Raw genomic sequence first — 114,320 nt, forward strand, 5'->3', positions numbered from 1 at the left:
TTCCGGAAGATTACGTTCACCGTATCGGCCGTACCGGTCGCGCGGCGGCCACGGGCGAAGCGCTGTCCCTGGTCTGCGTCGATGAACTCAAACTGCTGCGCGACATCGAACGTCTGCTGAAAAAAGAGATCCCGCGTATTGCCCTCGACGGCTATGACGTAGATCCGTCCATCAAAGCCGAGCCGATCCAGAACGGTCGTCAGGGCGGTCGTGGCCAGGGCGGTGGACGCGGGCAGGGCGGCGGCGGTCGCGGTCAGCAGCAGCCACGCCGTAGCGAAGGCGGCGCGCCGAAGGCCAGCAAGCCACCGCGTCGCGATGGTGACGCGAAACCGGCAGGTGAAGGCCAGCGCCGACGCCGTCCGCGCAAACCTGCCAGCGCGCAGTAATCTGGAAGCCCGGTCGTAAAGCCGGGCTTTTCTTTTGCGGCTCGCTGAAGAAAGTGCCACAATAGTGGCTGTTTATACAGTATTTCAGGTTCATCATGGCTTTAACCGCCGCGCTGAAAGCGCAAATTGCCGCCTGGTATAAGGCGCTGCAACAGCAGATCCCCGACTTCATTCCCCGCGCACCGCAACGGCAGATGATTGCCGATGTGGCAAAAACGCTGGCCGGTGACGAGGGTCGACATCTGGCAATTGAAGCCCCGACCGGGGTGGGTAAAACCCTCTCCTACCTGATCCCCGGCATCGCCATCGCCCGGGAGGAACAAAAGACGCTGGTGGTGAGCACCGCTAACGTCGCCCTGCAGGACCAGATCTACAGCAAAGACCTGCCCCTGCTGCGCAAGATTATCCCCGAGCTGCGCTTTACCGCTGCCTTCGGGCGCGGGCGCTACGTCTGCCCGCGCAACCTCGCCGCCCTCGCCAGCACCGAACCCACCCAGCAGGATCTGCTGGCATTTCTTGATGACGAACTGACCCCGAACAACAAGGCCGAGCAGGAGCAGTGCGCCCGGCTGAAGGCCGATCTCGACGGCTATAAATGGGATGGCCTTCGCGATCATACCGATCAGGCTATCAGCGACGATCTGTGGCGCCGGCTCAGCACCGACAAGGCCAGCTGTCTGAACCGCAACTGCCACTACTATCGTGAATGCCCGTTCTTTGTTGCCCGCCGCGAGATCCAGGAAGCGGAAGTGGTGGTCGCCAACCACGCCTTGGTGATGGCGGCGATGGAGAGTGAAGCCGTACTCCCGGACCCGAAAAACCTGCTGCTGGTGCTGGATGAAGGCCATCACCTGCCGGACGTCGCCCGCGATGCGCTGGAGATGAGCGCCGAAATCACCGCGCCCTGGTTCCGCCTGCAGCTGGATCTGTTCTGCAAGCTGGTGGCCACCTGCATGGATCAGTTCCGCCCGAAGACCATTCCGCCGCTGGCGATCCCGGAGCGGCTGAGCGAGCACTGCGAAACCATTTACACCCACATCGCCTCGCTGAATAACATTCTTAATCTCTATCTTCCTTCCGGTCAGGAGGCGGAGCACCGCTTTGAGATGGGCGAGCTGCCGGATGAGATCATGTCGCTCTGCCGCGAGCTGGCGCAGCTTATCGAAAAACTGCGTGGGCTGGCGGAGCTGTTTTTGAACGATCTCAGCGAGAAAACCGGCACGCATGACGTGGTGCGGGTCCACCGGGTGCTGCTGCAGATGAACCGCGCCCTGGGCATGTTTGAAGGGCAGAGTAAGCTGTGGCGGCTGGCGTCCATGGCCCAGGCGTCCGGCGCGCCGGTCACCAAGTGGGTAACGCGGGAAGTGAGGGAGGGGCAGGTGCACCTCTTCTTCCACTGCGCCGGGATCCGCGTCAGCGATCAGCTGGAGAAGCTGCTCTGGCGCAGCGTCCCGCATGTGGTGGTCACCTCCGCCACGCTGCGTTCGCTGAACAGCTTCTCGCGACTGCAGGAGATGAGCGGCCTGAAAGAGAAAGCGGGCGATCGCTTTGTGGCGCTTGATTCCCCGTTCAACCACTGCGAGCAGGGCAAGCTGGTGATCCCCCGGATGCAGTATGAGCCGCTGATCGACAACGAGGAGCAGCACCTGGCCGAAATGGCCGCCTACTTTCGCGAACAGCTCGAGAGCAAAAAATATCCCGGCATGCTGGTGCTGTTCGCCAGCGCCCGGGCGATGAATCTGTTTTTAACCTTCGTCACCGACCTGCGCCTGCTCCTGCTGGTGCAGGGGGATCAGCCCCGCTACCGGCTGGTGGAGCTACACCGTAAACGCATTGAGGCCGGGGAGCGCAGCGTGCTGGTGGGGCTCCAGTCCTTTGCCGAAGGGCTGGATCTGAAGGGGGATTTCCTGACTCAGGTGCATATCCACAAGATCGCTTTTCCGCCAATCGACAGCCCGGTGGTGCTCACCGAGGGCGAGTGGCTGAAAAGCCTCAACCGCTTCCCGTTTGAAGTGCAGAGCCTGCCCGCGGCATCATTCAACCTGATCCAGCAGGTCGGGCGCCTTATCCGCAGCCACAGCTGCTGGGGCGAAGTGGTGATCTACGACAAACGTCTGCTGACCAAAAATTACGGTAAACGGCTGTTGAACGCGCTGCCGGTTTTCCCCATCGAACAGCCGGAGGTTCCCGAAGTGAAAAAAAGCCCGGCTAAACTGGCCGCCGGGCGCAAGAAAAGCATCCATGCTAAGAGGCGCGGTCCTAATGGTAAGTGAAGGTAATCTGCACCACGCTGGTAAACTGCCCCGCGCTGACGGGGGTTTGCGACACGTAGTAGCGCGCCGCCATCGGGAAATCTGCGGTATGGGTTACGGGGTCGATCACCGCATTAAAGCGCGCTTCCGGGGCCAGGATGATGGAGTCGGTGCGATCCGCCAGCTCCAGGGCCAGTCCTTTTGCCGTACCGGTATTGGCAAATTTGAACGGGTGAATTTTGTCGCGCTGGCCTTCCACCTGGATGGTCGCCATGGCCAGGCTTGTCGGGCAATTCGACAGGGTGATATCAAATTTTTTCCACACCCCGACGTCGCCCACGCTCTTAAAATCGCTGCTGACGGCCTGACCCAGATCGATCATTTTGTTCTGGCTGGCGCTGTCCAGCTGGCAGGCAGTGTCGTAAATATTACCCTCAATACTGAGCGACACATCGGTGGCGAGGGCAGGGACGCTGGCGAGCAGCATTAACAGGGCGACGTATTTCATCGGAGTCCTCTTCAACGGTATTCGATGTCGATGGTGGCGACGACGTTGGCTTTGCCGGCTGTGACTTGATCGCTGAACTGGTAATACTGCACCAGGAAAGGCAGGCTGAATGGCTGATTGGGCGTGGTCTGATCCCCGAACGGGATCGGATAGTTGTAGCGCAATGCCACGCCGCCCACCTCCATTCTAACACCCACCCCGGTGGCGCTGTCGCTGCCGGGAACCAGGTTCAGCGCATCGTCACCCATGCCAATGTTCGTTGCCCCATTGGGGCTGGTGATTTGGGCGGTCATCGTTACCGTGTCGTTACAGGTGGCGTTCAGACTGAAGGTTTTCCAGCCGGTGGAACTCCCCACATGGGTGAACTGACTCACCGGGAAGTCGCCCAGGGTAACGAGCAGGCTGGATTGATCCACCGAGCAGGTTGTCGCCTTAAGCGCCAGATTGCCGCCATAGCGCACGGCATTCAGATGGCCCAGCTGTTCATCGGGATAGATCCCCAGAGACCAGATACCGTTGCGTATTGTCATCGTCTGCTGGCTGGCGGTGTTCGCCGTTTTGACCAGTTGCAGGATCAGGGGCACATCAAAGCTGCCGGAGCCGTCATTGCTGACGTAGCCCAGGGGCGTACTTCTGCTGTCGCAGTGGGCGGCGCGGCCGCGCACCGGCTGCCCGGCGCTATTCAGCAGTTCGATGCCAATCCCCTCCACGCCGGTACGGTACACCCCCGGCATGCCCGGCACCTCTTCCCCTTCACCCAGATGGCAGGCGGTGATAGGTTTCCCGCTGTCGGCAGCGTCGCAGGTGCCTTTCACCCTGTGCGAGCGGGCAGAGCCGGGGATCGCATTGCCGACGGCCAGGGTGTCAGGCACCGTCAGCGTGCCCGGCGTAGCGTTCCAGGGCAGATCTGCTGTGGTACAGGCCGCTTTCGCCTGTGGCATAAACAGCCACAGCGCGATGAACAGGGCCAGCACACCGCTATAACGCAGTGGTTTCATCTTCTCTCCTCGCCGTCATTCAGACACATTGTGCGGTGGCATTTACCACCGGATCGCGGGTATGGGACGGCAACTGATAATGGGCAGAGCAGTGGGCGCTGGCGCCTTTGCCCCAGCTGACGTTAACCGTGCCGCGGTTGTGCATCCCGGTCAGGTAGACCTGCCCGCCGTCGCCGACAATAAACTCACCGCTGTCATGCGCCTGGGCGGCGGTGGCGCCAAACGGCACCGGACGCCCATCGGGCCGGGTAAGGGTCAGCAGCACCCGGCTGCCAACGCGGGTATCAAAGCTGGCACGCACCACCGCGCCCCGGGTGGGGGTCACCACTTTCGTTGCCTGACTGACGTCCGCCCCTGTGGGCAGGCTTTCAGTATCCAGCGTGACGGTATTGTGATGGTAGGGCGTGACGTAAGGCACGATGGCGTAGCCGCGATAGTCGGTGTTGACCCCGGTCTCGTTGTCGACCCCGGTTCCGCTGGCCCCCGGAGCCTCCACCAGCGCGACGGTATCGCCCATGGGCTGGCCGAAGGTGACGCCGTGCGCATGGGCTATCACGCTGCCCTGCACGCCGACATTGAGCTGGTGCTGCTGGTTATCCTGGGAATACCCCGCCGTCATCTCGCCGTAGGTGGCTTTATAGTCGGTGGTCAGGTTGCTGCTGTAACCGCTGGACTGGCTGTGGCCCTGCTGCACGCCCCAGCTAAGGTTGTTATGGGCAAGCGCGGTGCCGTTCAGGCCGACGCTCTGGGTGGTGTCATGTTTGCTGCTGTTCAGGGTGTAATTCACCCAGGTATTTTTCAGCCAGCGATCCAGCGGCACCGAGACGTTCAGGCCGATAGTCTGTTCGTTTTGCCGCTCGTCGTCGTCCTCGTTGTCCTGGGTATTCTTGCTCAGGCCGTAATTAAGGCCATAGCTGATGCCGTGCCAGCTGCCGTTGTAACCCAGGGTGAGGGAGGTCATGCCCTGGTCGCTGTGCCAGTAGTTTTCTTTCACCAGACTCAGCGTCAGCGAGCCCAGCGACCCGCCCAGGGACTGATCGAGGGTGGCCTCCTGACGACTGCGCCGCCCGTCGGGAGGCGTCCAGTCATCATCCCGGGTGTGGGAGTTCATGACATCCGACATCGTGGCAAACCCGTCGCTGCTGTAGCGATAACCGGCCAGCGATAAGTGGGTGCCGGTGGTGACAACGTCTTTGCTGTAGCGCACCCGCCAGGCGCGGCCATGGGTAGTTTTTTCGCCCTGCAGGCGCGATTTCGCTGCGGTCACATCCACCGAAAATGCGCCAAGGTCGCCGATGTTTTTTCCGGAGCCGAGCGCCAGGGCATCGTAATACTGGCTGGTCTGGATGCCGCCATAGAGGGTGATATCGTGCGGCAGGCCGTAGATCCCGGTGCCCTGCAGGAACGGCGTTTTCTCCACGCTGTCGTCATAGCTGCGATAGCGCCCGCCGGTCAGGCTGTATTTGAACCGTCCTTCACGCTGCAACACCGGCACCGAGGCGTAAGGCACGATAAAGTGCTGCTCGCTGCCGTCGGTCTCTTTCACCGTAACGTTCAGATCCCCGCTGCCCCCGGTGGGGTAGAGATCGTTAATCTCAAAGGCGCCGGGGGCGACATAGTTCTGATAGATCACGTATCCGTTCTGGCGAACCACCACCTGCGCATTGCTGTGCGCCACGCCGCGAACGCGCGGCGCAAAGCCTTTCATGCTGTCCGGTAACATGTCGTCATCCGACGCAATCTGCGCCCCGGTGAACGACAGGCTGTCGAACACGTCTGAGGGGGTGGAGCTTTGCCCAAGGGTCACGACGCTGCCCAGCGACAGGATGTTGCGCTGCGCATAGCTGTACACCGACGAGAAATCCCGCTGCGTCGAGTCATCGTCCCGGGTCTGGCTCCAGGTGGAGTAGTTGCGCAGCCGCCAGGCCCCCAGATTCACCCCCGGGCGCAGGTTCAGGTATTCGTTACGCTGATGGCCCCCGCCATCACCCCGGCTGTGCGTATCCCCGGCGGAGTAGCTGTAGTTCAGCAGAAACGCGTTAATCCCATTGTCCATCTCTTCCGGTGGCACATACCCATGAGGAACCGGGATGATGGCCGCCTGCGGAATGCTCAGCAGCAGCTGCTGGTGGCCGGGGCGGAAAGTGGCGCTGGCGTCAGGTAACCCAGAGAGATCGACACAGTCATCACCTTTGGGGGCGCTGAATTTATCGCTCTGGATACCCAGGCTTTTGAGGGAGTCTACGGACAGACAGGGCTGGAGGATGTCCTCATTTTTGGCCGACTTTTGCAGCTTAAAGGCGATGTTTTTATTGGCAACCTTGTTGTTATTGACATAGACATCCACCTGATAGTCCCCCGGCGCGATACCCGGGCCAGACTCGTACAGCGAGAGGTCGGGTTTACCCTGATCGGGGGCGTCGATGTCGAGCATCGCCGGGTTAAAGTAATCCTCCGCCAGCACCTGCTGCACCCCGAAGGCCAGCGCCACGCAGCCCAGCGCAATACGCAGGCCGCGGGCGTAGTTACGTGGCGCTTTGGTTGTATAGTCCCAGGGCATGGCGGTTCCGGCGGTTACTGCAGGCTGGCAGACCAGGCGCGGCTCACCGCACCATAATCGTTAATGATTTTCCAGCTGACGCGGGTGCCGTTGATCCCACCCGGCACGGCGAAATGCGCGTCGCTGTCGGGCGCAACCCAGCTGATGTCGTCGATGTCTTTACCGCCAACGGTGATCTGCTGGAAGTTCATATAAAACGGCGTCGGGTTGCTCACCACCAGACTGTTGCCCTCTTTGTGCCAGCGCAGTTTATCCGCAACCTCTTCTGGTTTACCGGATATCCCCGCCGGGCGGTAGATCAGCTTGATGCGCGTTTTGATGGCGATTTGCAGGGTGTTGGTGTTCTCGTGATGCGCGGTAGAGGGAATCGATTTGATATTCAGCCAGTAGAGCGATTCGCGATCGCCCGGCAGATTGCCGCCGGTGTGCACCACGCGCAGGACATTGTCCTGGCGGCCATCCAGACGGAACAGCGGCGGGGTGATCAGAAACGGCGCTTTTTCCCGGGTATGATCCTGGCTCTCTACCCAGGATTGCACCAGGTAGTCGAGGTTATCGGGGTTGGAAATGCCCAGCGACGCTTCTTTTTTATCTCCCTGATAAATTAAACGGGTTCCTTCGATAATGACCCCGGCGTGAGCGGCGGAAGTCATTAACAACAGGGAGGCGATCAAAACAGATTTACGCATGAGGGGACTCTGAAGTAAACAGCACGGCGCCTGGCCGCATGACCAGGCGCGGGTGGATTAGTTGTACATAACGGTAAAGGTGGAGACGGCATTCGCCGGGCCAGCGGTGATGGTGCTGCCGGTCTGGATATAGCGTGCGCCAAATACCAGATCGTTGGTGGTGGTGCCCGACTGCAGCGTATAGCTGGTGGATGGGCTGTATAAGCTCAGTGGGCTTTCGGTTTTATCCAGCAGCTGGACGCCAACACCGGTTGCCGCGCCCGTACCCGGCGTCACGGCCAGTACGTTGGCATTGGAGCTGTCAGCAGAGCCGCCAAAGGTGATGGCGGCGCTGGTGATGGTTTCCGGGCAGTCTTTCAGTTGAATATCGAAACGGGTGACAGAGGTCGTAGAGCCTGAGCCGGTGAAGGCCGTTTGCGACACTTTGCCCAGTGAAACATCCAGCGGGCTGCTGACGCCGTTGACCACCTGACACGCGGTATCAATGATTTCGCCGGAGAAGTTAATTTGCCCCTCGCCGCTGTTTGCAGCCCAGGCAGAGACAGAACAACATAACGCAGTGGCAATAAACGTGCCGGTAACGATTTTACGCATAACAATTCCTGAATAAATGCCGGTGTTAATAACATCCGTTGTGATTAATGGATAAATAAAGGGGCGATACGTTATCGGGGGCTAATTTACGTAATATATGGCGGGCGATTAACTATAGGCCGGGTCAATAGTAATTTGATTAATGATTGAATTATTATTTTTTCTTTGATTACAAAGAGATGGGTTGATTCTGGCGGGGCGGCTGGCGCGAAACCGATAAGAGAAATGTCTGTCCGCCGTCACCTTATCGACGCTATAGTGTTAACAAGATGTCGCAAGGAGAGTTGTCGTGGATTATCGCAAAATTATCAAAGAGGTTGGGCGAGGGAAAAATCACGCCCGCGACCTGGATCAGGAGACCGCCCGGGCCCTTTATACCCAAATGTTGAACGGCGACGTGCCGGAGCTGGAAATGGGCGGCATTTTGATTGCGCTGCGCATTAAAGGCGAAGGCGAAGCCGAAATGCGCGGCTTTTATGAGGCGATGCAGGCGCAAACCCTGCGCCTGACGCCCCCCGTCGCGAAGCCGATGCCGGTGGTGATCCCCAGCTATAACGGCGCGCGCAAGCAGGCCAACCTGACTCCGCTGCTGGCGATCCTGCTGCACAAGCTCGGCTTCCCGGTGGTGGTTCACGGCGTGAGTGAAGATCCGACCCGCGTGCTGAGCGAAACCATCTTTACCCTGCTGGGCATTGAGCCGACCCGTCACGGCGGCCAGGCACAGGCGAAGCTGGACGGGCATCACCCGGTCTATATTCCGGTGAGCACCCTGTGCCCGCCGCTGGAAAAACAGCTGGCGATGCGCTGGCGCATGGGGGTGCGTAACAGCGCCCACACCCTGGCGAAGCTGGCGACGCCGTTTGCCGAAGATGCCGCGTTGCGCCTTTCCAGCGTTTCGCACCCGGAATATGTCACCCGCGTGGCGACCTTTTTTGCCGACATCGGTGGCCGCGGGCTGCTGATGCACGGCACGGAAGGGGAAGTGTATGCCAACCCGCAGCGCTGTCCGCAGCAAACGCTGATTGATGCGGCAGGTACCCGGGTGGTGCTGGAGCGTGGCGACGAGAACACTAATCTGTCTTTGCCGCAGGCGAAAGATGCCGAAACCACGGCGCGCTGGATTGAGAGCTGCCTTGCCGGGCGCGAAGCGGTGCCGCACTCCCTGAAGCTGCAGATGGCCTGTTGCCTGCTGGCGACCGGCCAGGTGGAGACGGTGGATGCCGGGCTGGCGCGGGTTAACCAGAGTTTTTAACGAAAAAAAGCCCGTCCAGCGATGGACGGGCCAAAAAACAACAAAGGGTCAATGAGGGTTGGATCAGCCCGCCAGCGAACCGGCGAGCAGGGCAGAGATAAGGGTCAGGTTATTTGTAGATAACCGCGGTGCCGCTCAGTTTGTTGTTGGTGTTGGCGGAGGTAATGGTGTAACCGGTCGCGCCAGCCGCTTCTGCTTTGGCAGCCAGACGAGCTTCCAGACCGTCCAGCGTGGTCGCGCCTTCAGCACTTACCACACCGATTTTGTTCATGCCGTTTGCCTGGGCCGCAGTGACAGATTCCGCCGCGAAAGCACCGAAGGAGAGGGTGGTCAGGGCAACAGCAGCAACAGCATATTTGATGGTTTTCATGGTTAATTTCTCGCAGGTTATTCTGTTAAGGGGACGTTGTTCCGTCGATGTGATAAGTATCACGCTTTTTTGCGAGAGATAAAATCGAAGAGAATTGACGTCATTATTCGAAAAATTTGAATGACAAATAAGTTATTGAATATTAATAAATTCAATGAATGGATTTACGTTTCTTGCCGTTGCGCTTTACAGACGAGACGATGAGGGCACATTTCGACAAACCAGGGGCTAAAAAGCGTGCTCAAAAAAGTAAACGCTTGCGCGGCTTTGCAGCCGCCAGCCCAGTCATCGCAGCTGGCTGTCTTTAGATCCCCTGCGATTATATCCTGCATGTGATGCATTATGTGAATCTTTCTCCTGCTGGCAGGCGATGCACAGCCGCACGCCGGGCACGGCCTTACGGCGCGCTTCGGGGATCGGCTCCTCACACTCTTCGCAGAATTTCAGGCTTTCGCCCCGCGGGATTTCGCCCCGCGCCCGGGCTACGGCATCTTCAATGGTACTGTTGATCTGTTCATTAACGGCGTCATCATTCGCCCAACCGGAAGCCATAAACCCCTCCTGACAGATATTGCGCTGTACAGTAAATATGGGGTCAAAAAACGAACAATCAAGGCAGGTGACTAGATTTCAGACCATTCGCGCAGCAGGTTGTGATAGAGATTCAGCAGGGAGAGCACCTCATCACTTTCGCCGTGTCGGGCGCGCAGAGTCTGGATATTGCGATCCAGGTCGAACAGCATGCCGCGCTTTTTATCGTCGCGGATCATCGACTGGATCCACATAAAGGAGGCCACCCGTACTCCCGCAGTCACCGGCGTCACGCAGTGCAGGCTGCTGGAGGGATAGAGCACCAGATCCCCCGCCGGGAGCTTCACGCTGTGCTGCCCGTAGGTGTCGTTCACCACCAGCTCGCCCCCCTCGTAACTGTCGGGATCGCTTAAAAAGAGGGTGGCGGAGAGATCGGTCCGCATCCAGCCGCTTTGCGGGTGGCTGCGCACGGCGCCGTCAACGTGAAAGCCGTAGGTCTCCTGCTGCTGGTAGCGGTTAAACAGCGGGCTGGAGATCTGGCGCGGCAGGGCGGCTGCAAAAAAGAGCGGGTGCTGATTCACCGCCTGCAACACCCTGGCCTGCAAGGTGGTGTACAGCGGGCTTTGGGTGTCGACCTGCTGGTTGTTTTTCACCTGTGCGCCCTGGTTCCCCACCGTGGCGCGCCCGTCAATCCACGGCGCCTGCTCCAGCTGAGCGCGAAACTGCGCCACCTCATCGGCATTCAGCACGCCTGGAATGTGATACATCATAAAAGTTCTCCGAATCAGAAGAGCACCGAAGCGTGGGGGAGCAAAGCTCCCCCACCTGTTATCAGAAGTGCATGTTCGCCGTTAACATAAAGGTACGCGGTTCGCCCGGATGGTAGCGGTAGCCGCTCTTGTTGATGGAGGCGACATAGTCCTCATCAAACAGGTTGTAGACGTTGAGCTGCATATCGAGGTTGCGGTTGACGCGATAGCCCAGTTTGGCATCGGCCACCCAGTAACCTTCTGTAAACGACGGGGTACCCACCGCGCCGTCAGAGCCACGGTGCATGCTGCCAATATAGCGGGCACCCGCGCCAACGGAGATATCGTCCGTTGCCTGGTACTGGCTCCACAGGGTGAAGGCGTGTTCCGGGGTATAGGGAAGGGAAGAGGTGCCATCCTGCGCCACGTTGTTGCCGGTGCGCACGCTGGCGCGCTGCTGGGTATACCCGCCGATCACCTGCCAGGCCGGCGTGATGTTACCCGCGACGGACAGTTCATAACCCTCGACGCGTTTTTTACCGTACTGCGAGTAGGTGCCGTCATCGTTCTGCTCGACTTCGTTTTCGATGTCAGTGCGGAACACCGCCGCGGTCAGCAGGAGACGTTTATCCAGCACTTCCCACTTGGTGCCCAGCTCGCTGGTTTTGGCCTTCTGCGGTTTAAAGTCGGTGCGGTTGGCGCTGCTGCCGGTGCCACCCTGCGCCAGGGCGAAGTTGTTGCCGCCCGGCGGCTGCTGGGAGATGGCATAGTTCACATAGATGTTGCCGTGCCCGGTCAGATGATAAAGCGCCCCGGCTTTCCAGTTCACCAGGTTGCCCGAGGTGGCGGTATCCACGGTGGTGACCGGGGAACCTTTCGGGGTTCCGGCCGGGCAGGCGACTGCCCCACGACCGGTGCCGCCGCAGACGCTGGCGCTGTCATATTCGGTGTGGTACGTATCGAGACGAATGCCGCCGTTCAGCTCGATATCACGGGTGATCTGCAGCGTATCAAAGGCGTAAATCCCGAAGGTGTCGGTCCGGCCATTGGCATTGGCGCCGTTATTGTTCAGGCCGCCAATATCAACGTTGCTGTTCGGGTGATAGATATTGACCGGCGGCGGGGTGATGGCATCCACGCCGTAGTTGGTCTGGGTTTCACGGGTGAACTCCACCCCGGTGCTGATATCGTGGCCGACGCTGCCTGTGAAGAATTTGGTCGTCAGGTTGGTCTGGTTAGTCAGGATCTTGTTGCTGACATCTTTGGTGTTGGCGAGACGCGACCAGGTCCAGGTATCCACGTTATTGCGGTCAGGCTGGGTGATGTTGCTGGCGCCACCCATTACGGCGGTCATCAGATAATCCTGCTTCACCCGCGACCAGCGCGTGGTGTTACGCACGGTGGTGTTGTCATTGAAGTCGTGTTCAAAGCGCATCGTGGCAGTGTCGGAGGTGGAGTCGTCGTAATCGGAATCGGTGCCGTAGAAGTTGCTGGTGTCCACCTTGCCGGAGTGATTCAGCGCCGCGGTGCCCGCCGACGGTGCGGAGTAGCCCGGCAGCCCGATAGTCGGGATCCCGCCGTCCGGGGTATTGTGCTGGGTCACGTGCAGGTAGTTCAGATAGAGACGGTTTTCCGTTCCCAGACCAAAGGCGAGGGAAGGGGCCACGCCGTAACGTTCGTTTTTAACGTTATCGCGGCCTTCATCATGGGTCTTTTCACCCATCAGGTTCAGACGAAACGCCGAGGTATCACCCATCACCTGGTTAATGTCGACCGTGCCGCGGCGCATCCAGGCGCTGCCGATGCTGGCGGAGGCATCAATGCCCGAATCCAGACGCGGCTGTTTGCTGATCATGTTGATCGAGCCGCTCGGGGCGCTGCGTCCGTAATCGCTCCCGGATGGCCCTTTGATCACTTCCACCTGTTCGGTGTTGAAGGTGTCGCGAGTGGTGCTGCTGATATCGCGAATACCGTCAACGTAAATGCTGTTCGAGGTATCCACGCCGCGCATGTACACCGCATCGCCGGTGGTGGAGTTACCGTTTTCACCGGCGAAGAACGCGCCGACCCCGGGGACGTTTTTCAGGGCGTCGGTCAGGTTGGTCGTGCCCTGGTCCTTCAGCACCTGCTCTGAGATCACGGTCATGGTGCGGGTGGTATCGGCCACCGGACGGCTGAATTTTGCGTCGGCGGACTTCTGCGGAGCATACAGTGAAGGCTGTGCCGCTTCGACGATCAGGGTGTCGTCACTCTTCTTGTCGTTATTCTCCGCCGCGACAGCAGTAGCCACGGGGGTAAGACCGATACACAGACCCGCAAAAAAGGTCAGCGAGTTGAAGCTGTTCGGAACGTTGCGATTTTTATCCATATTGTTTAGCGACTTATAATTTTTAGTATTGAGTTTCCATTACGTTTCAGGCAGGTCTGAGCCTGTTCCTGTGCCACGTGAATATCCGTAATGAACCTACAAATGATAATAATTGTGATAAACATTATCATTTGGCGTGACTTTTTATCACTCTCGCCAACAAAATGAAATACGTAAATTTACATTGGCTGCTAAAAATCTTCACAAAGTGGAGGTCGGGCAAAAAATGAACTGCACCCCGGAGGATGCAGTATGCAGTGCAGAGAGGGGAACTATTTGTAGATGGTGGCAGTACCAAACATATTGGTGTCGCCGCTGGCAGAGTTAACGATATAGCCTTTGGCACCTTGTTCACGTGCTTTTTCAGCCAGTTTATCTTCCAAATCGTCGAGGTTTCTTGCGCCCGAGACCTGCACCGTTCCGGCAGGCCTCAGCTGACTGGTAACGCCGTTGCTGAGTGATTCGATCGACCATGCAGCAAACGACGCACCTGCCAGTGAAGCGGCAGCCAGCATTACCAGATATTTTTTCATAATCACATCCTCTGATTGACAACGGGTGATGCACACTAAGTGTAGAACGGGTCAGAGTGTGATTTAGTGCAAAAAATTGATGATGATCTGCTTATTTTTTGAACGACATATTTTGACAATTCCATGACAAATCAAATACATACAGGTGACTGATTTTTGGCGTTTTATTCTGGCGCGCAGAGAAATATTTACCGTTGCGCCCGCAACGGGTATCTTACGCCGCTGTTTACAGGAGAACGCCATGACACCCGAGAAGCCGGGGTTGCACCCACGCAACCGCCACCGTAGCCGTTACGACATGAATGCCTTGTGCGAAAGCTGTCCGGCGCTGCGCGAATTTATCACCCAGACGCCAGCAGGCGAGCCAACGGTAAATTTCGCCGACCCGCAGGCGGTAAAGACGCTGAATAAAGCGCTGCTGATGCATTTCTACGGTGTGGCCCAGTGGGATATTCCGGACGGCTATCTCTGCCCGCCGGTTCCGGGGCGTGCCGACTATATTCACCATCTCGCCGATCTGCTGGCGGAAGGCAATAACGGTGAGGTGCCCGCGCAGGCGACTATCCTCGATATCGGCACCGGCTCGAATCTGATTTACCCCCTTATCGGCGTGCATGAATACGGCTGGCGCTTTACCGGCAGCGAAGTGGACACCCAGGCCTTCGCCAACGCCACCGCCATCATTAACGGTAACCCCGGCATGAGCCGCGCCATTCGTCTGCGTCGTCAGAAAGAGGCCTCGGCGATCTTCGCGGGCGTTATCCATAAAAACGAACAGTATGACGCCACGCTCTGCAACCCGCCGTTCCATGATTCAGCGGAAACCGCCCGGGCAGGCAGCGAGCGTAAGCGCCGCAACCTCGGCCAGGCGGCCGACGGCGCGCTGAACTTCGGCGGCCAGCAGCAGGAGCTGTGGTGCGAAGGGGGCGAAGTGGCGTTTATCACGAAGATGATTGCCGAGAGCGCCCAGTTTGCCCGTCAGGTGAAGTGGTTTACTACCCTGGTCTCCCGCAGCGAGAACCTGCCGCCGCTCTACCGCGCCCTGACCGACGTCGGGGCGGTAAAAGTGGTGAAAAAAGAGATGGCCCAGGGTCAGAAGCAGAGCCGCTTTATCGCCTGGACCTTTATGGACAACGCCAGACGCCGCCAGCGTTAAGTGCTTAACCCTCTCCCCACAGGGGAGAGGGGACAGTCAGGTGCGGTGCCTGGCGAGATCTACAGGGTAGGTTCCTGCGGGGTAGGTGGGGCCGATCCCGGCGGCGGCAGCAGCTGATACATCTGCACCGGCATCCGCACGTTCGCCAGATCGAAGTGCTTTTTCACCATGCTGTCGAGGGCGAAGCGCACCGTCCACTGCTTCAGCGGCTGGGTGGTGAACGACACGCGCAGGGTAAAGGCGGTGCTGGTCAGGCCGACAATCCCGGCGAATGACGGGTCACCGATAATCAGCCCGCGAATATCTTCCCTTTCCAGCAGCTCATCCACCGCTGCTTTCAGCGCGTCTTTCGCTTTCTCCGCATCTTCATGCCTGTCCACGTCGTAGTTAGCCACCACCGACCCGATGCCGCGCACGAAGTTGGCGAAGGTGGTGATCGAAGACCACGGAATAATGTGGTACGCCCCGGTATCCTGCCGCACCCCTACGGAACGAATCGACATCCGCTCTACCGTGCCGGTCAGCGGCCCGATGGTCACCAGATCTCCGGTATTCATCCCGTTTTCAAACTGAATAAAGATCCCGGTAATGATGTCTTTGACCAGCGTCTGGGAGCCAAAGGAGATCGCCAGCCCCAGGGCCCCGGCACCCGCCAGCAGCGGGGCGATATTGACGCCAATTTCTGACAGCACAATCATGATGGTAATGGTGCTGATGATCACCGCCAGCGCGTTGCGAAACAGCGTCAGCAGGGTACGGGCGCGGGCGCTCGGCAACGGGCGGCCATGGATATCCGATGACAGCCGGTTCTCAATCAGGCTCGCCAGGAGGGTCCAGCCGATGGCGGAGAAGAAGAGGATCAGCGCAATGCGGATCAGAATATCCACCGTCTTCTCACCGGCGCCGTTGTGCAGCCAGTTCCAGAAGTCGAACAGTCCCCAGGCGCTGAGCAGCAGCATGATGGCGACGCAGACCGTCAGGATCCGCGCCACCTTGAGCGACACGCCGATCCAACCGTTGAGCCGCTTTTGCAGTTCGGGATAACTGCGCTGCACGTGCGGCGACAGGGTGATGGTTTTCGCCAGCCAGCGCGAGAGCAGCCCCGAAACGAAGGCGGCAACGCCGACGATCGCCAGGCTGCGGAAGGTCGCCCCCATCATAAATTTCAGGCTGTTGCCCGGATCGAACAGGGAGAAGAAACAGAGCACGATAAAATAGGCGCTCGCCAGCCAGTGCCACACCAGGGCGAAGGCGCGAATAAACAGGCTGAAGAAAGCGAGGGAACGGTCGGCAAGGTGGAGTAACCCCTCGGTAATGGCGCGCTTGTTGTGAAAGATCAGATACAGCGCCCAGACGGTGATACAGAGCATAATCAGCACGTTTGCCAGGGCACCAATCTGCACGTTGACCTGATTAGAGATAATCGGCACCGCCACCAGCAGGCCGTAGCCGATGATGCCGCTCAGGATGCTGAGGCGCAGCGACCAGTAATGCGCGGCGCGGTCGTTAATGCCGAAGGGACGCAGGTCGGGCACCCGGGGGCAAAATATCAGGCGCAGAATCGCTTTAAAGAACTCAATCAGCGCGAAGGCATTGAGAAACAGCGCCTGCTGGAACGCAATGGTGGGGTTGCCGGTATTGAGATGCTCGCTCAGGATCTGGCCGACAGAGAGGGTCAACGCCAGCAGCAGCAGGTCGATAATAAAAGCGACGGCGATGGACAGGGGGAGGTGAATCCAGCTGCTGGATTCCCGGTTCTTTTTACGCCCCCAGCTGCCCATCTTGCGGTACAGCGGCCAGGCGCACAGCCTCAGCAGCCAGTAAAACGCAAAGACCAATCCGGCCAGGATCAGAAACTGCTCCGCGGCGGCGGTAAAAGTTTGCGGGTTAAAGGGCTTATGCGGGGAGCCAATCAGGTTGCGGTAGAGCTGGGCGAAGCGCGTGGCCAGAGCATCGCCGTAATGGCGGCTGATATCGGTGACGTTCTCCAGCACCGTTTTCTCGTCGGCAATCTCCGGCGGGGTGATTTTGGGCACCGGCTCCTGAGGCGGAGTGGCGGCCACGCTGCGCAGCTGGCTTATCAGCTCCTTGCGCGAGGCGTCGTTTTCCAGCACATCGGCCAGGGCAGAGTAAGCCGCCTTTTTCTGCTCAACGTCCGGCTCTGCAGGTGGGGGTGTTTCTGCGGTCGCGGCAGGCACGCCCGGCAGGCTGACGGCCTGGGCAGGCAGGCAAAACAGGCTTATCAAAAGCAGCAGGATCCAGGGCACGGTGTCCTCCGGTGACAAAAATGTGCAAAGTGATAAGTATAGAAGGCGCGTGGAGGTGGGGGGCTTTTGAGAAGATTCCGGGGGAAACGTAGGCCGGGCAAGCGTCTGCGCCGCCCGGCGTAAAATTACGAAACGTGCTGGAGGAATTCCTGCAAACGCTGGCTCGGCGGGTTCTCAATCAACGTCTGCGGATTGCCATCTTCGGCAATACGGCCTTTGTCGATAAAGATCAGGCGCGAGGCCACTTTTTCGGCAAAGCCGATTTCGTGGGTCACGATCACCATCGTCATGCCTTCTTCTGCCAGGTCCTGCATCACCTTCAGCACTTCGTGGCGCAGCTCCGGGTCGAGGGCCGAGGTTGGCTCATCGAACAGCATCATTTTCGGCTTAACCGCCAGCGCACGGGCAATCGCCACGCGCTGCTGCTGCCCACCGGAGAGCTCAGACGGATAATGATGACCGCGCTCCGCCAGACCGACTTTCGCCAGCAGCTCTTTTGCAAGCTGCTCGGCTGCCGCTTTGTTGGCACCGCGCACGCGCAGAGGGCCAAACATCACGTTTTCCAGCGCCGTCAGGTGCGGGAAAAGGTAAAACTGCTGGAACACCATGCCCGCTTCCTGGCGGATCAGGCGCTCGTCCACTTTCGGATCGTTAACCTTAAGGCCATCAACAATCAGATCGCCGCTGGTTATCTCTTCCAGCTTGTTGATGCAGCGCAGCAGGGTGGATTTACCGGAACCGGACGGCCCGATAATTACCACCACTTCTCCGGTCTGGATAGTCAGGTCGATGTTGTGCAGCACCTGGGTCTGACCGAAGTGCTTGGAGACGTTTTTAAATTCAATCACAGGATTTTCATCCTTCTTTCAAGACGACGCAGCACGAAGCTCAGCGCCAGCGTAATAATCAGATAGACCACGGCCACGGCGCTCCAGATCTCCAGCGCGCGGAAGTTACCGGCAATGATCTCCTGGCCCTGACGGGTCAGTTCAGCCACGCCGATAACGATGAACAGCGAGGTGTCTTTAATGCTGATGATCCACTGGTTACCCAGCGGTGGCAGCATGCGGCGCAGCGCCAGAGGCAGGATCACGTGGCGGATGGTTTCGCGACGGGAAAGACCCAGCGCCAGACCGGCCTCGCTGAAGCCTTTGTGAATCGACAACACCGCACCGCGGGTGATCTCGGCGATATAGGCGCCGGAGTTGATCATGATGGTGACCACCGCCGCGCTGAACGGATCGATGCGCAGGTCGGTAAAGGCCATCGGCAGGGCGAAGTAGATAAACATCACCTGCACCACAATTGGCGTGCCGCGGATAACTTCGATGAAGACCAGTGCTACGTGATTGGCTATCCAGCCGCCGTAGGTGCGGGCGAAACCGGCGACGAGGCCGATAATCAACCCGCCAATCAGACCGAGGACCGAAATCCACAGGGTCATTTTGGCGCCTTCAAGCAAGAGAGGAATGGCAGGCCAGATGGCGCTCCAGTCAAACTGCATGATGTATTCCTGTATACCGTGGTGAAAACAAAAAATGAGTCATGAGGATGACTCAAATTGTATGCCCGGCAAACGCAAGCGCCACCGGGCGGTACAGTTCCTGCTTAACAGGCTGTTTTATTTAGGCTCAGTACCGAACCATTTTTTATAGATTTCGTTGTAGGTGCCGTTCTCTTTCAGGGTTTTCAGCGCGCCGTTCACTTTAGTACGCAGCTCGTCGCTGCCTTTCGGGAAGGCGATACCGTATTCCTGTGCTTCCAGAGACTCACCCACCGCTTTGAACTTGCCGTTACCTGCGGTTTTGATGAAGTAAAGGATGTTTGGCGTATCGTGCAGAACCGCGTCAGCGCGGTTGGTGCCCAATTCCATGTACGCGTTGTCGATGTTCGGGAACTGGCGCAGGTCTTTGGTTTTGATGTTTGCTTTGGCGTAATCAACAGAACCGGTGCCGCTCTTCACTGCCAGCACTTTTCCGTCGAGATCTTTCGCGCTTTTCACGTCGTTGTTGTCCGCTTTTACCATCACCAGCAGACCGCTTTTGTAGTAGCCGTCAGAGAAGTCGATGGCTTTTTTACGTGCGTCAGTAATGGTGATACCGGCCAGCGCCAGGTCAACGTTTTTGGTCTGCAGTGCCGGAACGATACCGCTGAAGTCCATCGGCTTCAGGGTGTAATCCAGCTTCAGCTCTTTAGCGATAGCCGCCCACAGATCCACGTCAAAACCAACGTACTGGTCGCCCTGTTTAAATTCGAACGGTACGAAGGCGGTGTCGGTGGCAACAATCAGTTTCTTATCAGCAGCCTGAGAAGAGACCGCAAAAGCCAGGGTAAGTGCAGCCAGTGAAACTTTTAATACAGACTTCATAGCATTTCCTTTTATATCCACGGGGCGATCCCCTGCGAGAACGAACGGCTCTATGAAAAAAACGTGCCAACTTTACAAGGTATTGTTTTTGCAAGGCCAGTTCGGATTTCATTGCACAAAAATGGTCGCAACGGCAGCACATTGCACCATAACGAAGCACGGTTTTGGTGCAGCGGGAAGCCATCACTGACGGTTATGCTATTTAGCGCAAATATTGACGGGAAAACAATCTTTCGTTAACGATTGTGTGAGGTGATTATTACAAACGCTTTACGTTTGCCGGGTGGGAGGCAAAAAGTCTGCACCATGAAAGTGCAAAACCCCCGCCGAAGGCGAGGGTGTGATAGCAAAATGCTATGGATTACTCGATGTTAGATTCGATGAACCACAGGAACTGATCCAGGTCGCGGGAAGCCGCGGTCAGGATATCGGCGGTATCTTCGTCTTTCGCCTCACCGATGGCTTTACGCACATCGTTAGCGACGACGGCATAACGGTCCGCCAGCTCTTTCAGGTGATCCTGAACGCTGTGGATATCCAGCGGGTAGCTCTTCAGGGGTGTTTTGCTGTTAATAACCTGGGTGGTACCCAGCGCCACGCCACCCAGCTGTACGGCACGCTCTGCCATGGTATCCAGGTGAGTGGTCAGTGCGGTGCGGAAGCCATCCAGCATCTCATGCACAGCAATAAAGTTGGCACCGCGCATATTCCAGTGAGCCTGTTTAGTAATCAGGGACAGGTCAATGAACTGGATCACCTGGCGATTCAGCAGCTCAATCGTCGCTTTCTTATCGCTGTCTGACACATCGTTACGGGTATACAGCAGATTAGGTGCTTTTGTTTTTACCAGTTTAGCGGTAGGCATAATCTCATTTCCTCTTGATGTTGGCGTCCAAAGTTATTTCGAAATCAAGTATAGCACCGGCTATAGATAGCGCGACCGGGTGCTGCCTATCGGTTTAATAGTGAAAGATGGGTTGTGATATTTAACTTACTGAAAATAAAGAAATAGCTATATTGGCGTGTAAATTAATCTTATTTTTTAACGGCCTGGAGGGGAGAGAAGCGATATTTCAGAATAATGACGGCTATTGCGAATGGGAATATTTCGCCGGAAACCGATTCCCGGCGAAATAACGCCTGTTAGCGGATATCCACCTCTTCGACTTTACTCTCCCGGCGCAGGGTGAGGGTCGACCCCATCGAGGCGGCAATGATGGAGCAGAGCGCCAGCGTCTGGGTAAAGGTCAGGGATTCGCCAAGGAACACCATCCCGGACATCGCCGCCAGGGCAGGCTCCATACTCATCAGGGTGCCGAAAATGCGCGTCGGCAGACGCGTCAGGGCGATCATTTCCAGCGAGTAGGGGAGCGCGGTAGAGAGCACCGCCACCGCCAGCCCCACCGGCAGAATCGACCACTGCCAGATGGATTCAGTGGCCTGGGCCATCCCCAGCGGAACGAAGACGATGGCGGCGATAAGCGATCCGAGCGCCACGGTAGCCGGGCCATGCTCCTCGCCGGCACGCTGTCCGGTCAGAATGTAGATAGCCCAGCAGGCACCCGCTCCCAGCGCCAGCGCCGCGCCGGTAAGGTCAACGTGCGAAACGTCCTGCCCCAACGGCAGCAGGAACCACAGGCCGAGAACCGCCAGCACCACCCAGATAAAGTCCACCGGCCGGCGCGAGGAAAACAGGGCCACCGCCAGCGGGCCGGTGAACTCCAGGGCCACGGCGATCCCCAGCGGCACCGTCTGAATTGACAGGTAGAAGAGGTAGTTCATCGCCCCCAGCGACAGCCCGTAAAACAGCAGGGGCAGGCGTTGCTCTTTTTTAAAGCGCAACCGCCAGGGTTTAAAAATCACCACCAGGATCAGAGTGCCAAGCGCAATACGCAGCGCCGTCACGCCAGGGGCACCCACTAGCGGAAAGAGCGATTTCGCCAGCGAGGCGCCGCTCTGAATGGAGAGCATGGCAATGAGAATGACGATTACGGGCAACCAGACTGGCGCCCTGCGAGACAACCCAGGCATCCTTTCTCCTGTCAGTTTGTGTCAAAGGAAGTAAAGAGGGGGAGTGTAAAGGAAATAACGTCGGACGGTTGAGACTTTGTTGAAAAAAAGTCGCCGCAAATCCGTAAAATGGCGGTCACACGACAGGCTTATTTCTGTAACAGATTAGGAATTGTCTGGATGAATGTATCGTGACTGGCGCGCACTATTAGTCAAATGAAACACAAATGTGGTTTTTTTTGAATAAGATAGCTGCTGGCGGAAATGTTTAGTTACATGAAAAGCCGCGTTAGACATCACGAATCACAAAGAGTTTCACAAGTTTTTTTGATATATTTAAAACTTACGGATTTACTTGAAGCACATTTGAGGTGGTTATGAAAAAAATTGCATGTCTTTCAGCACTGGCAGCTGTTCTGGCTGTTTCCGCAGGTTCCGCTGTAGCAGCGACCTCTACCGTGACTGGCGGTTACGCTCAGAGCGATATGCAGGGCGTGATGAACAAAACTAACGGTTTCAACCTGAAATATCGCTACGAGCAGGATAACGAGCCACTGGGCGTTATCGGTTCCTTCACTTACACTGAGAAAGACCGTTCCGATAACGGCGCTTACAACAAAGCTCAGTACTACGGCATCACCGCAGGTCCAGCTTTACGTCTGAACGACTGGGCAAGCATCTATGGTGTTGTGGGTGTTGGCTACGGTAAATTCCAGCAGACTGAAAACCAGGGCTTCAACCGCTCTGCAAGCAACAGCGACTACGGCTTCTCCTATGGCGCAGGTATGCAGTTCAACCCAATGGAAAACGTTGCGCTGGATGTCTCCTATGAGCAGAGCCGCATCCGTAACGTTGACGTTGGCACCTGGATCGCGGGCGTAGGTTACCGCTTCTAATCACTTCGGTGAGCCAGTAAAAAAACCCGCTTCGGCGGGTTTTTTTGTGGTCCTGAAAGCGATACAGAAATATTCAAAAGAGTATAAGGCTTGCAGCGACTCCCTGGTCCGGCTGAAAATCGCCGAGGCGTTTCCGTAAGGCCGGGGCGAGGCGCATGGACGCGCCGAGAGGGCATAGCCTGCATGGATGCAGGCTGGTGCCCGACCCGAAAGCCTGAAGGAATAAGCTGAGGGAACCGCGAAGCGGCGATTTTCTTTGCCGGGAGCCGGGATTGTTAAGGGGGCGGCGGCAGCCCCCTTAACACGTTCACGAGTAACGTAGCTTACAGAGAAACACAGAACGTAAAGTGAACGGAACTACCTCAGGTGCCGCATGCTCCCCCTCACCCCAGCCCTCTCCCTCAAGGGAGAGGGGGCGTACTGTGCCAATCTTCTGGCTGCGTGAAAATGGGATACAGGAAATATTTACCGACTCTTCGTCTCAAACAGGTCCGTCCCCAGATGGTTATAATCCACTTTCTGCAGCTTGAAGTTGGTCACATACACCGGCGGCGCCTTGTCGTTCGACAGGAAGCGGTACTTATTCATAATCTCTTTGGCACTGATCCCCGTCCACTGCGAGAAGAAGCTTAAGAAATCATTCGCCGAGCGGCGCGCTTTAATGATGCGATGGGCCTTATCATCGCTCGACAACACCATAAACGGCACCTGGAAGTTCTGCTGGAAGGTATCGTCGTGCGCCAGGTACTGCACCTCTTTCCCGCGCTCCTTAAATGCCAGCCCGTGATCGGAGAAATAGACCATCGAGAAGCTCTCCCCGGTGTTTTGCAGCTGAGCATACAGCTTGCTGAGCAGGTCATCCGTCTGGGTCATGGTATAGAGGTAGCACGAGGTCTCTTTGGACTGCACAAACTCGGCGTATTTCCCCTGGGTGCGATCGCAGGCCTGCGGGTGGGAACCCATCAGATGCAGCACGATCAGCTGCGGCTGGGTGCGATGGCTGCTGAAGACCTGTTCGGTCATCTTCAGCAACGCCTCATCCCGGGTATTTTTATCCGCCTCAAAATCGCCGCTTTTCAGGAAATGCACTTCGTCCGCGCGTTTGGCGATGCTGGCGATGGCCGTATCATACTCGCCAATCTGCCCCTGGTTGGAAAACCACCAGCTCTGGAAGCCCGCGCGGTTCGCCAGGGTAACGAAGTTATCCTGATACTGCGGCTTATTGTCCACGACCCGGTTAAGGGTCAGCCCGAGGGACTTCTGCGTTGAACCGCTGGCGGCGATATAGTCGGTAAACAGGGTGCCGTTAACCTTGCTGGCAAACGGGGTGTTATCCCAGTGGCCGCCAAAGGCACCCAGCGCGTCGCGACGGGCGCTTTCACCGATCACCACCATATAGATGTGATATTTCGGCTTCACCGCCAGCACGTTCCAGGTGTCCTTCATCTGCGACAGCTGTGCCATCCGGGTCTGCTCTTCAACCACTTCCTGGTTGTTAACCACCACATCTTTGACAAAGCGAAACACCGGATAGCCGGTATCCTTCAGCTTGAAGACGCCGCCCCAGGCCAGGTTCTGCACCGGGGCGACAAAGAAGGCTACCACGCTGAACACCAGACACAGGCTGTCGATCTTGCCCCATGCGTTTTTAGGCTGCGGTTTACGCCGCACGGCAATCACGCCGAGCGCAAAGATAAACAGGGCGACGATATAGCTGTACCACGGGAAGATGGTGAGGATCTCCGTCGACTCCTCCATATTGGTGGAGTGCATCGCCAGCAGGGTATTAAAGTTTGGCGCGCCGTAAGCCTGACCGAAGGGGAAATACATCGCCGCCACCAGCGAGCAGATCCCGACCACGCCTTTTTGCAGGCGCGGTGCAGAGAGCCAGAGCAGATGCAGGACACAGGTGAAGGCGACGGCATACAGCAGGCTGAATTCGTAGCCCAACGCAAAGTTAATGAGCAGCGACTGTAAAAAATAGAATCCCGTCCACGGGCTTAAGGCCCGGCTGCGGGTAATGAGCGTGTCTTTCAGGGTTAAATTCATAGGTCACTATCGCGAAAACGCCATGTGCTCACCCTGGCGCCAAGGGTCAAAACCTGCCTGAGAATGCGTAGAAGGGGGATTGAGGTCCGCATCTGCGAGCCGCAAAAAGTGCAGGGCTGCAAGAAGATAGAGCCAGTGAGGTATAACGTCAACAGATATAAAGGGGATGTTTTGCGAAGGGGACTGCAATTCCGTAAAAAATTCGGGGAATAACCTTCCGCCGGAAAGTATAGCGGCGATAAATGACAAAAAAATGAAGCGGCGTACCGCGACGCCGCTTAGTGGGAAGGTTTGTTCTGCTCTGGCTTGCCGTTAATGATGTCGCAAATCATATTCAGCAGCATTAAGCGTACTTTGAAGGGGGAGTGGCTAAACACGCGCATACACCTCTTGAATTCGTTCATGATGACCTCCTGCGGGTTGATCCCTTCGATCCGTGAAGGGTGACTGCATTACATACAGATATAGCACAGGCTATGTTATATGGCTATGGCTATGTCGTTAATTTTTTGTGCTTGTGTAGCGATGGTTTACAATGGCCGCTTATGCACTGATACGCTTGATGTGTCACCGGATTGAGGAAGCACAATGAACCGCCGTGCAGGTAAACCAACAACAAAAAAAATGACGCAACTGGTCAATGTCGAAGAGCATGTCGAAGGATTTCGCCAGGTTCGTGAGGCGCATCGTCGCGAACTGATTGATGATTATGTGGAGCTGATCTCGGATCTGATCCGCGAAGTCGGGGAAGCCCGTCAGGTGGACATGGCTGCGCGTCTTGGCGTCTCCCAGCCAACGGTGGCAAAAATGCTCAAGCGCCTGGCCACGGTGGGCCTGATCGAAATGATCCCCTGGCGCGGCGTGTTTCTCACCCCGGAAGGGGAAAAGCTGGCGCAGGCGAGCCGCGAGCGCCATCAGATTGTCGAAAACTTCCTGCTGGTTCTGGGCGTCAGCCCTGAGATAGCCCGCCGGGACGCAGAAGGGATGGAACATCACGTCAGCGAAGAGACGCTGCAACAGTTCCAGGCCTTTACGCTCAAATACGGATCCTCCGCAGAATGACCTTCCCAGGCCTGCGGGCGCTGGCCCGCGATCGCTTCTTCCATTTACTGCTGATTGTTGGGGTAGGGCTCAGTTTTCTGGTGCCTTTCGCGCCTGAGCGCTGGCCTGCCGCCATCGACTGGCACACCATTATTACCCTCGCCGGGCTGATGATGCTGACGAAAGGGGTAGAGCAGAGCGGTTTTTTTGACGTGCTGGGGCGCAAGATGGTGCGCCGTTTCGCCACCGAGCGGCGGTTAGCGCTCTTTATGGTCTTCTCAGCCGCGCTGCTGTCGACCTTTCTGACCAATGACGTGGCGCTGTTTATCGTGGTGCCGCTCACGCTTACGCTGCGCAAGCTTTGCGAGATCCCGGTCAACCGGCTGATCATCTTTGAAGCTCTGGCGGTAAACGCCGGGTCGCTGCTGACCCCGATTGGTAACCCGCAAAATATCCTGCTGTGGGGCCGCTCCGGGCTGTCGTTTGCCGCCTTTACCTGGCAGATGGCACCCCTGGCGCTGGTGATGATGCTGACCCTGGCGCTGCTGTGCTGGTTCGCTTTCCCGGCGGCGCCGCTGCGCTATCACAGCGGCAGCGCCCTGGCCCAGTCGAAACCGCGGCTGGCGTGGAGTTGTCTGGCGCTCTATCTGGTGTTTCTGGTGGCTCTCGATCTGAAGCAGGAGCTGTGGGGCGTGCTGCTGGTGGCGGGGGGCTTCCTGCTGCTGGCGCGTCGGGTGCTGGTCAGCGTCGACTGGACCCTGCTGCTGGTGTTCATGGCGATGTTTATCGATGTGCATCTGCTGATTCAGGTCCCGGCCCTGCACGGCGTGCTGCAGAACGTGACTCATCTGTCGCAGCCGGGACTGTGGCTGACGGCCATCGGCCTGTCGCAGTTTATCAGCAACGTGCCTTCCACCATTCTGCTGCTTAACTACGTCCCGCCGACGGCACTGCTGGCCTGGGCGGTGAACGTCGGGGGCTTTGGTCTGCTGCCCGGCTCCCTCGCAAACCTGATTGCCCTGCGGATGGCAAACGATCGCCGGATCTGGTGGCGTTTCCATCTCTGGTCGCTGCCGATGCTGGTCTGGGCCGCGCTGGTCGGTTTCGGATTATTCCTTCTCATATAGTGCCATATTTGTCAGTTTTTCCTGGCAAATGTATAGCAACGTCCTAACTTTAGTTAGCGGTATAAATTGTGATACCGCTCACTAACAGGACGGATGCTGTTCTATGGCAGAAGAAAATCACTCCTCTGAAAACACCGATAATAAAGAGACTGAACGTAAACGCCCCGGCAAAAAGCCGCTGATTATTCTGGGCATCGTGGTGATCGTGATGGTTATCGTGGCGCTGGTATGGTGGTTTATGACCCGCAACCAGGAGACTACTGACGACGCCTTCACGGAAGGTGACGCCGTCACCATTGCGCCAAAAACCTCAGGCTATGTCACCGAACTGCGGGTGCGGGATAACCAGCGGGTGAAAAAGGGCGATCTGCTGGTGACCATCGATCCCCGGGACACCGCCGCCCAGCGCGATCAGGCCAAAGCCCAGCTTGGCCTTGCCGAGGCCCAGCTGCATCAGGCCCAGGCGCAACTCGCGCTCTCTAAGGTGCAATATCCTGCCCAGCGCGACGAAGCTAACGCCAACGTGATTAAAGCCCAGGCGGATCTGGCCAACGCCCAGGCAGAATACCGCCGCCAGCGCGGGGTCGATCCCCGCGCCACCACGCAACAGAGCATCGACGCGGCCAACGCCCAGCTGCGCAGCGCGCAGGCCCAGCTTGCCAGCGCCAAAGCCCAGCTTGAGGTCGCCTCCCAGGTGCAGCTGCAAATTCGCCAGCAGGAGACCAACGTCGAAGCCCGGGAACGTCAGGTGGAGCAGGCCCGCGCCCAGCTGGAAACTGCCGAGCTGAACCTCTCTTACACCGAGGTGCGCGCTCCCTTTGACGGGTATGTCACCAAACGCAACGTCCAGACCGGCACCCTGGTGCAGGCGGGCACCGCGCTCTTCTCCCTGGTCTCAACCGATATCTGGGTGGTCGCCAACTTTAAAGAGTCCCAGCTGGAGCGGATGCGCCCTGGCAATAAGGTGACGCTGAGCGTGGACGCCTGGCCGGATCTGGAGCTGGAAGGGCATATCGACTCCATCCAGCAGGGGAGCGGCTCACGCTTCGCCGCCTTCCCGTCGGAGAATGCTACCGGCAACTTCGTGAAGATCGTCCAGCGCGTGCCGGTGAAAATCGTTATCGATAAAGGGCTGGATCCAAACATGCCGCTGCCGCTCGGTCTGTCGGTTGAACCTAAGGTCACCGTGGAATGACCGATCACAGCCACGAAAACTGGCGGCCCGCCAGCAACCCGTGGGCGGTGGCGATCGTCGTCACCCTCGCGGTGTTTATGGAGATCCTCGACACCACCATCGTCAACGTGGCGCTGCCCCACGTGGCGGGCTCGCTATCGGCCAGCTACGATGAATCCACCTGGGTGCTCACCAGCTACCTGGTGGCCAACGGCATCGTGCTGCCCATCTCGGCGTTTCTCAGCCGGGTTTTTGGCCGCAAACAGTTCTTTTTAATCTGTATTGTGATGTTCACCGTCTGCTCCTTCCTGTGCGGGATCGCCACCGAGCTGTGGCAGATCATTCTTTTCCGCATCATGCAGGGCTTCTTCGGCGGCGGGCTCCAGCCTACCCAGCAGTCGGTGCTGCTGGACTACTTCAAGCCGGAAGATCGCGGCAAAGCCTTTGGCCTGTCCTCCATCGCCATCATCGTCGCCCCGGTACTGGGGCCGACGCTCGGGGGCTGGATCACCGATAACTACTCCTGGCGCTGGGTGTTCTTTATCAACATCCCGGTGGGCATTGTGACCGTGCTGGCCATCTACCAACTGCTGGAAGATCCGCCCTGGGAGAGCAAATCAAAAGAGAAGATCCCCATCGACTGGACCGGGATCGGGCTTATCGCGCTCGGGCTGGGCTGCCTGCAGGTGATGCTTGACCGCGGCGAGGACGAAGACTGGTTTAACTCGAACTTTACCCGCACCTTTGCCGTGCTGACGCTGATCGGCATTATCGGCGCCATCTACTGGCTGCTGTATGCCAAAAAGCCGGTGGTGGATCTGCACTGCATGAAGGATAAAAACTTCGCCGTCTCCAGCCTGCTGATGGCCGGTATGGCGATGATCCTCTACGGCAGTTCGGTGGTGATCCCCCAGCTGGCACAGCAGGATCTGGGCTATACCGCGACCTGGTCGGGGCTGGTGCTTTCGCCCGGCGCGATCCTCATCGTCCTGACTATTCCGCTGGTGCTGAAGCTAATGCCCATCGTGCAGACGCGCTGGATCATCGCCTTCGGCTTTAGCTGTCTGGCGGTGGCGTTCTTCTGGTCGCGCACGCTGACGCCGGATATCGATTTCGAGACCCTGGTGCTGTTCCGCAGCGCCCAGTCGATCGGGCTGGGGTTCCTGTTTGTGCCCCTGACCACCATCGCCTTTATCTCGATCCCCCGGCAATTAAACGCCGACGCCGCGGCGCTCTTTACCATGTTCCGCAACGTGGCGGGATCGGTGGGCATTTCGCTCTCGACGGCGGCCATTACCGAGCGCTCGCAGGCCCACAGCGCCCATCTGGCTACCCATACCTCGGCGTTTGATGAGCCATTCCAGCAGACTCTGCGCGAGATGGCGCAGGCGGTGCAGAACTTCACCACCCAGGTGGGCGACCCCGCCGGTATCGCCACCGGACGCATGTACCAGGTGATGATCGAGCAGTCGCGTTTCCTGGCCTACGTGGACGTCTTTACCATTCTGAGCGCCGTGGCTCTTTTATTGATCCCGTTTTGTTTGTTGCTCTCGCCGGTTAAGAGCGAGGGGAGTGCAGGAGCACACTGATGATTCGACGTTTAAGTCCCCTGATGTTAATGCTGATGCTGGCGGGCTGCGCCGTGGGGCCTGATTATCAGCAGCCCGTCCCGCAGACCCCGACCCACTGGAACGATCCCGGTGACCGGGGCGTGAAATCCCAGGCCGCATCAAGCGCGACGAATCCCCGCTGGTGGAAGACCTTCGCCGATCCGCAACTGGACAGCCTGATTGAGCGCGCCATCGCCGGCAACCTGTCGCTGCAGCAAACCGTGCTGCGCATCGCCGGGGCGAGGGAGCAGATCAACCAGGCGGGCGGGGCTTTCTTCCCGGCGGTGAACGGCAATCTGCAGGCCACCCGGCAGCAGCTGGGGCTGGAGGGCGAGCTGAAATCCCACGGCGTCTACGACCAGCTGGACGATGTCGATCCTGAACTGCGTGGGGCGCTGGGCCCCCTGACCCAGCCGATCAACCTTTACCAGGGCAGCTTTGACGCCCAGTGGGAGCTGGATCTGTGGGGCAAGGTGCGTCGTCAGGTTGAGGCCGCCAACGCCCAGCAGCAGGCGGCCATCGAGCAGCGCAACGATGCGCTGGTGTCGCTGGAAGCGGAAGTCGCCCGCGCCTGGCTCCAGCTGCGCGGCGCGCAGAGCAGCATCGCTACCCTTAATACCCAGATCGAAAGCGCACAGCAGACCCTGGAGCTGACCGACAGCCGCCAGCGCGGCGGCCTGTCGCCGCAGATGGACGTGGAGAACGCCCGCGCCCAGCTTGGCAACCTGGAGGCGCAGCTTCCGCAGTATGAAGCCCAGGCGCGGCAGGCGATGAACGGCCTGGCGATCCTGCTAGGCAAACCGCCGGGGGCGCTGGACGGTGAACTTCAGGCCAGCAAACCGCTGCCCGCGCTGCCGGAGATTGTCCCTACCGGCATTCCTTCCACCCTGGCGCGACGCCGTCCGGACGTGCGGGAAGCCGAGGCGAATCTGCATGCGGCCACCGCGCAGATCGGCGTCTCGGTGGCGCAGCTGTTCCCCAGCGTCTCCCTCAGCGGCCAGTTTGGCCTGCGTAACAGCGAAGCCAGCTGGCTCACCGACTGGAGTAGCCACTTCTACAGCGTGGGGCCGCAGGTCTCTATTCCCATCTTTCAGGGCGGCCGGCTGGTCTCCAGCGTGAAGGTGGCCCGCGCCCAGCAGGGTGCCGCCGTGCTGGAGTATCGTCAGACGGTGCTCACCGCGCTGGGGGATGTGGAAAACGCGCTGGTCAGCTACCGCACCGACCAGAAGCGGGAGGCGGGATTAAGCAAAACTATTGATGCGCTGCAAAATGCTTTCGATCTGGCGAGCAGCAGCTACCGGCAGGGGATCGCGACCTTTATCGACGTGCTGGATGCCCAGCGCCAGCTGGCCCAGGCGCAGCAGCAGCGGGATCAGGCCCGGGTGCAGAGCGCGCTGGATCTGGTGGCGCTTTATAAAGCCCTGGGTGGGGGATGGGAGCCGTATCAGGAGGTGCGGTTGCCGGATTATGCGGTGTTTGGGGATGCGCCGAGGGGATGATTCAGTGGTATGTTCCGTTCACTTTATGATCGGAACATAATGGTATTCCTGCACATGTGAACGGGAAAAGGGGGCCACCGCGGCCCCCTTTTCAATCCCCGCGGCCCCGCAAGAAATCGGTGCTGCGCACTACGCTCACCTCCCGACCTGCTGCCTGCGGTCGGCTCAACTCGTGATTACTCGTCCCGTCCCTGGGACTCGCCCCTTCGGGGCCAACGCAAGCGTTGTTCAAAATTGCTCCAAGCAATTTTGTCTGTCTCGATTCGCCTCTGGCCGCTATCCCTGGCGTCCAGCCCTTGTCATCCGGTCTCCGGTTCGCCGATTTCAGCGGGAACTCAACCCCCGTGCCACATTCAGGCAATGAACCAGGGCCTTAAGTAATGACTTAAAATGATTCATTCAAAAGATTAAGAAGGTGGAGGGAGCGTAGGTCCGGCTGAAAATCGCCGAAGCGTTTCCTGTAGGCCGGGGCGAGGCGCAGGGATGCGCCGAGAGGGCGTGACCTACATGGATGTAGGATCACGCCCGACCCGAAAGCCGGAAGGAATAAGCTGAGGGAACCGCGAAGCGGCGATTTTCTTTGCCGGGAGCCGGGATAGTTAAGGGGGCGGCGATAGCCCCCTTAACACGTTCACCGCAGCGGGGTGAACATAATGCAGAAATGCTTTAGTGAACGGAACAATTCCACCGTCACGACAGAACTCTTCCGCTTAAAACAACTATCAGTTCAAACGAACCGGCATCCCGGAACGATTCTGAATCGCCTGATCCACAATAGTGGCATCCACATCCGGCTGCCCGGTGACGGCCTGCACGCTGCTGGTCAGGGTTACTGGCACAGTCACGTTATTGTCAATCTGCTCTTCGCTGGTGGACAGCGGGTTATGCACTTCGAGATAACGGCTACCATCCGGCTCGGTGGTCGCTTTTACAGGCTCATTAATGAACTGCACGCGCGTACCAACCGGCACGTTTTCGAACAGGAATTTGATGTCATCGTTACGCAGACGCACGCAGCCGTGGCTCACGCGTAAACCGATACCGAAGTTGGCGTTGGTGCCGTGGATCGCATACAGACGGCCGATGTACAGGGCATACAGACCCATCGGGTTATCCGGGCCAGCAGGAACAACGGCTGGCAGCGGCTCGCCCGCGGCGATGTATTCAGCATGCATTTTCGCCGTCGGGGTCCAGGTTGGGCCCGCTTTTTTACGCTCAACTTTGGTGGTCCAGTTCATCGGGGTATCTTTACCCAGCTGGCCGATACCGATTGGCAGCACGATGACGGTGTTGGTGCCTTTCGGGTAGTAGTACAGACGCATTTCGGCGCTGTTGATGACGATGCCTTCATGCACGGTATCCGGCAGGATCAGCTGCTGAGGAATGTTCAGCACGGTACCGCCTTTCGGCAGGTAAGGGTCAACACCCGGGTTCGCTTCCAGCATGTTGGAGAGGCCGAGCTGATATTCTGCTGCGAAATATTCCAGCGGCTGGCTGTTGCCTTCTTCAATGGTCACAACCTGGTTCTGACCCACCAGACGGCTACCGTCGGTTGGCAGAGGATAGGTGACAGCAGAAGCGGTCTTGCAAAACCCTACTACGGCAAACGCCGCCGCAAAAAGCGAAGTTAATTTCATATTCATGGTGTGCGAGGTATCTGTGCCACTTGGCAGGTTGTTTAAAAGTCAGAACGGTTCAGGGAGCGCATTATATGTGCATTCCCCCCCGCATGGAATTCGGATGTGTACTAAATCACACTTTTTTCCGTTTCGTTAAAGTTTAGCGTTATGTTGTTACGCGGGATCTCAATTCGGAATTGTGGCATAATGCCGGGTTTATCACACTTCTCGCAGGAATCTCCCGTGTTAGTTACCAGCAACGTCACTATGCAGTTTGGCAGTAAGCCGCTGTTCGAAAACATTTCCGTCAAATTTGGCGGCGGCAACCGTTACGGCCTGATTGGTGCCAACGGTAGCGGAAAATCCACCTTCATGAAGATCCTCGGCGGCGATTTAGAGCCGACCCTGGGTAACGTTTCTCTCGATCCAAACGAGCGCATCGGTAAGCTGCGTCAGGATCAGTTCGCCTTCGAAGCGTTCACCGTGCTTGATACGGTGATTATGGGACACGTAGAGCTGTGGGAAGTGAAGCAGGAGCGCGACCGCATCTACGCGCTTGCCGAAATGAGCGAAGAAGACGGCTATAAAGTGGCCGACCTCGAAACCCAGTACGGCGAAATGGACGGCTACTCTGCCGAATCCCGCGCCGGTGAACTGCTGCTCGGCGTAGGCATCCCGGTTGAACAGCATTACGGTCTGATGAGCGAAGTCGCGCCAGGCTGGAAGCTGCGTGTTCTGCTGGCGCAGGCGCTGTTCTCCAACCCGGACATCCTGCTGCTCGACGAACCGACGAACAACCTGGACATCGACACCATTCGCTGGCTGGAGCAGACGCTGAACGAGCGTAACAGCACCATGATCATCATCTCGCACGACCGTCACTTCCTGAACATGGTCTGCACCCACATGGCCGATCTGGACTACGGCGAGCTGCGCGTTTACCCGGGCAACTACGACGAGTACATGACCGCCGCGACCCAGGCGCGCGAGCGTCTGCTGGCCGACAACGCCAAGAAAAAGGCGCAGATCGCCGATCTGCAATCCTTCGTCAGCCGCTTTAGCGCCAACGCCTCTAAATCGCGTCAGGCGACGTCCCGTGCCCGTCAGATCGACAAGATCAAGCTGGAAGAGGTTAAAGCCTCCAGCCGTCAGAACCCGTTCATCCGCTTCGAGCAGGACAAGAAGCTGTTCCGTAACGCGCTGGAAGTGGAAGCCCTCACCAAAGGCTTTGATGAAGGTCCGCTGTTTAAAAACTTCAACCTGCTGCTGGAAGTGGGCGAGAAGATTGCCATTATCGGCGCCAACGGCGTGGGTAAATCCACCATGCTGAAGACCCTGGTGGGTGAGCTTCAGCCTGACAACGGCACCGTGAAATGGTCCGAGAATGCGCAGATTGGTTACTACGCCCAGGATCACGCCGAAGATTTCGACAACGACCTGACCGTTTTCGACTGGATGAGCCAGTGGAAATCCGAAGGCGACGACGAGCAGGTGGTGCGCAGCTTCCTGGGCCGTCTGCTGTTCAGCCAGGACGACATCAAAAAGCCGGCCAAAGTGCTCTCCGGTGGTGAGAAGGGCCGTATGCTGTTCGGCAAGCTGATGATGCAGAAACCCAATATTCTGGTTATGGACGAACCCACCAACCACCTGGATATGGAATCGATCGAATCGCTGAACATGGCGCTGGAGATGTATCAGGGCACCCTGATCTTCGTCTCGCACGACCGTGAGTTCGTGAGCTCCCTGGCGACCCGCGTGATTGAAATTACGCCGGAGCGCGTGGTGGACTTCAGCGGTAACTATGAAGATTATCTGCGCAGCAAAGGCATCGACAACTAATTTCCCATCGTCTTTCACGCTGCAGATGCGTTGGCTTCACCTGTTCACCCCGGTCACTTACTTATGTAAGCTCCCGGGGATTCACAGGCTTGCCGCCTTCCTGCAGCGCGAAATACTTAGGGAAAGGCTCGTGCTTTTATTCCCTCTCCCTGTGGGAGAGGGTTAGGGTGAGGGCATCAGGCCGCACTATACCACCCACTCATCCCCTTCAACCCCATTCACCCGCAGCGTACGTTTTTCCCCTGCCGGTAACGATACCTTGAGCGCTTTCCACGCCGGACGATAGTCCCCGCGCCCGTTGATTTGCAGGTTAATGGTTGCCCCGTCGCAGACCATCTCCCACTCCATCCACAGCGCATTGCCGCTCTGGTAGCCCCAGCTTTCGCCGTCGTCTTCAAACAGCAGGCCCGATGTCGTCCCCACGCCTTTCAGCGGGAACAGTCTCAGCTCGCGGCTCGTGTCTTTGTCAGCGCTCACATGGGTGATGCGCTCGCTGAGCGGCAGACCGGCACCGGCACGTACCAGCAGCGGCAGTTTTTCCAGCGGCGCGTCGAGAACAATCGACTGGCCGCCCGCATACCACGCGTGGGTGTAAAAATCGTACCAGCCGGTTTCGTTATCCGGCAGCCAGACCCGGCGCTCGCGCTGCCCGGCTTCGACCACGCTTGCCACCAGCAGGTCGCGGCCCAGCAGGAAATCGTCGCACTCCTCAAAGGTCTGCGCATCGTGCTCGTGGTCGAGGAAGGTGGGGCGCAGCATAGGTTCATCATCGGCATGCGCCTGCCACAGCAGGGTGTAGAGATACGGCAGCAGGCGATAGCGCAGCTCAATGGCACTGCGAATGGCCGGGGTGACGCCCGGATACATCCACGGCTCGTTAACGGTCGCATCGTCATTCCACGAGTGAATGGTAAAGCGCGGATGCATCACGCCGTTTTGCACCCAGCGGACGAACAGCTCCGCGTCCGGCTTGTCGCCGGAGAACCCGCCCACGTCATGACCGACGTTAAACAGTCCCGATAAGCTCATGCCCACACCCATGCGGGTGTTGTAGCGCAGGGTGTCCCAGTTGGTGCGGTTATCGCCGCTCCAGGTTTGGACGTAGCGCTGCATCCCGGCGCAGCCGGAGCGGGAGATCAGGTACGGGCGCTTTTCCGGCGCGAAGCGCTGCTGGGCTTCCATTGAGGCGCGCATCATCAGCAGGGGCATCACCGGACGAATGTGCTTGATGGCGATCTCCTTGCCGAAGCCGTGACAGCGCGCTTCGCCGTCCCACACCTCGAACTCGTTGTTGTCGTTCCAGGTGGAGTCGATGCCCATCTCCAGCAGCTGGGTGGTGACGCCGTTCTGCCACCATTGCACGGTCTGCGGGTTAGTAAAGTCGAGGTGCGAGCCTTCGTCATCCCAGAAGCTGGAACGTTCTGGCGCATCGGTTTCTGAATCACGGATGAACAAGCCGCTTTCCGCCACGTCGTTATAGCGCGGGTGATCCTGAAGCAGGCACGGCTTGATGTTGGCGGCCAGCCGCAGTCCGGCATCGTGGAACGCCTGGCTCATCACCGTCGGCTGCGGCACTTTGTCGTAGTTCCAGTTAAAGACGTAGCGCTTGCCGTTGATGGAGGTATAGCCGGACGAGAGCTGGAACGAATCGCACGGAATGGCGTGCTCTTCGCACAGGCGGATAAAGTTCATCAGCTGATTTTGCGCGTCCGGGGCGTCGGTGTAGTGCATGGTCGACCCGCTGTAGCCCAGGCTCCACTTCGGCCCGAACAGCGTCTTTCCGGTGAGGCGCACAAAGGCTTTGGTGACGTCCAGCACCCGTTTGCCGGTAAAAATGTAGTAATCGATGTCGCCCGCCTCCGCCTGCCAGCGGCGGTAGGCGGTGTGGTAGTTGTCGATCTCGTTGCCCAGATCCAGCCAGCAGCTGCTCAGGTTGTCGTAAAACAGACCGTAGCTCACGTCGTCGCGGCGGGTGATGGTGAAGGGGATGTGCTTGTACAGCGGGTCGGTGCTGGCGGCGTTATAGCCCATCGCGTCCAGATTACGCATCTCGTAGCGCTTACCGTTGCGCTGCAGATCGCCCGCTTTTTCCCCCAGACCATAGAAACGCTCATCCTTGCGGCGGCTCAGGTAGTGCGCCGCGCCGTCGCCGTGGGCATTTAACAGGTACGCGCTGGTCGGACGGTCATTCACCAGCGGCTGCCACTCGCCCGCCTCATTGCGGTAGTGCCACTCCAGCCACAGCGGCTGGTGGACGGTGACGCGGAGCTGTTCGCTGGCAACGGTCAGCACACCGTCCTGCTGCGTCAGCGTCCAGGCAGGGCAGGTGAAGCCGCTCAGATCGTCGCGGCGGCGGCCTTCCCACGGCACGTCCTGCTCCGGGGCGATGCTCCAGGTGCGGTCCAGCGCCAGTTTGCCTTTGCGTTTAATCAGCACCCGGAACAGATTTTGCTCCAGCACGTACAGGCACAGGCGGTGCTGCTCATCAACCAGCAGTTCCAGATGGTTCGCAGACTGTTTCTCGACGGTCCAGTTCTTGAGGGTTTTCATATGCAATACATCCACTATCAGGCGCGCTTGGCGCGACGTTCAGCAATAAATGCCACCAGGAAAACAGCGCCAATCAGGTCGAAGAACCCCATGGCAATAAAGAGCGGGTTAAAGCCGATCTTGTCGGCGGTCACACCAATCAAAAGAGAGAAGAGGAAGCTGGCGATCCACGCCGCCGAACCGCGCATGCCGTTGACGGTGGCCATCTGGCCTTTATCGAACGACTCAACCACCAGGGCGCTCAGCATGCAGGAGATGATCTGATGCCCGAAACCGCCGATGGAGATCAGCACGATGGTGATGTACGGGTCGCGGGTAATGGCGACGACGGCCAGAGAGATCATCAGGAACGCGCCGGTCACCGAGCTTGCCACCACCGAGTTAACGCGGGAGCAGCCGAACAGGCGGGTGTAGAGACGGGTCAGGTAACCACTCGCCACGCTGCCGAGATCGGCGGCCAGAAACGGCAGCCAGGCAAACATCGCGATCTGCTTCAGATCCATGCCGTGCTCTTTGGCGAGATAGAGCGGCACCCAGAAGCTCAGCACCGCCCAGGCCGGTTCCGCCATAAAGGCCGGAATGGCGATACCGTAGAAGCGCTTGTTTTTGGAGACGGTTTTCAGCGCGGTCAGGAAGGGCAGTTTGACCGCAGGCGGTTCGTTATCCTGCTTGATAAAGGCCAGTTCATCCTTGCTCAGGTTCGGGTGCTGCTCCGGGTTGTGGTAGAACGCCCACCACAGGATCACCCACAGCAAGGCCAGCACGCCGGTAAACATAAACGCACCCTGCCAGCCAAAGGAGGCGTGGGCGAAGTAGATGATAGGCGGGGCCAGCATCGCGCCGATAGAGAAGCCCACGCCTGCCCAGCCAGCAGCCACAGGACGTTCCGATTTCGGGAACCACTCGCCGATGGTTTTGGCGTTCGCCGGGGTGGCAGCCGCTTCAGACGCGCCCATAAAGAAGCGCAGGATCACCAGATGCAGCCAGCTTCCGGCACCCGCGTGGAAGATACACATCAGCGCCCAGATCCCGGCGCAGACCATAAAGCCAATCTTCAGGCCGATGACGTCAATCAGCCAGCCGCACAGAGGCTGGAAAATGGTGTAGGCAATCTGGAACGCGCCGACGATCCAGGAGTATTGCTCGGTGGTGATCCCGAGGCTCTCTTTAAGCTCAGGCGCGAGAATACCTAGCGAATTTCGGGTGATGTAGTTAACGGTCACACCCATTAAGAACAGAACCAGCACATACCAGCGCAGGTTTTTGATGACGCGACGGGTTTTACTGGTCGCAACGGGGTTATTGATGCCCTGACTCATTTTACTCTCCACAAGATGGACGGTAGGGGGACGGAGGTTCAGGTGTCACACAGATTTTTTATCTCTTTGATTGTTATCTGTTTTAATGCTTAGTCTGGTATATAACTAGTATGGAAGTTGTGTGACAGGTTCACCATAAGAGAGAATTCAGGCGGGCAAAAGTGCATTTTGTGCAACTTTTCTCATAATTCGCGTCAATTATTTGGCATTCTTGCGGCAACCCCAGTAACCGTCTGTTAACTACGCTATGAGAATTTTTTCATTTCGCAAATGGAGCCAGATCACAAAATGGACAAAAGGCTAAGAATCGCTGAAATTGCCCGTCGGACCGCACTCTCGGTCAGCACCGTTTCACGGGTGTTAGCGGGGAAGGCAAACACCAGTGAAAAGGCACGTACCCGGGTGCTGGAAGCCGCGCGGGAGCTGGGCGTGTTGGACGGAATGGCGGCGGGGCGACTGTTGCTCAACAGCCTGGTGGTTTTTGCGCCCCAGCGTGCCTTTGACGAGCGGTCCGACATCTTTTATTACCGGGTGATCCAGAGCGTGAGTAAAGGCCTTGCCTCCCATGATGTGCGCCTTCGCTACTGCGCCCTGGAAGAGAATGACAGTGATGCGCAGCTGTTTCTCGCGCGCATGAACGAGCCGGACACCCAGGCCGCAATCCTGCTGGGTATCGACGATCCGCATATCCACGATCTGGCTGTCGATCTGGGTAAACCCTGCATGCTGATTAACTGTCGCGACCGGCATATGCGCCTGCCTGCGGTTACGCCCGATCACCGCGCCATTGGTGAACGCGCGGCGGACTACCTGTTCGAGATGGGGCATCGCGAAGTGTTGAACGTGCTGTGCCTGCGCCGCTATACCATGGAGCTGCGCCTGGCAGGGATCCGCGACGCCTGGCAGGCGCACAATATGAAATTCAGCGACAAGCGCGACCTGCTGGTGGCCCCGAGCTTCAGCGCCCGGGAAACCGAACAGCTGGTCAGCGACTGGCTCAGGGAACGCCAGGGAAAAGATCTCCCCACGGCATTTTTAGTCGGGGGGGATTTTATGGCGGCAGGCACCATCAACGCGTTACAAAAGCAGGGATTGCGTGTACCGCAGGATGTGTCGGTGATGAGCATTGACGGGTTCAATCTGGCGGCGATTCAGGATGTGCCGTTAACCGCGGTGCATGTTCCCCGGGATGAACTGGGTACCGAAGCGGTGCATATGCTCCAGCAACGGCTGATGCGCCCGGACGCGCCGGTGGGAACGTTGCTGCTGAATGGCACGTTAACCGTGCGGGAGTCGGTACGGCGGATACGTCAGGGAAAAAGACGCACCGCCGTGGAACGGGAAGGGTTATACGACAGTTAAGCCATACCCAGCGCGCGCTTGCCGTGAATGTTCAGGTCATCAAGGGTAAAGCGCGACTGCCAGTCAGACTCATAATCCTCGCGCGGGAAATCGCCCGGCGAGGCGCCGGTTTCCAGCGCCGCTTTCACCTTCTTCGCGTAGGCGAGGTTTTTTTCGCACATAGGGGCCGCCGGAATGTACATCACGTTGCCCCAGCCCTGCTGGTTTTCAACCGGTGCCACCGAGTGGATCACGTCGCAGTGCCACCACACGGAATCACCCGCTTCCAGCGCCGGAATGCTGGTCAGGGCTTCGATTAACAGCGGGTGCCACTTCTCGGAAATCGGCAGTACGCGCCCGGGGGCCACGCCGCAGAGTTCATCTTCCGGCACATCATCCAGCAGCGGACGCAGCAGAATGTAAGCCATCGCCTCCGGGATCGGCACCACGTGCAGCAGCCCCTGATCCGGGATCATGTCGGACAGCGCCGTCCAGCCCTGGAAGGTGCGGAACACCGAGCACTTGGTAGTATTGTCCACGGTGTACTCCTCCACTTCGGTGCGGTGGGCGGCATTCCACGGATCGTACTGCTCAATGTTGCCGTCGAAGACGCGGGCAAAGACCTGCTGATAGGCCGGGAGCAGCCAGCGCTCCAGCGCCCCGGAATCGGTATGCGCGCCAAGGCCTTTAGAGGTGGTTCCCGGCGGACGGCGGCGAATGCGATCCGGGTAGATCACGCTGACGTCCGGGTTGAACCACTGCTTGCCGTTGCTCTCGAAGGTCCATAAACGGTTCAGGAACGACTGCACCTGAGCCATCTCTTCGCTCTGGCGGGCCTCCATCTGGGCGTGTGACCAGTAGATCGGATAGATCTCCGGGCGGGAGGCGGTAAGGGAGCCAAAGAAGTTATCCCCCGGGCCTTTGTAGACGTCGTCAAAACGGTTGAGATCCAGATAGTCGAGCATCGCGTTATCCCACGCCAACGCCTTCTCACGCGGGAAATGACCTTTGATCACCGCGCAGCCGCGGCGTTTGACCGCCTCGCGCTGCTCCGGGCTGATATTGCCGCTCTGCACGTCCGCAAACGGGATCACCGGCCACACAGGATCGCCATTGCGCTTCAGGGTGTTAATTTCCGCCACACGGCTGGCGATTCTGGCACTCAGGCGATCGAACACGCCCTGCACGTCGCCAATCTGCGCCCGCAGCTCACGTTTCATCTGGCGGATGGCCGCTTTGTGGTCAGAGGGCAAAGTTTCACTGGTAAAGGTTAAGGTCATAACAGCCTCTCTATCTTTCATTCGAAAGTAAAATTAATTACAAGTGATACTTTAGGTTAAAAATAAGTTAAAGCAAGTTAAATAACTTGATGGAGTGCACAACCCGGAGAGAAAGGAGAGGTTCGCCGGAGAAGTCTCCGGCGAGAGATCAGCGGCTGAAGGGCGGGGTATTATCGAGGACGGCCTGAATCACGTTCAGTGCGCCCTGGTGGTTGTTGTCGTCGGCCTGGTAGCGGGTGATGGCTTTGATGCTTTCTCCCGCGTTCCCCATGGCGAAGGAGTAGTTCACAAACTTCAGCATTTCGGCGTCGTTACCGCTGTCGCCGATGGCCACGCACTCCTGCGGAGAGATGTGCCAGCGCTTCAGCAGGCGGCTGAGGCCGCTGGCTTTATGCAGGCCGGGAATAATGAGATCGACAAAGCCAAATCCGCTGGTCACCGGCTTCATAATGCCGTCCAGGGAGACATGCAGGGCGTCGACCAGGTTCGGGATATCGCTGTCGGGCAGGTTCAGGGAGAACTTGAACAGCACGTCGTCGATGTCGCGATAATCGCTGATGCGCGCTAAGCGGTGATAGTGTTTTGACATCAGCGCAACGAAGGCTTCGGGTGCCTTGTCGCTGACGTAGGCGCTCTCCAGACCGCAGGCAACGAAGTTCAGGGATTTATCCTTCAGCAGTTCGCCGATGACAATCTGCGACTCGTGCTTCGTCAGTTCGCCGTGGAAAATCTGCTCGCCGTGATCGAACACCAGCGCGCCGTTTTCCGCCACGAAGGAGATCTGCGATTTCAGTTCCGGGAAGAAAGAGATGAGCTGGTAATACTGGTTGCCGCTGGCGACAACGAATTCAATATTACGGGCCTGAAGTTGCTGGAACTGCGCCTGAAAGCGGTCTTGATCGTACTGCTTGGCGTCATCAAGAAAAGTTCCGTCCATATCGGTGACGATAACTTTAACGGTCATACATTGCGCTCCTGGATGTTACTGCGACCAGAAACATTCTAATAACAATGTGACCGAAACCACAAATTTAATTTCGAATGAAAGTCACGAAGCCGGGTGGCAAAGGTAAATGCAAAACGGCAACCAGAGTTGCCGTTTTTGGTGTTTTCTCCCTCTCCCTGTGGGAGAGGGCCGGGGTGAGGGCAACAGCGCGCGCTATCCCCCTCACCCTAACCCTCTCCCTCGAGGGAGAGGGGATCTCATTACAGCGTATGCTCAGTACGCGCAATAATGTCGTCCTGCGCATCCGGGGACAGGGCGGTAAAGAACGCCGAGTAACCCGCCACGCGCACGACCAGGTCACGATACTGGTCCGGGTGTTTCTTCGCCTCCAGCAGCGTTTCGCGGGACACGATGTTGTACTGGATATGCCAGCCCTTATGCACCTCAAAGAAGGTGCGCAGCAGTACCATCAGCTTCTGGCGGTCGCTGTCGTTATCCAGCGTTGCCGGGTTGAGCTTCTGGTTCAGCAGCACGCCGCCGAGGATGGCGTCGGTCGGCAGTTTGCCTACGGAGCCGATCACTGCCGTTGGGCCCAGGTGGTCAGTACCGGAAGACGGGCTTGCCCCTTCGGCCAGCGGAGTATGCGCCTTACGACCGTCCGGCGTCGCCATGGTTGCCGCACCAAAAGGTACGTTGGCGGAGATAGACGAGGTTCCGGCATAGTAGTTGCCGCCAATCGGGCCGCGGCCATAGCGCGGGTTGTGGTACTGCTTCAGCTCTTCGATGTAGGTCTGATAAGCCCGGGCCAGCAGCAGATCCACGCTGTCATCGTCGTTACCGTACTTCGGCGCGCCGTTGATCAGACGCTGGCGCAGCTGTTCGTGGGTCAGCCCCTCAAAGTCATCCGCCAGCGCCGCCGCCAGTTGCTGCTGACCGATTGCACCCTGTTCGAACACCAGCTTCTTCACCGCCGCCAGGCTGTTGCCGAGGTTGGCGATCCCCACCTGCAGGCCGGAGACCCAGTCGTACTTCGCGCCGCCCTGTTTGATGCTCTTCGCGCGCTCAATGCAGTCATCCACCAGCGCCGAGCAGAGAATGTCGTGGACGTTCTCTTCCAGCATGGTGTCCACCACGTACTCGATCTCGATGGATTTGCGGGTGTAGTACTTAATCTGGCGATCCCAGGCGGCCATCACTTCATCGAAGTTGTTGAAGTTACCGGCTGAGAGCGCTTTAACCTGCGGCAGGAATACCTTGCCGCTGGTGGCGTCGCGGCCGCCTTCCAGCGCCGCCAGCATCACGCGGGCGAAGTTGATAAAGCTCATGCCGGTGCAGCGGTAGCCCCACTTGCCGCCGACGGCGGTTTCGATGCAGCCGATGGCAGCGTAGTCGTAGGCGTCGGCCTCTTCGATACCGAGCTTGATGAACTCAGGGATAACGATCTCATCGTTGTTGAAGGCCGGCATCCCGAAGCCGCAGCGGATCACCTGCACGCAGGCGTCAAGGAAGTCGTTGCTCATGCCCGCATGGTAGCGCACGCTCAGGTTCGGCTGGGTGGAGCGCAGACGGCCGCAGGATTCCAGAATGGCGTAAGAGAGCGGGTTCACCGCATCCATCGGCTCACCGTTGACCAGCTTCTGGCCGCCGATGGTGACGTTCTGGTACAGCGGGCTCCCGGCAGAGGCTTTGGAGTGCGAGCCGGAGCGGATCTTGTTCACTTCCAGCAGCTTCAGCCAGCAGCTGTGCAGCAGCTCGATGGCGTGCTCACGATCCAGAGACTGATTCAGCTCCACGTCGCGGCGGTAGTACGGATAGAGATACTGGTCCATACGGGCAAAGGAGACGGAGTGGCCGTTGGACTCAATCTGCAGGATCAACTGGATGAAGTAGCACAGCTGCAGCGCCTGCCAGAAGGTTTTTGGCGGTTCGTGAGCGATGATGTCGCAGTTTTCCGCCATGGCCAGCAGCTCGTCGCGGCGGTTTTCGCGGGTTTCGGCTGCGGCCATCTCACGCGCCAGATCGGCAAAGCGCTCGATATGCAGGCTCACCGCTTCCAGCACGATATCGATCGCTTTCAGGAACTGGTCGCCGTGCAGGTCTTCCAGGCAGGTGAGGTTGATGCGCGAGCGGCGCTCGTCCACTTTGTGGCGCAGGCCGTCGAGCCCTTTTTCCAGCACTAACGGGAAGTTTACCGCCAGGTGCGCGTCGCCGGAGGTCATGTTGCCTTCGGCTTTGATGATGCCGGTTTCCAGCAGGCCTTTCTGCTCGTCGGTGAACATGCCGTAGCAGCGATCCTGTACCGTCTGGCCGCGCCACCACGGGCAGAGCTCATGCAGGACGCGTTTGTTCTCTTCGCTGACCGCAAAGCCCGCGCCCGGACGGTCGGCGAGATCGTCGATCTCTTTTTCAATCCACGAGACGGTGTATTCCGGGAAGATCGGCGCGGCGCGCACTTCGCTTGCCTGGTTACCAATAATCAGCTCGTCATGTTTGATCCAGATTGTGCGCTTCGCCAGGTGATGGGCCAGCGCCAGCGCGCGGCGAACCGGGATCGGCTTATCCATATGCTGCTGGTACATTTCGGTGTAGTGCTGGGCGCGTTCGGTACAGACCGGCGGCTTAACAATATGCACCAGGGCAGTTTTATGCGCCTTAATGCGCTCGCTCAGGGTATTAAGATTCAGCTGTGTCATAACATTATCCTCGTAAGGTCGCGGTTAACCCTTTCTGGGCGGCGTACTGCCGGGCAAAGTCCAGTAATGCAGGATTATCGAGCGGTTTATCAGGGGCAGAGTAGGGTTGGCCGAGCAGGCTGTACTTGTTCATGCCCAGCGTGTGGTACGGCAAAAAATGGATGTCGTGGACGTTCAGTTCGTCGGCGGCAAAATTGGTAATAGCGGTAATAGAGGCTTCATCGGCGTTAAAACCCTGGATCAGCGGCACGCGAATGGTGAGCTGCTTTCCGGCGGCGGCCAGACGCTTAAGGTTATCAAGCACCCGTTTTGCCGAGCCCCCGGTCCACTGCTTAAAGATCGCGCCATCGACGTGCTTCAGGTCAGCGAGAAACAGATCGATGTACGGTAACGACGGTTCGATATAGTGCCACGGCACGTGCAGGCAGGTTTCCACCGCTGTATGAATACCCTGGTCGTGGCTGGCCTGGAACAGCTGGCGGGCAAGATCCGGGTTCATAAAGGGTTCGCCACCGGAAAGGGTAACGCCGCCGCCACTGCGATCGTAGAACGGTTTATCCCGCAGGACGGTCGCCATGATCTCCTCCACCTGCTTCTCCTCGCCGCAGACGGTCAGGGCCTGGGTCGGGCAGCAGTCGGTGAGGGCATCAAGGTGCGTATCGTTGAGTTTTTCGCGGTGGATCACCAGGCCATTCAGCGTGCGTTGGATGACCGCGGGCGCCACCTGCTGACAGAGGTTACACCCCTCCAGGCACAGGCGAGCGTCGAACAGCAGATCCCGCGAGCGTTCGCGGCTTTCCGGGTTCTGACACCAGCGGCAGCCCAGGGAGCAGCCTTTCATAAAGACCACCGTCCGAATGCCGGGGCCGTCGTGTGTCGAATAACGCTGAATGTTGAAGATCATAATGTCGCCTCTTGTTGCGTATGAAGATTAAATTACTTTCGAATGAAAGTTATCTTGACGCAAATCAACCCAGAAGCAGGTTTTGCCGTGGTAGGGTTACGGCATAGTCATTTTTGAGGACCCCATCATGGAATTGTATCTCGACACATCCGACGTCATCGCCGTTAAAAAGCTGGCCCGTGTTTTTCCGCTGGCAGGCGTTACCACAAACCCAAGCATCGTCGCCGCAGGCAAAACGCCGATTGAGGTGTTGCTCCCTCAGCTCCAGGAGGCGATGGGCGGCCAGGGGCGTCTGTTTGCCCAGGTTATGGCGACTACCGCAGAAGGTATGGTGGAAGATGCGCTGAAACTGCGAGCCATCGTCGCCGATCTGGTGGTGAAAGTGCCTGTCACGGCAGAAGGACTGGCGGCAATTAAAATGCTGAAAGCCCAGGGCGTGCCGACCCTGGGTACGGCGGTATACAGCGCGGCGCAGGGAATGATGGCGGCGCTGGCGGGGGCGGAGTATGTTGCCCCCTATGTGAACCGCGTGGATGCGCAGGGCGGGGACGGGATCCAGACGGTGGCGGAGCTGCAGCAGCTGCTGACGCTCCACGCGCCGCAGTCAAAAGTGCTGGCGGCGAGCTTCAAAACCCCGCGTCAGGCGCTGGACTGCCTGCTGGCAGGCTGCGAGTCCATCACCCTGCCGCTGGACGTGGCCCAGCAGTTGATCGCCTCTCCGGCAGTGGATGCGGCGATTGCGAAGTTTGAGCAGGACTGGCAGAACGCCTTTGGGCGGACGTCGATCTAGGGGTATTGCCGGGCGGCGCTGCGCTTGCCCGGCCTACGGTTCGAGGTTTTTGTAGGCCGGGTAAGGCGAAGCCGCCACCCGGCATGTTTTTAACCTCCGCACACCTCGCACCCCGGATGACGCATCAGCTTCATCTCGCGGAACTGGCAGGTCATCGCGTCGTACATCACGATTTTCCCCGCCGCTGGCGTGCCGTACCGGGTCAGCACTTTGATGGCCTCCATCGCCTGCATCGAACCGATCACCCCTACCAGCGGGGCCATTACGCCAGCTTCCACACAGGTCAGGGCATTTTCGCCAAACAGACGGCTCAGGCAGCGGTAGCAGGGCTCGCCCTGTGCATACGTAAAGACGCTGATCTGGCCTTCCATGCGGATTGCCGCCCCGGAAACCAGCGGCGTTTTATGGGCGAAACAGCCCGCGTTGAGCTGATTGCGGATGGTAACGTTATCGGTGCAGTCGAGAACCAGATCGTGCCGGGCAATCTGATCGAACAGCGCGGCTTCATCCAGCAGGGCATCGAGCAGGGTGAACTGCACGTTGGGGTTGATGCGCGACAGCGACGCCCGGGCCGACACCACTTTGGGCTCGCCGAGGGTGGCATCGCTGTGCAGGGTCTGACGTTGCAGGTTGGAGAGCGACACGGTGTCGAAATCGAGCAGCGTCATGCGCCCGACGCCAGCCGCAGCCAGATACTGCGCCGCGGCGCAGCCCAGTCCGCCAAGGCCGACCACCAGTACGTTCGCGGCTTTTAACGCCTCCTGACCCTCGAAATCAAAGCCGCGCAGCACAATCTGGCGATTGTAGCGCAGCATCTCGTTGTCGCTCAGCTCCATGCTCAGCCTCCAAACAGGGCGTTAAACGGCTCAACCTCAACCCATTCGCCTGCTTCCACGTTGCCGCGCTCGCGTTCAAGCACGATAAAGCAGTTGCCCTGGCTGAAGGAGCTGAAAATATGCGAGCCCTGATGTCCGGTTGTGCGCACCTCCAGCTCACCGTCGGCGTTACGCGCCAGAATGCCGCGCTGGAAGTCGAGACGGCCCGGTGATTTTTTCAGACGGGTGGCGGCGCGGACACGCTGGCGGGCAGGCAGGCTGGGCGCCCGGTTGCCGGAAAGCTTCGCCAGCAGCGGCTGCACCAGCTGATAGAAGGTGAGGGCCGCTGAGACCGGGTTGCCCGGCAGGCCGCAGAACCAGCTGTTCGGCAGCGTGCCGAAGGCGAAGGGTTTGCCCGGCTTGATAGCCAGCTTCCAGAAGCCAATCTCGCCCAGTTCGTCGAGGATGGTTTTGGTGTAATCCGCTTCCCCCACCGACACACCGCCGGAGCTCAGCACCACGTCGGCCACGCGATCCGCTTCAATAAAGGCGGCGCGCAGCCGATCCGGATCGTCAGGAATAATGCCGAGGTTGATCACCTCGCAGCCCAGCTGCTCCAGCATCAGATGCACTGCCAGCCGGTTAGTGTCGTAGATCTGCCCCTCGGCCAGCGGCTGGCCCGGCAACTGAAGCTCATCCCCGGTAGAGAACACCGCCACGCGCACCTGGCGCACCACGGCAATGTCTGCGATACCCAGCGACGCCAGGACCGGCAGCTCGGCGACGGTCAGTCTGGTGCCCGCCGGGAAGACGGTTGCGCCCAGGGTGATGTCTTCCCCGCTGCGACGGATATTCTGTCCAGGCTTAACGCTGGCGGTAAAACGCACGCCGTCGTCGGTCTGCTCTGTCTCCTCCTGCATCACCACCGCATCGCAGCCTGGCGGCACCGGCGCGCCGGTCATAATGCGGATGCAGCTTCCCGCAGGCCATTCACCCTGGAAAGGCTGGCCGGCAAAGGCTTTACCCGCCACCGGCAGCGCAGTGCCTGCCGCCAGATCCGCCAGACGCACGGCATAGCCATCCATCGCTGAGTTATCAAAGCCCGGCACGTTGAGGGGCGAAACGATGTCGGCGGCGGTCACGCGGCCAAAACAGCGCAGCAGGGGCAGGGTTTCCTGCTCTGACAGCGGAGAAAGTCGATCGAGCATCTGCGTGAGGGCCGTCTCAAGCGGCATCAGTCCGGCGGTAAAATCCATGGGTCACTCCAGCGAGAGAATAACGAAGGCGGCCATTATGGCAGAAAAGTGCCGTTAACTGTATGACACCATGGGCTTACCCTTTACATCACAGTGACGTCTTTCTATATTCAAAAATTATATGAACCATCAGCCACGATAATGATATTTATAAAAAAAGCGGCAATAACCTGCCCAAAGGTGAAGTAAATGGGTAATGCAGTCATCGCAATCCACGGCGGCGCCGGGGCAATTACCCGGACGCAGCTCAGTCAGGAGCAGGAGAGGCGCTACATCGAGGCGCTCTCATCGATAGTGGAAACCGGCCAGCGTATGCTCGAGGCGGGCGAGAGCGCGCTGGATGTGGTCACCGAGGCGGTGCGCCTGCTGGAGGAGTGTCCGCTGTTTAACGCCGGGATTGGCTCGGTGTTCACCCGGGACGAAACCCACGAGCTGGATGCCTGCGTGATGGACGGCATTACCCTGAAGGCAGGTGCCGTCGCCGGAGTCAGCCATCTGCGCAACCCGGTGCTGGCCGCCCGTCTGGTGATGGAGCAGAGCCCGCACGTGCTGCTGGTGGGCGAGGGGGCCGAGAAATTCGCCTTCGAACAGGGCATGGAGGCGGTCTCGCCAGAGATCTTCTCCACGCCCGAGCGTTATCAGCAGCTGCTGGCAGCGCGCAGCGCCGGAGAGACCCGTCTCGACCACGCCGCCCCGCTGGATGAGTCCACCAAAACGGGCACCGTGGGCGCCGTGGCGCTGGATAAGGCGGGGAATCTGGCCGCCGCCACCTCTACCGGCGGAATGACCAATAAATTGCCCGGTCGGGTGGGCGACAGCCCGCTGCCCGGCGCGGGCTGCTATGCCAATAACGCCAGCGTGGCGGTCTCCTGTACCGGCACCGGGGAGGTGTTTATTCGCACCCTCGCCGCCTATGACATCGCCGCGCTGATGGATTATGGCGGCTTAAGCCTGGCCGAAGCCTGCGAGCGGGTGGTGATGGAAAAACTCCCGGCGCTGGAAGGCTGCGGCGGGCTCATTGCCGTCGATCGTGAGGGTAACGTGGCCTTACCGTTTAACAGTGAAGGCATGTACCGTGCCTGGGGATACGCAGGCGATACGCCGAGCACCGGAATTTACCGTGAATAAGGGGGAGAGGGATGCCGCACAGCGATGAACTGGACAGTCAGCAGGTGCTGGCGGTGCACAACCTGAACGTCGCCTTTCCCGACGAGAGGCAGAGGATCCCGGCGGTAAAACAGCTCTCTTTTTCGCTGAAACGCGGTGAAACCCTGGCGATTGTCGGCGAATCCGGCTCGGGTAAGTCGGTTACCGCGCTGTCGCTGATGCGCCTGATTGAACAGTCCGGCGGGCTGGTCGAGTGCGACAGCCTGCTGCTGCGCCGTCGCAACGGGCAGGTAAGCGATCTCACCACTCTGAATCCGTCCCAGATGCGCAGCGTGCGCGGCGCCGATATCGCCATGATTTTCCAGGAGCCAATGACCTCCCTCAATCCGGTCTTCCCGGTGGGAGAGCAGATCGCCGAGTCGATTCGTCTGCATCAGGGGCTGAGCCGTGAGAATGCGCTGATCGAAGCCCGGCACATGCTGGAGCAGGTGCGCATTCCCGAGGCGGACACTATTCTGTCGCGCTATCCGCATCAGCTCTCCGGCGGCATGCGCCAGCGGGTGATGATCGCCATGGCGCTCTCCTGTCGCCCGGCAGTGCTGATTGCCGATGAACCCACTACCGCGCTGGACGTCACCGTTCAGGCGCAGATCCTCCAGCTCATTAAAGTGTTGCAGGAGGAGATGGAGATGGGGGTGATCTTTATCACCCACGACATGGGCGTGGTGGCAGATATCGCCGACCGGGTCCTGGTGATGTACCAGGGCGAGGCGGTGGAAACCGGCACCGTAGAGCAGATTTTCCACGCCCCTGAACACCCTTACACGAAGGCGCTGCTGGCGGCAGTACCGCGGCTGGGGGCGATGAACGGCAGCGATTTGCCGCGGCGTTTTCCGCTCATCTCCCTTGCCAACCCCGGCCATCAGGAGGCCGAAACCGAGCAGGATACCGTGGTGCAGGGCGAGCCGATTTTGCAGGTGCGCGATCTGGTGACGCGCTTCCCGCTGCGCAGCGGGCTGTTGAACCGCGTCAGGCGCGAAGTCCACGCGGTGGAGAACGTCAGCTTCGATTTATGGCCCGGTGAAACGCTGTCCCTGGTGGGCGAATCCGGCAGCGGAAAATCGACCACCGGACGGGCGCTGCTGCGGCTGGTGGAGTCCCAGGAAGGCACCATCACCTTTAACGGCGAGCGTATCGACACCCTGCCTGCCGGGAAGCTGCAACCCCTGCGGCGGGATATTCAGTTTATTTTCCAGGATCCCTATGCCTCCCTCGATCCCCGCCAGACGGTGGGCTATTCGATTATGGAGCCGCTGCGGGTGCATAACCTGCTGGACGGCGAAGCCGCGCAGCGGCGGGTGGCGTGGCTGCTGGAGCGCGTGGGGCTGAAGCCCGAACACGCCTGGCGCTACCCCCATGAATTTTCCGGCGGCCAGCGGCAGCGGATCTGTATTGCCCGCGCCCTGGCGCTGAACCCGAAGGTGGTGATTGCCGATGAGTCCGTCTCGGCGCTGGACGTCTCCATCCGGGCGCAGATCATCAACCTGCTCCTCGATTTGCAGCGGGAGATGGGCATCGCGTTTCTGTTTATTTCGCACGATATGGCGGTGGTGGAGCGCATCAGCCACCGCGTGGCGGTGATGTATCTCGGCCAGATTGTCGAGATTGGCCCGCGTCGGGCGGTATTTGAAAACCCGCAGCATCCCTACACCCGCAAGCTGATGGCGGCGGTGCCGGTGGCGGATCCGGCCCATCGTCAGGCCCGGCGGGTGCTGTTGCAGGATGAACTACCGGGCAACATTCGCAAGCGAGGCGAGTTCACCGAGCGCGTGGAGTTGCGGGAGGTCAGTCCCGGCCATTTCGTTGCGCCGCCGCGGCAGGATAATGCTTTTTCGCGTTTATAACTCAGACAGCAGGGAACAACAGGAGAGTACAATGACAACATTTGTTGCTCGCAGATGGCTGTTAGCCGCGAGCGTAACGGCAGCCCTGGCGGCCACGCCGGCCTTCGCAGCAAAAGACGTGGTGGTGGCGGTGGCCTCGAATTTCACCACCCTCGATCCCTATGATGCCAACGACACGCTCTCCCAGCAGGTGGCGAAGTCCTTTTATCAGGGGCTGTTTGGCCTTGATAAAGAGATGCAGCTGAAAAACGTGCTGGCCGAAAGCTACAAGGTGTCTGACGACGGGCTGGTCTACACCATCAAGCTGCGCAGCGGCGTTAAGTTCCAGGACGGGACCGACTTCAACGCTGAGGCGGTGAAGGTCAACCTCGATCGCGCCAGCAACCCGGAAAACAGCCTCAAGCGTTATAACCTGTATAAAAACATCGCCAGTACCGAGGTCGTCGATCCCACGACGGTAAAAATCACCCTTAAAGAGCCGTTCTCCGCCTTTATTAACATTCTGGCGCACCCGGCCACGGCGATGATCTCCCCCGCAGCGCTGAAAAAGTACGGCAAAGAGATTGGTTTCCATCCGGTGGGCACCGGGCCGTATGAGCTGGTGACCTGGAACCAGACCGACTTTGTGAAGGTGAAGAAGTTCGCCGGATACTGGCAGCAGGGGCTGCCGAAGCTGGACACCATCACCTGGCGTCCGGTGGTGGATAACAACACCCGCGCGGCGATGCTACAGACCGGCGAAGCGCAGTTTGCCTTCCCGATCCCCTACGAGCAGGCGGCGCTGCTGGGCAAAAACAGCAAGCTGGAGCTGGTGGCCAGCCCGTCGATCATGCAGCGTTACATCAGCATGAACGTCACGCAAAAGCCGTTCGATAACCCGAAAGTGCGCGAGGCGATCAACTACGCCATCAACCGCGACGCGCTGGTGAAGGTAGCCTTTGCCGGTTATGCCACCCCGGCGACCGGGGTCGTGCCGCCCTCCATCGCTTACTCGCAGCAGTATCATCCGTGGGAATACAACCCGACCAAAGCGCGGGCGCTGCTGAAAGAGGCGGGCTTCCCGAACGGCTTCAGCACCACGCTGTGGTCGTCGCACAATCACAGTACCGCCCAGAAGGTGCTGCAGTTTACCCAGCAGCAGCTGGCGCAGGTGGGCATTAAGGTGCAGGTAACGGCGATGGATGCCGGACAGCGCGCCGCGGAAGTGGAAGGCAAAGGGCAGAAAGAGAGCGGGGTGAGGATGTTCTATACCGGCTGGTCGGCCTCTACCGGTGAAGCGGACTGGGCACTGTCGCCGCTGTTTGCCTCGCAAAACTGGCCGCCAACCCTGTTTAACACCGCCTTCTACAGCAACCCGCAGGTGGATAAAGATCTGACGGATGCGCTGAAAACCACCCAGCCGGAAGAGAAAGCGAAGCTGTACAAGGATGCGCAGGATACCATCTGGAAGGAGTCGCCATGGGTGCCGCTGGTGGTTGAGAAGCTGGTTTCGGCGCACAACAAGGCGCTGACCGGGTTCTACATCATGCCGGATACCGGCTTTAGCTTTGACGACGCGGATCTGAAATAGAGCACTCATTCCCGCAGGTATCCGCCTGCGGGATGAGAGGAATGTGCATGCTGAACTATGTGATTAAACGCCTGCTGGGCCTGATCCCGACGCTGCTGATTGTCGCGGTGCTGGTCTTTTTATTTGTGCATATGCTGCCAGGCGATCCGGCGCGGCTGATTGCCGGTCCGGAGGCGGATGCCACGGTGATTGAGCTGGTGCGTAAGCAGCTGGGGCTCGATCAACCGCTGTACCGGCAGTTCTGGCACTACATCACCAGTGTCCTGCAGGGGGATTTTGGCACCTCGATGGTCTCCCGGCGGCCCGTTTCTGAGGAGATTGCCAGCCGCTTTATGCCGACGTTCTGGCTGACCCTCGCCAGCATGGCTTGGGCGGTGCTGTTTGGCCTGATGGCCGGGATTGTGGCGGCCGTGTGGCGCAACCGCTGGCCGGACAGGCTGGGGATGGCGCTGGCCGTCACCGGGATCTCCTTCCCGGCCTTTGCGCTGGGCATGCTGCTGATGCAGGTCTTCTCCGTAGAGCTGGGCTGGCTGCCCACCGTGGGGGCGGACAGCTGGCGGCACTACATCCTGCCTTCGCTGACGCTGGGCGCGGCGGTGGCGGCGGTAATGGCGCGCTTTACCCGCGCCTCGTTCGTGGACGTACTGAACGAAGACTATATGCGCACCGCCCGGGCGAAGGGGGTCAGCGAGAAGTGGGTGATCCTCAAGCACGGCCTGCGCAACGCAATGATCCCGGTGGTGACCATGATGGGGCTGCAGTTCGGCTTTCTGCTTGGCGGCTCAATCGTGGTGGAAAAGGTCTTCAACTGGCCGGGACTCGGGCGTTTGCTGGTCGATTCCGTCGACATGCGCGACTACCCGGTGATCCAGGCAGAAGTGCTGCTCTTTTCGCTGGAATTTATTCTTATCAACTTAGTGGTGGATGTCCTGTATGCCGCCATTAATCCGGCTATCAGGTACAAGTAAGATGCGACTGTTAAACTGGCGTCGGCAGGCGATGTTAAAGGCCATGCCGGGGCTCAAACCGGACCGGATCCGCACCCCATGGCATGAGTTCTGGCGACGCTTTCGCAAGCAGCCGGTGGCGGTGACCGCCGGGCTGTTTGTGATGCTGCTGATCCTGGTGGCGATCCTGGCCCCGTGGATTGTGCCTTTTGACGCGGAGAACTACTTCGATTACGACCGCCTCAACGAAGGCCCGTCGATGGTGCACTGGTTCGGGGTGGACTCTTTAGGGCGCGACATCTTCAGCCGGGTGCTGATGGGGGCGCAGATCTCGCTGGCCGCAGGGGTGTTTGCGGTCCTGATTGGCGCGGCTATCGGCACGGTGCTGGGCCTGCTGGCGGGCTACTATGAGGGCTGGTGGGACAGGATCATCATGCGCATTTGCGACGTGCTGTTTGCCTTCCCCGGCATTCTGCTGGCCATCGCGGTGGTGGCGGTGATGGGTAACGGCATGGCCAACGTGATTATCGCCGTGGCGATCTTCTCCATCCCGGCCTTTGCCCGCCTGGTGCGGGGCAATACCCTGGTACTGAAGCAGCAGACCTTTATCGAATCGGCGCGCAGCATTGGCGCCAGTGACGCGACGATCCTGTTTAATCACATCCTGCCGGGCACCGTCTCTTCTATTGTGGTCTATTTCACCATGCGTATCGGGGTGTCGATTATCTCCGCCGCCAGCCTGTCGTTCTTAGGACTTGGCGCACAGCCGCCGACCCCGGAGTGGGGGGCAATGCTCAACGAGGCGCGGGCGGATATGGTCATCGCCCCGCACGTGGCGCTGTTCCCGAGCATGGCGATCTTCCTCACCGTGCTGGCGTTTAACCTGCTGGGAGATGGACTGCGGGATGCGCTTGATCCGCGCATTAAGGGGTGATTGTTTTGCCGGGTGGCGGCTTCGCCTTACCCGGCCTACAAAACATGCGATCCCGCAGGCCCGCGCAAGCGCAGCGCCGCCGGGCAATGTGCCGGGTGGCGGCTTCGCCTTACCCGGCCTGTAAAACATGCGATCCCGTGGGCCCGCGCAAGCGCAGCGCCGCCGGGCAATGTGCCGGGTGGCGGCTTCGCTTACCCGGCCTGTAAAACATGCGATCCCGTAGGCCCGCGCAAGCGCAGCGCCGCCGGGCAATGTGCCGGGTGGCGGCTTCGCCTTACCCGGCCTACAAAACATGCAATCCCGTAGGCCCGCGCAAGCGCAGCGCCGCCGGGCAATGTGCCGGGTGGCGGCTTCGCCTTACCCGGCCTACAAAACATGCGATCCCGTAGGCCCGCGCAAGCGCAGCGCCGCCGGGCAATGTGCCGGGTGGCGCTACGCTTACCCGGCCTGTAAAACATACGAGCCCGTAGGCCCGTGCAAGCGAAGCGCCGCCGGGCAATGTGCCGGGTGGCGGCTTCGCCTTACCCGGCCTACAAAACATGCAATCCCGTAGGCCCGCGCAAGTGCAGCGCCGCCGGGCAATGTGCCGGGTGGCGGCTTCGCCTTACCCGGCCTACAAAACATGCGATCCCGTAGGCCCGCGCAAGCGCAGCGCCGCCGGGCAATGTGCCGGGTGGCGGCTTCGCCTTACCCGGCCTGTAAAACATGCGATCCCGTAGGCCCGCGCAAGCGCAGCGCCGCCGGGCAATGCTGAATTACTTATCCACTCCGAAGCCCTGCTTCAGAATGGCTGGCAGCACATCCGGGAAATAGATGTGCTTGTAATACCCGCTCACGCTTTCGCTCCAGGTATCACCGTCGGTGCGGTTAATGGCCTGCCAGTGCTCGGTCATCTGCTGATTGTAGCGGGTGATTTTCGCTTCCAGTCCCTCGGTGACGTAGGCTTCGTCGTGGCGGAAGGTCTCCAGCGGAAGGCGCGGTTTGTGGTGGGACGGCACATCAACATGGCCAATCACCACGCCCGCTACCGGGAAAGTGTGCTCCGGCAGCCCAAGCAGCTCGATCAGCTCCAGCGGCTTCAGACGGATACCGCCAATCGGCACGATCCCCAGCCCTTCGGAGCGGGCCGCGGCCATCACCGAACCCAGGGCGATGCCCACGTCGGTAGCACCTGCCACCAGGCTCTCGATGCTCTGGTGCGCCACCTGCTCGTGCCCCGCCAGCTTCATCCCAACCTGCGTTTTATACATATCCAGCACAAAGGTGATAAACACCGGGGCTTTGGCAATCCACGGCTGGCCGCCAGCGATCTGCGAGATTCTTGCCCGCTTTTCGGCATCGCGTGTGACGATCACCGACACCTGCTGGGAGTGGACGGAAGTAGGGGCGCGATACGCCGTGCTGATAATGCGTTCGAGCGTGGCGTCATCAATGGCTTGATCGGTAAAGCTGCGCTCGCTTTTGTGGTCGTTAAACAGGTCAATAATGGTGTTCATAGGTCCTCCTGTGTGAAGCGCAAAAGCCTAACAGCCTGAAACCGTTTTGCATTTAACACTCTATGCGGTGCACGCAGGAGAAAAACCCGGCCAGCGGCCGGGCGGGGGAGATTAACGCAGGGTCGCGACCAGCGCTTTTGCCGCGTCTTCGGAGCTGGCCGGGTTCTGCCCGGTAATCAGCTTGCCGTCCTGGACAATAAAGGAACCCCAGTTCGGGCCTTTCTCGTAGTGCGCCCCGAGGGCGCTCAATTCATCTTCAACCAGGAACGGGACGATATCGGTCAACTCAACGTCGGCCTCTTCGCCGTTGGTAAAGCCCGTTACCTTGCGGCCCTTGACCAGCGGCTCGCCGGATTCATTTTTAACATGGCGCAGCACGCCCGGCGCATGGCAGACAAAGCCGGTGGGTTTACCCGCGCGGGTGAAGGCTTCAATCAGGGCGATGGAGGTCGGTGACTCGGCCAGATCCCACAGCGGGCCATGGCCGCCAGGGTAGAAGACGGTGTCAAAATCGTCCTGACGAACGCTGTCGAGCTTCAGGGTGTTGGCAAGCGCCTGCTGTGCCGCCGGATCGGCTTTGAAGCGCGCGGTCATGTCGGTCTGGAAGTCGGGCTGATCGCTTTTGGGATCTAAAGGAGGCTGACCACCTGCGGGGGATGCCAGCACCACGTCGGCGCCCGCATCTTTGAAGACGTAGTATGGGGCAGCAAACTCCTCCAGCCAGAAGCCGGTTTTCTTGCCGGTATTGCCCAGTTCGCTGTGAGAGGTGAGAACCATTAATACTTTCATTGCTATCTCCGGTGATGTGGATAGCTATAAAGGTAGCCTGGTTCAGCGGAGCCATCCCCGGAGGGAGGGCTGTTTCGGAATGATTACGGCAGCTTACAGGCAATCACGTCGTCACCGCCATCCGGCGGATGACACGCGCCCACATCCCAGACAGCCCATAGGGCGGTACCCGCCAGAACCACAAAATATTTACCAGAAATAGCTTTATTCTCCTGTCCGGGAGGGAGGACAATCCCGGTATATCTCATACGCATCAAGGAATAACGCGATGGTTAAAGTACGTGAAGCGCAGGCGGACGATTTCGACGCATGGTTACGGCTGTGGAATGGCTATCTCGGTTTTTACGGCACCAGACTGGATGAAGCGGTGACGCTGGCGACCTGGCGTCGGGTGCTCTCTCCCGATTCTGGGCTGTTTTGCCGACTGGCAGAAACCGGGCAGGGCGTGGTGGGCTTCGCCATCTGCGTGCTGCATGAAGGCACCTGGGTGACGCAGCCGCTCTGCTATCTGGAAGATCTGTTTGTGGATGACGCGGCGCGGGGCAGGGGCGCGGGCAGGGCGCTGATTGAGGCCATTATTCATGAGGCCCGGGAGAAAGGGTGGTCGAAGGTCTACTGGGTCACCCGGGAGGGCAATCCGGCCCGGGCGCTGTATGACAAGCTGGCAACGGTGGACGATTATGTTCGCTACAGGATTACGGTTTAATAATCACCCTGGTTTAAGCTCGATAGCGGAATCTTAATGGGGGGTGTTCAGAACCCGCAAAATATTCCCGGCCGCGACGGTGCCCATTTTGATATACGAGGCTTCACTCACGCCGCCAATATGAGGGGAAACAATCACATCTTCTCGCCCTTGCCAGATATGGGGTGCCGCCAGCGGCTCGACGGTAAAGCTGTCCAGTGCGGCGCTTCGCAGGATCCCCTCATCCAGGGCGTGAATCAGGGCGTTATCATCAATCAACCCGCCGCGTGCGGTGTTAACCAGAATAGCGCCTTGCTTACAGCGGCTGAGGGTTTCAGCGTTAATCATACCGCGATTCTCCGCGGTTAAAGGGCAGTGCAGGGAGATCACATCCGCGCGGGACAGCAGGTCATTCAGCGTTTCTGCACGCTCGCAGGAGGGCGGCAGGGTTTTAGCAAAGGGATCGTAGGCCAGCACGCGCATGCCAAATGCGTTACCCACCGTGGCGACCCGGGAGCCAATTGCCCCCAGGCCAATCAGGCCCAGGGTGAGGCCTTCCAGCTCCAGCGATTTATGCGTGGATTTATCCCAGTGCCCATCGCGCAGACGTTTATCCAGGATGACAACAGACTTGGCGCAGGCAAGGATCATGGCCCAGGTGTGTTCCGCCACGGCGGCGGCGTTGGCGCCGGGCGCAGAGCAGACGGCGATATTCCGCTCAGCCGCTGCCGTCTGATCGATGACATCGATGCCGCTGCCGTGCTTGGATATAACCTGCAACCCCGGAGCTGCATCCATAATCCTGGCCGTGATCTTGCCGTAACGCACCAGTATTCCCGCAGGGTTGTGCTGTTCGCAGAGCGCTATCAGCTGATCTTCCGTGGGCTGGCGACCGGCATACACCACATCATAGTCGCGCAGCATCGCGATGGCCTGTTCAGCCAGATCGCTCCCGGTAACCAGAATCACACTTTTACCCCCCATTACAGCGTCTCCCCGTCGGTTAACATTCCTGCTTTGCGCAGCGCATCATTGAGCCAGTGCGGGCGCAGATCGCCTTTGCGGATGGCCTCGAGGCGGCGGGTTTCGGTTTCCAGCTTCTCTTTGGCCTGGGCGATAACCTGCTGAACTTCGTCGCGTGGAATGACCACTACCCCGTCGATATCCGCCACCACCAGATCCCCTGGGCGCACGGTCGCACCGGCAACGGAGATGGCATGGTTTACCCGGCCCGGGATCGATTTTGTGGGGCCGCACGGGTTAAGGCCTGCGGAAAATACAGGGTAATTTCCCTTACTCAGGGTGTCGGCATCACGTACGGCACCGTCAATGATGATCCCGGCAATACCGCTGGCCTGGGCCTGGGTCGCCATGATTTCACCCAGCAATGCGCAGCTGATGTCGCCCTTGCCATCCACTACCAGCACATCGCCGGGTTGGGCAACCGCCATCGCAGCATGAATCGCCAGGTTGTCACCCGGGCGCACTTCCACGGTAATGGCCGGGCCGGCAACGGCCATATGCGCTGCCAGCGGTTTGATACGACCGTGCAGCGTTCCACGACGCCCGGCAACGTCTGCAAGGATGGCGGCCTGATACTCGGCGGCCTGGCGGACCTCTTCTTCGGACACGCGATCGTACTCGCGGTTAATCATCGATTTCTCTGTAACGGACATGAATGCCTCCATATTGTTTTACTGTGTACAATGCAGGTGTACAATACAAAACAACTATAGCGGTGTTGATTTGCTTTTAGCCAGAGCTACGTTGGCGTTTGTGATGTAAACACGAAGTGACTCACAAAATTGCGGTACACTCTTTGCCGACCAGAACAGGAGAAAATGATGGGTAATGAAGGCGTTGTGGCGGTTGAAAAGGCACTGGCATTACTGGATTGCTTCCGTCCCGGAGACGAAAGCCTGACGCTGACCGCGCTGGCACAGTTGTCGGGATACCATAAAACCACTGTCTACCGGTTGATGAACTCCCTGGAGCGCATGAATTACGTCGTCAGACATGATGATGGCAACTATGCCCTGGGTCCGCGTCTGCTTTATCTGGGTAAGCTCTACGAGCAGTCGTTCCACCTCTCACGCGTGGTGCAGCCTGAGTTACAGGCCTTGTCCCTGGCGTCACAGGAGAGCGCAAGCTGGTATGTGCTTGAAGGTGGGCAGCGTCTTTGTCTTTTTCGTGCCGAAGCCTCCCACGGGCTGCGCCACAGCAATCTGCCCGGCTCTCAGTTCCCGCTGGATAACTCCGCTATCAGCAAGGTGCTCCGCCACTGGGGGCTAAATGAAGCCTTGCCAGAAGGTGAGCCGTCGTTGCCGCTTTATACCTCAGGTGCGCGCGATCCCCACACTTCCGCTTTCGCGATGCCGGTGTTTGGGGTGCATGACAAACTTATTGCTGCCCTGGCCCTGACCGGGCCATCTTCAAGGCTGACTGAAGATCGTCGAGAGCGGGGAGTAAGCCAGCTGATGAAGGCCACCGCCAGCCGTCTTTCGCTGAAGATGGGGGCCAGCAAGCCATTTTGCCTTGAGTTCTACGGCGAAACAGAGGAGCTGGAGAGCTGATGCCTCTACGCGGGACAGCAGTCCCGCGTGCTCATCTTAATGGGTCAGCTGGTTTTCCTGGCTCACGTGGCGGCGGGCCTGACGTCCCATCACCAGTACAGCAATGCCCCCGGCAATACACAGACCTGCCAGTGGAAGCATCGCCAGCGTATGGCTGCCGGTGCGTTCATTGATGATGCCGTAAGCGTTCACCATCACCACACCGCCAATCAGGTTAGCAATGGCCCCGATGGCGGCCAGCCCCGCGGCTGCCGAGGTGCTGTTCATCCAGCCCGACGCCAGCGCCCAGAATGGACCTTTCATCGAGTAGACCCCAATCAGCATTACGCTGAGGATCGCAATAGTTACGGGGAGAGAGATGCTCACAAACGCTGCGAACACGCCTGCTGCAATCAGGAACAAGGTCAGCGCGGTATGCCAGCGGCGCTCGTTGCTGCGGTCTGAGCTGCGGCCCCAGACGATCATCAGCACCGATGCCAGTCCGTAAGGGATGGCGTTGAGCAGGCCGGTGGTCAAGTTATCGAGGTGGAACGATTTCAGAAGCTGCGGTGACCAGACGCTGATGGTGGTACCTGCCGAGGACGCGCCGGTGTAGATCAGCGCCATCAGCCAGATATGACGGTGTTTCAGCAACTGCCATGTCGTCTGGTGGTCGATATTTTTTGACTGCTGACGTTCACTCTCCAGGGTCGATTCCAGCCACTCTTTTTGTTCACTGCTCAGCCAGCTGGCCTGATGAGGGCGGTCGCGGAGAATAAACCAGGCCAAAATCCCCAGCAGCACGGCAGGTAACCCTTCAATGAGGAACAGCAGATGCCAGCCGCGCAGGCCCATCCAGCCGTCCAGCGTCAGGATCAGGCCTGAGAGGGGAGAGCCGATAAAGTTGGCCAGCGGGATCGCCACCATAAACGAGGCGATAATCCGTGCACGGTAGCGGGACGGGATCCACCAGGTGAGATACAGCACCACGCCCGGGAAAAAGCCTGCCTCTGCTGCACCGAGCAGAAAACGCACGATATAGAGTGACGTCGTGCTCTCAACCAGCGACATGCACATCGATACTACGCCCCAGCTGATCATAATGCGCGGGATCCACAGGCGCGCGCCGACCTTCTGCATTGCCAGGTTACTCGGTACTTCAAAGAGGAAATAGGCAACAAAGTAGAGGCTGCTGGCGAAACCAAATGCGGCTTTGCTGAGGCCGAGATCTTCATTCATCTGCAGCGAGGCCATGCCAATGTTTCCGCGATCGATAATCGAGACCAGATAGCTGACGATCAGAAACGGGAGGATGCGCCAGATAACCTTGCGCATGGTCTCTCTTTCTATGGCTTCGGTGGCCGTAACGGGGTTACGAGTGTGCTCTGTCATTATTTCCTCGCAGGGTTTCATTATGTTTATCAGGAAATTCTCAGCAAAGTAAGCAGCCCTTCTTGTTGTTAACCGGCTTGACCGCCAAATTGCAGCTTATCTTCTGTTGTACTCTGTACAACGTGGTTTTATCAAACAAAACCACTATAGCGAGGATGCATTCTTTTTATCCAGTTAATGGAAGGTTTAAATGATGTAAATAAGAGGTGACTCACAGATGAGGCGTTGCAGGCATGTAACGAAATGAAGAGGTATGAGGAGCGGAAGATGAGTCAGATAGTGGATTAAATGCGTGTCAGTTCAGGGAGTAGGCAATAAAAAAGGGGACATAAGTCCCCTTAGTAAGCTGATAAGCGCAGCGCCATCAGGCGTTAAGCGAAATTAAACCCGACTACCCCACAGGTCATACTCGTCGGCGTTCTCGACCTTCACGCGCACGATATCACCCGGCTTCACCTTCGTTTCACCGTTCAGGTAGACCGCGCCGTCGATTTCCGGGGCATCGGCCATGCTGCGGCCAATCGCGCCTTCTTCGTCCACTTCGTCGATGATGACCATGATTTCGCGGCCCACTTTCTCCTGCAGGCGTTCAGCGGAGATCTGCTGTTGCAGCTGCATGAAGCGGTTCCAGCGCTCTTCTTTCACCTCTTCCGGCACCTGATCCGCCAGTTCGTTAGCGGTCGCGCCTTCAACCGGGCTGTACTTGAAGCAGCCCACGCGATCCAGACGGGCTTCTTTCAGGAAGTCGAGCAGCATCTGGAAGTCTTCTTCGGTTTCACCCGGGAAGCCAACGATAAAGGTGGAGCGCAGAGTCAGATCCGGGCAGATTTCACGCCACTGTTTGATGCGCGCCAGCTGGCGGTCAACGGAGCCAGGACGCTTCATCAGCTTCAGAATACGCGGGCTGGCGTGCTGCAGCGGGATATCCAGATACGGCAGGATTTTGCCTTCCGCCATCAGCGGGATCACGTCGTCCACGTGCGGATACGGGTAGACGTAGTGCAGACGGGTCCAGATGCCGAGCTTAGCGAGCTGTTCGCACAGGCCGACCATGCTGGTTTTCACCGGCTCGCCGTTGTGGAAGCCGGAGCGGTGCTTCACATCCACGCCGTAGGCGGAGGTGTCCTGAGAGATCACCAGCAGCTCTTTGACGCCCGCATCGGCCAGACGTTTGGCTTCAGCCAGCACTTCGCCAATCGGACGGCTCACCAGATCGCCACGCATGGACGGGATAATGCAGAAGGTGCAGCGATGGTTGCAGCCTTCGGAAATTTTTAAGTAGGCGTAGTGACGCGGGGTCAGCTTCACGCCCTGTTCCGGCACCAGGCTCAGGAACGGGTTGTGCTTTGGTTTTGGCACATAGTGATGCACATGTTCCAGCACCTGCTCGTAGCTGTGCGGGCCGGTGATCTCCAGCACCTTAGGATGCACTTCGCGGATTTGGTCCACTTTGGCGCCCAGACAACCGGTGACAATCACCTTGCCGTTCTCGGTGAGTGCTTCACCGATGGCTTCCAGAGACTCCTGTACGGCGCTGTCGATAAAGCCGCAGGTGTTAACGATCACCATATCGGCGTTGTCGTAGCTTGGCACCACGTCATAGCCTTCGGTGCGAAGTTCGGTCAGGATACGTTCGGAATCCACCAGGTTTTTCGGGCAGCCCAGGGAGACGAAGCCGATTTTCGGCTGGTGGGTAACATTGCTCATAGATTAAAAAGTAGTCAGTTATGGAGTTATCAGGGCAGGGATTGTACAGATTTCTGCGCAGGAATTACAGGGGAGATATGTGCGCATCCGCGAACATCTGCGGGAGAAATTTCTGCCTATTCTGGCGGCCATTTTCGCGGTTGAATTTGTATTATAAAACCCCAGGGTTTTGCTTAAAGTTCTCATTTTCTAAGCCGATAACTCATCAAATCAACGATCTATTCAATTTTGCATTCCGGGATATCTATGGCAGTTAACGGCGATATAAAGGTACTTGAAGAGGCTTTATCAGACTTTTTTGCTCATAAAAATACGAAGGAAAAGCTCTCGCATATCCTCGATAAAAAGGCGAATGACTGGGAAAAATGGCTGCAGATAGAGTTTGAGTATTTTCTGGAGCATTATTTAGACTTTTCAGCAAAGCGGGAGTTACGCGCCAACACCGACAAAAGACATCAAAGTGGCCGACAGCATGTGATTGTCGATCTCATTTTCAGGAAAAAGCGCACGCGTCTGGACCGGTTTATTTATGTTGAATTCAAGCTTGCCCGCCGCGCAACCGAGCTGGTTGAAAGCATCGCGACAGATTTGATTAAGAATTATGAGGTGGTGAATTCCCATTTTACGAAAGCCAAACAAAAGCGCCGCTCGATTTGGGGTGTCGGCTTTTACCGGGATTTTTCACCGCTGACGGTAAATCGGGCCGATGAACGGTTGAACGGGTTGAAAGAAAATGGCTTCAGCTTCCGGCATGACCCGGTCTATATCTGTAAATGCAGGGGCAGCAAGCACAAAGACGACTGCCACACTATTGGGATGGTGATTGTGGGGGCTGGCGCAGACTAATTATATTGTTGTGCCTGAATCAACGGCTGGTCATCCCCGGGCCAGCCCGCAACACAATACCCTTTACCCTGCCTGTCTGACTCCCGCTATTTAACATTGTAAATTCTGCAAAGCAGTCACGGATTATTGACCTGACGCATTAAATTGTACAAAAAACAGCCATAATCTAAAGGTGTTCTAAGGCTGACAAGGGAGGTAAAAAGCATGTCCGTTGACAGACTAAAACGCGATCTTCTGAACAAGATGATCAACGCCCGGATTGATCTCGCGGCCTATCTGCAGTTGAGGAAAGCGAAGGGGTACATGTCAGTCAGCGAAAGCGACCATCTGCGTGACAACTTCTTTGAACTTTGTACTTATATGCGTGAAAAAGCGCCTGAACTGAGAGCGTACTGTAATCCCGAGGAGCAGGCTATGCTCTATCGCGCCGCCGGTTCGCTCACTACCGCAGGCGTCTGTATGATGACCGGCAACCATGATTGCCCGACATTTATCGCCGTCAACGCAGAGAAGCTGGAAAACTGTCTGAACGATCTCACTCTCTGCATCCAGTATCTGAAATCGCATGCACCGCTGATTCGGAGCTGATCCCGGGGGAGGCAACTCCCCCAACTGCTTAAGCTTTTGTAAAAGTAATAATGCCCCTGCGCTGAGTGTCTACCTTTAAGGCATATGTCGAAAAGGAGTGCATTATGCGTCGATCCTCGCTTATTTCCCTGCCATTGTTGCTGATATCCGCTTCACTGTGTGCGGCCCCCGCCGAGGTGAAGGTCGAAGTGCTGCAGAATAAACTCGATCACCCCTGGTCGCTGGCATTCCTGCCACAAAATCAGGGCATGCTGATCACCCTGAAAGGCGGTCAGCTTAAGCGCTGGCAGACGGGGAAAGGGCTCTCCGATCCCATCGTCGGTGTGCCCAAAGTCTGGGCTAACGGCCAGGGCGGATTGCTTGACGTGGTGCTGGCACCCGACTTCGAAACCTCGCGCCGGGTCTGGCTGAGCTATGCCGAAGCGGGGGATGACGGGAAAGCGGGCACGGCGGTGGGGTATGGCCGTCTGAGTGACGACAATTCCCGGTTGGAGGCCTTTAAGGTTGTCTTCCGCCAGCAGCCAAAACTCTCTACCGGCAATCACTTTGGCGGTCGGCTGGTGTTCGACGGCAAAGGCTATCTCTATATCGCGCTGGGCGAAAATAACCAGCGGCCTACCGCCCAGGATCTCGACAAGCTGCAGGGCAAGGTGGTGCGCCTGACCGATCAGGGCGCTGTCCCGGACGATAACCCGTTTGTGAACCGCAATGACGCGCGGCCGGAGATCTGGTCTTACGGCATCCGTAATCCGCAGGGAATGGCGATGAATCCGTGGAGCGATACCCTGTGGCTGAACGAGCACGGCCCGCGCGGCGGAGATGAAATCAATATTCCGGAGAAAGGCAAAAACTATGGCTGGCCGCTGGCGACCCACGGCATCAACTACAGCGGATTGCCGATCCCGGAGGCCAAAGGTGAGCACGTTGAAGGCACCGAGCCGCCGCTGTTTGTCTGGAAGCAGTCTCCGGCCCTTAGCGGGATGGCCTTCTATAACAGCGACGTCTTCCCGCAGTGGAAAAACAAACTCTTTATCGGCGCGCTGAAAGACAAGGATGTGATTGTGCTGAACGTCAACGGCAACCGCGTTACGGAAGAGGGGCGCATTCTGGGGGATCGTAATCAACGGGTCCGGGATGTACGGGTCGGGCCGGACGGCTATTTATACGTGCTGACCGATGAGTCGGACGGGCAGCTGTTAAAAGTCAGCCCGTCCGGAACATAACTCAGGTGACCGGGATCATCACCACGTTGCGATAGGCCGGACGCTCGCTCAGCTTAGCCATCCAGCGCTCAAGATGCGGACGCGAAGTCCATTCCAGACCAACGTTGGTGAGGTTCCAGACAAAGGGCGCGACGGCGATGTCGCCCACGCCAAAGTCGTCTCCCGACAGCCACGGCTGCGTCGCAAGCGCCTCATCCAGCATAGCGAGCAGGGATTCGCAGCTCTGTTTTGCGGCATTAATGGCCGGGTAGTCACGCTCGGCTTCCGGGGTTCTCACCAGTCCCATCAGGATCACCCGGTGGACAGGCGAGAGCGTCTGGTTGGCCCATTCCATCCATTTTTCGCCAACGGCACGCTTCGCGGGGGCATCGATCCACAGACGGTTCTGGCCGTACTGCGCGGCGAGGTAGCGTACGATGGCGTTGGATTCCCACAGCGTCAGGTCAGTTTCGTCATCCCGCAGCAGCGGGACCAGGCCATTGGGGTTCATCGCCAGATACTCTGCGTCTTTATTCACCCCGTACTCCAGTCCCGCCATGATCTGATTAAAGGGTAAATCGAGCTCTTCCAGCGTCCAGAGCACCTTTTTGACGTTGGTCGAATTGTTCCTGCCCCACAGCGTAATCATAATAACCCCTTATAATTAAAGCCGATATCAAGATGACATCCGCGTGTCTGGCTTCACATGGTGAGATAAACCCAACAAATACGCAACAGAGGCGAAAAAAATCGATGCGGTCAAAGCGTATCGGGTTGTTATTGCTTAAACTTTAAAAACTTTACGAGGATTGGGTTTTTTTTAAGGCTTTAGTACGTTATTACTCATCGCTTCTTACGGCACGGTAGTGTGACGTGATTTTTGGAATGGACATTCGGGTGGCAACATGATGCGAAAAACTTCTTCTTTACGCGGTCTGGTGGCGGGTTCTGCGCTGCTGGTCCTTTTTGCACCTTCGCTGTACGCAGCGGAACAGGCGGCCCCCGAGGCTCCGCCGGTTGATGCGCGCGCCTGGATCCTGATGGACTACGCCAGCGGCAAAGTGCTGGCCGAAGGCAATGCGGACGAGAAACTCGACCCTGCAAGCCTGACAAAAATCATGACCAGCTACGTGGTAGGGCAGGCGCTCAAAGCGGGAAAAATCAAGCTCACCGACATGGTGACCATCGGTAAAGACGCCTGGGCGACCGGCAACCCGGCGCTGCGCGGCTCCTCGGTGATGTTCCTCAAGCCCGGCGATCAGGTGGCGGTTTCCGACCTGAACAAAGGGGTAATCATTCAGTCGGGAAATGATGCCTGCATCGCGCTGGCCGATTATGTGGCCGGCAGTCAGGATTCCTTTATTGGTCTGATGAATGGATATGCGCAAAAATTAGGCCTCACCAACACCACCTTTAAAACGGTTCACGGCCTGGATGCGCCGGGCCAGTTCAGTACCGCCCGCGATATGGCGCTGCTTGGTAAGGCGCTGATTCATGACGTGCCGGAAGAGTATGCGATCCATAAAGAGAAAGAGTTCACCTTCAATAAGATCCGCCAGCCGAACCGTAACCGTCTGCTCTGGAGCAGCAACGTTAACGTCGACGGCATGAAAACCGGGACCACGGCGGGAGCAGGGTATAACCTCGTGGCCTCGGCGACCCAGGGCGATATGCGTCTGATCTCGGTGGTGCTGGGCACCAAAACCGACCGCATCCGCTTTAACGAGTCGGAAAAACTGCTGACCTGGGGCTTCCGCTTCTTCGAAACCGTCACGCCGATTAAGCCGGATGCGACCTTTGTCAGCCAGCGCGTCTGGTTTGGCGACAAGAGCGAAGTTAATCTCGGCGCCGGGGAGAGCGGCTCTGTCACCATTCCGCGCGGCCAGCTTAAAAACCTGAAAGCCAGCTACACGCTTACCGACAAACAGCTCACTGCTCCGCTGAAAAAAGGCCAGGTGGTGGGCACCATCGACTTCCAGCTGAACGGCAAATCCATCGAGCAGCGTCCGCTGGTGGTGATGGAAGCGGTGGAAGAGGGCGGCTTCTTCGGCCGGATGTGGGATTACGTAATGATGAAATTCCACGAATGGTTTGGCGGCTGGTTTAAGTAGTTGAAAACATCGCCGGGTGGCGGCTTCGCCTTACCCGGCCTACAAAACCGTGCGCCGGCCAATAAACCGCACGATATCGTAGGCCCGTGCAAGCGCAGCGCCGCCGGGCACTAACCGCACTCAGTACATCAGTTTAATCTGCTGCGCCTTCGCGTAAGCTACCATTTCCTCATCCGGACGGCAGTTGCTCACGAGGGCATCAAAGCAGGTCAGTTCGCCCATCCGTGCCGGGCGCACTTTGCCAATCTTGCTATGATCCACCACCAGCACATGGTACTGGGCCATGTTCATCGCCCACTGTTTTACCGGCAGCTCGTCCAGATTAAAGCAGGTCGCTCCCTGACGGACATGCACGCCCGCCGCGGAGTAAAAAGCGATATCCGGGCACAGATTATTCAGCGTGTCCTGCAGATTCAGCGGTTTGAAAATCGCATTGCTGGCGTGGAATTCGCCGCCGCAGAGGATCACCCGGCACGCGGGTTTTTCCTGTAAGGCAAGAAAGGTGTTCAGGGAGTAGCAGACGCCGGTAAAGGGCAGGTCGTTATCAATGGCTTCGATGATCCAGGGCGTGGTGGTGCCGCAATCGAAAAACAGCGTCTGGTGAGGTTGCACCAGCGAGGCGGCCAGACGCGCGGCTTTGCGCTTCTCTTCCACCAGGCGGGTTTTTTGATCGCTCAGCAAATAGTGGCTGGCGCTGCGGGGCTCGAGGACGATATAGCCGCCCAGCAGCACCACAGGGCCACTTTCGCTATTGAGATCGCGACGAATGGTCATCTCGGAGACACCCAGCAGCGCGGCGGCTTCTTTCAGGTGCAATTTGTCGCTGCGCTTGAGCGCATTAATCAGTTGAGCCAGCCGTTCGTCACGTCGTGTTTCCATAGGTCCTCGGAGCCAAAAATTAACCCCCGTTACGCCGGGGGCTCAAGTTTAACTCGCTAAACCCGAATTAGTCACGTATCCAGCCTTTGCGGATCGGCAGGGCAAAGCAGAACCGGTGCAGCCGTGAGAGGCGTTGATAGATAACGTCACCGCAGAGACTCCACAGGATCTGCGCGCTCAGGCAGCCCAGCATGCCGACCATCAGCCCGCCCAGCATGTCCATCGGCCAGTGCACGCCAAGGTAGACGCGGGACCAGGCGATGGCGCAGGCCACCATCATCAGGACGATGCCGGACCAGACGCGATGCCAGAACAGGAACGCCAGCGCAAAGGTGAAGATGACGGTGCCGTGGTCGCTCGGGAAGGAGTCGTCAGCGGCATGATGCAGGAAGTTATAGCCGACACGATCGACAAAGGGGCGGTCATGCGGGAAGAGGTGTCCCAGCAGCCACGACGCCGCCAGGCTAATCAGCAGCGCCATAGCGATTTTAATCACCAGCTGACGCTGGGCACCCACCTGCCTGCGCGGCCCCCACAGCCAGAGGATGGCAATCAGCGCCGGCACGATGCTAATCAGATCTTTCGCCACAAAGGTGGCGAGCTTGATGCTCCACGCCGGTGAAGCAGGTGTGGCGTTAATCAGTTCAAACAGTCCGTAGTTCAGATTTTCTAACATACCCTCGTCACTCTTTTGCAAACCAGGCGGAAACAAGCCCGTAGGCCACCACCTGTGAAAACCACACCCACCAGCCTGCCCACAGGTTATGGGAGAAGAAATGTGCGCCGCGCATCACCTGGCCATAGCCCATGGCCAGCCCGAGCAGAATACCCGCTGCCACCATCGCCCATGCCAGTCGTGGCCGCTCGTGCCAGAAGGTAAAGAACAGCCCCATCACCATAAAGCCGCTTGAGGCATGTCCGCCCGGAAAACAGCGCCCAGGACCACTGCCGACGGGGGCAGTACCAAACAGGGGATACGACAGCGCTTTGCCGCCGTACTCCACCAGATCCCAGGGACAGCTGTGATGGCTGATGGCTTTCATTATGCCAACCACCGCCGTGCCCAGCCCCATCAGCAATGCCCCCGTCACCCATTGGGCGTTGCGCCGGTACGCACCGTAAAGGAGGGTCACCGCCGCCAGGGCAATGGTCAGGTATTTCGCCAGTCGATGATTAAGCAGGTCCAGCAGCGCATTCTGCTGCAGCGGAAAGTGCTGAGTCGCCGCGTCATACCAGTAGCCCGTCAGCATCCGGTCGAGGGTCTCAGCCCGCGAAAGCCAGGTAAAAACCCCGGCCAGAACCAGCAGCACAATAAGCTGATAACCATAAAAACGTACCGGCAAGCGGTAAAGGGGTTTTGTCTTAGAACTCTTTAACTTAGACAATTCTGAAGCGGAGGAAATCTGTGTCATAATTAGGGTCAATGACTGGAAAAGTGCAAGCATACGGATGCCAACTTAAGGAAACCTTAAACGACGGCGATTTGTGCCTTATTTCTGAGTTGCTGCGTGAATCTGCTATCTCTGACGCGGCCATTTCATTACACTCTGCGCGATTTTTTATCGGATATTGAGACTCCATGTTAAACCGTTCTTCTTCTGGCACTCGCCTGGGGCGTCAGGCGTTGTTGTTCCCCCTGTGTCTGGTGCTTTACGAATTCTCCACCTATATCGGAAACGATATGATCCAGCCCGGCATGCTGGCGGTGGTGGAGCAGTACAACGCCGGGATCGAGTGGGTTCCCACCTCCATGACAGCCTATCTGGCGGGGGGGATGTTTTTACAGTGGCTGCTCGGGCCGCTGTCGGATCGTATTGGCCGTCGTCCGGTGATGCTCACCGGGGTGGCGTGGTTTATCGTCACCTGCCTGGCGACCCTGCTGGCGCAAACCATCGAGCAGTTTATGGTGCTGCGGTTTTTGCAGGGGGTCAGCCTGTGCTTTATTGGCGCGGTCGGGTATGCCGCCATCCAGGAGTCGTTTGAGGAGGCGGTGTGCATCAAAATCACCGCCCTGATGGCTAACGTGGCGCTGATTGCACCCCTGCTGGGCCCGCTGGTGGGAGCGGCCTGGGTACACGTCGCCCCCTGGGAGGGGATGTTTGTGCTGTTTGCGGCGCTGGCGGCCATCTCTTTTTACGGCCTGCACCGGGCGATGCCGGAAACCGCCACCCGTATCGGCGAGAAGCTCTCATTGCAGGAGCTGGGGCGTGACTATAAAGACGTGCTGAAAAATGTCCGCTTCGTGGCGGGATCGCTGGCAATTGGCTTTGTCTGCCTGCCGCTTCTGGCGTGGATCGCCCAGTCGCCGGTGATCATCATTAGCGGGGAACATCTCAGCAGCTACGAGTATGGCCTGCTGCAGGTGCCGATTTTTGGCGCGCTGATTGTGGGTAACATCGTGCTGGCCCGCCTGACCTCGCGTCGTACCGTGCGCTCGCTGATCATCATGGGCGGCTGGCCCATCGTCATTGGGCTGGTGGTGGCCGCGGTGGCGACGGTGGTGTCTTCGCACGCGTATCTGTGGATGACCGCCGGGCTGAGCATCTACGCGTTTGGCATTGGGCTGGCGAATGCCGGGCTGGTGCGCCTGACGCTGTTCGCCAGCGAGGTGAGCAAAGGGACGGTATCGGCGGCGATGGGCATGCTGCAGATGCTGATCTTCACCGTGGGTATCGAAGTGAGCAAGCACGCCTTCAGCAGCGGCGGCAACGGGCTGTTCAGCCTGTTTAACCTGGCAAACGGCCTGCTGTGGCTGGCGCTGATGTTTGTGTTCCTGAAAGATAAGCGGGTGGGAAGTTCGTTACAGCCGGAGTAAGCGGGCAGGGTGCCCGCTTTTGCCGGGTGGCGCTTCGCTTACCCGGCCTGGAAAACCCTAGGCCCGCGCAAGCGCAGCGCCGCCGGGCATGACCTTAGTTGAACGGCGCCTCGCGGTTCAGGACGCGGTCGATAACCTCCAGCACCCCTTCCTCGTTATTGTGCGGCGCTTCATAGCGGGCGACCGCTTTGATGTGCTCCCGGGCGTTGGCCATGGCAAAGCCGAATCCGGCCTGGCTCAGCATCTCCACGTCGTTACCGCTGTCGCCAAAGGCGACCACTTCGCTGTCGTCAATGCCCCACAGCTCCTGAAGCAGACGCAGGCCGTTGGCCTTGTGAATACCCGGCAGGATCAGGTCGATGTTGCCGTGCCCGGTGGTGACCGGCACCATAATATCGCTCAGCTTCTGGTGGATCATTTCCTGAATACGCGGGATCTCTTCGTCCGGCAGATTGAGCCCGAACTTAAAGAAGATGTCGTTGAAATTGTCGAAGTTATCCACCTTTTCCAGACGGTGATAATACTTCGCAGCCATATCGTGAAAATCTTCGCCATAGTGCTTGAGGGTATAGGCGCTGCCTTTGCCGCAGGCGATCACTTCCACTTCGGGGATGGAGCAGAGAAACTCCGCCACGGTGGCGAACTGCGCCTGGGTTAACTCGCCGTTGTAGACATCTTCCCCGGCGTTCACTACCCAGCCGCCGTTTTCGGCGACAAAGGCGATCTCATCGGCTATCTCCGGGAAAAAGGAGATCAGCTGGTAATACTGGTTGCCGCTGGCAACCACAAACCGAATACCCTGTTCCTTCATCTGCGCATACTGGCGCAGAAAGCGCGGGCGATTGTACTCCTTCGCATCGCTCAGGAAGGTGCCATCCATATCAACCGCAATCATTTTAACGCTCATATCCATTCTCCATGACAGATCCAGCCTGTGCTGCCGGTTTGGCGACCGCCCGGGCAACCAGGGCGGCAATCATCACTAATCCCAGTACCACCATCATCGCGCTGCGCAAGCCATAGTGTTCGCCGAGGAAGCCCAGCAGCGGCGGGCCCACCAGGAAGGCGAGATAGCCGGTGGTGGCGACCACGCTGACGCGGGTCGGGGCATCCGGGCCGGTATCGCTGGCCGCCGAAATGGTGAGCGGGAAGCCGAGCGAGGCGCCAAGCCCCCACAGGATCACCGACACCCCCGCAATCCAGTCGACATCGACAAAAATAATTAACGCAATGCCCAGCCCGCCGAGCAGGGCGCTGGCGCGCACCACCGTCACGCGGCTGTAACGATCGATAAACCAGCCGCCGGTAAAGCGGCCGACGGTCATGCCCAGGGTAAACCCGGCGTAAATCAGTGAGCCGGAGGTGGGGCTGAATCCGTGACCGTCCACCATCAGCAGCGGCAGCCAGTCGTTTGCGGACCCCTCAGCAAAGGCCATCGCCAGCACCACCACGCCTATCAGCATCAGCTGCATATCGCGATAAAACGGCAGCCCCTTCTCACCGCTTTTGCTCTCGCCCGCCTGGTTTTTGCCGTTGCCGTCCGGGATGGCGGTGATCCCCAGCAGAACCGGGGCGATACAGACCAGCGCCGCCAGCAAAATATGCAGATTCGCGGCGATGCCGGAGGCGGTCAGCGCCATGCCGACGCCTGCGCCAGCCAGCGTGCCGAGGCTGTAAAAACCGTGCATCATTGGCAGCACGGTTTTATTCATCTCGCGCTCAATGGTGGCGCCTTCAACGTTAATCGCCACCTCTGCTGCGCCAAAGCTGCCGCCGAAGACGGTGAGCCCGAGAGCAAACGCCAGCGGCGAGGCGAACCACAGCGCAACGCTGAGCATCATCATACCGACAATCGCGCAGCACATGGTGGTGCGGATCACTGTTCGCGTGCCGAAGCGCTTAACCAGCCAGGCGGAACAGAGGATGCCGCTCATCGAGCCTATCGACAGGCCAAATAATACGATGCCCATTTCCGCCGTTGAGACCGACAAAATGTCGCGGATAGCGGGGGTGCGCGTGGCCCAGGAGGCCATTAACAGGCCGGGAATAAAGAAGAACATAAACAGCGCCCACAGGCGGCGTTGCAGAATTTTGCGCGATGAGATGACGGTCATGATTTCTGTACCAGAGGGACAACACAGGAGACAACACTAGCAAGTTTGTGTACATTTGTACATAAATTCGCTGAGGTAAAAATGAACAGACGACCCAACGATCCGCAACGGCGGGAGAGGATCCTGCAGGCCACCCTGGACACCATAGCCGAACACGGCCTGAACGCCGTCACCCACCGCAAAATCGCCAGCTGCGCCGGGGTGCCGCTGGGGTCGATGACCTACTATTTTGCCGGCATGGAGGCGCTGCTCGAAGAGGCCTTCACCTGGTTCACGCAGCAGATGTCGGTGCAGTACCGCGAGTTTTTTGCCGGCGTAACGGGCCCGGAAATGGCCTGTGATTCCATCACCACGCTGATTTACAGCTCTGAAGTCACCACGCCGCACAATATGGAGCTTATGTACCAGCTGTACGCCTTTATGAACCGCAGCCCGTCGTTAAAAACCGTGATGCAGGACTGGATGAAGACCAGCCAGACCGTGCTGGAGCAGTGGTTCGATCCGGTGACCGCCCGCGCGCTGGATGCCTTTATCGAAGGAATGACGCTTCATTTTGTGACTGACAGACAGCCATTATCGCGGGAAGAGCTAAGAGCAATGGTAGGAAGGATCGCAGGGGAGAGTGCAGTCTGAAAGCGCCGTCATGTACCCTGCCAGGGTACATGACGGGCCTGATTTATTTAATGAGGAACGGACCGCGGATAATGTCCGACAGCCATACGCCAATTTTATGCGCGACGTAGATGCAGATGCAGGTATAAATAACAGCCGCCAGCGGGTTTGGAATAGTAAATTGCAGTCCCAGTAAGCCGATGAATAAAGGAATCAGCGATTTAACTATATATTCGAGGCCGCAAATGTTTAACGTATTTTTCCCGACGTTAATAACATACTTTGATTCACAAATCGCTTTTGCAACAAACACGCAGGTCAGTATTAAACACAGCGTTGTGAAGATGTTATTAAACATGCCAACAGCCGCATAACCTGCAAGCGAAGGCTGAATTTTCTGTAAAACAGCTAAGAGCAGTGAACTTGAATTGAACAATTGATACGCAGTGATCAACCCCAAAACGGCAAATAAGACCGCACCGGGAACGGATTTGGAAAATGCCTTACTGTTCTGCAGCGTGCTGAACAAGCATCTCCCGGCGGCAAGTGACCACCAGTACGCTAACGCGGAGTCAACGTTAAAAATCCATTTGGGATCAACCAAAGGGTTATGCCCTAATACAGTTTGTGATAACACATAGGCAATCAACGACAGGATGAGCAGCACGACAGGGTTTGTCGTGATTCTCGAAAAGATAAAGTCGATGATAAAAATAGTGAACAGACAATTAATAAACCAAAGGCTGCCGACCGCGGGGGCGTTTCGGATGCCAAAGATAATCTCAATGACGCTTCCTTTTAATCCTTCAATACCACTGCCCGATCCCAACCCGGTTATCAGCAATGTCATAAAGGCAAAAGCAAAGTAGGGCAGGAGCAGTCGCCTGGCTTTATTGATCGTAAACTGGACGAAATTTGATTTCGCTTTATGGGCTGCAAAGAATCCGGCCGCGAAGAAAAACAGTGGCACATGAAAACTAAAGACAAAAGGATAAAGTTTTCCTGCGTAAGTCCCTAAATGCCCTAAATATATTGCCGATATCCCTAAGAACTTCATGGCATCTACCCAGTCATATCTGGGTTTAATAGTAGACAAATTCATTTATCAGCCTTGAATAAAAACAGTATCGTGAATGGCAGGATTTATATGAAACTTATAAGTTAACTGCATCGTAAGTCTATCATTCATCCTGAATACCGGGAATGGAAAAGTTCTTTTGATATGTGCAGTTAAAATCATTTTAGTTGCGGGGAGCTCCCCGCCCTGACCTTACTCTTCCCCCCTGGTATAACCGAAATCAAACCCCCACAGCACGTTTTCTCGCAGGAACTGATTCATCGGATAGCTATAGCTTTGTCCGATGCTGACCGCGTGAACAATGCGCAACACCGTCCCTGCGCTCAGGTGCAGAGGTTCATCGGTAATCGAAATCCTGGCCCCTGCTAATCCGTCTTTTAAGTTTTGGTAAGCCTGAGATTGTGTGATGTCGTTATTAATGACGCTGAACGTCACCAGCAGGACGGCAATCAACCCCACCGGGAATACCAGAGGATGATGATTGATAAAGAACAGGGTGCGCGAGGGGCGCCGGGTCAATATCGCCGCCGTCAGGGGGACCAACAGTAAATAGAGTAGTTTTGCCAGATGGGTAAGGGCGCCCACCAGAGAGAAAATCAGCGCAACTGGCGGCACAATCACCGCACGGGCTGCATCTTCCCCCAGCTTTTCATTTGCGCCACCCGGGCTGTAGCTTGTTGCCGCCGCGCGCAGCTCAGGTAGCTGTTGCTTTACGGCCTCATTGAGATGAGGGGCATGCAGCTCAAGGGCAAAACGCTTGAGCTTATCGTTAAGCGGGTACTCCTCGCGAACCAGGGTCCCGTCCGGGAGCAGCAATTTCTGGCGTAACTCTTTCTGCACCATGTCCAGGCGGAAAAAGACGCCCCAGTTGAGGCGCTTAGGAATGGTCACACCTTTATAGACTACGGTCCGCTGAGCGAGATATTTCTGCCTGGCGGCTTTCGCCACGGCGGCGTTAAAACCGGCACGATCGGACGGCATCCAGTCACCGCTCACCGGCACACCCTGGCCGCGAACCTGCTTGCGGACGCTGGCGTAGTAACGGCGTGGGACGTTCCAGGTTTTCAGCCGCTTCGCCTCAAGCGATCGCTCATAGCGTTGCCAGGCTCTGGCCTGCTCCTGGCGCACCGTTTCGCTGATGTCCATTTCGTCGTTGTAATAGGCCGTGAACTGGTTGTACACCTCCTGACGCGCGTGCTGCCAGGCTTTGTAATAGCCAAGAATGCCGCCCTCGCGGGCGCTGATGTTGTCGCGTAAATTCTGCTCCATACCGCTTTCCAGCAAACTACGGTAGCGATCGGAGGCACTCAACAGGATCGGCAGCGTTGCCAGAAATGCCTTTCCTGAAGGGCTGGTCCAGGTTTGCACCTGGCTGCCTGTACTGTCCAGAGGAACACCCTGCAGCGTCTGCTGCCCTTCAATTAACGCATGCTGGTAGAGCTGCGCCAGGAGCGACATCTGACGAAATTCCCCCGTGCTCCTGGATACCTGACGCTCAATCACCCATTCCACGGCATGCCAGGTGAGGGTACCGGTCACCAGGCAGATCAGCAGCACCGCGCCGGTACTGGCTTTTGCGCTCAGCTGGCTGCCTTTTTTCTTCAGCCGGACAAGGCCCATAAGCGAGAACTGTAACGCCAGCAGCGCGGCGGCTATGGCGGTTAAGGTCCGGCCGTAGCGTTCCATATTATGAACTTCTTCAGCGGTTGAGACGCTGCCGACCAGGTCCAGAAGGCGGGAGTTGAACGCCAGTTCACAGATGAGATAGGTGAGGGTAATGCCCGTTACCAGCCAGTTTTGCCAGCAGGGGAGGGGTGAACGCTTGATCCCGCCCTGCGGCCAGGTCTTTTCCAGAACCTGCCCGGTCATGATTTAAGCTCCAGGCTGGTCTGACGGGTTGTCGTCGGGGCATAGATCTCAGTGGGCACAGAATTGTCCAGCTCTGGCTGAGCAACTTTCGGCGGGAGGGGTTCCACCGTTTTTGTGGGCGTACGTTTTACCGGCTTCGCCACGGGCTGCGCTTTAGCTTTGTGGGTCGTTTTAGCCTGCCCGCGGGTGTTGCTCTGCACCGTTTTTGCTTTCTGGATCGGCAGGCGGCGATGGTAGACCTCGCCATGCTGCCAGCTGAACTGTTCGATACGGTTGTCGGCGGGGAAATTGAGCTGCAGTTTGTCCGCGCTGGCGGTAATGTCCGGCCCTGCATCGCACACGCCCGTGAAGGCCCACTCCTGGGAACGGGTATTTTGCAGGTCGACCAGACGATACTGCGCCGGGCAGGTCGGCGTCGCTACTTTCAGCAGCAGCAACGTATGCCCTTCGATGTGATACTGATTGATAATCCTCGCCCAGCTTACGCCCTCCAGCGGGCGCTCAATCATCAGGTTGCTCCATTTCAGGCTGTAGCGACCGTTCAGTTCCCTCAACGTCCCCGTTGAACCCTCTGCCAGGGTGAACTTGCCAACTTCGTTACCCAGTACGCTCGCCAGATCGGTATTGAACAGAATTTTGCCGTTTTTATCGTAACGGACGGAGCAGCCGCTTAACCCGATGATGACGGCCAGCACCAGCAAGCTACGTAGGGTGAGGTTGTGGGGTAACATACGCATCAACTATTTCCGTTATGTTCGTTATTGTATTAATGGGCAAGGTAACCGGTTGGGCACGGATAATTTGCCACGGAGGGTTTCGGCGACCGCTTTATAGATTTCTCTTAAGGGCAGATAAGCCAGGAAAACGCATTCTGATGGAGGAAAAAAGGGCCGTGCGCAGCGCCAGATATCACCTGGTGCTCGTCCATGAGAAAAACGTCAAAAAATTTAACATGTTAAATGAGTGCGTCAATCTCCAATTCTGGTAGCTTCCGGCGAGATCGTTCGGCCTGAAATAAAAGAACGGGCGAGTATTTGTACACCGAAATTTTATTTCAGGTAATTGGGAGTTCCATCAGCGCTATTATTTTCCAGGTGCGTTAGCCTTAACTTTTCAGCCCATCCTCGTTATTTATTAACCAAATTTAACTGCCTTGCTCTTCCTATCATGACAGCGTGGAACGGTATTTTATCCGGGTAAAATTGACGGGCGGTAAATCTCGCTATACACTTTATTTTTTTTACCCGGATAAAAAGGTGAGACATGCCTACCCTTACCCTGACCGCCTTCTGGCGGAACCAGCAAATCGCGCACGGTAGCCTGAGCGAACTGTTGCATCAGATACAATCCGCTAACATCGGGAGTGAAACCGTTTTCATCTTTAACGATCGCAGCGGAAAGCGCCTCGATATTCACGTTAACGGAGATATTGCCAGCGCCCTGGCGGCTTACCCGGAACTGGCGGAAAGCAACCCCGTTAAATCCCGGGGGCGGCCAAAACTGGGCGTGTCGGCGAAAGAGGTGACTTTGTTACCCCGTCACTGGGAGTGGCTGGCCACCCAGCCGGGTGGGGCCTCTGCCACGCTGCGCAGGCTTATCGATCAGGCAAGAAAAACCGGTAAACCGGTGGATAACACGCGCCAGCGGCACGATCGCGCCTATCACTTTATGTATGAGATTGCGGGGGATCTGCCTGGCTATGAGGCCAGCATGCGCGCGCTGTTTGCGGACGATGAAGCGGCGTTTACGGCATGTGTTGCCGGATGGCCACAGGATCTTCGCCAGTACGCGCTGCGGTTAGCCTTTGGGAAAGAAGAGGAGGGGCCGGGCGCTTAAAATCTCTACAAATGTAAATTTCTGTGCAATTTAACACCTGTTTATATTTATATCTTATTGATTTTTAGGTGATAAAAATTCATAGGTGGTTTCTCTTGTTCCGGCAGGCAACAAAACGCAGAAGGATACGCTACGCTTTGTAAACCAACCTGCGGCAAGCGTTTTTTACCTCTTCTGCGGACGTCGCCACTAAACACCGGGGAAGCCACTATGACCCTTAGTCATGAAGATGATGTAAAAATGCTGTTGTCCGCGTTTGAGCAACGTCTTGAACAACTTCTGCCTGCGGGAGAGCAGGACGGGCAGGTCTATGCCGCCATGCGTGATGCCACCCTGGTCGCGGGCAAGCGTATGCGCCCTCTGTTGCTGCTGCTGGCGGCGCGGGACATGGGCGATAAAACCGACTTAACGGGCCTTCTCGACCTGGCCTGCGCCATTGAGATGGTCCACGTCGCCTCCCTGATCCTCGATGATATGCCCTGCATGGATAACGCCACGCTTCGACGCGGGCGGCCGACGATTCACTACCAGTATGGTGAACACGTGGCGATCCTGGCGGCGGTGGCGCTGCTCAGCCACGCTTTTTGCGTCATCGCGCGCTCGCCATCGCTGACGCATGAGGTCAAAGCCCGGGCGACAGCCGAGCTTTCATCGTCGGTTGGGCATATGGGGCTGGTGCAGGGCCAGTTTCGCGATCTGAATGAGGGACGTCAGAGCCGAAACGCCGATGAGATCCTCCTGACCAACGAGCTGAAAACCAGCAGTCTGTTCAATGCCACCCTCCAGCTGGCGGCCATTGCTGCCGACGCCCCGCCTTCGGTCAGCGAACGCCTGCGCTTTTTCGCCCGCGATCTTGGCCAGGCTTTCCAGCTGATTGATGACCTGACGGACGGCTCAAACGCCAACGGCAAAGATCCCCATCAGGATAAAGATAAATCGACGCTGGTCGCTGTGCTCGGCGCCGAAAGCGTGTTCCTGCGCCTGCGTGAGCATGTCCGCAGCGCCGATCAGCACATCGCGACCGCCTGTCAGCCGGGAAACACCACCCGGTACTATGTTCACGTCTGGTTTGAAAAACAGCTGATGCTGATCGGCCAGAGCCTGTCGTTATCCCTTCCGGAGTGTCAATGAGCAGCCTGTCGCAACGTAAAAGCGATCATCTTGATATCGTACTGAACAGTACGCCCGGCGCAAAAAAGTGTACCAGCGGCTTTGAAAAATGGCGCTTCGGGCACTGCGCACTGCCTGAACTGCATCTGGATGAAATTGACCTCTCGACCTCGCTGTTCGGCCGCACCCTGAACGCACCGCTGCTGATAAGCTCCATGACCGGCGGCACCCGCCGGGCAAGCCAGATCAACCAGCATCTTGCCACCGCCGCGCAGGCCCTGGGTTTAGCGATGGGGGTTGGTTCCCAACGCGTGGCGCTTGAGAGCGAGGCCAGGCACGGCCTGACGCGGGAACTGCGCGCCTTTGCTCCGGACATCGTGCTGATGGCTAACCTTGGCGCGGCGCAAATTGCCGGGCGACAAGGCCTCGACTATGCCCAACGCGCCGTCGAAACCCTGGCGGCGGATGCGCTGATTATCCACCTCAACCCGCTGCAGGAGGCGTTGCAGCACGGTGGGGATCGCAACTGGTGCGGCGTTATCGACGCCATCCATCGCATCGTGGAGGCGCTGCATGTGCCGGTAGTGGTCAAAGAGGTGGGCAACGGGATTTCGGTGCCGGTGGCCCGCAGGCTGGCTGCGGCAGGCGTGGCAATGCTGGACGTTGCCGGTGCGGGCGGTACCAGCTGGGCGGCAGTCGAAGGTGAACGCGCCGTCACCGCCCACGACCGGGAAGTGGCGATGGCTTTTGCCGACTGGGGCATTCCAACCGCGACGGCGTTGCAGGATCTGCATCAGGCGCTGCCCGACATGCCGCTGGTGGCCTCGGGCGGAATTGCCAATGGCATTGAGGCGGCCAAAGCGATCCGCCTGGGCGCAAGCGTCGTGGGCCAGGCGGCCGGCGTCCTGCACAGCGCGTTAACCTCCAGCGAGGCGGTAATCGACCATTTTCAGGTGATTATCGACCAGCTCCGCGTCGCCTGTTTCTGCACCGGGAGCGCAAACCTGGCGCAGCTGCGTCAGGCCACGCTGGTGGCGCAAATCTGATGGCACCCGCGTGGGACATTATTCTGGCGGGGGGCGGGCTGGCAAACGGGCTGATTGCCTTACGTTTGCAGCAGCTGCGCCCCGTGCTGCGCGTACTGCTCCTCGAGGCCGACAGCTGGCCTGGGGGAAATCACACCTGGTCATTTCATGAGGGCGACCTCACTCCGGAACAGCATCAGTGGCTGGCCCCGCTGGTGGCTCATCGCTGGGAGGGGTACGACGTCCGCTTTCCCCGCCTCAACCGCACTCTTGCCGGGGAGTATCTCAGTATCACCTCCGCGCGTTTTGCCGATGTCCTGGCCGGGATCTGTGGCGAAAACCTGCTCACCCGGACCCATATCACCGGCGTTACCCCGACGTCGGTGACGCTGGCCGACGGCACAACATTGCAGGCCCGGGCGGTCATTGATGGCCGGGGCTACAGGCCGGAAAAACATCTTCATACCGGCAGCCAGTCCTTCCTCGGACAAGAGTGGCGTCTGAGTCAGCCTCACGGCCTGACGCGCCCGATCCTGATGGACGCCACGGTCAACCAGCAGGGCGGGTATCGCTTTGTCTACACGCTGCCGCTTTCCGCCACTGAACTCTTAATCGAGGACACCCACTACGTTGATGCCGCCCGTCTGGATCTGGACGTCGCCCGGCAAAACATCGCCGACTATGCCCGTCAGCAGGGGTGGGTGCTGGAGCGCCTCAACCGTGAAGAGCAGGGCCATCTGCCGATTATGCTGGCGGGGGATTTCCCGGCCTGGTGGCATGCTAAAGATAAGCAGCCGTGCAGCGGCCTGCGCGCCGGGCTGTTTCATGCCACCACCGGCTATTCACTGCCCCATGCGGTGGCGCTGGCGGAGGCCATTGCCGCAAGCGAGGCGATCGACGCGGCGACACTTTTTTCCGTTATCCATCGCTACGCCCTGCGCCAGTGGCGCGAGCAGCGCTTTTTCCGCTCCCTTAACCGCATGCTGTTCCTGGCGGGGGATGCCGACAAGCGCTGGCAGGTGATGCAGCGGTTTTACTCTCTTAACGAGGGGCTGATTGCCCGCTTTTACGCCCGGAACATAACCCTGGCCGACAAAGCGCGGATCCTGGCAGGTAAGCCCCCGGTTCCCGTCGGCGAGGCTATGCTCGCCATACTGAAACTCACTCCCCGGATGCGAGCGTTTCACCATGAATAAAACAGTGATTATTGGCGCCGGTTTTGGCGGATTAGCGCTGGCCATTCGGCTACAGGCGCAGGGCATCAGCACACTCCTGCTGGAGCAGCGGGATAAGCCCGGCGGGCGTGCCTACGTTTATCACGATAACGGCTTCACCTTTGACGCCGGACCGACGGTCATAACCGATCCCAGCGCCATCGAAGAGTTATTCACCCTGGCCGGCAGACGCATGGCGGATTACGTCGAGCTGCTGCCGGTAACGCCTTTCTATCGCCTGTGCTGGGAGACGGGCGGGGTGTTTGATTACGACAACGTTCAGACGCGGCTGGAAGAGCAGATCCGTCGTTTCAATCCGCGCGACGTGGAGGGCTACCGCAAGTTTCATGCCTACTCCCGGGAGGTGTTTAACGAGGGATATCTCAAACTCGGCACGGTGCCGTTCCTCTCATTTCGCGATATGCTCCGCGCCGGGCCGCAGCTTACCCGCCTGCAGGCCTGGCGCAGCGTCTACAGCATGGTCTCCCGTTTTATCGAGAACGAACAGCTGCGCCAGGCGTTTTCCTTCCATTCGCTGCTGGTGGGGGGCAATCCCTTTGCCACCTCGTCGATTTATACCCTGATCCACGCCCTGGAGCGTGAGTGGGGCGTCTGGTTTGCCCGCGGCGGGACCGGGGCGCTGGTGCAGGGGATGGTGAAGCTCTATCAGGATCTGGGCGGCGAACTGCAGCTGAATGCAGAGGTCACCCGGCTGGAGGCGGCAGGGGATCGCATTAGCGCCGTGACGCTAAAAGATGGCCGGACGATCCCGGTCGCGGCGGTGGCTTCCAATGCCGACGTGGTGCATACCTATGAGAAGCTGCTGGGGCACCACCCGACGGGGGCGGCGCGCGCGGCCTCGCTTAAGCGCAAACGCATGAGTAACTCCCTGTTTGTGCTCTATTTTGGCCTGAACAAGCAGCACGATCTGGCTCATCACACGGTCTGTTTCGGGCCGCGCTATAAAGAACTTATCGACGAAATTTTCAATAAAAACGCCCTGGCGGAAGATTTTTCCCTCTACCTGCACGCCCCCTGCGTCACCGATCCCTCCCTGGCGCCGCCGGGCTGCGGTAGCTATTACGTCTTAGCGCCGGTGCCCCATTTAGGCACGGCGGATCTCGACTGGGCCGTTGAGGGGCCGCGCCTGCGCGACCGGATTTTTGACTATCTCGAAGCCCACTACATGCCGGGGCTGCGCAGCCAACTGGTGACCCACCGCATGTTCACCCCATTTGATTTTCGCGACCAGCTGGGCGCCCATCTGGGTTCCGCCTTTTCCGTCGAACCGATCCTGCGCCAGAGCGCCTGGTTCCGGCCGCACAATCGCGACAGCCAGATCCCCAATCTGTACCTGGTGGGGGCCGGTACGCATCCGGGCGCCGGGATCCCCGGGGTGATCGGCTCGGCAAAAGCGACGGCAGGACTGATGCTGGAGGCGCTCTCCCGATGAACACCACCCTGATGGAGCATGCCACCGACACCATCGCCGTGGGCTCGAAAAGTTTTGCCACCGCGGCGAAGCTGTTTGATCCGGCCACCCGTCGCAGCGTGCTGATGCTCTATGCCTGGTGCCGGTACTGCGACGACGTGATTGACGGGCAGGAGCTGGGGTTTAACGCCGCGCCTGTCGACAGGGCCCAGGCAGAAGAGCGCATGGAGATGCTCAAAAACCAGACCCGACGCGCCTGGGAAGGGGGCGAGATGCATGAGCCCGCCTTTGCTGCCTTTCAGGAGGTGGCGCTGGGCCATAACATCCCGCTCCAGCTGGCTTACGATCATCTCGACGGCTTTGCCATGGACGTGCGGGAGACGCATTACGAGACGTTCGACGACACCCTGCAATACTGCTATCGCGTAGCAGGCGTGGTTGGGCTGATGATGGCGAGGGTGATGGGCGTGCGCGACGAAGCGGTACTCGATCGCGCCTGTGATTTAGGCCTGGCGTTTCAGCTGACCAATATCGCCAGGGATATTGTCGAGGATGCCCGGGTTGGCCGCTGTTATCTGCCTGCCCAGTGGCTGGCCGAGGCAGACATCGATCCGCAGTCAATCGCCTCACCACAGATGCGCATGCCGCTTGTGGGAATTGCCCAACGGCTGGTGGCAGAAGCCGAGCCTTACTATGCCTCTGCCCGGCAAGGGCTGGCCGGGCTGCCCCTGCGATCCGCGTGGGCGATTGCCTCGGCGCACGGGGTGTACCGTGAAATTGGCGTGAAGGTAAGCGCGGCGGGTGCCCGTGCCTGGGATACCCGGCAGGGGACCCGCGACGTTGAGAAAGCAGTCTTACTGCTGAAAGGCGCCGGGCTGGCCCTTACTTCTCGTTTTGCGACGCCGACGCCGCGCCCGGCCGGGCTCTGGCAGCGTCCTCGTTAGCCGCACGACGCGCCTTGCGCTGGCGTAACGTCGCCTGCAATTTTTCTACCGGCGGGGCATAGAGAAAGCCAAAGGAGACGCAGTCCTCTTTGCCCCGTACCGCGTGGTGCAGACGGTGCGCCAGATACAGGCGCTTAAGATAGCCCTTGCGCGGGATATAGCGAAACGGCCAGCGCTGATGCACCAGCCCATCATGCACCATGAAATAGATCGCGCCGTAAGCCGTCATCCCGGCACCAATCCACTGCAGCGGCCACAGACCCCAGGTTCCCAGCGCAATCAGCACAATCGCCAGCGCGGCAAACACCACGGCGTAAAGGTCGTTAACCTCAAACCAGCCCGTGCGCGGCTCGTGATGCGATTCATGCCATCTCCAGCCCCAGCCGTGCATGATGTACTTGTGGGCAAAGGCAGCGACTAACTCCATGGCGGCAACGGTTAAAAGCACGATCACTGTGTTGTACAACGCGAGCATTGGGGCTCCTTGGGCTCGGGGAGAATTTTGCTGACAGTTAAGCGTAACACCTAATTGGAGAAAGGGTGGGAAGGCAAGCGGGAAGGGACGTTGGGAATGTTGATGTAGTGGATTTCAGGCAACAAAAAACCCATCAACCTTGAACCAAAACGGCGGGGTTGATGGGCTCCACAAATTGGGGACATCAAAGAAAAGCAGTGGCAATAGTTATGACTGACGTCTGGCAGAAAAGTTCTGCGCATGGCGAAAATTTTTCGCGATTGCGCAAATTTTTTTTATCCCAGCCCTGGCCAGATGATGATGATCAATGTCCCCGCAAGGGTTAACAAGACGTTAGCGATGGCATAGGTGCCCGCATACCCCAGCGCCGGAATGTTGCTTCGCGCGGTATCGCTGATGATCTCCATCGCCGGGGCGCAGGTGCGGGCCCCCATCATCGCGCCAAACAGCATGGCGCGGTTCATACGCAGCACGTACGCGCCAAACAGGAAACAGATCACCACCGGCGCCAGGCTGACGATCAATCCGGCCACCAGCATCTGCCAGCCTACCGCGCCCAGGCTGTGGCTAATGCCGCTGCCCGCGCTTAAGCCAACGCCCGCCATAAACACCATCAGGCCGAACTCTTTCACCATGTTCAGCGCACCCTGGGGGATATAGCCGAAGGTCGGGTGGTTGGCTCGCAGGAAGCCGAGCATGATCCCGGCGAACAGCAGACCTGCCGCGTTGCCGATACCAAAGCTGAAGTTGCTGAACTGGAAGGTGATCATCCCAATCATCAGGCCGACGATAAAGAAGGCGCAGAAGGCGAGCAGATCGGTCACCTGGCTGTGAATGGAGATAAACCCGATGCGGTCGGCAACGGTCTTCACGCGCCGCGTGTCGCCGCTCACCTGCAGCACGTCGCCCTTGTTCAGGACGATGTTGTCATCGATAGGCATCTCAATCTGGCTGCGGATGACCCGGTTAAGGAAGCAGCCGTGGTCGGTCAGTTTAAGCTGCGCCAGACGGCGGCCCACGGCGTTGTGGTTTTTCACCACGATCTCTTCGGTGACGATACGCATGTCGAGCAGGTCGCGGTCGAACACCTCTTTACCGTTACGGAAGCTGGGATCGAGACGGGCGTGGGCATCCGGGTAGCCGACCAGGGCGATGTCATCCCCCATCTGCAGTACCGCGTCGCCGTCCGGGTTTGCCAGAATGCCGTTACGGCGGATACGTTCGATGTAGCAGCCGGTCTGACGATAAATGCCCAGCTCGCGCAGGTTTTTACCGTCCGCCCAGGCCACCAGCTCCGGGCCGACGCGGTAGGCGCGGATCACCGGCAGGTAAACTTTGCGTTTGCTGTCGGTATCCAGACCGCGCTCGCGGGCAATTTGCTGGGCGCTGGTCTGCAGATCCTGGTGCTGCAGTTTAGGAAGATAGCGTGCGCCGACGATCAGGCTCACCAGACCGATCAGATAGGTGAGGGCATAGCCGAGGCTGAGGTGGTCTAATGCCAGCGAGAGCTGGGCGTTATCCAGACCGAGATGGCGCAAGGTATCCCCCGCGCCCACTAGCACCGGCGTGGAGGTCATCGAGCCCGCCAGCATCCCCGCCGTCAGTCCGATATCCCAGCCAAACAGTTTGCCTAACCCTAACGCGATCAGCAGGGCGCTGCCGACCATCACCAGCGCCAGCATCAGGTAATTTTTGCCGTCGCGGAAGAAAATAGAAAAAAAGTTGGGTCCGGCTTCAACACCGACGCAAAAAATAAACAGCATGAAGCCCAAATTAAGCGCATCAGTGTTAATACTGAAATGCTGCTGGCCTAATAATAATGAGACGACTAAAACGCCAATAGAATTACCAAGTTGGATTGATCCCAGTCGTAATTTACCCAGACAGAGGCCCAGCGCCAGCACCACAAATAATAGCAGGATGTAATTCCCGTTTAACAATTCTGCGACGTTTATGTTCACGAAGGATAACTTCTTGTTTACCAGTAAGTGGTTGAAGGGAAAGGTGATTTAGGCTACTGTTTGCCCAGCATTGAGGAGCGGAGTGGCTCCTGGCCGCACACTATAATATATATCTCAAAATAATACCAAACTATTACTTTATTTATAACAGACAGCAACATCTGAGAGCGGTTGCGTCACCACGCGCCGTTCAGGCATGGAATGCCATATAACGCATTTGACTGTATGTCCATCGGACGATAAATGAATTTGCCCGCGAAGCAGGGGGACGATTTGAATATTAAAGGTAATTGGTTTGGGGTGGCCTGCTGTTTTTTGCTTTTTACCGGGGTATGCGTCTGCCTGAAGTTTAACGTCAGAGGGGCATTTATTGCCGCCGGACGTCCCGAGCTGGGATTATTGTTCTTTACCCTGCCGGGGGCTGCCGCCAGTTTTCTTTCCCGTGGCGGAGAGGTCATCAGGCCGCTGGTGGGGGCGATGCTTGCCGCGCCACTCTGTCTGGTGGTGATGCGCCTGCTGTTTATCCCGTCGCGCACGCTGGTGCAGGAGATGGCCTGGCTGTTGAGTGGGATCTTCTGGTGTGCGTTGGGGGCGCTGTTCTTTATGTTTGTGCGCCGGGCAGTAGAGAACCGCCGCGCGCGAGTAAAAACGCCCTCAGAGCGAGGGCGTTAATGTCTTACTGGGCAGCGAACAGGCCCAGGTGCTCTTTAGCGTAGGCTTCAAAATCGGTAAAGCCGCCGATGTGGTTCTGATCGAGGAAGATCTGCGGAACGGTTTCAACCGGCTTACCGACGGTTTTTTCCAGATCGGCCTTGGTGATGCCTTCCGCATGGATATCCACGTAACGGTAGTTAAAGTCTTCACGCTCTGCGGTCAGTTTTTCTGCCAGATCCTTTGCGCGCACGCAGTATGGGCAACCCGGACGTCCGAAAATTACTGCAAACATGTTCTCTCTCCTGAAACGAAGCCTGACGGCGAATGACGCTATATTGCCGATAACTATCGGTAATGAAAAGCAGGTTCTGCCTGTTGCATTGATATCTTCAGGCTATGTTTGGCCAATTACAGGCTTCTGTTCTTTGCCTATACTGGCGATATTGTCAGTCACACCCGTACAGAGAGACCGCATGACGCCCGTAATTGATCTTCTACGTTCCCACCGTTCCATTCGCCATTTTACCGATCAACCCATCAGCGATGCCCAGCGCGAGGCCATTATTGCCGGCGCGCAGGGCACCTCCAGCTCCAGCTTCCTGCAGTGCAGTTCCATCATCCGTATTACCGATCCGGCGATGCGCGAACAGCTGGTGACCCTTACCGGCGGGCAGAAGCACGTAGCCCAGGCGGCGGAGTTCTGGGTGTTCTGCGCCGACTTCAACCGCCATCTGCAAATTTGCCCTGAGGCGCAGCTCGGCCTTGCTGAGCAGCTGCTGCTGGGCGTAGTGGATACCGCCATGCTGGCGCAAAATGCCATGACGGCGGCAGAGTCGCTGGGGCTGGGTGGGGTTTACATCGGCGGCATCCGCAACAGCATTGAGGCGGTGACTGAACTGCTGCAGCTGCCGAAGCACGTTCTGCCGCTGTTTGGCCTGTGCCTGGGCTGGCCTGCGGATAATCCGGACGTCAAACCGCGCCTGCCTGCGGCGATGGTGGTGCATGAAAACCACTACCAGCCGGTGGATCCAGCGGTGCTGGCGGAGTACGACGAAGAGCTGGCGAATTACTACCTCAGCCGTGCCACTAACAACCGCCGTGACACCTGGAGCGACCATATCCGTCGCACCATCATCAAAGAAAATCGTCCGTTTATTCTCGACTATTTGCACAAACAGGGCTGGGCTACGCGATAAGTCCATTCATCCTGCGCCTGCCTGCGTGTATGATACGCAGGCTTTTACCAGGTAATGTCTGAGAGGTGCAGGGTGAAAATTGCCATATTGTCCCGGGATGGAACGCTCTGGTCGTGTAAACGCCTGCGTGAAGCGGCGCAGCAGCGCGGCCATCTGGTGGAAATCCTCGATCCGCTGTCGTGCTATATGAATATCAGCCCGGCGGCATCCTCTATTCACTATAAAGGACGCCAGCTGCCGCACTTCGACGCGGTCATTCCGCGCATTGGCTCGGCGATCACCTTTTACGGTACCGCCTCGCTGCGCCAGTTTGAGCTGCTCGGCAGTTATCCGCTGAATGAATCCGTGGCGATCACCCGGGCGCGCGACAAACTGCGCTCCCTGCAGCTGCTGGCTCGCCAGGGGATCGACCTGCCGATCACCGGCATTGCCCATTCGCCTGACGACACCCACGATCTGATCGAGATGGTCGGCGGCGCGCCGCTGGTGGTCAAGCTGGTTGAGGGCACCCAGGGGATTGGCGTGGTGCTGGCCGAAACCCGCCAGGCGGCAGAGAGCGTGGTGGATGCGTTTCGCGGCCTGAATGCGCACATTCTGGTGCAGGAGTACATTCAGGAGGCGAAAGGGCGCGATATTCGCTGCCTTGTTGTCGGCGATGAAGTGGTCGCAGCCATCGAACGTCAGGCCAAAGAGGGCGATTTTCGCTCAAACCTGCATCGGGGCGGCGTTGCCCGGGTGGCGCAGATCACCGCGCGCGAGCGGGAGATCGCCCTGCTGGCCGCCAGAACGCTGGGGCTCGACGTTGCCGGGGTTGATATTCTGCGCGCCGAGCGCGGGCCGCTGGTGATGGAAGTGAACGCCTCGCCAGGGCTCGAAGGCATTGAGAAAACCACCGGGATTGATATCGCCGGGAAGATGATCGGCTGGATTGAACGCCATGCCACGCCGGAGTTTTGCCTGAAAACGGGCGGATAACTGGCCGCCGCGCATTTATGCCTGGGCCAGGCACTATTTTTTTGAAGGGGTTCCACCGTTATGGATGCACTTGTAGTACCGACACTTGATACGTTACGCCACTGGCTGGATAACATGGGCGTGAGTTTCTTTGAATGCGACACCTGCCAGGCGCTACATCTGCCGCATATGCAAAATTTTGACGGCGTGTTCGATGCCAAGCTCGATCTGATCAACGACGTGATTCTTTTTTCCGCGCTGGCAGAGGTAAAACCCTCGGCGCTGCTGGCCTTAGCATCGGATTTATCCGCCATCAATGCCAGTTCTTTGACGGTGAAGGCATTTCTCGATATTCAGGATGATAATCTGCCGAAACTGGTGGTTTGCCAGTCTTTCTCCGCGTCCGTGGGGCTGACCTTCCCGCAGTTTGCGGCGTTTATCCAGCAGAGCGAAGAGCAGATATCGATGGTGATGCTTGAGGCCAGCGCCCATCATCTGCTGTACAACGCTGAAGAGGGCGCAGAGCAGCCTGATTCCGCGGGCAATTTTCTGCACTAAACCTGTCTGACATTTAGGCAGTCGCTGTCGTGGCGGCTGCATAACACCCTCTTTTCTGCTGGCTTTAACCTTTCTTTAAAGAATTATTCACCGCTATCCCGTCAATTCGGCTTATCACATAGATACTTCTTGCATAAAAAATTGTTAAAAGGCGTTTTTTAATCTGAGCTATAGCTACAGGGACAAGCTACAGTTTATTCTTGCGATGCCGTTAAACGCGAGCAGATACAGCCACCTGAGTAACATCTTCTGCTGCAGGCGGAGTGATAAATCATGCACGTTTCTTGCATAGACTAAGAGTGTTCATTTTTAGTGCGTTTGTTAACGTGCTTTCAGAAGGATTAACGCTATGATCGCTTTAAATAAAAAATGGTTATCGGGTCTGGTTGCGGGCGCGCTGATGGCGGTCTCCGCAGGCACGCTGGCGGCAGAGCAAAAAACGCTGCATATCTACAACTGGTCTGATTATATTGCCCCGGACACGGTGGCAAATTTTGAAAAAGAGACCGGGATTAAAGTCGTCTATGACGTCTTCGATTCTAACGAAGTTCTGGAAGGCAAGCTGATGGCGGGCAGTACCGGCTTTGACCTGGTGGTGCCCTCAGCCAGCTTCCTGGAACGTCAACTCTCTGCCGGCGTGTTCCAGCCGCTGGATAAAAGCAAACTGCCTGGATGGAAAAACCTCGATCCTGAGCTGCTGAAGCTTATCGCTAAACACGATCCGGACAACAAATACGCCATGCCGTATATGTGGGCCACCACCGGCATCGGTTATAACGTCGAGAAAGTAAAACAGGTGCTGGGTGCCGATGCGCCGGTCAACAGCTGGGATCTGGTGCTGAAGCCAGAGAACCTCGAAAAGCTGAAAAGCTGCGGCGTGTCGTTCCTCGATGCCCCGGAAGAGATTTTTGCCACCGTGCTGAACTACCTCGGCAAAGATCCGAACAGCACCAAAGCGGATGATTACACCGGCCCGGCGACCGATCTGCTGCTGAAGCTGCGGCCAAATATCCGTTACTTCCACTCTTCCCAGTACATCAACGATCTGGCGAACGGCGACATCTGCGTCGCTATCGGCTGGGCAGGGGACGTGTGGCAGGCGGCTAACCGCGCGAAAGAAGCGAAAAACGGCGTGAATATCGCTTATTCAATCCCGAAAGAGGGGGCGATGGCCTTCTTTGACGTTTTCGCAATGCCTGCTGATGCGAAAAACAAAGACGAAGCCTACCAGTTCCTGAACTATCTGCTGCGCCCTGAGGTTATCGCCCACATCTCTGACCACGTCTTCTATGCCAACGGCAACAAAGAAGCCACTAAACTGGTCAGCGCCGAAGTGCGTGATAACCCTGGCATCTATCCACCGGCTGACGTGCGCGCCAAGATGTTTACCCTGAGCGTGCAGGAGCCGAAGATCGACCGCGTGCGCACCCGTGCGTGGACCAAAGTGAAAAGCGGTAAATAACCGTTCGTCCCAGGCCGGGCAAGCGTAGCGCCCCCGGCAACAGGCGCACCGTTCTGGTGCGCCTGCACCATTTTGATTGATGCCGGAGAGCACCCCGTGAACGACGCGATCCCCCGCCCGCAGGCGAAAACCCGTAAAGCGCTGACCCCGCTGCTGGAAATCCGTAACCTGACCAAATCTTTCGATGGTCAGAACGCCGTGGATGATGTCAGCCTGACTATCTACAAAGGCGAAATTTTTGCTCTGCTTGGCGCATCTGGCTGCGGGAAATCGACGTTGCTGCGCATGCTCGCAGGGTTCGAACAGCCCAGCGCCGGGCAGATTGTGCTGGACGGCGTTGACCTCTCCCGGGTGCCGCCGTATCAGCGCCCGATCAATATGATGTTCCAGTCTTACGCCCTGTTTCCGCACATGACCGTGGAGCAGAACATCGCCTTTGGCCTGAAGCAGGACAAACTGCCAAAAGCCGAAATTACCGCCCGGGTGGCCGAAATGCTGAGCCTGGTGCACATGCAGGAGTTTGCGAAGCGTAAGCCGCATCAGCTCTCTGGCGGCCAGCGTCAGCGTGTGGCCCTGGCCCGCAGCCTGGCGAAGCGGCCAAAACTGCTGCTGCTCGATGAGCCGATGGGGGCGCTGGATAAAAAACTGCGTGACCGCATGCAGCTGGAAGTGGTGGATATCCTTGAGCGCGTGGGGGTGACCTGCGTGATGGTGACCCACGACCAGGAAGAGGCGATGACCATGGCCGGTCGTATTGCCATCATGAACCGCGGCAAGTTTGTGCAAATTGGCGAGCCGGAAGAGATCTACGAGCACCCGACCACCCGCTACAGCGCCGAATTTATCGGCTCGATGAACGTCTTTGAAGGGCTGTTGAAAACCCGTGAGGAAGATGGGCTGGTGATTGACTCCCCGGGGCTGATCCACCCGCTGAAAGTGGCAGTGGACAACTCGGTGGTGGATAACGTGCCGGTTTACGTGGCGCTGCGTCCGGAAAAAATCACCCTGTGCGATGCTCCGCCCGCCGATGGCTATAACTTTGCCGTGGGTGAGGTGGTGCATATCGCCTATCTCGGCGATCTCTCCATCTACCACGTTCGCCTGAAGAGCGGACAGATGATCAGCGCCCAGCTGCAGAACACGTATCGCTACCGCAAAGGGCTGCCGACCTGGGGTGACGAAGTGCGTCTGTGCTGGGAAGCCGATAGCTGCGTTGTGCTGACGGTATAAGGAAGGGCCATGAATAAACCTGAACCTGCGACCCGCGCTGCGGCGGGCATGGATACCCGCTGGCTGACCCGCCTGCAGATGGCCCACGGCCGCAAGCTGGTTATCGCCTTGCCGTATCTGTGGCTGATCCTGCTGTTCCTGCTGCCGTTTCTGATTGTGTTCAAAATCAGCCTGGCGGAGATGGCGCGGGCGATCCCGCCTTACAGCGACCTGGTGGAGTGGGCGGACAGCCAGCTGTCGATCACCCTCAACCTGGGCAACTTCCTGCAGTTGACCGACGATCAGCTCTACTTTGATGCCTATCTGCAGTCGTTGCAGGTGGCGGCCATCTCGACACTCTGCTGTCTGCTGCTGGCCTATCCGCTGGCGTGGGCGGTGGCGCACAGCAAACCCTCGACGCGTAACATCCTGCTGCTGCTGGTGATTTTACCCTCCTGGACCTCGTTCCTGATCCGCGTCTACGCGTGGATGGGGATCCTGAAAAATAACGGCGTGCTGAATAACGTCCTGATGTGGCTGGGGGTTATCGATCAGCCGCTGACCATCCTGCACACCAATCTGGCGGTCTACATCGGCATTGTGTACGCCTATCTGCCGTTTATGGTACTGCCGATCTACACCGCCCTGACGCGCATCGACTACTCGCTGGTGGAAGCCGCGCTGGATCTCGGCGCCCGTCCGATGAAAACCTTCTTCAGCGTCATTGTGCCGCTGACCAAAGGCGGGATTATCGCCGGGTCGATGCTGGTGTTCATTCCGGCGGTAGGGGAGTTCGTGATCCCGGAACTGCTCGGCGGCCCGGACAGCATCATGATTGGCCGCGTGCTGTGGCAGGAGTTCTTTAACAACCGCGACTGGCCGGTGGCCTCTGCGGTGGCGATTGTGATGCTGCTGCTGCTGATCGTGCCGATCATGTGGTTCCACAAGTATCAGCAGAAACAGATGGGAGGGAACGGATGAACAACTTACCGGTAGTGCGCTCTGGGTGGCGGATCCTGATCCTGGTGCTCGGCTTTACGTTCCTGTATGCCCCGATGCTGATGCTGGTGATCTACTCCTTTAACAGCTCGAAGCTGGTAACGGTGTGGGCGGGCTGGTCTACGCGCTGGTACGGCGAGCTGTTTCACGACCAGGCGATGATGAGCGCCGTGGGGTTAAGTCTGACCATCGCCGCCTGCGCGGCGACGATGGCGGCCATTCTCGGCACCATAGCCGCGGTGGTGATGGTGCGTTTCGGTCGTTTTCGCGGAGCGAATGGCTTTGCCTTTATGATCACCGCGCCGCTGGTGATGCCCGATGTGATCACCGGCCTGTCGCTGCTGCTGCTGTTTGTGGCGATGGGGCACGCCATTGGCTGGCCGTCCGATCGCGGCATGCTCACCATCTGGCTGGCCCACGTCACCTTCTGTACTGCCTATGTGGCGGTGGTGATCTCCTCTCGCCTGCGCGAGCTGGATCACTCCATTGAAGAGGCGGCGATGGATCTCGGGGCCACGCCGCTGAAGGTGTTTTTCATCATCACCCTGCCGATGATCATGCCGGCGGTGATCTCCGGCTGGCTGCTGGCCTTTACCCTGTCGCTGGACGATCTGGTGATCGCCAGCTTCGTCTCCGGGCCGGGGGCAACCACGCTGCCGATGCTGGTCTTCTCCAGCGTGCGCATGGGGGTCAACCCGGAGATCAACGCCCTGGCGACGCTGATTCTGGGCGTGGTCGGGATTATCGGTTTGATCGCCTGGTATCTGATGGCGCGGTCTGAAAAACAGCGTCAGCGCGATATCCAGCGTGCAAGACGTGGCTGAAGCTCCTAAAATCTTCAAAGAAGCGTAATTGAGATGCCGCGTGATCGCGGCATCGTTTCATGGAAGACATCACGTTGGGATTTTTCACTAAAACAAGCCGGTCACATGCCCGTCTGAACGTTCCTGCCCTGGTGCAGGTGGCGGCGCTCGCCATTATCATGATCCGCTGCCTTGATGTATTTATGGTTTTCAATACCCTGGGCGTGCGCGGGCTGAGCGAGTTTATCCACCGCAGCGTGCAGACGTGGAACCTGACCCTCGTCTTTTTCGCCAGCCTGATGCTAGTGTTTGTTGAAATTTACTGCGCCTTTTCGCTGGTGAAAGGGCGTAACTGGGCGCGGATTATCTACCTGCTGACCCAGATCACCGCCACCGGCTACCTGTGGGCCGCCTCGCTCGGTTACGGTTATCCTGAGCTGTTCAGCATTCCCGGCGAGTCCCGAGGCGAGATCTTCCGCACCCTGGTGATGCAAAAACTGCCCGACCTGCTGGTGCTCGGCCTGCTGTTTGTGCCTGCGGCCAGCCGACGGTTTTTCCAGCTGCAATAACGTGTATAATCGCTGCCCCCAGACGTATTAAGGTTTCGTTATGCAGTGCGCACTCTATGACGCCGGTCGCTGCCGCTCCTGTCAGTGGATTGAACAGCCGGTCTCTTCTCAGCTTTCCGCCAAAATGGCCGACCTCCAGACGTTGCTGGCCGGAAAGCCGGTGGCGGAGTGGTGCGCACCGGTCAGCGGGCCGGAGCAGGCGTTTCGCAATAAAGCCAAAATGGTGGTCAGCGGCAGCGTCGAAAAACCGCTGTTCGGCATGCTGCACCGGGACGGCACTCCTGTCGATCTGACCGACTGCCCGCTCTATCCGGCCTCGTTTGCCCCGATTTTTGCCGCCCTGAAACCCTTTATCGCCCGCGCGGGCCTCACGCCGTACAACGTCGAACGCAAGCGCGGCGAGCTGAAATACCTTCTGCTCACCGAAAGCCAGCTTGATGGCGGCATGATGCTGCGCTTTGTTTTGCGCTCAGACGCCAAACTGCCCCAGCTGCGCGCGGCGCTGCCGTGGCTGCAACAGCAGCTGCCCCAGCTGAAGGTGATTACCGCCAACATCCAGCCGGTACATATGGCGATTATGGAGGGCGAGGAGGAGATCTTCTTCACCCACGATCAGGCGCTGGCGGAGCGTTTTAACGACGTGCCGCTGTGGATCCGCCCGAAGAGCTTCTTCCAGACCAACCCGACCGTCGCCAGCCAGCTGTACGCCACCGCGCGCGACTGGGTGCGTCAGTTACCGGTTAATCATATGTGGGATCTGTTCTGCGGCGTCGGCGGTTTTGGCCTGCACTGCGCCACTCCGCAGATGCGGCTTACCGGCATCGAAATCTCCGCTGAGGCGATCGCCTGCGCCACCCAGTCCGCCGCCGGGCTGGGGTTAACGAATTTGCACTTCCAGGCGCTCGATTCCACGCAGTTCGCCACTGGCCAGGGCAGCGTACCGGAGCTGGTGCTGGTGAATCCGCCGCGTCGCGGGATCGGTAAGGCGCTGTGCGACTACCTGAGCCAGATGGCGCCGCAGTTTATTATCTACTCCAGCTGCAACGCCCAGACGATGGCGAAAGACATTGGCGATCTGCCTGGCTACCGGGTTGAACGGGTGCAACTGTTCGATATGTTCCCGCATACAGCCCACTACGAAGTGCTGACGCTGCTGGTTAAGTCCTGAGCACGGGCCGGCGGTTTATTCCCTCTCCCCTATGGGGAGAGGGTTAGGGTGAGGGGCCCCACCCGCACAATCTTAAACAAAATGTGAACGTTTCCCGCCCCGGAAATCAGGTAAGCTTTAACTGTTAAGATTTTATAAGGCTGACCGATGAAGCAGATCCTGCTGGTAGAAGATGACGGCGATATCGCCGCGTTGCTGCGTCTCAATTTAGAAGACGAAGGTTACGTGATTACCCACGAGGCGGACGGGGGCAGGGCGCAGCACCTGCTCGGACAATCCCACTGGGATGCGGTGATCCTCGATCTGATGCTGCCCAACGTTGACGGACTGACCCTCTGCCGGGCGATCCGCGCCCGGGACCACTACCTGCCGGTGATTATCATCAGCGCCCGCAGCAGCGAAACCGAGCGTATTCTGGGTCTCGAAACCGGGGCCGATGACTATCTGGCTAAACCCTTCTCGGTGCAGGAGCTGGTGGCGCGCATCCGGGCGCTGTTCCGCCGTCAGCAGGCCATGGGGCAGCAAACTTCCGGACTTATCAACGCGCACGGCCTGACCATCGACCCGCTGGCCCGCAGCGTGCAGCAGCACGGCCAGGTGGTTGACCTGACGCCGCGCGAGTTCGATCTGCTCTACTTTTTTGCCCGCCATCCCGGGGAGGTCTTCTCCCGTCTGGCCCTGCTCGAACAGGTGTGGGGTTATCAGCACGAAGGCTACGAGCATACCGTTAACACCCACATCAATCGCCTGCGGGTAAAAATTGAAAAAGACGCCGCCGAGCCGGAGATCATCCGCACCGTCTGGGGCAAAGGCTATCTCTTTGCGGAACGCCCGCTATGATCCGCCGTCTCACCCTGCTGTTTATCCTGTTACTGATGGGCTGTGCGGCGGTGGCCTGCGCCGTGCAGCTCTGGACCAGCATGCAGTACGGCAACGCCATGGTGCAGCGCCTCTCCGGCGGGCTGGCGCAGCACATCGCCCAGCGGGAAACCCTGCTGGACGCCAACGGCCAGGTCGATCGCACCCGGCTTAAGCCGCTGTTTGACCGCCTGATGACGTATAACCCCAGCGTTGAGCTGTACGTCCTCTCCCCGGACGGACAGATCCTCGCCGATGCCGCGCCGCCGGGGCATATCAAACGCCAGCACCTCTCCGTCGCCCCGGTACAACAGTTTCTGAGCGGCGGGATGATGCCGGTCTACGGGGACGATCCGCGTAGCCTGACCGGAGAGAAGGTCTTCAGCGCCGTGCCGCTGCATCAGGACGGCGTCCTGCGCGGCTATCTGTACATCGTTTTGCAGGGGGAAGAGCTGAACGCCCTGGCGGAGCAGGCGTGGCAGAAAACGCTCTGGAGCACGGTGCTCTGGTCGCTGCTGCTGGTGGCGATCTTTGGCGCGCTGGCGGGCGGCCTGGTCTGGTACTGGGTCACCCGGCCTGTGAAGCAGCTAACCGACGAGGTGAGTGGCCTGGATCGCGAAAGCATGCACGTCATCAAGCAGCTCGCCACCCAGCCTCTGCAGGCCGCCCCGTCTGATGAGGTGGCTCTGCTGCGCAATACCTTTATCGAGCTGGCGCAGCAGATTGCCAGCCAGTGGGATCAGCTGGCCGACAGCGACCGGCAGCGCCGGGAGTTTATCGCCAACATCTCCCACGATCTGCGCACGCCCCTGACCGCGCTGCTGGGGTATCTGGAAACGCTGTCGCTGAAATCCGGCACGCTTTCGGCGCAGGAGACGCAGCACTATCTCTCTATTGCCCTGCGTCAGGGGCATAAGGTTCGCCATCTGTCGCAGCAGCTGTTTGAGCTGGCGCGCCTGGAGCACGGCAGCATTAAGCCCCAGCGCGAGCGCTTTGCCATCGGGGAGCTCATCTCCGACGTGGCGCAAAAGTTTGATCTGGCGGTGGAGACGCGCCAGCTTCGGCTGCATATCGACGTGCCGCGCCAGCTGCCGATGATCAACGCCGATCTGTCGATGATCGAGCGGGTGGTCACCAATCTGCTGGATAACGCGATTCGCCATACGCCGCCGGGGGGCGAGATTGGGCTTAAGGTGTGGCTGGAGGGGGAACAGCTCCAGTTTGAGGTCAACGACAGCGGACCGGGGGTGGATGAACATCTGCGCGATGGGCTCTTTATGCGGCCGTCAGCGCTCAGCCAGCAGGCGTCGCGGGATAATCGCGGCGGGCTGGGTTTGTTGATTGTCAAAAGAATGCTGGAGCTGCACGGCGGGGGGATCAGGCTGATGGAGGCGGCGAAAGGGGCGCGTTTTCGTTTCTATGTGCCGTTATAAAAACGCCGGGTGGCGCTAACGCTTACCCGGCCTACAAAACCACAAACCGCACCATCGTAGGCCCGGTAAGGCGAAGCCGCCACCGGGCATCAGACCGCACCATTCGCAGGCCGGGTAAGCGCAGCGCCACCCGGCAAAACATGCTTACTGCGGGAACCACTGGTCACTGATTTTCTGATACGTGCCGTCGGCTTTAATCGCTTTCAGGGCGCCGTTCAGTTTCTCCACCAGGGCTTTGTTATCCGGACGAACCGCGATGCCCAGACCGGTGCCGAAGTACTGAGGATCGGTCACTTTATCGGTGGCGGTACCCAGCTGCGGGTTGGTTTTTAGCCACTCGTTTACCACGGCGGTGTCGCCAAACACGCCATCAATACGGCCATTTTTCAGGTCGATAATCGCGTTCTGGTAGCTGTCGTAGGCTACGGTTTTCACTTCCGGGTGCTTATCCTGCAGGTATTTCTGGTGCGTGGTGCCGTTTTCCATGCCGATGCGCTTGCCTTTCAGCTGCTCAAAGGAGGTGTACTGGCCTTTTTTGGCGATCACCACCGCTGAGTTGGCGTAGTACGGCTCGGTAAAGGCAACCTGCTTGCTACGCTCCGGGGTGATGTCCATGCCGGAGATCACCGCGTCATATTTTTTGAATTTCAGGGACGGGATCAGGCTGTCAAAGGCGTGGTTAGTAAAGGTGCACTCGGCCTGCATCTGGGTACAGAGCGCTTTGGCCAGGTCGATATCAAACCCGACGATCTGGTTGCTGGCATCCAGCGATTCGAACGGTGGATAGGTCGCAGAAACACCGAAGTTGATTTTATCGGCGGCAGAGGCGCCCGCGGCGAAGGTTGCGAGTAAAGCGGCCAGAACTAACTTTTTCATGATGAAGCTCCCGTCTGTCAATCTTGTCATTATATGCCGTGTCTGCGGCTGAACGTCACAATGCCACTTAATGAATTTATATGCAATAAAAATGATTAATTATTTTTTAATTTATAAAAAAAGACGGGCAGTGGTTAGACTTGCCCATCTTTTTTAAATCAAACTTATGCAGTTTTAATTACGGCGTTCGAAGGCCAGCGCTCTGCGTTCCACTAAACGCATCAGCAGGGTCAGCAGGCCATTGACGATAAGGTAGATGATGCCGGCAGCGCCAAACACCATCACATCGTAAGTGCGTCCATACAGCAGCTGCCCGTGGCCCATCACTTCCATCAGGGTGATGGTATACGCCAGCGACGTACTCTTGAACACCAGCACCACTTCGTTGGAGTACGACGAGAGCGCGCGTTTGAACGCGTACGGCAGCAGGATCGCCAGCGTGTCTTTCTTGCTCATCCCCAGCGCGCCGCAGGACTGCCACTGCCCGTCCGGAATGGCGCGGATGGCGCCGTAGAACAACTGCGTGGTATAGGCGGCACTGTTCAGTGACAGGGCGAGCAGGGCGCACAGCCACGGCTCAGAGAGCAGATGCCACAGCACCGGGTATTCCTGCAGGGTCGGGAACTGGCCCGGGCCGTAGTAAATCAGGAAGATCTGCACCAGCAGCGGCGTGCCGGTAAACAGGGTGATATAGCCGCGCACGATCCACACCAGCACCGGCGTTTTCAGCGTCAGGATGATGGTGAAAATCAGCGCCAGGATCAGCGCCACGATAATCGAGGCCACCGTCAGCGTCAGGCTGGTGTGCAGCCCTTTCATCAGTTCGGGTAAATACTCAAGCATCAGCCTGGTCTCCGTTCAAAACGCGTCGCACGCAGGTCAATACGCTTGAGGATGTACTGACTGAGCAACGTGATCACCAGGTAGATGGCCGCCGCCACGATGTACCAGGTAAAGGGCTCCTGGGTACGGGTGGCAATGCTTTTGGTCTGCAGCATCAGGTCGTTAACGCTGATTAAGCTCACCAGCGCGGTATCTTTCAGCAACACCAGCCACTGGTTGCCGAGCCCCGGCAGGGCATGGCGCCACATCTGCGGCATCACCAGACGGAAGAAAATGGCGGTTTTCGACAGACCCAGCGCCTGACCGGACTCCCACTGCCCAACCGGCACCGCCTTCAGCGCACCGCGCAGGGTTTGCGAGGCGTAGGCGGAATAGAGCAGGGAGAGGGCAATCACGCCGCACAGGAACGGGCTGACGTCGAAGTTTTCAATCTGCATCTGAATCGGGATCTGCACCACGCCCAGGTTGAGCGTAAAGCCGTCCGACAGCATCAGCAGCAGCTGCGAAGAACCAAAGTAGATAAACAGCACCACCAGGATTTCCGGCAGGCCGCGCAGCAGGGTCACCAGTGCCGAGCCGATCCAGGCGACAGGTCGCCACTTAGCCGACTCCCACACGGCAAAGATCATCGCCAGCACCAGGCCGATGATCAGCGCACAAACGGCAAGGCCGACGGTCATCCCGGCGGCGCTTGCTAATGGAAAAATTTCGTTCATCAGATCTTACTTCTGGAACCATTTGTTGTAGATGGAATCGTAGGTTCCATCTTTCTTCACTTTTTCCAGCGCAGTGTTGAATTTCTGCTGCAGCTCGGTGTTGCCCTGACGGACAGCAATGCCCAGGCCGGTGCCGAAGTAGTCTTTATCCGTTACTTTATCGCCCACCGCGGCCAGCTTATCGTTCGCTTTCAGCCATTCGGTTACTACCGCGTTGTCACCAAAGACGGCATCGATACGGCCGTTCTGCAGATCCAGACGGGCGTTCTGATAGCTGTCGTAAGGCACGGTAGTGATTTCCGGGTGCTTATCCATAATGAATTTCTGGTGCGTGGTGCCGTTCTGCACGCCCACTTTTTTTCCTTTCAGCGCGTCGATAGAGGCGTATTTACCTTTCTGGCCGATGAACAGGGCGGAGTTTTCATAGTACGGGGTGCTGAACAGAACCTGCTTTTCACGTTCCGGGGTGATGTCCATACCGGCCATAACCGCGTCGATACGGCGGAATTTCAGGCTTGGGATCAGGCTGTCGAAAGACTGGTTAGCGAAGGTACAGGTGGCGTCGATCTCTTTACACAGGGCGTTAGCCAGATCCACGTCGAAGCCGACAATCTTGTTATTCGCATCCATCGACTCAAACGGAGGGTATGAGGCTTCGGTGGCAAAACGAATGGTCTGAGCTGCGGTGGCAGAGAGGCTAACGCTTGCAAGCAGCGCGGCAATCACTATTTTTTTCATTGTCGTTCTCTCGATTCGATTAGTGAGACAGATAATTTCTGAATGCGTCGGTCTGCGGCTCGGCAAAGCAGCGCGCATCCCCTTGCTCCACGATATGACCGTTTTCCATATAGACCACACGGCTGGCGGTTTTACGCGCCACTTCCACTTCGTGGGTCACGATCACCTGGGTAATGTTGGTCTCCGCCAGTTCGCGAATGATGCTGACGATCTGGGCCGTGATTTCCGGGTCCAGCGCGGCAGTCGGTTCGTCAAACAGCAACACGGCGGGCTCCATCATCAGGGCGCGGGCGATGGCCACACGCTGCTGTTGACCGCCGGAAAGGTGCAGCGGATAACGGTCGCTGTACGGCTTCAGGCGCAGGCGTTCAAGCAGTTTCTCAGCTCGCGCCAGCGCCTGCTCTTTGGAGAGGCCCAGCACGCGGCACGGCGCCTCGATCAGATTCTGCTGCACGGTGAGGTGCGGCCAGAGATTATATTGCTGGAACACCATGCCGACGTTCTGACGCAGATCGCGGATCGCTTTCTCAGAAGGCGCTTTGGCAAAATTGAAGTGATTACCCGCGATATCCAGCGTGCCGGAGCGGGGCATTTCAAGCAGATTGAGGACGCGAAGCAGCGAGCTTTTACCCGCACCGCTTGGGCCTAACAGGACCAGCGTCTCGCCCTCAGGGCAATTCAGTGTGATGTCGAACAGCGCCTGGTGTGCGCCGTAAAAGCAGTTAATGCCGTTTAGTTGAATACTCATCGGGGCAGTCTTTACTCATCCAGGCAATCTATAGCAATTGAGGCCGCAAATAGTACCGTTGACAGAATAGTTATGCAATATAACTGCGTTAAAAGTTAAATATAAACCGTATCTATACCTAAACATAGCACAAAATAGCGGAAGGTAATGTCGACGAGAATAAATGTCGGCATTCCTCACGAAATGCCAGACATTTTACGGGGTTTTCCCTGCTTAACGGCCTGAAGCGCGCCTGTTTAGCGGTTTTCAATCGACTGGCGCAGCGTGCCGGCCGGGGCGTGGACGCTGCCGCCAAGGTAGCGTACGTCGTCGATGGCCCAGCACTGGCCTTCACGGATCATCAGCACCTCATCCTGCCAGGTCTGGCTGCCCTGGGTCAGCTTGACGCGCAGCGGAATATTTCGCGCATCGGTATTCGGGATGGTGGAGGCGCTGGAGACTTCGGCCTTTTCAGGGGCGGTGGTGCGGCTGGAGAACGGATCGTCTTTCAGCAGGTTACTGTGCTGGGGATCGCGGCTGGCATCGCTCAGCAGCTGGGCCAGATTGTCGCTCAGATAAGGGCGCAGGGCGGTGAAGTCGTTGCTGCGGTGCGTAATGCGGTAGTCATAAAATTGTTGAGCCACGGCATCCGGCCCGCCGGTAACGCAGCTGCCGCTGCGGGTACCGATGTCCTTAAAGGCCGGGGTGACTGGCGTCGTGCAGGCGCTGAGCAGCAGCGCGCAAGGCACTAAAAGCGTCAAAGCAGAATAGCGCATGATGATTTCCTTATTAGGCTGCAATAATTAACTAACCTTTAAATGATAGCGTAACGAGCAGATAATGGTTTTGTTCTTAAACGGTTAGGTATGTTACACGGAGACGAAGATGCAATTTTCAACGACCCCCACTCTGGAAGGACAACCCATCAGCGAATACTGCGGCGTGGTGACCGGTGAAGCGATTCTCGGTGCCAATGTTTTCCGCGACTTTTTTGCCGGTATCCGCGATATCGTCGGCGGCCGCTCCGGCGCCTATGAAAAAGAGCTGCGTAAAGCCCGTGAAATCGCCTTTAAGGAGATGGGTGAGCAGGCGAAAGCCATGGGCGCAGACGCCGTGGTGGGCATCGATATTGACTACGAAACCGTCGGCAAAGACGCCAGCATGCTGATGGTCAGCGTCAGCGGTACGGCGGTGAAAACGCGCCGATGAAGCCGTTATTTGCGCCCGTCTTGCTGGCGTTACTGCTGGCAGGCTGTGCGGCAGAAAAAGGGGTTGTCGAGAAAACGGCCTATGAGCTGGATACCCGGCGGCAGGCCCAGGCGGCTTACCCGCGTATCAAGGTGCTGGTGATCCACTACACCGCCGACGATTTTGACAGTTCCCTGGCGACCCTGACCGATAAAAACGTCAGCTCCCACTATTTGATCCCGGCGATCCCGCCCCGGCACAACGGCAAGCCGCGGATCTGGCAACTGGTGCCGGAGCGCGATCTGGCCTGGCACGCCGGGGTGAGCTTCTGGCGGGGCGCCACGCGTATTAATGACACTTCTATTGGCATTGAGCTGGAGAACCGCGGCTGGCAAAAAACAGACGGCCAGAAACGCTTTGTGCCGTTCGAACCGGCGCAAATCGCCGCCCTGATCCCGCTGGCGAAGGACATTATCCAGCGCTACGACATCAAACCGCAAAACGTGGTGGCCCACGCGGACATCGCCCCGCAGCGCAAGGACGATCCCGGGCCTCTGTTCCCCTGGCAGGCGCTGGCGCAGCAGGGGATCGGTGCCTGGCCGGATCCCGCCCGGGTCGCGTTTTATCTTAACGGACACCCGCCGTATCAGCCGGTAGAGACGTCAGCCTTGCTCGATCTGCTGGCCCGCTACGGTTATCAGGTGCCTGAAGATATCTCTCCGGCACAGCAGAAAAGAGTCATCATGGCGTTTCAGATGCATTTTCGTCCGCAGCGGTGGAATGGTATTGCTGACAGAGAAACGATGGCTATCGCCGAAGCGTTGTTAGAGAAGTACGGCGCGGGATGATCCTGAAACGCAACCTTTATGTGCGCTCCCTTATAATCATTGAGATTAATCTTAGGTACATAGGTAATTAACTTATAGTTAATTGACTTAAATTTACCCAGAATTACTATGTACCCATAGCTTGCTAAGCAATTTGGCAAATAAAAAATGCATTGAGACTCACTCTCAATTAATAAACAACTTTTTCATTTAAACTCGGTCGTTTTATCTGCTGCGACAGGATCGTCGCACGGACACCTTTTAATAAAAAAAACCTAAACAGGCATATTATGTTAAGCATTTACAGTAAAAACAGCCGCCCGCAACAGGCGATGGAAGCGATTGTTGCAGCAACTGCAGGTTGCCCGGAAAAAACATTAAAGAAATGGCAGAAAATTGTTACAGCCGACCCTGACCATATTCACATTGTTGTCAGCGGTGAAGTAGAAATCCGCCGTAACTCTGATGAGTTAAGCATGTTTATCATGCGCCAGTCGGGTTTTTTAGGGGTCTCCGCTATCTACAGCAATGCGTGCCATATGTACGGTCTGGCCCGTACCACCACGGTTATCCGTACCATTAAAAAAACGGAATTTGAACGTCTGATTACCGAAAATAACCTCTGGGCAGAATTTACTCAGGTGCTGGTCTGGTATATTAGTATCCTCAGTAAACGTGACGATGTTCTGGTTGCCCGCAGCGCCTATTCCGTGGTGCGCGAATTCCTGCTTGAAATTAACGACCTTATTGTTCAGCATAAACGAGATGTTAATGTTTATGACTATATTCAGGAATACACTAACCTGGCCCGCAGTACGATAATTAAAATTCTTTCCGACCTGAAAAAAGGTCATTACATTGTCGTCGAAAAAGGAAAGCTGGTTTCCATCAATACCCTTCCAGAACGCTACTGAAATTCCCGTCTGTCATCTCCTCCGGTTATTGCCGGGGGGGATTTTTGTGCGTCCTGCCCTCTATTCAGAACCTCATCTTCCGGCTGTGGCGGAATTTTTCCTTGAGAATAGTCCAATTGCTGCTCTTTCACGGCCTGCATAAAACGTTCCTGCAACGAAGGCGTATGCACTTCTTCATGCCTGTCGGACAGAGGCTGCTCGAGGGGTATCCCGTCCGGCGCCTGTTGCCAGTCGGCGTCGTTGTCCATGATCGGGCTCTCTTCCGGCGCCGGAAGCGGCGCCACCGGCAGCGGTTTTGGCTTCGGCTGCGGGAAGGGTTTAGACACATAGACGTAGTGCATGTCCGAAAGCTGTGTTTCCGGTTTAACCACCTTCACCGGTTTGGCGGCGGGAGCCGGATGACGCAGATCCCGCAGCAGATGGGCATATACCCCAACCGCGAGCATGGCGCACAGGCAAATCAGGCTGGCCAGCAGCCCGTTCAGCACCTTTTTCATTGAGGGCAGGCGGTAGGAGAACCAGACCGCCTCCCCGGTGGTGTAACTGCGCTGGGCAGCCAGACATATTGTAGACATCAGTGCGTTTCTCCCTGCGTCAGCGGTGTCACAATGGCGGGGGTGGTATTGTTAACGCGCATCAACTGCATCAGGGTCTCTTTCCCCGGCAGACCGTCGACGTGCAAATGCATTTTTTGCTGAAATTCCCGGGTACGGTTCACCAGGGTCTGGGTCCATGTATGGGCGTGCGTTTCCGGTTGATGCAGCGCCAGGCTCAGTTGAGTATCGACCCAGTCGAGATCCTGTTTATCACTGCCCGCGCCTACGGCCTCTTTTCCACCAGGCGTCAGGCGGTGCAGCAGGGTATAGTTGCCGGTAGCATGCTGAGTAAACCAGTTCCGGCTCACCTGCCAGGTACGGTTGTTCATCAGCAGATCGAGAGAGTCTTTCCCCACCCGCGCCACCACGGCATAGTTCAGATGATCCCCGGTCTTCAGCTCGCTGATCCACGGATAGCCTTCCTGCTCCAGCGTCATTAACGGCGCGCTGCCCTGTTTGCACTGCAAATTGACCCGGCCAGCGTTCTGGCAAAGCGCTTCATCGGCAGAGGTATCGTATCCCCACATGGTATACAGCTGGTGCATGGCATCCGGTTGATTCACCACCTCGCGCTCGATCGCGGGCTGTACCGGCATCTCAGTTTTCTTCACGGAAGGGATCCAGCGGGCCGGCACCGGCGGTTTGAATGGCAGCGCCGCAGTGATGGCAGGAGAGAAGTGCCAGCCGCAGGCAGCAAATACCACGCAGGCGAACAGCCCCACGGCCGCCAGACGCTTATTGCTGCGTTTGACCGGTAACACTTCACCTGCCGCCAGGCGCAAATGGCGCGTCCCCACCAGCCCGGCACGTTCAGTCCATGCGGCCAGCAGCGCCAGGTGCGCCAGCGCGTTCAGCTGGCTGACGGAACCTTTTGTCAGGGCCTGCATCCGGCGAATGCGGGCGGGGGTAAACGGCGAGACGTCCGCGCCCTGGTGGGCAATATGCGCCTGAATATAGTCAGAACACTCGCGGCCGGTGAGGGCGCGCAGCGTATGGCGCGTATGCACCCGGGAGCCGAGGCCGGAGTGGGCCATCAGACGCGCCTCCTGATCCGGGGTGCCGGTCAGCAGGATGGTCAGCGGCAAATCACACTCCTGGGCGCGGGTCAGCAGCATGCCCAGTATCTCCCAGCCGTTGTCGCGCATCGCCTGGATTGCAGAAATATTCAGCACCAGCCCCTGGGTGCGGCAGCGCGGAAATACCTCATGCCATTGGCGCAGCACTGCATCAATGGCATGAAGTCTGTTTTTGGCATCGGTGTTCTTCGGGTTGAGCTTATAGAGCAGGGCGCTGGCGCTCAGTTTCGGAAATGCATTGAGGGTCATTCCGGCAGGCGTCTGCGCCAGCAGTTCACTGCTGAACTGGCTGAGCAGGGATTCGTCATCGGAAAACAGCCCCATAATCCCCGGCGTCCGCGATTTATCCTTCAGCATGCCGAACACATCCTGATGGTAGGGCACGAAAAATTTCCCCGCAGCGTGCGTCACCTTGCTGAAAGGCTGACCTGCGAATTTAAAATGGCTGAGATACATAACGACACACCCTGGGATGACAGAAACAGATATTCGCTGCTGAAAGTACGGGAGAGTGCAAGGAGGGTCAATTTACAGTCTGGAGAAAAATATCCTGAATATCAGGCCTAACATCCCCCCTGGTGAGGGTCAATATTTTTCTGCATTAAAGTTAATGGCAAAGCTAATGGAGCGACAGGCCAGGCATTATTAAGATGAACGGAAATTTGGTGCAGCGTCAGGCTGCGTATTTCTGCATTTTAAAAGGCCCGTTAAATAATGAAGATGCAGCGCTTATATGGACTGATCACGCCCTGCGTAATGTTTATTCTGCTGATTTTTAGTGGACAGCAGGGATATGTCGTCTTCAAACAGTACAAAAAAATCAGTGAAAAGCTCGCGGATCCTGATTATGCGATGAGCAGCGAGCCGGTTAAGGTGCAGGAATTTGCCCTGTTTCAGCCTGCCGTCTATCAGGACACCCCGCAGCGCACGCCGGTGAAATCGCCGCTCGGCGCCGAGGTGGAGGGCATTATCAACAGTGACGAAGCGTGGATGTCATTTGCCGTCATTAAAACCCCCTCCGGGCAGCAGAGCTACCGGGAAGGCGAGAGCCTGACGGGCTACAGCGATGCCTGGATTGAAGAGATCAACCCCGACAGCGTAGTAATCAACTACCAGGGAAGCCCTCAGACGTTAACCCTGAAAAAGCCGGACTATTTTAAAGGCGACACCACGACTGTGCCCGTCCGGCGGCCAATGACCGATGCCGGGCTGGATAATTTACATCTCAACGACTATTTCGTGCTGAAGCCGCGGTTCGATCATGGGCAGCTCGAGGGCTATCAAATTAAGCCGAAAAATGCCTCCGCCTTTTTCAGCCATAGCGGACTGCAAAAAGGCGATGTGGTTGTGAAAGTGAATTCTGTCGATATGACGAAAGAAGAACAGGCGAAAAATATTATCGCCAGCTGGTCGAAGATGAGAGAAGCGGAAGTCGTCGTCAGACGTCGCGCCCACCTTGAAAATATTCGGGTTAATGTTTTAAACAATTAACAAGTGTAAAGCCATGAAGAAAATGCCTTGGGCGTGTCTGGTATTGACCGCCGCCTCGCTCTATTCCAGTTCATTGCTGGCAGCCAATTTTAGCGCCAGCTTTAAAAATACCGATATTCGCGAATTTATCGATACCGTAAGCCGCAACCTGAATAAGACGATTCTTGTCGATCCGTCCGTACAGGGTACGGTTTCTGTCCGCACCTATAACGTGCTGACCGAGGATGAGTACTATCAGTTTTTCCTCAGCGTGCTGGACGTATACGGCCTGTCGGTGATCCCGATGGATAACGGTATGGTGAAAGTGGTGCGCTCAAGCGTGGCGCGAACCGCCGGGGTGCCGGTGGCCGACAGCAAAAATCCGGGTAAAGGTGATGAGATCATCACCCGGGTAGTGCGCATGGAAAACGTGCCGGTGCGCGAGCTGGCTCCGCTGCTGCGTCAGCTGAATGATGCCTCCGGCGTCGGTAACGTGGTCCATTTTGAGCCATCCAACGTGCTGCTGCTCACCGGTAAAGCCTCGGTGGTCAACCGGCTGGTGGATCTGGTGGAGCGCGTCGATCGCTCCGGGGTGCAGCGCCGGGAGATTGTCCCGCTGCGCTATGCCTCTGCGAAAGAACTCTCCGATATGTTGAACAACCTCAATAACGAGGAGCAGAAAGGGCAGAACGCCCCACAGCTGGCGACCAAAGTGGTGGCCGACGATGAAACCAACAGCCTGATTATCAGCGGCCCGCAAGAAGCCCGGGCGCGCACCCGGGCGCTGGTGAGCCAGCTGGATCGCGAGCAGAACAACGAAGGCAACACCCGCGTCTTCTATCTGAAATTTGCCAGCGCCAGCAAGGTGGTACCGGTGCTCACCGGTATCGGCGAGCAGCTGAAAGACAAGGCCGGGGCGGCGAAAAGCAAAACCTCGACGGCCAGTAACGATCTGAACATTACCGCCGATGAAGCCACCAACTCACTGGTGATCACCGCTCAGCCTAACGTGATGAACTCGCTGGAAAAGGTGATCGACAAGCTCGATATTCGCCGTCCACAGGTGCTGGTGGAGGCGATCATTGCTGAGGTGCAGGACGGGAGCGGTCTTGATCTTGGCGTGCAGTGGACCGGCAAACATGGCGGGGTGCAGTTTGGCGCCACCGGCCTGCCGATCAGCCAGATTAAGAACGGCACGATGAAGGGCACCAGCTTCACCGGCCTGGCAACCGGCTTCTTTAACGGCGACTTTGGCGCTCTGATGACCGCGCTCTCCACCGACGGTAAAAACGACATTCTCTCGACCCCGAGCGTTGTCACCCTCGATAACAAAGAGGCCTCATTCAACGTCGGCCAGGATGTACCTGTGCTGTCCGGCTCGCAGACCACCAGCGGCGACAACGTCTTCAACTCGGTTGAGCGTAAAACCGTGGGTACCAAGCTGAAAATTGTGCCGCAGATTAACGACGGCGACATCATTCACCTCAAGATTGAGCAGGAAGTCTCCAGCGTCGACGCCAGCGCCACCGAAGATGCGAGCCTCGGCCCGACCTTCAACACCCGCACCATCAATAACGAAGTGATGGTGCACAGCGGGCAGACCGTGGTCCTCGGCGGACTGATGGAGAACGTCACCAAGCAGAACGTCTCGAAGGTGCCGCTGCTGGGCGATATCCCGCTGGTAGGGCAGCTGTTCCGCTATACCTCCCAGGACACCACGAAGCGTAACCTGATGGTCTTTATTCATACCACCGTCCTGCGTGACGACGACACCTACAGCGCGTCGTCGAAAGAGAAATACGACCAGATCCGTGCCCGCCAGCAGCAGCGTCTTGAGGAGAGAAAGCTCGGCATTATCGCGCCTGAAGACAATGCCGTGCTGCCCGCTTACCCGACTGCCGCCAGCAAGACGAAGAGCGTGGTCAGCACCACGTCAGCCAGCCGCAACCCGTTTAAAGAGTAAGGACGAGACGCAACATGGATGGATTGAGTCAAGAGCTATGCACCAGCAACTACGCGAAAACCCACGGGATCCTTTTCTATCAGGATCGGGTCTGGGTACGTGATGATGCCCCGGCGTTTGCCCTGCTGGAGATGCGCCGGGTGCTGGGACGATCCTTCACCCCGACCCTTCTCACGGCCGAGGCGTTTGACGAGTTGCTGGCGAAAGTCTGGCAGCAGAACAGCGGCGTCTCCCAGCAGCTCGTGGACGATATGGACGCCGATATTGACCTGATGGCGCTCACCGAGGAGATCCCGGACAACGAGGATCTGCTGGATAACGACGAAAACTCGCCGGTGATCCGCCTGATCAACGCCATTCTTGGCGAAGCGGTGAAGGACAGTGCCTCGGATATTCATATCGAAACCTTCGAGCGCACCCTGAGCATCCGTTTTCGCGTCGACGGCGTGCTGCGCCCTGTGCTGCAACCGGCGCGCAAGCTGGCACCGCTGCTGGTGTCGCGCATCAAGGTAATGTCGAAGCTCGATATCGCTGAAAAACGCCTGCCGCAGGATGGCCGTATCTCCCTGCGCATTGGCCGTAAGGCCATCGACGTGCGTGTTTCCACCATTCCGTCCCAGTACGGCGAGCGGGTGGTTATGCGTCTGCTGGATAAAAGTAATCTCAAGCCGGACATTAACAAGCTGGGGCTTATCGATGAAGAGCTGTCGCAGCTGAAGGGACTGATTGGCCGTCCGCACGGCATTATCCTGGTCACCGGCCCGACCGGTTCCGGGAAAAGTACCACCCTGTACGCCATTCTTTCGGCGCTGAACGGCCATGAACGCAACATTCTGACCGTTGAAGACCCGATCGAATACGAGCTGGAAGGGGTCGGACAGACCCAGGTTAACCCGCGCGTGGACATGACCTTTGCCCGCGGGCTGCGCGCCATTCTGCGCCAGGACCCGGACGTGGTGATGATCGGTGAGATCCGTGACGGCGAAACCGCGCAAATCGCGGTGCAGGCGTCGCTGACCGGTCACCTGGTGATGTCCACGCTGCACACCAACAGCGCCGCCGGGGCCATTACCCGTCTGCGGGATATGGGGCTGGAATCCTTCTTAATCGGTTCATCGTTGCTCGGCGTCATTGCCCAGCGTCTGGTGCGTCGGCTGTGTACCCACTGCCGGACCACCAGTCCGCTGGACGACAATGAAAAAGTGCTGTTCAGCTTTATGGATACCCCGCCAAAAGCGATCTACCGCGCGGTGGGCTGCGAGCACTGCCGCCAGAGCGGCTATCAGGGGCGAGCCGGCATTCATGAGTTTCTGGTGGTGGACAGCGCGATGCGCCGTGCCATTCATGAAGATAAAGATGAAATGTCCATCGAAACTGAGCTCTTCAAACAGGCCTACAGCCTGCGTGAGAACGGCCTGCTGAAGGTCATCAGCGGTGTCACCTCGCTGGAAGAGGTGATGCGCGTGACCGCCGAGCGGGGAGGGGATGCGTAATGGCCTTCTACGCATGGACGGCCACCGACGCGGCGGGCAAAACCCGCCGCGGAACGCTGCAGGCCGAAGGGCAAAAGCAGGTGCGCCAGATGCTGCGGGATCAAAAGCTGATGCCGGTCAGCATCACCGAAACCCGCGAGAAGGCAACGGCCGGTAAAGCGGCAACCGGAGCGAAGCTCTCGACGCCGGTGCTGTCGATGTTTACCCGCCAGCTGTCGACCCTGGTGAACGCCGCGCTGCCGCTGGAGAGCGCCCTGAAGGCGATCTCGAAGCAAACGGAAGATAAAAAGCTGGCGGCGATGGTGGTGGAGATCCGTGAAAAAGTGGTGGAGGGGCACACCCTGTTCGACGCCTTCAGCCAGTTTCCACGCACCTTCGACAAACTGTATTGCACCCTGGTGATGGCCGGGGAAAAAACCGGTCATCTGGGCGACGTGCTGGAGAAGCTGGCGGAATACAACGAGCAGCGCCAGAAGATGAAAAGCAAGCTCACCCAGGCGATGGTCTACCCGATCACCCTGACGGTGGTGGCCATCGCGGTGATCAGCATCCTGCTGGTGGCGGTGGTGCCGCAGGTGATCGAGCAGTTCACCCACATGAAGCAGCAGCTGCCGATCACCACCCGCACCCTGATTGCGGTGAGCGATTTCCTGCAGGCTTACGGGATCTATATCGCCGGAGGGCTGGCGGGGGCGATGGTGGGCTTCAAAACCTGGGTCAGAAACAGCAAAAACCGCTTCAGGTGGCACAGCTGGCTGGTCAACGCATCGCCGATTAAAAAGCTGGTCTGCGCCATTAACAGCGCCCGCTACATCCGCACCCTGAGTATTCTGCAGGCCAGTAGCGTACCGCTGCTGGAGGGGATGTATATCGCCATGGACGGGATCGAAAACCTCTATGCCCGGCAGGTGCTGGAGCAGGCGGCAGATACCGTGCGTCAGGGGGCGTCGCTCTATAACGCCCTGGATCAGGCGAAATTATTCCCGCCCACCATGCTGTACATGATTGCCTCCGGCGAAGAGAGCGGTGAACTGGGCAATTTAATGGACCGCGCGGCGGAAAACCAGGAATCAGCTTTGCAACATCGCATCACCTTAACGCTGTCGGTCTTTGAACCGGCGCTGGTGGTGTCGATGGCAACCATTGTTCTGTTTATCGTGCTGTCAATATTACAGCCACTTCTGCAACTTAATAACATGGTAGGTTAATCATGGCGATGAAACGTAAAAACCTGACCCGTCAGGCGGGCTTCACCTTGCTCGAATTAATGGTGGTCATTGTTATTCTCGGGGTACTGGCCAGTATGGTGGTGCCAAATTTAATGGGTAATAAAGAGAAGGCCGATACCCAGAAAGCCACCAGCGATATTGTTGCGCTGGAAGGCTCGCTGGATATGTACAAGCTCGACAACCACCGTTATCCCACCACCGATCAGGGCCTGCAGGCGCTGGTCACCAAACCGGAAATCGCGCCAATCCCGAACGGCTACCGCGCTGA

Annotated in this window: 106 protein-coding genes (2 of these 106 only partly in view); 52 read left to right on the top strand and 54 right to left on the bottom strand. The window is 58.0% G+C overall.

Going from position 1 to position 114,320, the window contains the following annotated elements; translation table 11 throughout:
* Together rhlE and dinG are read left to right on the top strand one after the other, a co-directional pair.
* A protein-coding gene (gene rhlE / locus NB069_RS06470; protein WP_250588603.1) for an ATP-dependent RNA helicase RhlE crosses the window boundary here: on the top strand, nucleotides 1-386 show its 3' end. It extends 973 nt beyond the left edge of the window; 386 of the gene's 1,359 nt are visible here — the last part of the coding sequence; its start codon lies off the left edge, out of view; the stop codon is at nucleotides 384-386.
* 95 nt (nucleotides 387-481) lie between these two features.
* The gene (gene dinG, locus NB069_RS06475) at nucleotides 482-2,659 is read left to right on the top strand and encodes an ATP-dependent DNA helicase DinG (protein WP_250588604.1); all 2,178 of its coding nucleotides are present in this window, start codon (nucleotides 482-484) and stop codon (nucleotides 2,657-2,659) included.
* Here dinG and NB069_RS06480 read toward each other — a convergent pair.
* From NB069_RS06480 to NB069_RS06500, 5 genes are read right to left on the bottom strand one after another with little or no spacing between them, the layout of a single operon-like run.
* Complete coding sequence (locus NB069_RS06480; RefSeq protein WP_250588605.1) at nucleotides 2,646-3,146, bottom strand: fimbrial protein; 501 nt, start codon at nucleotides 3,144-3,146, stop codon at nucleotides 2,646-2,648. The genes dinG and NB069_RS06480 overlap by 14 nt on opposite strands.
* Before the next feature lie 11 nt (nucleotides 3,147-3,157).
* Nucleotides 3,158-4,144, bottom strand: a complete 987-nt coding sequence (locus tag NB069_RS06485; protein ID WP_250588606.1) for a fimbrial protein — start codon at nucleotides 4,142-4,144, stop codon at nucleotides 3,158-3,160.
* A gap of 19 nt (nucleotides 4,145-4,163) precedes the next feature.
* Nucleotides 4,164-6,704, bottom strand: coding sequence for a fimbria/pilus outer membrane usher protein (locus NB069_RS06490; protein ID WP_250588607.1), 2,541 nt, complete (start codon nucleotides 6,702-6,704; stop codon nucleotides 4,164-4,166).
* 14 nt (nucleotides 6,705-6,718) lie between these two features.
* The gene (locus NB069_RS06495) at nucleotides 6,719-7,393 is read right to left on the bottom strand and encodes a fimbrial biogenesis chaperone (RefSeq protein WP_250588608.1); all 675 of its coding nucleotides are present in this window, start codon (nucleotides 7,391-7,393) and stop codon (nucleotides 6,719-6,721) included.
* 57 nt (nucleotides 7,394-7,450) lie between these two features.
* Nucleotides 7,451-7,987, bottom strand: coding sequence for a fimbrial protein (locus NB069_RS06500; protein WP_250588609.1), 537 nt, complete (start codon nucleotides 7,985-7,987; stop codon nucleotides 7,451-7,453).
* 289 nt (nucleotides 7,988-8,276) lie between these two features.
* On the opposite strand from NB069_RS06500, the gene ybiB reads away from it, so the two are divergent.
* Entirely contained in the window at nucleotides 8,277-9,239 is a 963-nt protein-coding gene (gene ybiB / locus NB069_RS06505) for a DNA-binding protein YbiB (RefSeq protein WP_250588610.1), read from the top strand.
* A gap of 109 nt (nucleotides 9,240-9,348) precedes the next feature.
* Here the strand turns inward: ybiB and ybiJ are convergent, their stop codons facing one another.
* From ybiJ to mcbA, 5 genes are all read right to left on the bottom strand, one after another.
* Nucleotides 9,349-9,609 carry a DUF1471 family protein YbiJ gene (gene ybiJ, locus NB069_RS06510; RefSeq protein WP_250588611.1) on the bottom strand — a complete coding sequence of 87 codons (261 nt, stop codon included), beginning with the start codon at nucleotides 9,607-9,609 and terminating at the stop codon, nucleotides 9,349-9,351.
* 285 nt (nucleotides 9,610-9,894) lie between these two features.
* A complete protein-coding gene (locus NB069_RS06515; RefSeq protein WP_039029401.1) occupies nucleotides 9,895-10,161 on the bottom strand; it encodes a DksA/TraR family C4-type zinc finger protein in 267 nt (88 codons plus the stop codon).
* Nucleotides 10,162-10,232: 71 nt separating this feature from the next.
* A complete protein-coding gene (gene ybiX / locus NB069_RS06520) occupies nucleotides 10,233-10,910 on the bottom strand; it encodes a PKHD-type hydroxylase YbiX (RefSeq protein WP_250588612.1) in 678 nt (225 codons plus the stop codon).
* A 61-nt stretch (nucleotides 10,911-10,971) separates the two neighbouring features.
* Nucleotides 10,972-13,257 carry a catecholate siderophore receptor Fiu gene (locus NB069_RS06525; protein WP_250588613.1) on the bottom strand — a complete coding sequence of 762 codons (2,286 nt, stop codon included), beginning with the start codon at nucleotides 13,255-13,257 and terminating at the stop codon, nucleotides 10,972-10,974.
* 272 nt (nucleotides 13,258-13,529) lie between these two features.
* Nucleotides 13,530-13,790: a DUF1471 family periplasmic protein McbA gene (gene mcbA / locus NB069_RS06530; protein ID WP_250588614.1), complete on the bottom strand. Its 261-nt coding sequence runs from the start codon at nucleotides 13,788-13,790 to the stop codon at nucleotides 13,530-13,532.
* 241 nt (nucleotides 13,791-14,031) lie between these two features.
* Between mcbA and rlmF the strand changes: the two genes are divergently transcribed.
* Nucleotides 14,032-14,946, top strand: coding sequence for a 23S rRNA (adenine(1618)-N(6))-methyltransferase RlmF (gene rlmF / locus NB069_RS06535; protein ID WP_250588615.1), 915 nt, complete (start codon nucleotides 14,032-14,034; stop codon nucleotides 14,944-14,946).
* 59 nt (nucleotides 14,947-15,005) lie between these two features.
* On the opposite strand, the gene ybiO is transcribed toward rlmF, so the two are convergent.
* The 6 genes from ybiO to rhtA form a co-directional block, all read right to left on the bottom strand.
* Complete coding sequence (ybiO, locus tag NB069_RS06540; protein ID WP_250588616.1) at nucleotides 15,006-17,213, bottom strand: mechanosensitive channel protein; 2,208 nt, start codon at nucleotides 17,211-17,213, stop codon at nucleotides 15,006-15,008.
* Nucleotides 17,214-17,338: 125 nt separating this feature from the next.
* The gene (gene glnQ, locus NB069_RS06545; protein ID WP_250588617.1) at nucleotides 17,339-18,061 is read right to left on the bottom strand and encodes a glutamine ABC transporter ATP-binding protein GlnQ; all 723 of its coding nucleotides are present in this window, start codon (nucleotides 18,059-18,061) and stop codon (nucleotides 17,339-17,341) included.
* Nucleotides 18,058-18,717, bottom strand: a complete 660-nt coding sequence (gene glnP, locus NB069_RS06550; protein ID WP_250588618.1) for a glutamine ABC transporter permease GlnP — start codon at nucleotides 18,715-18,717, stop codon at nucleotides 18,058-18,060. The genes glnQ and glnP overlap by 4 nt, the downstream gene beginning before the upstream one ends.
* A 117-nt stretch (nucleotides 18,718-18,834) precedes the next feature.
* Nucleotides 18,835-19,581, bottom strand: a complete 747-nt coding sequence (gene glnH, locus NB069_RS06555; RefSeq protein WP_250588619.1) for a glutamine ABC transporter substrate-binding protein GlnH — start codon at nucleotides 19,579-19,581, stop codon at nucleotides 18,835-18,837.
* Nucleotides 19,582-19,942: 361 nt separating this feature from the next.
* Entirely contained in the window at nucleotides 19,943-20,446 is a 504-nt protein-coding gene (gene dps, locus NB069_RS06560) for a DNA starvation/stationary phase protection protein Dps (protein ID WP_250588620.1), read from the bottom strand.
* Between the two features lie 278 nt (nucleotides 20,447-20,724).
* Nucleotides 20,725-21,612, bottom strand: a complete 888-nt coding sequence (gene rhtA / locus NB069_RS06565; RefSeq protein WP_250588621.1) for a threonine/homoserine exporter RhtA — start codon at nucleotides 21,610-21,612, stop codon at nucleotides 20,725-20,727.
* Between the two features lie 356 nt (nucleotides 21,613-21,968).
* Between rhtA and ompX the strand changes: the two genes are divergently transcribed.
* A complete protein-coding gene (gene ompX / locus NB069_RS06570; RefSeq protein ID WP_250588622.1) occupies nucleotides 21,969-22,487 on the top strand; it encodes an outer membrane protein OmpX in 519 nt (172 codons plus the stop codon).
* A gap of 465 nt (nucleotides 22,488-22,952) precedes the next feature.
* On the opposite strand, the gene NB069_RS06575 is transcribed toward ompX, so the two are convergent.
* Together NB069_RS06575 and mntS are read right to left on the bottom strand one after the other, a co-directional pair.
* Complete coding sequence (locus tag NB069_RS06575; protein WP_250588623.1) at nucleotides 22,953-24,536, bottom strand: phosphoethanolamine transferase; 1,584 nt, start codon at nucleotides 24,534-24,536, stop codon at nucleotides 22,953-22,955.
* Nucleotides 24,537-24,814: 278 nt separating this feature from the next.
* Nucleotides 24,815-24,940 carry a manganase accumulation protein MntS gene (mntS, locus tag NB069_RS06580; RefSeq protein WP_103178798.1) on the bottom strand — a complete coding sequence of 42 codons (126 nt, stop codon included), beginning with the start codon at nucleotides 24,938-24,940 and terminating at the stop codon, nucleotides 24,815-24,817.
* A gap of 184 nt (nucleotides 24,941-25,124) precedes the next feature.
* Here mntS and mntR point away from each other — a divergent pair, with 184 nt between their 5' ends.
* From mntR to NB069_RS06605, 5 genes are all read left to right on the top strand, one after another.
* A complete protein-coding gene (gene mntR / locus NB069_RS06585) occupies nucleotides 25,125-25,598 on the top strand; it encodes a manganese-binding transcriptional regulator MntR (protein WP_250588624.1) in 474 nt (157 codons plus the stop codon).
* A complete protein-coding gene (locus NB069_RS06590; RefSeq protein WP_250588625.1) occupies nucleotides 25,595-26,704 on the top strand; it encodes an anion transporter in 1,110 nt (369 codons plus the stop codon). The genes mntR and NB069_RS06590 overlap by 4 nt, the downstream gene beginning before the upstream one ends.
* A 103-nt stretch (nucleotides 26,705-26,807) precedes the next feature.
* A complete protein-coding gene (locus tag NB069_RS06595) occupies nucleotides 26,808-27,899 on the top strand; it encodes an HlyD family secretion protein (protein ID WP_250588626.1) in 1,092 nt (363 codons plus the stop codon).
* On the top strand, nucleotides 27,896-29,467 hold the full coding sequence (locus NB069_RS06600; RefSeq protein ID WP_250588627.1) for a DHA2 family efflux MFS transporter permease subunit: 1,572 nt from the start codon (nucleotides 27,896-27,898) through the stop codon (nucleotides 29,465-29,467). Before NB069_RS06595 ends, NB069_RS06600 begins: the two co-directional genes overlap by 4 nt.
* Complete coding sequence (locus NB069_RS06605) at nucleotides 29,464-30,987, top strand: efflux transporter outer membrane subunit (protein WP_250589465.1); 1,524 nt, start codon at nucleotides 29,464-29,466, stop codon at nucleotides 30,985-30,987. The genes NB069_RS06600 and NB069_RS06605 overlap by 4 nt, the downstream gene beginning before the upstream one ends.
* Nucleotides 30,988-31,709: 722 nt before the next feature.
* Here the strand turns inward: NB069_RS06605 and ldtB are convergent.
* Complete coding sequence (gene ldtB / locus NB069_RS06610) at nucleotides 31,710-32,630, bottom strand: L,D-transpeptidase (protein ID WP_250588628.1); 921 nt, start codon at nucleotides 32,628-32,630, stop codon at nucleotides 31,710-31,712.
* 219 nt (nucleotides 32,631-32,849) lie between these two features.
* On the opposite strand from ldtB, the gene NB069_RS06615 reads away from it, so the two are divergent.
* Nucleotides 32,850-34,445 carry an ABC-F family ATPase gene (locus tag NB069_RS06615; RefSeq protein WP_250588629.1) on the top strand — a complete coding sequence of 532 codons (1,596 nt, stop codon included), beginning with the start codon at nucleotides 32,850-32,852 and terminating at the stop codon, nucleotides 34,443-34,445.
* Between the two features lie 186 nt (nucleotides 34,446-34,631).
* Here NB069_RS06615 and NB069_RS06620 read toward each other — a convergent pair whose 3' ends face one another.
* Nucleotides 34,632-36,995: a glycoside hydrolase family 31 protein gene (locus NB069_RS06620; RefSeq protein ID WP_250588630.1), complete on the bottom strand. Its 2,364-nt coding sequence runs from the start codon at nucleotides 36,993-36,995 to the stop codon at nucleotides 34,632-34,634.
* A gap of 17 nt (nucleotides 36,996-37,012) precedes the next feature.
* Nucleotides 37,013-38,314 (bottom strand): MFS transporter, encoded by a 1,302-nt coding sequence (locus NB069_RS06625; RefSeq protein WP_250588631.1) that lies wholly within the window; start codon nucleotides 38,312-38,314, stop codon nucleotides 37,013-37,015.
* Nucleotides 38,315-38,602: 288 nt separating this feature from the next.
* On the opposite strand from NB069_RS06625, the gene NB069_RS06630 reads away from it, so the two are divergent.
* Entirely contained in the window at nucleotides 38,603-39,676 is a 1,074-nt protein-coding gene (locus tag NB069_RS06630) for a LacI family DNA-binding transcriptional regulator (protein WP_434543607.1), read from the top strand.
* Here NB069_RS06630 and NB069_RS06635 read toward each other — a convergent pair.
* From NB069_RS06635 to NB069_RS06650, 4 genes are all read right to left on the bottom strand, one after another.
* Complete coding sequence (locus NB069_RS06635; protein ID WP_250588633.1) at nucleotides 39,673-40,935, bottom strand: DUF1479 domain-containing protein; 1,263 nt, start codon at nucleotides 40,933-40,935, stop codon at nucleotides 39,673-39,675. The two genes, NB069_RS06630 and NB069_RS06635, sit on opposite strands and share 4 nt — an antisense overlap.
* Before the next feature lie 148 nt (nucleotides 40,936-41,083).
* Nucleotides 41,084-41,899 carry a Cof-type HAD-IIB family hydrolase gene (locus NB069_RS06640; RefSeq protein ID WP_250588634.1) on the bottom strand — a complete coding sequence of 272 codons (816 nt, stop codon included), beginning with the start codon at nucleotides 41,897-41,899 and terminating at the stop codon, nucleotides 41,084-41,086.
* 242 nt (nucleotides 41,900-42,141) lie between these two features.
* Entirely contained in the window at nucleotides 42,142-44,574 is a 2,433-nt protein-coding gene (locus tag NB069_RS06645) for a formate C-acetyltransferase/glycerol dehydratase family glycyl radical enzyme (RefSeq protein WP_250588635.1), read from the bottom strand.
* 4 nt (nucleotides 44,575-44,578) lie between these two features.
* Nucleotides 44,579-45,478: a glycyl-radical enzyme activating protein gene (locus NB069_RS06650; RefSeq protein WP_250588636.1), complete on the bottom strand. Its 900-nt coding sequence runs from the start codon at nucleotides 45,476-45,478 to the stop codon at nucleotides 44,579-44,581.
* 127 nt (nucleotides 45,479-45,605) lie between these two features.
* Here NB069_RS06650 and fsa point away from each other — a divergent pair, with 127 nt between their 5' ends.
* Entirely contained in the window at nucleotides 45,606-46,268 is a 663-nt protein-coding gene (gene fsa, locus NB069_RS06655) for a fructose-6-phosphate aldolase (protein ID WP_250588637.1), read from the top strand.
* Between the two features lie 89 nt (nucleotides 46,269-46,357).
* Here fsa and moeB read toward each other — a convergent pair whose 3' ends face one another.
* Both moeB and moeA read right to left on the bottom strand, forming a co-directional pair.
* Nucleotides 46,358-47,110: a molybdopterin-synthase adenylyltransferase MoeB gene (gene moeB / locus NB069_RS06660; RefSeq protein WP_250589466.1), complete on the bottom strand. Its 753-nt coding sequence runs from the start codon at nucleotides 47,108-47,110 to the stop codon at nucleotides 46,358-46,360.
* The gene (moeA, locus tag NB069_RS06665; protein ID WP_250588638.1) at nucleotides 47,107-48,339 is read right to left on the bottom strand and encodes a molybdopterin molybdotransferase MoeA; all 1,233 of its coding nucleotides are present in this window, start codon (nucleotides 48,337-48,339) and stop codon (nucleotides 47,107-47,109) included. Before moeA ends, moeB begins: the two co-directional genes overlap by 4 nt.
* Nucleotides 48,340-48,528: 189 nt before the next feature.
* On the opposite strand from moeA, the gene iaaA reads away from it, so the two are divergent.
* The 5 genes from iaaA to gsiD are packed head-to-tail and all read left to right on the top strand — an operon-like array spanning nucleotide 48,529 to nucleotide 54,801.
* Complete coding sequence (iaaA, locus tag NB069_RS06670) at nucleotides 48,529-49,467, top strand: beta-aspartyl-peptidase (RefSeq protein WP_250588639.1); 939 nt, start codon at nucleotides 48,529-48,531, stop codon at nucleotides 49,465-49,467.
* Nucleotides 49,468-49,478: 11 nt separating this feature from the next.
* Nucleotides 49,479-51,350: a glutathione ABC transporter ATP-binding protein GsiA gene (gsiA, locus tag NB069_RS06675; protein WP_250588640.1), complete on the top strand. Its 1,872-nt coding sequence runs from the start codon at nucleotides 49,479-49,481 to the stop codon at nucleotides 51,348-51,350.
* A 31-nt stretch (nucleotides 51,351-51,381) separates the two neighbouring features.
* Nucleotides 51,382-52,920: a glutathione ABC transporter substrate-binding protein GsiB gene (gsiB, locus tag NB069_RS06680; RefSeq protein WP_250588641.1), complete on the top strand. Its 1,539-nt coding sequence runs from the start codon at nucleotides 51,382-51,384 to the stop codon at nucleotides 52,918-52,920.
* Nucleotides 52,921-52,967: 47 nt separating this feature from the next.
* The gene (gene gsiC / locus NB069_RS06685) at nucleotides 52,968-53,888 is read left to right on the top strand and encodes a glutathione ABC transporter permease GsiC (protein WP_039032684.1); all 921 of its coding nucleotides are present in this window, start codon (nucleotides 52,968-52,970) and stop codon (nucleotides 53,886-53,888) included.
* Nucleotide 53,889: 1 nt separating this feature from the next.
* Entirely contained in the window at nucleotides 53,890-54,801 is a 912-nt protein-coding gene (gsiD, locus tag NB069_RS06690; protein ID WP_250588642.1) for a glutathione ABC transporter permease GsiD, read from the top strand.
* A 755-nt stretch (nucleotides 54,802-55,556) separates the two neighbouring features.
* Here gsiD and NB069_RS06695 read toward each other — a convergent pair.
* The 3 genes from NB069_RS06695 to NB069_RS06705 form a co-directional block, all read right to left on the bottom strand.
* Nucleotides 55,557-56,297 carry an NADPH-dependent oxidoreductase gene (locus NB069_RS06695; RefSeq protein ID WP_250588643.1) on the bottom strand — a complete coding sequence of 247 codons (741 nt, stop codon included), beginning with the start codon at nucleotides 56,295-56,297 and terminating at the stop codon, nucleotides 55,557-55,559.
* A 111-nt stretch (nucleotides 56,298-56,408) separates the two neighbouring features.
* Nucleotides 56,409-57,086, bottom strand: a complete 678-nt coding sequence (locus tag NB069_RS06700) for a type 1 glutamine amidotransferase domain-containing protein (RefSeq protein WP_250588644.1) — start codon at nucleotides 57,084-57,086, stop codon at nucleotides 56,409-56,411.
* A gap of 83 nt (nucleotides 57,087-57,169) precedes the next feature.
* On the bottom strand, nucleotides 57,170-57,340 hold the full coding sequence (locus tag NB069_RS06705; RefSeq protein WP_250588645.1) for a hypothetical protein: 171 nt from the start codon (nucleotides 57,338-57,340) through the stop codon (nucleotides 57,170-57,172).
* Nucleotides 57,341-57,354: 14 nt separating this feature from the next.
* Between NB069_RS06705 and NB069_RS06710 the strand changes: the two genes are divergently transcribed.
* Nucleotides 57,355-57,792, top strand: a complete 438-nt coding sequence (locus tag NB069_RS06710; protein WP_250588646.1) for a GNAT family N-acetyltransferase — start codon at nucleotides 57,355-57,357, stop codon at nucleotides 57,790-57,792.
* Between the two features lie 33 nt (nucleotides 57,793-57,825).
* Here the strand turns inward: NB069_RS06710 and NB069_RS06715 are convergent, their stop codons facing one another.
* Nucleotides 57,826-58,755: an NAD(P)-dependent oxidoreductase gene (locus tag NB069_RS06715; RefSeq protein ID WP_250588647.1), complete on the bottom strand. Its 930-nt coding sequence runs from the start codon at nucleotides 58,753-58,755 to the stop codon at nucleotides 57,826-57,828.
* The gene (locus NB069_RS06720; protein ID WP_250588648.1) at nucleotides 58,755-59,447 is read right to left on the bottom strand and encodes an RraA family protein; all 693 of its coding nucleotides are present in this window, start codon (nucleotides 59,445-59,447) and stop codon (nucleotides 58,755-58,757) included. The genes NB069_RS06715 and NB069_RS06720 overlap by 1 nt, the downstream gene beginning before the upstream one ends.
* A 168-nt stretch (nucleotides 59,448-59,615) precedes the next feature.
* Between NB069_RS06720 and NB069_RS06725 the strand changes: the two genes are divergently transcribed.
* Nucleotides 59,616-60,344, top strand: coding sequence for an IclR family transcriptional regulator (locus NB069_RS06725; RefSeq protein WP_250589467.1), 729 nt, complete (start codon nucleotides 59,616-59,618; stop codon nucleotides 60,342-60,344).
* 36 nt (nucleotides 60,345-60,380) lie between these two features.
* Here NB069_RS06725 and NB069_RS06730 read toward each other — a convergent pair whose 3' ends face one another.
* A complete protein-coding gene (locus NB069_RS06730; protein ID WP_250588649.1) occupies nucleotides 60,381-61,715 on the bottom strand; it encodes an MFS transporter in 1,335 nt (444 codons plus the stop codon).
* Between the two features lie 381 nt (nucleotides 61,716-62,096).
* Nucleotides 62,097-63,422: a 30S ribosomal protein S12 methylthiotransferase RimO gene (rimO, locus tag NB069_RS06735; RefSeq protein WP_250588650.1), complete on the bottom strand. Its 1,326-nt coding sequence runs from the start codon at nucleotides 63,420-63,422 to the stop codon at nucleotides 62,097-62,099.
* Between the two features lie 246 nt (nucleotides 63,423-63,668).
* On the opposite strand from rimO, the gene NB069_RS06740 reads away from it, so the two are divergent.
* From NB069_RS06740 to NB069_RS06750, 3 genes are all read left to right on the top strand, one after another.
* Complete coding sequence (locus NB069_RS06740; RefSeq protein WP_250588651.1) at nucleotides 63,669-64,268, top strand: hypothetical protein; 600 nt, start codon at nucleotides 63,669-63,671, stop codon at nucleotides 64,266-64,268.
* Nucleotides 64,269-64,472: 204 nt separating this feature from the next.
* Nucleotides 64,473-64,856 (top strand): biofilm formation regulator BssR, encoded by a 384-nt coding sequence (bssR, locus tag NB069_RS06745; RefSeq protein WP_039029610.1) that lies wholly within the window; start codon nucleotides 64,473-64,475, stop codon nucleotides 64,854-64,856.
* 104 nt (nucleotides 64,857-64,960) lie between these two features.
* Nucleotides 64,961-66,079 carry a PQQ-dependent sugar dehydrogenase gene (locus NB069_RS06750; RefSeq protein WP_250588652.1) on the top strand — a complete coding sequence of 373 codons (1,119 nt, stop codon included), beginning with the start codon at nucleotides 64,961-64,963 and terminating at the stop codon, nucleotides 66,077-66,079.
* 1 nt (nucleotide 66,080) lies between these two features.
* Here the strand turns inward: NB069_RS06750 and NB069_RS06755 are convergent, their stop codons facing one another.
* Nucleotides 66,081-66,707: a glutathione S-transferase family protein gene (locus tag NB069_RS06755; RefSeq protein WP_250588653.1), complete on the bottom strand. Its 627-nt coding sequence runs from the start codon at nucleotides 66,705-66,707 to the stop codon at nucleotides 66,081-66,083.
* Nucleotides 66,708-66,963: 256 nt separating this feature from the next.
* Between NB069_RS06755 and dacC the strand changes: the two genes are divergently transcribed.
* Nucleotides 66,964-68,169 carry a serine-type D-Ala-D-Ala carboxypeptidase gene (gene dacC / locus NB069_RS06760; protein WP_250588654.1) on the top strand — a complete coding sequence of 402 codons (1,206 nt, stop codon included), beginning with the start codon at nucleotides 66,964-66,966 and terminating at the stop codon, nucleotides 68,167-68,169.
* Nucleotides 68,170-68,289: 120 nt separating this feature from the next.
* Here the strand turns inward: dacC and deoR are convergent, their stop codons facing one another.
* The 3 genes from deoR to NB069_RS06775 form a co-directional block, all read right to left on the bottom strand.
* A complete protein-coding gene (deoR, locus tag NB069_RS06765) occupies nucleotides 68,290-69,048 on the bottom strand; it encodes a DNA-binding transcriptional repressor DeoR (RefSeq protein WP_250588655.1) in 759 nt (252 codons plus the stop codon).
* 67 nt (nucleotides 69,049-69,115) lie between these two features.
* Complete coding sequence (gene ybjG / locus NB069_RS06770) at nucleotides 69,116-69,724, bottom strand: undecaprenyl-diphosphate phosphatase (RefSeq protein WP_250588656.1); 609 nt, start codon at nucleotides 69,722-69,724, stop codon at nucleotides 69,116-69,118.
* Nucleotides 69,725-69,731: 7 nt separating this feature from the next.
* A complete protein-coding gene (locus NB069_RS06775; RefSeq protein WP_250588657.1) occupies nucleotides 69,732-70,460 on the bottom strand; it encodes a phosphatase PAP2 family protein in 729 nt (242 codons plus the stop codon).
* A gap of 167 nt (nucleotides 70,461-70,627) precedes the next feature.
* Here NB069_RS06775 and NB069_RS06780 point away from each other — a divergent pair, with 167 nt between their 5' ends.
* The gene (locus NB069_RS06780; RefSeq protein ID WP_250588658.1) at nucleotides 70,628-71,863 is read left to right on the top strand and encodes an MFS transporter; all 1,236 of its coding nucleotides are present in this window, start codon (nucleotides 70,628-70,630) and stop codon (nucleotides 71,861-71,863) included.
* A gap of 94 nt (nucleotides 71,864-71,957) precedes the next feature.
* On the opposite strand, the gene NB069_RS06785 is transcribed toward NB069_RS06780, so the two are convergent.
* A complete protein-coding gene (locus tag NB069_RS06785) occupies nucleotides 71,958-72,770 on the bottom strand; it encodes a Cof-type HAD-IIB family hydrolase (RefSeq protein WP_250588659.1) in 813 nt (270 codons plus the stop codon).
* Complete coding sequence (locus NB069_RS06790) at nucleotides 72,760-73,977, bottom strand: MFS transporter (protein WP_250588660.1); 1,218 nt, start codon at nucleotides 73,975-73,977, stop codon at nucleotides 72,760-72,762. The genes NB069_RS06785 and NB069_RS06790 overlap by 11 nt, the downstream gene beginning before the upstream one ends.
* 81 nt (nucleotides 73,978-74,058) lie before the next feature.
* Here NB069_RS06790 and NB069_RS06795 point away from each other — a divergent pair, with 81 nt between their 5' ends.
* On the top strand, nucleotides 74,059-74,610 hold the full coding sequence (locus NB069_RS06795; RefSeq protein ID WP_250588661.1) for a TetR/AcrR family transcriptional regulator: 552 nt from the start codon (nucleotides 74,059-74,061) through the stop codon (nucleotides 74,608-74,610).
* Between the two features lie 43 nt (nucleotides 74,611-74,653).
* On the opposite strand, the gene NB069_RS06800 is transcribed toward NB069_RS06795, so the two are convergent.
* The 3 genes from NB069_RS06800 to NB069_RS06810 form a co-directional block, all read right to left on the bottom strand.
* Nucleotides 74,654-75,646, bottom strand: a complete 993-nt coding sequence (locus tag NB069_RS06800) for an acyltransferase family protein (RefSeq protein WP_250588662.1) — start codon at nucleotides 75,644-75,646, stop codon at nucleotides 74,654-74,656.
* A gap of 213 nt (nucleotides 75,647-75,859) precedes the next feature.
* On the bottom strand, nucleotides 75,860-77,536 hold the full coding sequence (locus NB069_RS06805; protein ID WP_250588663.1) for a hypothetical protein: 1,677 nt from the start codon (nucleotides 77,534-77,536) through the stop codon (nucleotides 75,860-75,862).
* Complete coding sequence (locus NB069_RS06810; protein WP_250588664.1) at nucleotides 77,533-78,273, bottom strand: hypothetical protein; 741 nt, start codon at nucleotides 78,271-78,273, stop codon at nucleotides 77,533-77,535. Before NB069_RS06810 ends, NB069_RS06805 begins: the two co-directional genes overlap by 4 nt.
* Nucleotides 78,274-78,799: 526 nt before the next feature.
* Here NB069_RS06810 and NB069_RS06815 point away from each other — a divergent pair.
* The 6 genes from NB069_RS06815 to crtB all read left to right on the top strand — a co-directional run bounded on the left by NB069_RS06815 (nucleotide 78,800) and on the right by crtB (nucleotide 85,097).
* Complete coding sequence (locus NB069_RS06815) at nucleotides 78,800-79,372, top strand: DUF2239 family protein (RefSeq protein WP_250588665.1); 573 nt, start codon at nucleotides 78,800-78,802, stop codon at nucleotides 79,370-79,372.
* Nucleotides 79,373-79,582: 210 nt separating this feature from the next.
* A complete protein-coding gene (locus tag NB069_RS06820; RefSeq protein WP_250588666.1) occupies nucleotides 79,583-80,503 on the top strand; it encodes a polyprenyl synthetase family protein in 921 nt (306 codons plus the stop codon).
* The gene (fni, locus tag NB069_RS06825; protein WP_250588667.1) at nucleotides 80,500-81,528 is read left to right on the top strand and encodes a type 2 isopentenyl-diphosphate Delta-isomerase; all 1,029 of its coding nucleotides are present in this window, start codon (nucleotides 80,500-80,502) and stop codon (nucleotides 81,526-81,528) included. The genes NB069_RS06820 and fni overlap by 4 nt, the downstream gene beginning before the upstream one ends.
* Nucleotides 81,528-82,703 carry a lycopene beta-cyclase CrtY gene (crtY, locus tag NB069_RS06830; protein ID WP_250588668.1) on the top strand — a complete coding sequence of 392 codons (1,176 nt, stop codon included), beginning with the start codon at nucleotides 81,528-81,530 and terminating at the stop codon, nucleotides 82,701-82,703. The genes fni and crtY overlap by 1 nt, the downstream gene beginning before the upstream one ends.
* Entirely contained in the window at nucleotides 82,696-84,174 is a 1,479-nt protein-coding gene (locus NB069_RS06835; RefSeq protein ID WP_250588669.1) for a phytoene desaturase, read from the top strand. The genes crtY and NB069_RS06835 overlap by 8 nt, the downstream gene beginning before the upstream one ends.
* Nucleotides 84,171-85,097, top strand: a complete 927-nt coding sequence (gene crtB / locus NB069_RS06840) for a 15-cis-phytoene synthase CrtB (RefSeq protein WP_250588670.1) — start codon at nucleotides 84,171-84,173, stop codon at nucleotides 85,095-85,097. The genes NB069_RS06835 and crtB overlap by 4 nt, the downstream gene beginning before the upstream one ends.
* On the opposite strand, the gene NB069_RS06845 is transcribed toward crtB, so the two are convergent.
* The gene (locus NB069_RS06845; RefSeq protein WP_250588671.1) at nucleotides 85,036-85,572 is read right to left on the bottom strand and encodes a sterol desaturase family protein; all 537 of its coding nucleotides are present in this window, start codon (nucleotides 85,570-85,572) and stop codon (nucleotides 85,036-85,038) included. The genes crtB and NB069_RS06845 overlap by 62 nt on opposite strands.
* A 275-nt stretch (nucleotides 85,573-85,847) precedes the next feature.
* Entirely contained in the window at nucleotides 85,848-87,533 is a 1,686-nt protein-coding gene (locus NB069_RS06850; RefSeq protein ID WP_250588672.1) for an aspartate:alanine antiporter, read from the bottom strand.
* A 273-nt stretch (nucleotides 87,534-87,806) separates the two neighbouring features.
* Between NB069_RS06850 and NB069_RS06855 the strand changes: the two genes are divergently transcribed.
* Nucleotides 87,807-88,205: an inner membrane protein YbjM gene (locus tag NB069_RS06855; protein WP_250588673.1), complete on the top strand. Its 399-nt coding sequence runs from the start codon at nucleotides 87,807-87,809 to the stop codon at nucleotides 88,203-88,205.
* 4 nt (nucleotides 88,206-88,209) lie between these two features.
* Here the strand turns inward: NB069_RS06855 and NB069_RS06860 are convergent, their stop codons facing one another.
* Complete coding sequence (locus NB069_RS06860; protein WP_138369484.1) at nucleotides 88,210-88,479, bottom strand: GrxA family glutaredoxin; 270 nt, start codon at nucleotides 88,477-88,479, stop codon at nucleotides 88,210-88,212.
* Between the two features lie 181 nt (nucleotides 88,480-88,660).
* Here NB069_RS06860 and nfsA point away from each other — a divergent pair, with 181 nt between their 5' ends.
* The 11 genes from nfsA to NB069_RS06915 all read left to right on the top strand — a co-directional run bounded on the left by nfsA (nucleotide 88,661) and on the right by NB069_RS06915 (nucleotide 99,396).
* Nucleotides 88,661-89,383 carry an oxygen-insensitive NADPH nitroreductase gene (gene nfsA / locus NB069_RS06865; RefSeq protein ID WP_250588674.1) on the top strand — a complete coding sequence of 241 codons (723 nt, stop codon included), beginning with the start codon at nucleotides 88,661-88,663 and terminating at the stop codon, nucleotides 89,381-89,383.
* A 72-nt stretch (nucleotides 89,384-89,455) separates the two neighbouring features.
* On the top strand, nucleotides 89,456-90,358 hold the full coding sequence (gene rimK, locus NB069_RS06870; RefSeq protein WP_250588675.1) for a 30S ribosomal protein S6--L-glutamate ligase: 903 nt from the start codon (nucleotides 89,456-89,458) through the stop codon (nucleotides 90,356-90,358).
* A 60-nt stretch (nucleotides 90,359-90,418) separates the two neighbouring features.
* Entirely contained in the window at nucleotides 90,419-90,895 is a 477-nt protein-coding gene (locus NB069_RS06875) for a YbjN domain-containing protein (RefSeq protein WP_250588676.1), read from the top strand.
* Nucleotides 90,896-91,244: 349 nt separating this feature from the next.
* Nucleotides 91,245-92,357, top strand: a complete 1,113-nt coding sequence (gene potF, locus NB069_RS06880; protein ID WP_250588677.1) for a spermidine/putrescine ABC transporter substrate-binding protein PotF — start codon at nucleotides 91,245-91,247, stop codon at nucleotides 92,355-92,357.
* A 96-nt stretch (nucleotides 92,358-92,453) separates the two neighbouring features.
* The gene (gene potG, locus NB069_RS06885) at nucleotides 92,454-93,587 is read left to right on the top strand and encodes a putrescine ABC transporter ATP-binding subunit PotG (RefSeq protein WP_250588678.1); all 1,134 of its coding nucleotides are present in this window, start codon (nucleotides 92,454-92,456) and stop codon (nucleotides 93,585-93,587) included.
* A 9-nt stretch (nucleotides 93,588-93,596) separates the two neighbouring features.
* Nucleotides 93,597-94,547, top strand: coding sequence for a putrescine ABC transporter permease PotH (gene potH, locus NB069_RS06890; RefSeq protein ID WP_250588679.1), 951 nt, complete (start codon nucleotides 93,597-93,599; stop codon nucleotides 94,545-94,547).
* Entirely contained in the window at nucleotides 94,544-95,389 is an 846-nt protein-coding gene (potI, locus tag NB069_RS06895; protein WP_250588680.1) for a putrescine ABC transporter permease PotI, read from the top strand. Before potH ends, potI begins: the two co-directional genes overlap by 4 nt.
* Nucleotides 95,390-95,448: 59 nt before the next feature.
* Entirely contained in the window at nucleotides 95,449-95,937 is a 489-nt protein-coding gene (locus tag NB069_RS06900; protein WP_250588681.1) for a YbjO family protein, read from the top strand.
* A gap of 40 nt (nucleotides 95,938-95,977) precedes the next feature.
* The gene (rlmC, locus tag NB069_RS06905; protein WP_250588682.1) at nucleotides 95,978-97,105 is read left to right on the top strand and encodes a 23S rRNA (uracil(747)-C(5))-methyltransferase RlmC; all 1,128 of its coding nucleotides are present in this window, start codon (nucleotides 95,978-95,980) and stop codon (nucleotides 97,103-97,105) included.
* A gap of 147 nt (nucleotides 97,106-97,252) precedes the next feature.
* Complete coding sequence (locus NB069_RS06910; protein WP_250588683.1) at nucleotides 97,253-97,945, top strand: response regulator transcription factor; 693 nt, start codon at nucleotides 97,253-97,255, stop codon at nucleotides 97,943-97,945.
* Nucleotides 97,942-99,396: a sensor histidine kinase gene (locus NB069_RS06915; RefSeq protein ID WP_250588684.1), complete on the top strand. Its 1,455-nt coding sequence runs from the start codon at nucleotides 97,942-97,944 to the stop codon at nucleotides 99,394-99,396. The genes NB069_RS06910 and NB069_RS06915 overlap by 4 nt, the downstream gene beginning before the upstream one ends.
* A gap of 144 nt (nucleotides 99,397-99,540) precedes the next feature.
* Here the strand turns inward: NB069_RS06915 and artJ are convergent, their stop codons facing one another.
* The 6 genes from artJ to NB069_RS06945 form a co-directional block, all read right to left on the bottom strand.
* The gene (artJ, locus tag NB069_RS06920; RefSeq protein WP_250588685.1) at nucleotides 99,541-100,272 is read right to left on the bottom strand and encodes an arginine ABC transporter substrate-binding protein ArtJ; all 732 of its coding nucleotides are present in this window, start codon (nucleotides 100,270-100,272) and stop codon (nucleotides 99,541-99,543) included.
* A 174-nt stretch (nucleotides 100,273-100,446) separates the two neighbouring features.
* Nucleotides 100,447-101,115: an arginine ABC transporter permease ArtM gene (gene artM / locus NB069_RS06925; RefSeq protein WP_039029540.1), complete on the bottom strand. Its 669-nt coding sequence runs from the start codon at nucleotides 101,113-101,115 to the stop codon at nucleotides 100,447-100,449.
* Nucleotides 101,115-101,831 (bottom strand): arginine ABC transporter permease ArtQ, encoded by a 717-nt coding sequence (gene artQ / locus NB069_RS06930; protein WP_250588686.1) that lies wholly within the window; start codon nucleotides 101,829-101,831, stop codon nucleotides 101,115-101,117. Before artQ ends, artM begins: the two co-directional genes overlap by 1 nt.
* Nucleotides 101,832-101,837: 6 nt before the next feature.
* Nucleotides 101,838-102,569, bottom strand: coding sequence for an arginine ABC transporter substrate-binding protein ArtI (artI, locus tag NB069_RS06935; RefSeq protein ID WP_139564642.1), 732 nt, complete (start codon nucleotides 102,567-102,569; stop codon nucleotides 101,838-101,840).
* A gap of 19 nt (nucleotides 102,570-102,588) precedes the next feature.
* On the bottom strand, nucleotides 102,589-103,317 hold the full coding sequence (artP, locus tag NB069_RS06940; protein WP_250588687.1) for an arginine ABC transporter ATP-binding protein ArtP: 729 nt from the start codon (nucleotides 103,315-103,317) through the stop codon (nucleotides 102,589-102,591).
* 236 nt (nucleotides 103,318-103,553) lie between these two features.
* On the bottom strand, nucleotides 103,554-104,072 hold the full coding sequence (locus NB069_RS06945; RefSeq protein ID WP_250588688.1) for a lipoprotein: 519 nt from the start codon (nucleotides 104,070-104,072) through the stop codon (nucleotides 103,554-103,556).
* 109 nt (nucleotides 104,073-104,181) lie between these two features.
* Here NB069_RS06945 and NB069_RS06950 point away from each other — a divergent pair, with 109 nt between their 5' ends.
* From NB069_RS06950 to NB069_RS06960, 3 genes are all read left to right on the top strand, one after another.
* On the top strand, nucleotides 104,182-104,505 hold the full coding sequence (locus tag NB069_RS06950) for a heavy metal-binding domain-containing protein (protein ID WP_039029536.1): 324 nt from the start codon (nucleotides 104,182-104,184) through the stop codon (nucleotides 104,503-104,505).
* Entirely contained in the window at nucleotides 104,502-105,332 is an 831-nt protein-coding gene (locus NB069_RS06955; RefSeq protein ID WP_250588689.1) for an N-acetylmuramoyl-L-alanine amidase, read from the top strand. Before NB069_RS06950 ends, NB069_RS06955 begins: the two co-directional genes overlap by 4 nt.
* 269 nt (nucleotides 105,333-105,601) lie before the next feature.
* Nucleotides 105,602-106,225 carry a helix-turn-helix domain-containing protein gene (locus NB069_RS06960; protein ID WP_250588690.1) on the top strand — a complete coding sequence of 208 codons (624 nt, stop codon included), beginning with the start codon at nucleotides 105,602-105,604 and terminating at the stop codon, nucleotides 106,223-106,225.
* On the opposite strand, the gene NB069_RS06965 is transcribed toward NB069_RS06960, so the two are convergent.
* Both NB069_RS06965 and NB069_RS06970 read right to left on the bottom strand, forming a co-directional pair.
* A complete protein-coding gene (locus tag NB069_RS06965) occupies nucleotides 106,219-106,800 on the bottom strand; it encodes a hypothetical protein (protein WP_250588691.1) in 582 nt (193 codons plus the stop codon). The two genes, NB069_RS06960 and NB069_RS06965, sit on opposite strands and share 7 nt — an antisense overlap.
* Nucleotides 106,800-108,353 (bottom strand): peptidoglycan-binding protein, encoded by a 1,554-nt coding sequence (locus NB069_RS06970; protein ID WP_250588692.1) that lies wholly within the window; start codon nucleotides 108,351-108,353, stop codon nucleotides 106,800-106,802. The genes NB069_RS06965 and NB069_RS06970 overlap by 1 nt, the downstream gene beginning before the upstream one ends.
* 300 nt (nucleotides 108,354-108,653) lie before the next feature.
* On the opposite strand from NB069_RS06970, the gene gspC reads away from it, so the two are divergent.
* The 5 genes in view from gspC to gspG are tightly spaced (at most 14 nt apart) and all read left to right on the top strand, a layout consistent with a single transcriptional unit that may run on beyond the window.
* Nucleotides 108,654-109,388, top strand: coding sequence for a type II secretion system protein GspC (gene gspC, locus NB069_RS06975; RefSeq protein ID WP_250589468.1), 735 nt, complete (start codon nucleotides 108,654-108,656; stop codon nucleotides 109,386-109,388).
* A 13-nt stretch (nucleotides 109,389-109,401) separates the two neighbouring features.
* Nucleotides 109,402-111,330 carry a type II secretion system secretin GspD gene (gspD, locus tag NB069_RS06980; protein ID WP_250588693.1) on the top strand — a complete coding sequence of 643 codons (1,929 nt, stop codon included), beginning with the start codon at nucleotides 109,402-109,404 and terminating at the stop codon, nucleotides 111,328-111,330.
* A gap of 14 nt (nucleotides 111,331-111,344) precedes the next feature.
* Complete coding sequence (gene gspE, locus NB069_RS06985) at nucleotides 111,345-112,823, top strand: type II secretion system ATPase GspE (RefSeq protein WP_250588694.1); 1,479 nt, start codon at nucleotides 111,345-111,347, stop codon at nucleotides 112,821-112,823.
* Nucleotides 112,823-114,031 (top strand): type II secretion system inner membrane protein GspF, encoded by a 1,209-nt coding sequence (gspF, locus tag NB069_RS06990; protein ID WP_250588695.1) that lies wholly within the window; start codon nucleotides 112,823-112,825, stop codon nucleotides 114,029-114,031. The genes gspE and gspF overlap by 1 nt, the downstream gene beginning before the upstream one ends.
* 2 nt (nucleotides 114,032-114,033) lie before the next feature.
* Nucleotides 114,034-114,320, top strand: the 5' portion of a protein-coding gene (gspG, locus tag NB069_RS06995; RefSeq protein WP_284677026.1) for a type II secretion system major pseudopilin GspG. It continues 157 nt past the right edge of the window; the window shows 287 of its 444 coding nt (coding positions 1-287); its start codon is at nucleotides 114,034-114,036; the stop codon falls past the right edge of the window.

Origin of the sequence: Leclercia adecarboxylata (assembly GCF_023639785.1) — a bacterium.
Classification (GTDB): domain Bacteria; phylum Pseudomonadota; class Gammaproteobacteria; order Enterobacterales; family Enterobacteriaceae; genus Enterobacter; species Enterobacter adecarboxylatus_D.

Bases quoted from the DNA above. Each gene is read 5' to 3' on its own strand.
- moeA (WP_250588638.1), bottom strand. From the start codon at position 48,339: ATGGATTTTACCGCCGGACTGATGCCGCTTGAGACGGCCCTCACGCAG.
- ybiX (WP_250588612.1), bottom strand. From the start codon at position 10,910: ATGATGTATCACATTCCAGGCGTGCTGAATGCCGATGAGGTGGCGCAG.
- NB069_RS06485 (WP_250588606.1), bottom strand. From the start codon at position 4,144: ATGAAACCACTGCGTTATAGCGGTGTGCTGGCCCTGTTCATCGCGCTG.
- NB069_RS06495 (WP_250588608.1), bottom strand. From the start codon at position 7,393: ATGCGTAAATCTGTTTTGATCGCCTCCCTGTTGTTAATGACTTCCGCC.
- gsiC (WP_039032684.1), top strand. From the start codon at position 52,968: ATGCTGAACTATGTGATTAAACGCCTGCTGGGCCTGATCCCGACGCTG.
- NB069_RS06790 (WP_250588660.1), bottom strand. From the start codon at position 73,977: ATGACCGTCATCTCATCGCGCAAAATTCTGCAACGCCGCCTGTGGGCG.
- NB069_RS06810 (WP_250588664.1), bottom strand. From the start codon at position 78,273: ATGCGTATGTTACCCCACAACCTCACCCTACGTAGCTTGCTGGTGCTG.
- rimO (WP_250588650.1), bottom strand. From the start codon at position 63,422: ATGAGCAATGTTACCCACCAGCCGAAAATCGGCTTCGTCTCCCTGGGC.
- NB069_RS06525 (WP_250588613.1), bottom strand. From the start codon at position 13,257: ATGGATAAAAATCGCAACGTTCCGAACAGCTTCAACTCGCTGACCTTT.
- rhtA (WP_250588621.1), bottom strand. From the start codon at position 21,612: ATGCCTGGGTTGTCTCGCAGGGCGCCAGTCTGGTTGCCCGTAATCGTC.
- NB069_RS06820 (WP_250588666.1), top strand. From the start codon at position 79,583: ATGACCCTTAGTCATGAAGATGATGTAAAAATGCTGTTGTCCGCGTTT.
- NB069_RS06780 (WP_250588658.1), top strand. From the start codon at position 70,628: ATGTTAAACCGTTCTTCTTCTGGCACTCGCCTGGGGCGTCAGGCGTTG.
- NB069_RS06945 (WP_250588688.1), bottom strand. From the start codon at position 104,072: ATGCGCTATTCTGCTTTGACGCTTTTAGTGCCTTGCGCGCTGCTGCTC.
- NB069_RS06640 (WP_250588634.1), bottom strand. From the start codon at position 41,899: ATGACCGTTAAAGTTATCGTCACCGATATGGACGGAACTTTTCTTGAT.
- NB069_RS06775 (WP_250588657.1), bottom strand. From the start codon at position 70,460: ATGACACAGATTTCCTCCGCTTCAGAATTGTCTAAGTTAAAGAGTTCT.
- ompX (WP_250588622.1), top strand. From the start codon at position 21,969: ATGAAAAAAATTGCATGTCTTTCAGCACTGGCAGCTGTTCTGGCTGTT.
- NB069_RS06630 (WP_434543607.1), top strand. From the start codon at position 38,603: ATGGACAAAAGGCTAAGAATCGCTGAAATTGCCCGTCGGACCGCACTC.
- crtY (WP_250588668.1), top strand. From the start codon at position 81,528: ATGGCACCCGCGTGGGACATTATTCTGGCGGGGGGCGGGCTGGCAAAC.
- ybiJ (WP_250588611.1), bottom strand. From the start codon at position 9,609: ATGAAAACCATCAAATATGCTGTTGCTGCTGTTGCCCTGACCACCCTC.
- artJ (WP_250588685.1), bottom strand. From the start codon at position 100,272: ATGAAAAAGTTAGTTCTGGCCGCTTTACTCGCAACCTTCGCCGCGGGC.
- potF (WP_250588677.1), top strand. From the start codon at position 91,245: ATGATCGCTTTAAATAAAAAATGGTTATCGGGTCTGGTTGCGGGCGCG.
- NB069_RS06575 (WP_250588623.1), bottom strand. From the start codon at position 24,536: ATGAATTTAACCCTGAAAGACACGCTCATTACCCGCAGCCGGGCCTTA.
- NB069_RS06915 (WP_250588684.1), top strand. From the start codon at position 97,942: ATGATCCGCCGTCTCACCCTGCTGTTTATCCTGTTACTGATGGGCTGT.
- NB069_RS06955 (WP_250588689.1), top strand. From the start codon at position 104,502: ATGAAGCCGTTATTTGCGCCCGTCTTGCTGGCGTTACTGCTGGCAGGC.
- crtB (WP_250588670.1), top strand. From the start codon at position 84,171: ATGAACACCACCCTGATGGAGCATGCCACCGACACCATCGCCGTGGGC.
- NB069_RS06950 (WP_039029536.1), top strand. From the start codon at position 104,182: ATGCAATTTTCAACGACCCCCACTCTGGAAGGACAACCCATCAGCGAA.
- artM (WP_039029540.1), bottom strand. From the start codon at position 101,115: ATGCTTGAGTATTTACCCGAACTGATGAAAGGGCTGCACACCAGCCTG.
- rlmC (WP_250588682.1), top strand. From the start codon at position 95,978: ATGCAGTGCGCACTCTATGACGCCGGTCGCTGCCGCTCCTGTCAGTGG.
- NB069_RS06805 (WP_250588663.1), bottom strand. From the start codon at position 77,536: ATGACCGGGCAGGTTCTGGAAAAGACCTGGCCGCAGGGCGGGATCAAG.
- NB069_RS06620 (WP_250588630.1), bottom strand. From the start codon at position 36,995: ATGAAAACCCTCAAGAACTGGACCGTCGAGAAACAGTCTGCGAACCAT.
- potH (WP_250588679.1), top strand. From the start codon at position 93,597: ATGAATAAACCTGAACCTGCGACCCGCGCTGCGGCGGGCATGGATACC.
- NB069_RS06860 (WP_138369484.1), bottom strand. From the start codon at position 88,479: ATGTTTGCAGTAATTTTCGGACGTCCGGGTTGCCCATACTGCGTGCGC.
- NB069_RS06600 (WP_250588627.1), top strand. From the start codon at position 27,896: ATGACCGATCACAGCCACGAAAACTGGCGGCCCGCCAGCAACCCGTGG.
- NB069_RS06725 (WP_250589467.1), top strand. From the start codon at position 59,616: ATGGGTAATGAAGGCGTTGTGGCGGTTGAAAAGGCACTGGCATTACTG.
- artP (WP_250588687.1), bottom strand. From the start codon at position 103,317: ATGAGTATTCAACTAAACGGCATTAACTGCTTTTACGGCGCACACCAG.
- NB069_RS06700 (WP_250588644.1), bottom strand. From the start codon at position 57,086: ATGAAAGTATTAATGGTTCTCACCTCTCACAGCGAACTGGGCAATACC.
- dps (WP_250588620.1), bottom strand. From the start codon at position 20,446: ATGCCTACCGCTAAACTGGTAAAAACAAAAGCACCTAATCTGCTGTAT.
- NB069_RS06795 (WP_250588661.1), top strand. From the start codon at position 74,059: ATGAACAGACGACCCAACGATCCGCAACGGCGGGAGAGGATCCTGCAG.
- NB069_RS06970 (WP_250588692.1), bottom strand. From the start codon at position 108,353: ATGTATCTCAGCCATTTTAAATTCGCAGGTCAGCCTTTCAGCAAGGTG.
- NB069_RS06815 (WP_250588665.1), top strand. From the start codon at position 78,800: ATGCCTACCCTTACCCTGACCGCCTTCTGGCGGAACCAGCAAATCGCG.
- NB069_RS06720 (WP_250588648.1), bottom strand. From the start codon at position 59,447: ATGTCCGTTACAGAGAAATCGATGATTAACCGCGAGTACGATCGCGTG.
- artQ (WP_250588686.1), bottom strand. From the start codon at position 101,831: ATGAACGAAATTTTTCCATTAGCAAGCGCCGCCGGGATGACCGTCGGC.
- NB069_RS06705 (WP_250588645.1), bottom strand. From the start codon at position 57,340: ATGCGTATGAGATATACCGGGATTGTCCTCCCTCCCGGACAGGAGAAT.
- NB069_RS06650 (WP_250588636.1), bottom strand. From the start codon at position 45,478: ATGATCTTCAACATTCAGCGTTATTCGACACACGACGGCCCCGGCATT.
- NB069_RS06645 (WP_250588635.1), bottom strand. From the start codon at position 44,574: ATGACACAGCTGAATCTTAATACCCTGAGCGAGCGCATTAAGGCGCAT.
- dinG (WP_250588604.1), top strand. From the start codon at position 482: ATGGCTTTAACCGCCGCGCTGAAAGCGCAAATTGCCGCCTGGTATAAG.
- deoR (WP_250588655.1), bottom strand. From the start codon at position 69,048: ATGGAAACACGACGTGACGAACGGCTGGCTCAACTGATTAATGCGCTC.
- NB069_RS06910 (WP_250588683.1), top strand. From the start codon at position 97,253: ATGAAGCAGATCCTGCTGGTAGAAGATGACGGCGATATCGCCGCGTTG.
- glnP (WP_250588618.1), bottom strand. From the start codon at position 18,717: ATGCAGTTTGACTGGAGCGCCATCTGGCCTGCCATTCCTCTCTTGCTT.
- gspD (WP_250588693.1), top strand. From the start codon at position 109,402: ATGAAGAAAATGCCTTGGGCGTGTCTGGTATTGACCGCCGCCTCGCTC.
- NB069_RS06750 (WP_250588652.1), top strand. From the start codon at position 64,961: ATGCGTCGATCCTCGCTTATTTCCCTGCCATTGTTGCTGATATCCGCT.
- fsa (WP_250588637.1), top strand. From the start codon at position 45,606: ATGGAATTGTATCTCGACACATCCGACGTCATCGCCGTTAAAAAGCTG.
- mntS (WP_103178798.1), bottom strand. From the start codon at position 24,940: ATGAACGAATTCAAGAGGTGTATGCGCGTGTTTAGCCACTCCCCCTTC.
- NB069_RS06595 (WP_250588626.1), top strand. From the start codon at position 26,808: ATGGCAGAAGAAAATCACTCCTCTGAAAACACCGATAATAAAGAGACT.
- NB069_RS06740 (WP_250588651.1), top strand. From the start codon at position 63,669: ATGGCAGTTAACGGCGATATAAAGGTACTTGAAGAGGCTTTATCAGAC.
- NB069_RS06710 (WP_250588646.1), top strand. From the start codon at position 57,355: ATGGTTAAAGTACGTGAAGCGCAGGCGGACGATTTCGACGCATGGTTA.
- NB069_RS06695 (WP_250588643.1), bottom strand. From the start codon at position 56,297: ATGAACACCATTATTGACCTGTTTAACGACCACAAAAGCGAGCGCAGC.
- gsiA (WP_250588640.1), top strand. From the start codon at position 49,479: ATGCCGCACAGCGATGAACTGGACAGTCAGCAGGTGCTGGCGGTGCAC.
- NB069_RS06835 (WP_250588669.1), top strand. From the start codon at position 82,696: ATGAATAAAACAGTGATTATTGGCGCCGGTTTTGGCGGATTAGCGCTG.
- gsiD (WP_250588642.1), top strand. From the start codon at position 53,890: ATGCGACTGTTAAACTGGCGTCGGCAGGCGATGTTAAAGGCCATGCCG.
- NB069_RS06635 (WP_250588633.1), bottom strand. From the start codon at position 40,935: ATGACCTTAACCTTTACCAGTGAAACTTTGCCCTCTGACCACAAAGCG.
- NB069_RS06800 (WP_250588662.1), bottom strand. From the start codon at position 75,646: ATGAAGTTCTTAGGGATATCGGCAATATATTTAGGGCATTTAGGGACT.
- NB069_RS06960 (WP_250588690.1), top strand. From the start codon at position 105,602: ATGTTAAGCATTTACAGTAAAAACAGCCGCCCGCAACAGGCGATGGAA.
- NB069_RS06875 (WP_250588676.1), top strand. From the start codon at position 90,419: ATGGATGCACTTGTAGTACCGACACTTGATACGTTACGCCACTGGCTG.
- NB069_RS06845 (WP_250588671.1), bottom strand. From the start codon at position 85,572: ATGCTCGCGTTGTACAACACAGTGATCGTGCTTTTAACCGTTGCCGCC.
- mcbA (WP_250588614.1), bottom strand. From the start codon at position 13,790: ATGAAAAAATATCTGGTAATGCTGGCTGCCGCTTCACTGGCAGGTGCG.
- bssR (WP_039029610.1), top strand. From the start codon at position 64,473: ATGTCCGTTGACAGACTAAAACGCGATCTTCTGAACAAGATGATCAAC.
- potI (WP_250588680.1), top strand. From the start codon at position 94,544: ATGAACAACTTACCGGTAGTGCGCTCTGGGTGGCGGATCCTGATCCTG.
- NB069_RS06590 (WP_250588625.1), top strand. From the start codon at position 25,595: ATGACCTTCCCAGGCCTGCGGGCGCTGGCCCGCGATCGCTTCTTCCAT.
- NB069_RS06715 (WP_250588647.1), bottom strand. From the start codon at position 58,755: ATGGGGGGTAAAAGTGTGATTCTGGTTACCGGGAGCGATCTGGCTGAA.
- ldtB (WP_250588628.1), bottom strand. From the start codon at position 32,630: ATGAATATGAAATTAACTTCGCTTTTTGCGGCGGCGTTTGCCGTAGTA.
- NB069_RS06515 (WP_039029401.1), bottom strand. From the start codon at position 10,161: ATGGCTTCCGGTTGGGCGAATGATGACGCCGTTAATGAACAGATCAAC.
- ybjG (WP_250588656.1), bottom strand. From the start codon at position 69,724: ATGTTAGAAAATCTGAACTACGGACTGTTTGAACTGATTAACGCCACA.
- NB069_RS06625 (WP_250588631.1), bottom strand. From the start codon at position 38,314: ATGAGTCAGGGCATCAATAACCCCGTTGCGACCAGTAAAACCCGTCGC.
- NB069_RS06965 (WP_250588691.1), bottom strand. From the start codon at position 106,800: ATGTCTACAATATGTCTGGCTGCCCAGCGCAGTTACACCACCGGGGAG.
- fni (WP_250588667.1), top strand. From the start codon at position 80,500: ATGAGCAGCCTGTCGCAACGTAAAAGCGATCATCTTGATATCGTACTG.
- dacC (WP_250588654.1), top strand. From the start codon at position 66,964: ATGATGCGAAAAACTTCTTCTTTACGCGGTCTGGTGGCGGGTTCTGCG.
- gspC (WP_250589468.1), top strand. From the start codon at position 108,654: ATGTTTATTCTGCTGATTTTTAGTGGACAGCAGGGATATGTCGTCTTC.
- gspE (WP_250588694.1), top strand. From the start codon at position 111,345: ATGGATGGATTGAGTCAAGAGCTATGCACCAGCAACTACGCGAAAACC.
- rlmF (WP_250588615.1), top strand. From the start codon at position 14,032: ATGACACCCGAGAAGCCGGGGTTGCACCCACGCAACCGCCACCGTAGC.
- nfsA (WP_250588674.1), top strand. From the start codon at position 88,661: ATGACGCCCGTAATTGATCTTCTACGTTCCCACCGTTCCATTCGCCAT.
- glnH (WP_250588619.1), bottom strand. From the start codon at position 19,581: ATGAAGTCTGTATTAAAAGTTTCACTGGCTGCACTTACCCTGGCTTTT.
- NB069_RS06785 (WP_250588659.1), bottom strand. From the start codon at position 72,770: ATGAGCGTTAAAATGATTGCGGTTGATATGGATGGCACCTTCCTGAGC.
- NB069_RS06490 (WP_250588607.1), bottom strand. From the start codon at position 6,704: ATGCCCTGGGACTATACAACCAAAGCGCCACGTAACTACGCCCGCGGC.
- NB069_RS06755 (WP_250588653.1), bottom strand. From the start codon at position 66,707: ATGATTACGCTGTGGGGCAGGAACAATTCGACCAACGTCAAAAAGGTG.
- gsiB (WP_250588641.1), top strand. From the start codon at position 51,382: ATGACAACATTTGTTGCTCGCAGATGGCTGTTAGCCGCGAGCGTAACG.
- NB069_RS06500 (WP_250588609.1), bottom strand. From the start codon at position 7,987: ATGCGTAAAATCGTTACCGGCACGTTTATTGCCACTGCGTTATGTTGT.
- NB069_RS06900 (WP_250588681.1), top strand. From the start codon at position 95,449: ATGGAAGACATCACGTTGGGATTTTTCACTAAAACAAGCCGGTCACAT.
- mntR (WP_250588624.1), top strand. From the start codon at position 25,125: ATGAACCGCCGTGCAGGTAAACCAACAACAAAAAAAATGACGCAACTG.
- NB069_RS06480 (WP_250588605.1), bottom strand. From the start codon at position 3,146: ATGAAATACGTCGCCCTGTTAATGCTGCTCGCCAGCGTCCCTGCCCTC.
- NB069_RS06730 (WP_250588649.1), bottom strand. From the start codon at position 61,715: ATGACAGAGCACACTCGTAACCCCGTTACGGCCACCGAAGCCATAGAA.
- artI (WP_139564642.1), bottom strand. From the start codon at position 102,569: ATGAAAAAAATAGTGATTGCCGCGCTGCTTGCAAGCGTTAGCCTCTCT.
- iaaA (WP_250588639.1), top strand. From the start codon at position 48,529: ATGGGTAATGCAGTCATCGCAATCCACGGCGGCGCCGGGGCAATTACC.
- gspF (WP_250588695.1), top strand. From the start codon at position 112,823: ATGGCCTTCTACGCATGGACGGCCACCGACGCGGCGGGCAAAACCCGC.